Source organism: Flavobacterium sp. DSP2-3-1, assembly GCF_049896865.1.
Lineage (GTDB): Bacteria > Bacteroidota > Bacteroidia > Flavobacteriales > Flavobacteriaceae > Flavobacterium.
The window spans coordinates 1-115,343 of sequence record NZ_JAFCVD010000004.1 but is presented as its reverse complement, the minus strand read 5'-3'; the positions used below and the strand labels follow the sequence as shown (position 1 = coordinate 115,343).

Sequence of the window (115,343 nt, the reverse complement as noted above, 5' to 3'; positions counted from 1 at the left end):
TTTTTAATGGAATGGCTTTTGTCTGGATTTTCACACCGGCAACTTCGCCTGCATTTTGGCCTAATGCGAGAACGGAGTGCCCTTTTTCTACTAACATATTCACGGCTTTGAAGGCGTAGCGTTCTGGTTTAGTCGTCGCTCCAAGAACCAATGTTTTTTTATTCTTCATGATTTTCTCTAATTGTATTTGGCAAAAGTAATCAAAAAGGTTTATCCGTTTGGTAATTTTAAGGTTTAGTTGTAGCAGCAATAAAAAACATTGCCCTAACATTAAAAAACAAAAAAAGAGTATTTTTACACCCTTAAAAATAAAATATGGATCTTTTTATTTACTTGTTTGTCGCCCTCTTTTCTGTTTTAAACCCCATTGGTACCGTTCCTATTTTTGTGGGACTTACACAACATGACACTAAAAAAGAGCGTTCCCGAATTTCTTTGTGGACAGCAATAAATGTATTTATCATTCTTATTGTCTCATTTTTTATCGGGCAATATGTATTACTTTTTTTTGGAATCAGTATTGATGCTCTCCGAATAGCGGGTGGAATTATTATTGTAAGTTCCGGTTTTTCTTTACTTTCGGGAAAATTCACTAAGAAACGAGGTATTAACAAAAAAGCAGAAACTGACGCGCAACAAAGAAACGACATTGCTTTGACTCCGCTTGCAATCCCTATGCTAGCGGGCCCCGGGTCTATTTCTTTGCTTATTGCTTTTTATCAGGAACACAATACGACTATGGAGATCATCATCTCTTCCATTGCTATTCTTGCCATTGCTGTTACAATATTTATCATTCTTAAAAGCGCTCATTATTTAGCAAAAATACTTGGAGCTTCAGGAATTGTTGCGATATCAAGAATTGTAGGTTTCATTGTAATTGCGATAGGAATACAATATATCGTAAGCGCTATTATCAATATTATAAAAGGAAATCTCTCTTAAATTAAAGCAATAAAAAAACCGGATAAGATTTAGAATCGTATCCGGTTTTTTCTATTTTCTTGGCAAGAAAATCTCTGCCATCATGCATCTGGCGCTTCCTCCGCCACAAGCTTCGATAGTATCCAAACTTGAACTCAAAATTTCAGCATGTTTTTCTAATTCTTCTACTTGTTTTGGCGTTAAACTTTGATGTGCAGCTGCACTCATAACCAAATACCGTTTATCATTTGCTCCACGAACTTCAAGCATATTACCCGCAAAATTATTCATTTGGGCTTCGGTAATCAAAATGATTTCTTTTCCGTTTTCTTTCAGATTGTCCAGAACCATTTTGCGTTCTTTTTTATCATCGATACAATCCGAGCAAATTACCGCAAAAGTATCTCCCAAGCACATCATCACATTGGTATGGTAAATCAGTTTTCGTTCTGAATCAACCGTTTGAAAAGCTTCAAAAATCACTGGTGCATAATCAAAATCCTCGCAGAATTCTATAAATAATTCCTCATCCGCTCTGGGAGATAATGCGCAATACGCTTTGGCATTGGCTCTGTCCAAAAGTAAACTTCCTGTTCCTTCCAAGAAAAATCCATCTTCTTCAGCGGAAGTGTAATCTATAATATTATGAATTACGAAACCTTTTTCTTCCAATAAATCTAAAATTTCTTCACGACGTTCGTGACGACGATTTTCAGCAAACATAGGATATAAAGCTACGTCACCATTCTCGTGAAAAGAAATCCAATTGTTTGGAAAAATACTGTCAGGAGTATTTGGTTCCAACGTATCATCAACAACAGTAACATCAACACCAACTGCTGTCAGTTTCTCGACAAAAGCATCAAATTCTTGTTGCGCTTTGGCATTTACCGTTGCCGGCAAAAGTCCGTCTAATACTTTTTGATAATAATTATTTACTGCCGTTTGTTCGTTCATTCTAAACGCCAACGGGCGAATCATCAATATAGAATTTGTAGTTTGTTTCATGATTTTTAATTTTTATTTTATTGTAGAGACGCATTGCAGTGCGTCTTTACTAAATTAATCTCTTATTAAAGGTAAGGTAGAACATCGTAACAATCCTTCTTGTTTTGCGATTTCTGAATATGGAATTTCTTCCACAACAAAACTGTTTGCACGCAACCAATTGTTAAGTCGTGTAAAATTTCTTTCTGAAACAACAACATCAGTGTCAATAGAAAAAACATTAGAATTCATGTAATACATTTCGTCTCTGGTAATATGAAATAAGTTTTCTCTTCCAAAAAGGCTCACCAAAAACAAATAATCCGCTTCTTCTCGGAATCCGTTTTTGTAGATAATCCCTTTGTCATTCCCCACCGGCTGAAAACAACAATCCAAATGCAACGCATTGTCACGAGCTTGAATTTTAGATTTTACCAAATCAAATTCTTTTACAATTTTATTTGGGAATAAATCTTTAATGTATTGAACACCTGCCATGTTTGTTCGAGCCGTAATATAATCGTTGTAGTCACTTCCTTTGTACGTTCCAATAAAAATATAATCGTTCCACAACATTACATCACCACCTTCGATGTGAACTTCCTCTGGAGGGCGCGCCACTTTTTTGGGGTTAATTTGGTCAATTATATATTGGATAGCATCTAATTCTCTTTCTCTATCCGGCAAAATATTCGACTTGACAAAAGTATCATCAATTACAAAACCAATATCTCTAGTAAAAATCTGATTATAATTTTTAATCATTTCGGGACGATAGACGGTCACATTATACTTTTTTAATAAGGTATTAAATGCTTCCATTTCATTCACCATGTCATGCTCCTGAGGATAGGTTCCTGCTAAAATATGTTCTAATGATTTAGGATCATAAGCTTCTTCAACCGCCGGCGTAGGTCCATTGTTGACTGCTGAACCCAAAACTACAGCTCGGAGTTTCGAAGTTTCATTCTTTATATTTAACTCTAACATGTATTTTTAGCTTTTGGCAAATATAAAAAAAGCTTCACAAATTAGTGAAGCTTTTGAACTGATTTTATCTTTTATCTGTTGGTACAAAATCCCTCAAAGGGTGACCTGTATAGATTTGTCTTGGCCTTCCGATAGGCTCCTTATTTTCACGCATTTCTTTCCATTGTGCTATCCAACCCGGTAAACGGCCTATGGCGAACATTACTGTAAACATATCAGTAGGAATTCCTAAAGCTCTGTAAATAATTCCAGAATAGAAATCTACATTAGGATATAAATTTCTTGACTTAAAATATTCATCTTCTAAAGCTGCTTCTTCTAATTTTTTAGCAATTGCAAGAATTGGATCTTCAACTCCTAAAGTTGCCAAAACTTCATTAGCTGCTTTTTTGATGATTTTTGCTCTTGGATCAAAATTCTTATAGACTCTGTGACCAAATCCCATCAATCTAAAAGGATCATTTTTGTCTTTGGCTTTAGCCATGTATTTATCAGCATCCCCACCATTTCTGTGGATTTCTTCTAACATTTCAAGAACTGCTTGATTTGCTCCTCCGTGAAGTGGTCCCCAAAGTGCAGAAACTCCAGCAGATATTGAAGCAAATAATCCTGCGTGAGAAGATCCTACCATTCTAACTGTAGAAGTTGAACAGTTTTGCTCATGATCTCCGTGAAGAATAAACAATTTATCCAATGCATCTATAACGACAGGATTTGCAGTGTATGGTTGTGTAGGTAATTCAAACATTAAACGCATGAAGTTTTCTACATACCCTTTTGTATTATCGTAATAATTCAACGGATAACCCATGCTTTTTCTATAAGTCCAGGTTGCAATAACAAGGAATTTACCCATAGTCTTACACACTGCCTCGTACATTTCTTTCTCATTATCAACATTTACCGATTTAGGGTTGAATGCTGTTAAGGCACTTGTCAAAGCAGCTAAAACACCCATTGGATGCGCTGTTTTAGGAAAACCATCAATGATGTTTTTCATTTCTTCATTGACCAATGTGTATTTTCTGATATCCGTTTCAAATTGCGCTAACTGCTCGACAGTTGGCAATTCTCCAAAAATCAAAAGGTAAGATACTTCCAGAAAATCTGCTTTGTCTGCTAAATCTTCAATAGAATATCCTCTGTAACGAAGAATTCCTAATTCCCCATCTAAAAAAGTGATCTCACTTTTACAAGAGCCTGAATTTTTATACCCAGGATCCAATGTTATTATACCGGATAAATCACGTAATTTGTTAATATCGATGGCAACTTCATTTTCACTTCCTACAATTATAGGTAGTTCAATTTTCTTCCCATCAATTTCTAATGTTGCTGTTTTTGACATAATATAATTGAAAATAAACTTTTAAAATAATAATTTCTCAAATCTAAGGAATTAAACACTAATTAAAAAGAGAATAACACAATGAAATTGTTAAATATTACAAAAAAAAGCCACTCACGCAAGGCGAATGGCTTTCTGTAAAAAGATCGTAAGAATTTATTTTATTTTAAAAGCAGCCTTACCAGGGAAATACGCTGAATTCCCTAATTCCTCTTCAATTCTCAATAATTGATTGTATTTTGCCATACGATCAGAACGAGAAGCAGAACCTGTTTTAATTTGACCACAGTTCAAAGCTACTGCTAAATCCGCAATTGTGTTGTCTTCTGTTTCTCCAGAACGGTGTGACATTACTGAAGTATAACCTGCATTTTTAGCCATATTAACTGCCGCAATAGTTTCAGTCAAAGTTCCAATTTGGTTTACTTTGATAAGAATTGAATTCGCAATTCCTTTTTCAATACCAGTAGACAAACGCTCCACATTAGTAACAAATAAATCATCGCCAACTAATTGCACTTTATCACCAATTCTTTCCGTAAGCAATTTCCATCCATCCCAGTCATTCTCATCCATTCCATCTTCAATAGAAATGATAGGATATTTTGCTGCTAATTGCGTCAAATACTCCACTTGCTCTTCAGAAGATCTAATTTTACCTGTTTCTCCTTCAAATTTAGTGTAATCGTATTTTCCATTTACATAAAATTCTGCAGCAGCACAATCTAAAGCAATCATGATTTCGTCTCCAAAAGTATAACCAGCAGTTTCAACCGCTTTTTTGATCGTGTCCAAAGCATCTTCTGTTCCTCCAGCAAGATTTGGTGCAAAACCTCCTTCGTCACCCACAGCAGTAGAAAGGCCTCTGTCGTGTAATACTTTTTTCAAACTATGAAAAATTTCAGTTCCCATTTGCATTGCATGTGAAAACGAAGTTGCTTTCACCGGGAAAATCATAAATTCTTGAAACGCAATAGGCGCATCAGAATGGGAACCTCCGTTTATAATATTCATCATTGGTACTGGTAATGTATTTGCCGAAACACCACCTACGTATCTGTATAAAGGCAATCCCAATTCATTAGCAGCCGCTTTGGCAACAGCCAATGAAACTCCTAAAATTGCATTTGCTCCTAAGTTTGATTTATTTGGAGTACCATCTAAATCGATCATCGTTTGGTCAATCAGATTTTGTTCGAAAACAGAAACTCCAACAAGTTCTTCAGAAATAATGGTATTTACATTTTTCACTGCATTCAAAACTCCTTTTCCAAGAAATGCTTTTCCTCCATCACGTAATTCTACTGCTTCATGTTCACCGGTTGACGCACCAGATGGTACTGCGGCTCTTCCTAAAACTCCATTGTCTGTAATTACATCTACCTCGATTGTAGGATTCCCTCTTGAATCGAAAATTTGTCTTGCGTGAATTTTGATAATTATACTCATAATACTAAAATTTTTAAATTTTAAAATACAAATATATTCTATCTTTTGGAATCATTTTATGAAAATAATGAATGTTATTAACGAAAACGTTATAATTTTTTTACAAACAAAACATTTCTGTTTTTTTAGAATTTATTTTTACTTAATCTGTTATTTTTTTCTTTTCTATTCAAATAAAATTACAAAAGCAATAATCCATACAATTTAATTGAAAAAATTACATGTAATTAAAGAACAAGTAAACAATCAAGTAAGCAAAAAGCATAACCACTTGTTTATACGATGTTTATTTAAAATGTTGTGTTTTTTGTTTAGCTATAAATCCATTTTATTGAACTATTGATTAGATAGTATTATACATTTTCAATCCATAAAATAAAATGTGATGGAAACTTTAAAAAACTCAAAAAATGCAATAAATTATAATGAAATTATTGCAGTGCTGAATAGAACTTCCTTACTATTGGAAAATTTAAAAGATTTCAAACCATCCCTCAACTACATCGGAGTGGCAAAATATGTTCTTTTGCGAGAAGCATCACATGGAGCACTTGAATATTATACTTGGAGTGCAAAAATAACACAACGGCTAGTTTGAGAAAAAGAGTTCTCTTTTACAGCAAATGAAGGTGAGCGGCCGGATAGCCATCGCTTGTATCGGCTTGTAACAGGATATTTAGATTCCGGAAAAGAAATTCTTAGCGTTATGAATGAATTCAAAAGGTAGCCAGCCTAAAAGTGGACTAATTGGGAAGTAGCATGTTATATAGATTAGCTGAAAAGCTAAAATGAAAATATATCCACCAAAAAAAGAATTGGGTTTAACGGTTAAAACGTTTATAGTTGCAGAGAGTATAAAAAGTTTATAATGCAGTATTTCGAGAAAAATGATCCAAAAGCACTTGCTGTAGCAAAAAAGAAATGGAATGCTTTAAGCCTTTTGGAAAACATGAAGGACAATCGTATGCTAAGGCATCCTCTTTTGTTCCGGAATTATGTGAAAAAGAAATCCTAAACATGCTGAAAGAAATCGTAAAAAACATCCCTAACTACAACCACGATGTAGAAAATACTTTGAGCAAAGAATAAAATGCATACATTACCAGAAATGCAAAAAAATATTATCGAGCAGTGATCAAAAGAGGATAGGATTCTTGGAATTTTCGTGACGTGCATGTGGTTTCAATCATTGATCCTCTGATGAAATTTCAAGGAAAAGATTTAAAAAATTATAGTTTGGGAACTCATCATGCACAATGGTGATGCACGACCTACAGATATGGCATCGGAGTGAACGATCAATGTAGGACGACTATTAAGAGAACGATATGAAACCGTCACAGTTGTTGCAGGAGCATTTGGATTATTTCAGTGAAGTGTAGTTGCCAGAGGAGAATGGGGCAATTAGATGGGCTAATAAAAGTTCCAAAGCTATCGATGGAAGCTGGACACATGCCATTAATGACGCTAATATCGAGCAAAACAGATTATTATTGATGAATAAAGTAATGGAAAAAAATTTCTTTTTTCAACAATAAACCAACGTGCAATGCACTTGGTTTACAATCCAGAACACGGAAGATATGTAAATTATGTTCCTCCATATTTCCACAGAGAATTGATGCATTCATTTTTATAGATAAAACAAATGAACTACATTCCATAAATATTGAGTTTAATGAAAATCAAAAATCTGAAAACTATCCTTTCGGTATGTAAATTACAAAACTAAAAAAGGGTTTGACTGTAAATTAAGTCAAACCCTTTTTTGTTACATCCGTATCGAGAACATTTAATTACTGTCCTTTAATATTTTCAATAAATTGATCGAATAAATAAGAGGAATCATGTGGTCCAGGACTTGCTTCAGGATGATATTGAACTGAGAAACAATTTTTGTTTTTCATTCGCATTCCCGCAACAGTTCCATCGTTTAAATGAAGATGTGTAATCTCTAAATCAGGATGATTGTCAAGCTCTTCTTTATTTACAGCAAAACCATGATTTTGCGAAGTGATTTCCCCTTTTCCAGTAATCAAATTTTTCACGGGGTGATTTATACCTCGATGACCATTGAACATTTTATAAGTTGAAATTCCATTTGCCAAACCAATTACTTGGTGTCCCAAACAAATTCCGAATAAAGGTTTATTATTTTCCAAAATCTCTTTAGCCACTTGAATAGCTCCCGAAAGAGGTTCAGGATCACCAGGGCCATTTGACAAGAAATAACCATCCGGATTAAATTCAGCTAAATCTTGATATGATGAATTATAAGGATATACTTTGATATAGCAATCTCTTTTAGCAAGGTTGCGAAGAATATTTGTTTTAATTCCTAAGTCAAGAGCTGAGATTTTATAGGTTGCATTTTCATCTCCAAAAAAGTAAGGTTCTGTTGTAGAAACTTTAGAAGCTAATTCTAAACCTTTCATATCAGGAACTTTTGCCAAAGTCATTTTTAGTTCTTCTAATGGAGTTTCATCTGTACAAATTATGGCATTCATAGCACCGTTGTCACGGATATAGCTTACTAAAGCACGCGTATCTACATCAGATATACAGATAAGATTTTGTTTAATAAAATAATCTTCTAAACTTCCTGAAGCATCTACACGAGAATAATTGAAGCTAAAGTTTTTACAAACTAAACCAGCAATTTTTATGCTTTGCGACTCAACTTCAGCATCATTTACGCCATAATTTCCAATATGCGCATTCGTAGCAACCATTAGTTGACCAAAGTAAGATGGATCTGTAAATATTTCTTGGTAACCTGTCATTCCTGTATTAAAACAAACTTCTCCAAAAGTAGTTCCGCTAATTCCAATAGATTTTCCGTGGAATATGGTTCCGTCACTTAATAAAAGGATTGCTTTTTGTCGTGTTGTGTATTTCATTCTTTGATTTCTATTAATTTTTTAATAGTCTCATTCTACTCGAGCAAACTCGTTTCATGAGTAATTATGTATTTTGCAAATTTAATTCTTTAAAACAGTGAATGCAATGTTTTACAAAAAATTTATGTTTTTTAAGTTTTCTTAGGTACCGAAAAAGTTTTAAAATAGCCCCGATTAAAGTGGAAATCCTTTTTCTTTTTTCTTTAAAAAAGAAAAAGATTGCAACGGAAAGCGGGAGGACTAGTTTTAAAAAACTCTAAATATCGTGCTTCGAAATACATCAAAAAAAAAGGATAAACTATAAATAGCTTATCCTTGATTTTATTGAATGATTATTTTCATAATTACTCAGCAGTCTCTGTAGTTGTTTCAGTTTCGGCAGCTGGTGCTTCCGTAGCTTCATCTTTCTTAGCTTTACCACCACGACGGCTTTTTGCTTTCTTAACTTCTTTTTTACCACCATTGTAAAGCTCATTGAAATCTACCAATTCGATCATTGCCATATCAGCATTATCTCCTAAACGATTTCCAACTTTAATGATACGAGTGTATCCACCTGGACGGTCTCCTACTTTAGCAGCTACGTCTCTGAACAAGTCAGTTACAGCATATTTGCTACGTAAGTAAGCAAAAACGATACGACGATTGTGAGTCGTATCCGCTTTAGATTTTGTTATAAGCGGCTCAACAAATTGTTTAAGCGCTTTTGCTTTAGCGACAGTGGTGTTAATACGTTTGTGCTCGATAAGAGAACAAGCCATATTAGCTAACATAGATTTTCTATGCGCAGTCTGTCTGCTTAAGTGATTGAATTTTTTTCCGTGTCTCATTGCTATGTAAATTTAAACCTTGCGGCTTAGATTATTCTTTATCTAGTTTATATTTTGCCAAATCCATACCGAAGTTTAAATTTTTAACTGCAACAAGTTCATCAAGTTCAGTTAAAGATTTTTTACCAAAATTACGGAATTTCATTAGGTCATTTTTATTGAACGATACCAAATCACCAAGTGTATCAACTTCAGCCGCTTTCAAACAATTTAATGCTCTAACAGAAAGATCCATATCAACAAGCTTCGTTTTAAGCAATTGTCTCATGTGTAATGATTCTTCATCATATGATTCTGTTTGTGCAATTTCGTCAGCCTCAAGTGTAATTCTTTCGTCAGAGAACAACATAAAATGGTGTATTAAAACTTTGGCAGCTTCAGTAAGAGCATCTTTTGGATTGATTGAACCATCAGTTTTGATTTCAAAAACTAATTTTTCATAATCTGTTTTTTGCTCTACACGAAAGTTTTCAATTGCATACTTTACATTTTTTACCGGAGTAAAAATTGAGTCAGTAAAAATAGTTCCAATTGCAGCATTCTGTTTTTTGTTCTCTTCAGCAGGAACATATCCTCTACCTTTTTCGATAGTTAAATCGAAATTAAGTTTGATTTTACTGTCTAAATTACAGATAACAAGTTCTGGATTCAAAACTTGGAAACCTGAAATAAATTTTTGAAAATCACCAGCTGTTAATTGATCTTTACCTGAAACAGATATAGTAACTGATTCATTATCAATATCTTCAATTTGACGTTTGAAACGTACTTGTTTAAGATTAAGGATAATTTCGGTAACGTCTTCAACAACTCCTGGAATAGTAGAAAATTCATGATCTACACCTTCAATGCGAACAGATGTAATTGCATAACCTTCTAATGCTGAAAGCAAAACTCTTCTAAGTGCATTACCAACGGTCAATCCGTAACCAGGTTCTAAAGGTCTGAATTCAAACTTACCTTCAAAATCGGTTGAATCGATCATGATAACTTTATCGGGCTTCTGAAAATTAAATATTGCCATAAATTTCGACTAAGTCAATTATTATTTGTTGTACAACTCTACGATTAATTGTTCTTTAATGTTTTCTGGGATTTGAAGTCTCGCAGGTACAGAAACAAAAGTACCTTCTTTGATATCACTATTCCAAGTAATCCATTCATAAACATGACTTGAATTAGATAAAGAACGTTCGATAGCTTCTAAAGACTTAGATTTTTCACGAACTGCAACTTTATCACCAGGTTTAAGGTGGTAAGAAGCAATATTTACAACATCACCGTTGACAGTGATATGTCTGTGAGAAACAAGCTGTCTAGCGCCTCTTCTAGAAGGAGCAATACCCATTCTAAAAACAACGTTATCTAATCTTGCCTCACATAATTGTAAAAGAACTTCACCAGTAACACCTTTAGTAGCTGATGCTTTTTTAAATAAACCTCTGAATTGTTTTTCTAAAATTCCGTAAGAATATTTAGCTTTTTGTTTTTCCATTAACTGGATAGCAAATTCAGATTTTTTACCTCTTTTTTTAGCCATCCCGTGTTGTCCGGGTGGATAATTTCTTTTTTCGAAAGCTTTATCGTCTCCGAAAATTGCTTCGCCGAATTTACGGGCGATTCTTGTACTTGGACCAGTATATCTTGCCATTTTAAATTGTTTAAGGTAGAGATTATGAATTCAGGTCTTATCCTTCGATAATCGTTATTCTACCCAGGTTATACTAAAAATATATTATTAAACTCTACGTCTTTTAGGAGGACGACATCCATTGTGAGGCATTGGAGTGACATCGATAATCTCTGTAACTTCAATTCCACCATTATGCAAAGAACGAATAGCAGACTCACGCCCGTTTCCTGGTCCTTTAACATAAACTTTTACTTTTTTAAGTCCAGCCTCAAGAGCTACTTTGCTACAATCTTCTGCTGCCATTTGGGCTGCGTATGGAGTGTTCTTTTTAGAACCTCTAAAACCCATTTTACCAGCTGACGACCAAGAAATAACTTCACCTTTTTTGTTTGTCAAAGAAATGATGATGTTATTGAAGGTAGCAGAAATATGAGCCTCTCCCGTTGATTCAACGATAACTTTACGTTTTTTTGCAGTTGCTTTAGCCATATTACTTATTATTTAGTTGCTTTTTTCTTATTGGCAACAGTTTTTCTTTTACCTTTTCTTGTTCTAGAGTTGTTTTTAGTTCTTTGTCCTCTTAAAGGAAGACCAGTTCTATGACGGATACCTCTGTAACAACCAATATCCATTAAACGCTTGATGTTTAAAGAAACTTCAGAACGTAATTCTCCTTCAATTTTAAAAGTTGATACCGCTTCACGAATTGCTCCGATCTCGTCATCATTCCAATCTTGAACTTTTTTATCTTGGCTAACTTGAGCTTTTTCTAAAATCTCAACAGCTCTACTTTTTCCTAATCCAAAGATGTAGGTAAGTGCTATAACACCTCTCTTATTTTTTGGGATATCTACCCCTGCTATTCTTGCCATAATTATCCTTGTCTTTGTTTAAATCTAGGATTCTTTTTGTTTATTACGTACAATCTCCCTTTTCTTCGCACAATCTTGCACTCGGGACTTCTCTTTTTTACTGAAGCTCTAACTTTCATTTTGAATATCCTTTAATATCTATAAGTAATTCTTGCTTTTGACAAATCGTAAGGGCTCATTTCTAGTTTCACTTTATCACCAGGTAATAATTTGATGTAATGCATACGCATTTTTCCAGATATGTGGGCGATTACAATATGTCCGTTTTCTAATTCCACACGGAACATCGCATTTGATAATGCTTCAATGATTGATCCGTCTTGTTCTATTGCTGATTGTTTTGCCATAAAGTTAAGCTACTGCTTTTCTATTTTTACCACTTTTCATTAAACCGTCATAATGTCTGTTCAACAAATATGAATTGATTTGCTGCATTGTGTCTATGGCAACTCCAACCATAATTATTAATGAAGTACCTCCAAAAAACATTGCCCAAGATTGTTGAACATCCATAACACTTACAATTATAGCCGGGAACACAGCGATTAGAGCAAGAAATAAAGATCCTGGAAAAGTTATTAAAGACATCACTTTATCAAGATAATCCGATGTTTCAACTCCTGGTCTGATACCTGGAATAAACCCACCGCTTCTCTTTAAATCATCAGACATCTTATTAGTAGGAACAGTAATGGCAGTGTAAAAGAAAGTAAATACAATTATTAAAGTTGCAAATACAAAATTATACCAAAAACCAAACATATTACTAAAAGCGCCAACGACAGATTGTGATGCGTCAGATTTAGACAACCCAGCTAACGCAGCTGGTATAAACATAATTGCTTGTGCAAATATTATCGGCATAACCCCTGACGCGTTAAGCTTTAAAGGAATCCATTGTCTATTGCCATTCAACATGTCTTGTTCGAAATCACCTGAAGTAGTGCGACGAGCATATTGAACCGGAATTCTTCTGACCGCCATTACTAAAAGTACACAACAAATAATAACCAATAACCAGATGATGATTTCAATAACCAACAACATTGGACCACCATTATTATTGGTAACCCTTGTTGTAAACTCCTGGATAAAGGCCTGAGGTAATCTAGCCAATATACCAACCATGATCAACAATGATATACCATTTCCAATTCCTTTATCTGTAATCTTTTCACCCAACCACATGGCAAAAATTGTACCTGTAACTAAGATAACTACTGAGGAAAATAAGAATTCAAAAGAATTGAATCCTAATAAAAATGCATTACTAGGTAATGTTCTATATAAATTGTAGATGTAAGTTGGACCTTGAACTAAAGTAATCCCTATTGTCAACCAACGAGTAATTTGATTAATCTTTTTTCTGCCACTCTCTCCATCACTTTGAAGTTTTTGCAAATAAGGAATCGCAATTCCCATCAACTGAACGACAATAGAAGCGGAAATATAAGGCATAATACCTAAGGCAAAAACGGAGGCTTGTGAAAAAGCGCCTCCAGTAAACATGTCAAGAATTGAACCAATCCCTTCTTTTGTTTGCCCAGCTAAATTACCTAATTGAGTAGCATCAATACCTGGCAGGGTAACTTGTGCCCCAAAACGATAAACCAAAAGTAAACCTAATGTTATTAAGATTCTATTTTTCAGTTCTTCGATTTTCCAAACATTACTTATTGATTCAATAAATTTCTTCATCTTAATTGAAAAATTACATTGTTACAGCTTCTCCACCAGCAGCTTCAATAGCAGCTTTTGCAGTAGCAGTAAATTTGTGAGCGGTTACTTTTAATTTTGCTGTTAATTCACCTCTACCTAAAATCTTAACGATTTCATTTTTGGTAGCTAAACGATTAGCAACATAAACTGTCATATCAACAGTATCTTTAATAACACCATTATCAACTAAAAGTTGAAGTGTATCAAGATTTACACCTTCGTAATCTTTACGATTGATGTTTGTAAAACCAAACTTAGGCACACGTCTTTGAAGCGGCATCTGCCCACCTTCAAAACCAATCTTTTTAGAATAACCAGAACGAGATTTTGCTCCTTTGTGACCTCTTGCAGAAGTACCACCTTTTCCAGAACCTTCTCCTCTACCTAATCTTTTATTTTGATTGTGTGTAGAACCTTCAGCAGGTTGTAAGTTACTTAAATTCATAACAGTATTTGTTATTTAGCTTCTTCAACAGAAACTAAGTGTTTAACTTTATTTATCATCCCAAGGATTGTAGGGTTTGAATCATGCTCTACAATTTGTCCCATTTTACGTAGACCTAAAGCTTCTAATCCTCTCTTTTGAGTAAGAGGACAGTTGATTTTGCTTCTAACTTGTTTTACTAATAATTTAGCCATAATTTCCTTGAATTAACCTTTAAAAACTTTTTCTAAAGAAACACCCCTTTGTTTTGCAACAGTATAAGCACTTCTCATTTGTAATAAAGCATCAAAAGTTGCTTTCACTACGTTGTGAGGATTTGAAGATCCTTGAGATTTAGATAATACATCATGAATTCCCACTGATTCAAGAACTGAACGAACAGCTCCACCAGCAATAACTCCTGTACCATGAGAGGCAGGAATTAAGAATACACGTGCACCACCAAATTTACCTTTTTGTTCGTGAGGAACTGATTGACCATTCAAAGGAATTTTTACTAAATTTTTCTTAGCATCTTCCACTGCTTTCGCAATTGCTTCAGAAACATCTTTAGATTTTCCTAATCCGTGTCCAACCACACCGTTTTCATCACCTACAACTACAATAGCAGAAAAACCGAAAGCTCTACCACCCTTTGTAACTTTAGTAACACGATTAACACTTACCAAACGATCTTTTAATTCAAGTCCACTTGGTTTTACTAACTCTACATTCTTGTATTTACTATTAGACATACTATATTAGAATTTAAGTCCAGCCGCTCTTGCGCCTTCCGCTAATGATTTAATACGTCCGTGATACAAATAACCTCCTCTATCGAAAGTTACTACTTCTATCCCAGCTATTAAAGCTTTTTCAGCAACTAGTTTTCCAACCGCTGTAGCAACTTCAATGTTCGTACCGTTACCTATTTCTTTTTCTCTTGAAGAAGCCGCCAACAATGTAACTCCGTTTACGTCATCAATAAGTTGAGCGTAAATTTCTTTGTTACTTCTAAAAACAGATAGTCTTGGATTAGTAGCAGTACCACTAATTGTTTTTCTAATTCTGAATCTAATTCGTTGTCTTCTTTCAGGTTTTGTTAATGACATAATCTTATTTTTTAAGCTGATTTACCTGCTTTTCTTCTTAATACTTCACCTACAAATTTAACTCCTTTTCCTTTGTACGGCTCAGGTTTACGGAAACCTCTGATTTTCGCAGCTACCTGACCTAAAAGTTGTTTGTCAAATGATGTTAACTTAACGATCGGGTTTTTACCTTTTTCAGATATCGTTTCTAAAGTTACTTCTGGAGCAATTTCTAGAACTATATTGTGAGAGTAACCAAGTGCTAAATCTAATTTTTGTCCTTGATTTGAAGCTCTATAACCAACTCCTACCAATTCTAATGACTTAGTAAAACCATCTGTTACACCGATAATCATGTTATTGATTAAAGATCTGTACAAACCGTGTTTTGCTCTTTGGTCTTTGTGATCAGAAGATCTATCTACTTGAACTAGATCCCCTTCAACTGTCACAGTTACGTCCGAAAACTCCTGAGTTAGTTGACCATTTTTTCCTTTTACCGTAATAATACCATCAGCAACTGAAACAGTTACTCCTGCTGGTATTGTTACTGGGTTTTTACCTATTCTTGACATCTTATATAGTCTTTAAAATTAGTATACGTAACAAATTACTTCGCCACCAACATTCAATTGTTTAGCTTTCTTTCCAGTCATTAAACCTTTAGAAGTAGAAACAATAGCAATTCCTAATCCGTTAAGGATTCTAGGAATACTTGACGAACTTGAATATTTACGTAAACCTGGTTTACTAATTCTTTGGATATCTTTAATTACTGACTCTTTAGTATCTTTATCATACTTCAAAGCGATTTTGATTGAACCCTGAACAGCGTTGTCTTCAAATTTGTAACTCAAGATATAACCTTGATCAAATAAGATCTTAGTTATTTCTTTTTTTAGATTAGAAGCAGGAATTTCGACAACTTTGTGGTTTGCAGCCACAGCGTTACGAACTCTTGTCAAATAATCTGCAATAGGATCTGTATACATATGTATTAATTTGCGGTTTTGGTTTTCAACAAACGATTTGCCGAACCTAAAACCAATTTATAAATGTTTATGATACAGACAAAACGTAAGTTAAGTCTGTATCAGCACGTAATAAATTACGTCTTACCAAGATGCCTTTTTAACTCCAGGTATCAATCCGTTATTTGCCATTTCACGAAATGTAACACGTGAAAGACCGAATTGACGCATATACCCCCTTGGTCTACCTGTTAATTTACAACGATTGTGCAAACGAACTGGCGAAGCATTTTTTGGTAACTTTTGCAAACCTACGAAATCTCCAGCTTCTAACAAAGCTTTTCTTTTCTCTGCATACTTAGCTACTGTTTTTTCTCTCTTAACCTCGCGGGCTTTCATTGATTCTTTAGCCATGTCTTAATTCTTTTTAAAAGGTAATCCTAATTCTGTTAATAGAGACTTTGCTTCTTTGTCTGTTTTTGCGCTAGTTACAAAAGAAATATCCATTCCTGAAATTTTGTTTACTTTATCAATATCAATTTCCGGGAAAATGATTTGTTCCAAAACTCCAAGGTTGTAATTTCCTCTTCCGTCAAAACCAGTAGCTTTAATGCCACCGAAATCTCTAACACGTGGTAAAGCTGAAGTAATAAGTCTGTCTAAAAACTCATACATTCTTTCTCCACGCAAAGTAACTTTTGCTCCAATAGGCATCCCTTTTCTCAATTTGAATGACGCAACGTCTTTCTTTGAAATAGTAGATACTGCCTTCTGTCCAGTGATCTTTGTTAACTCATCAACTGCATAGTCAATAAGTTTTTTATCAGATACAGCTGCACCAACTCCTTTACTTAAAACGATTTTTTCCAGTTTTGGAACTTGCATTACGTTTACGTATCCGAATTCCTCTTTAAGAGCAGCAATTACTCTGCTCTTATATTCTTCTTTTAGTCTAGGTATATACTCCATTACTATAGTACTTGATTAGATTTTTTTGAAAATCTTACTTTCTTATCTCCTTCTACTCTAATACCTACTCTAGTTGTTTCCTTAGTTTTAGGATCAATTAAAGAAATATTAGATATTTGTATAGAAGCTTCTTTCTTTACGATACCACCCTGAGGGCTTTTTGCACTAGGTTTAGTATGTTTTGAAACCATGTTTACACCTTCAACAATCGCTTTATTCTTCTCACGGTATACACGCACTACCTTACCTTCAGCACCTTTATGGTCTCCAGCAATTACTCTTACAATGTCACCTGATTTTATTTTTAGCTTTATCATCTTAAAAACGAATTAAAGCACTTCTGGTGCTAATGATACAATTTTCATGAATTGTTTTTCACGAAGTTCTCTTGCTACCGGACCAAAAACGCGAGTTCCTCTCATTTCACCAGCAGCATTCAATAACACACATGCGTTGTCATCAAATCTAATGTATGAACCATCGGCTCTTCTTACTTCTTTTTTGGTACGTACAACAACTGCAGTTGAAACAGCTCCTTTTTTAACGCTTCCGTTAGGAGCAGTATCTTTGATAGAAACTACAATCTTGTCACCAACAGAAGCATACCTTCTTTTGGTACCTCCTAAAACACGGATAGTTAAAACTTCCTTTGCTCCAGTGTTATCTGCTACTTTTAGTCTTGATTCTTGTTGTACCATAATTATTTAGCTCTTTCTAAGATTTCAACTAACCTCCAACATTTTGTCTTACTTAAGGGACGCGTTTCGCTAATCCTTACAGTATCTCCAACGTTACAGTCGTTCTTTTCGTCGTGTGCGTGATACTTTTTAGTTTTCAACACGAACTTACCGTATAACGGGTGTTTTACTTTACGTACTTCAGCAACAACAATAGATTTATCCATTTTGTCAGAAGTAACAACACCAACTCTTTCTTTTCTTAAATTTCTTTTTTCTTCCATCTTTCAGCAGACTACAGTTATTGTCTTTTAGTAAGTTCGGTAGCTAATCTTGCAACTGTTCTTCTTACACCCCTAATTTGAAGTGGATTCTCAATTGGCGAAATAGCGTGAGCCATTTTTAGATCAGCATATGTTTTCTTAGTCTGGCTAAGCTTTTCTTGCAACTCTGCTGCAGAAAGATCTTTTATTTCTGATTGTTTCATAATATAATATAGATTATGCTTCGAAATCTCTAGCAACGACGAATTTAGTTTTTACTGGAAGCTTTTGAGCCGCAAGACGTAACGCCTCTTTTGCAACTGACAAAGGTACTCCTCCAACTTCAAACATAATTCTTCCGGGTTTAACAACGGCAGCCCAATACTCAACTGCCCCTTTACCTTTACCCATACGTACCTCAAGAGGCTTCTTAGTAATTGGTTTGTCTGGAAATATTTTGATCCATAATTGTCCTTCTCTTTTCATAAAACGAGTTGCAGCAATACGTGCAGCTTCGATTTGACGAGAGGTTAAGAACATTCCATCTTCATGTACAGATTTAATACCAAACATTCCATTAGAAAGTTCATGTCCTCTTTGAGAATTCCCTTTCATTTTACCTTTTTGTACCTTGCGGTATTTTGTTCTTTTAGGCTGTAACATTTTTCTTTAGTTTAAAAATTTACTTTCGTTTACGAGCGTCTGGTTTTCCACCTTTGTTAAAAGGTTTTCTATCTCCTCTTGGAGAATCATTACCTTTACCGCCAGCACCAGACTGTTTTTTGTCCATTCCGGCAAGTGGAGAAAGATCTCTCTTTCCGTAAACTTCACCTTTCATGATCCATACTTTGATTCCCATTCTACCATAAGTAGTATGAGCCTCAGCCAAAGCATAATCAATGTCAGCTCTGAAAGTTGATAGAGGAATTCTACCTTCTTTGAAACCCTCTGAACGAGCCATCTCTGCACCATTCAAACGACCAGAAATCAAAACTTTGATACCTTCTGCGTTCATACGCATAGAGGCAGCAATAGCCATTTTGATTGCACGTCTGTAAGAAATTCTGCTTTCAATTTGACGACAGATGCTTGTAGCAACTAGATACGCGTCAAGTTCAGGTCTTTTGATTTCAAAGATGTTGATTTGAACCTCTTTGTCAGTAATTTTCTTAAGTTCTTCTTTTAACTTGTCTACCTCTTGTCCACCTTTACCGATAATGATACCAGGTCTGGCAGTAGTGATAGTAACGGTTACAAGTTTCAAAGTTCTCTCAATGATTACTTTTGATACACTAGCTTTTGATAAACGAGCATGGATATACTTTCTGATTTTATAATCTTCGGCAAGCTTATCACCGTAATCATTTCCACCATACCAGTTTGAGTCCCATCCTCTGATGATACCAAGTCTATTTCCAATTGGATTTGTCTTTTGTCCCATCTTGTATTAAATTGCTTGTGTGTTATTAATAGATCCAAGCACGATTGTTACGTGATTAGAACGTTTTCTGATTCTGTGAGCACGACCTTGTGGAGCTGGACGAAGTCTTTTCAACATCATACCACCATCAACTGTAATCGTTTTAACAAATAAACCAGCTTCTTCCATATTAGCATCAGGGTTTTTTGCTTGCCAGTTGGCAATTACAGATAAAACCAATTTTTCTAATTTTCTTGAAGCTTCTTTAGAACTAAATCTTAAGATGTTAAGTGCTCTTTCTACCTTCTGACCTCTTACTAGATCTGCTACTAAGCGCATTTTTCTAGGTGAAGTAGGGCAGTTATTTAACTTTGCAAAAGCCAATGACTTGTTAGCCTCTTTTCTTGCATCTGCTGTTTCTCTTTTACGAACTCCCATTGCTTCTTATTTTTTACCTTTATTTTTTGCTCCAGCATGACCTCTAAAAGATCTAGTTGGTGAAAATTCTCCTAATTTGTGACCTACCATGTTTTCTGTTACGTAAACTGGTACAAATTGACGACCGTTATGAACTGCAATTGTTTGTCCAACGAAGTCTGGAGTAATCATTGAAGCTCTAGACCAAGTCTTTACAACTCCTTTATTTCCACCAGCGATGTTTTCCTGAACTTTCTTGTCTAACTTATAATGAACGAAAGGTCCTTTTTTTAATGAACGTGCCATATCTTATTATTTCTTTCTACGTTCTACGATATACTTGTTACTCGGGTTTTTCTTAGAACGAGTTCTATAACCTTTTGCTGGTATTCCATTTCTTGAACGTGGATGTCCACCAGAAGAACGTCCTTCACCACCACCCATTGGGTGATCGACAGGGTTCATTGCAACAGGTCTTGTTCTAGGTCTTCTTCCTAACCATCTTGTTCTACCAGCTTTACCAGATACAACTAATTGATGGTCTGAATTAGAAACTGCTCCAATTGTAGCCGAACAAGTCAACAAGATCAATCTTGTCTCCCCAGAAGGCATTTTAATTGTAGCATATTTTCCATCTCTTGCCATTAACTGAGCAAATGTTCCAGCAGAACGAGCGATTACAGCCCCTTGTCCTGGTCTCAATTCGATACAAGAAATAACAGTTCCTAATGGAATTCTGCTTAAAGGTAAAGTATTACCAATTTCAGGTTGAGATTCTGGACCAGAAACAAGTTTCTGACCTACTTTCAATCCGTTTTGAGCAATAACATACGTTTTCTCTCCATCAGCATATGCTAACAGAGCGATAAAAGCAGTACGATTTGGATCATATTCAATTGATTTCACTGTAGCCGGAATTCCTTCTTTTGTACGTTTAAAATCAATAATACGATATCTCTGCTTGTGACCACCACCCGTATAACGCATGGTCATCTTTCCTTGACTATTTCTACCACCAGAGTTTTTTATCGGCGCTATCAAAGAGCGTTCCGGCTTATCAGTTGTAATGGCGTCATAACCATTCACAACTCTAAATCGCTGACCTGGGGTAATAGGTTTTAATTTTCTTACTGACATTTTATCTTAGATATTGTTGTAAAAATCAATTGTTTGTCCTTCTTGTACTTGAACAATTGCTTTTTTAATAGCATTTGTCTTTCCACTGATTAAACCACTTTTAGTGTATTTTGTAGTTCTGTCCGGTCTTACGTTCATCGTGTTAACACTCAAAATAGTTACTCCATAAGCAGCTTCAATAGCCTTCTTAATTTGCACTTTATTTGCTTTTTTGTCAACAACGAATCCGAAGCGGTTTAAAACTTCACTTTCTTTGGTTACTTTTTCCGTTACTATAGGCTTAATTATGATGCTCATATCCTATTATTTACTTAAATTTTCTTCAATTATCTCCAAAGAACTCTCTAAAAGCACTAAATTATTAGCGTTTAATATAGCGTAAGTACTTAATTCTAAGCTACTTACTACATTAGAGCCTTTTAAATTGCGTGACGACAAATATACATTTTTATTCACATCACCCAACACAAACAGGGATTTTTTATTTTCTAACTCTAAAGCCTTCAAAACATTAATGAAATTTTTAGTGTTTGGTGTTTCAAAATTAAAGTCTTCAAGAACGATAATGTTTGATTCTTTTGCTTTAATTGAGAAAGCAGATTTTCTAGCCAAACGTTTCAAGCTTTTATTCAATTTAAATGAATAACTTCTTGGTCTTGGTCCAAAAACTGTTCCACCACCTTTAAACAATGGATTCTTTGCACTACCCGCACGAGCAGTACCAGTTCCTTTTTGTTTTTTAATCTTACGCGTACTTCCCGCAACTTCAGCTCTTTCTTTTGCTTTGTGCGTTCCTTGTCTTTGATTAGCAAGATATTGCTTAACATCAAGATATACTGCGTGATTGTTTGGTTCTATACCAAATACTGAATCAGAAAGTTGCACTTTTCTTCCAGTATCTTTTCCGTTGAAATCTAATACTTTTGCTTCCATTACTTCTGAATGATTACATAAGAGTTGTTATGACCAGGAATACATCCTTTTATAACAAGTAGGTTCTTTTCAGCTACTACTTTTAAAACTCTAAGGTTTTGAACTTTTACATTGTCTCCTCCCATTCTTCCAGCCATACGCATTCCTTTGAATACTCTAGATGGATAAGAAGAAGCTCCTACAGAACCTGGCGCTCTTAAACGGTTGTGTTGACCGTGAGTTGCTTGACCAACACCACCAAAACCGTGACGTTTTACAACCCCTTGAAAACCTTTACCTTTAGATACACCTTGTACATCTACAAATTCTCCTTCAGAAAAAATAGAAACATCAATAAGATCTCCTAATTTTTGCTCAGTTGCGAAATCTTGGAATTCAACGACTTTTTTCTTAGCTACAGTTCCCGCTTTTTTAAAGTGACCTAAAGCCGCTTTCGTGGAATGTTTCTCGTTTTTGTCATCGAAACCAAGTTGCAACGCTTCGTACCCGTCAACACCTTTGGTTCTGACTTGGGTAACAACACATGGACCAGCTTCGATTACAGTACAAGGAATGTTCTTCCCGTTCTCGTCGAAGATGCTAGTCATGCCGATTTTTCTACCAATTAACCCAGACATAAATATTAATTATTAATTATTAAATATAAATATAGAACGCAGCTTTTAACCGAATCTTATTTTTTTAGTGGGTGCAAATGTATAACTTATTTACACACAAACCAAAAAAATATTTTTCGCTTAAAAACAGCGTTCTTTTCTTACTAGTAAGCTATTTAAACTTTGATCTCTACTTCAACACCGCTAGGCAATTCAAGTTTCATCAAAGCATCAATAGTTTTTGATGAAGATGAATAAATGTCAATTAATCTCTTGTATGACATTACTTCAAATTGCTCTCTCGCTTTTTTGTTAACGTGTGGAGAACGTAGCACTGTAAAAAGTTTTTTGTGCGTTGGCAATGGAATTGGTCCTGTAACAACTGCACCGGTACTTTTTACCGTTTTTACAATCTTCTCAGCAGACTTGTCTACCAACATGTGATCGTAAGATTTTAATTTTATTCTGATTTTTTGACTCATTTTCTTAAAGATTATGCGTTTCCTTTTGCTTTTTTGATAACTGCTTCCGAAATATTAGAAGGCGTTTCAGAGTAGTGTGAAAATTCCATAGTAGATGTTGCTCTACCTGATGAAAGTGTTCTTAACGTAGTAACGTATCCAAACATTTCAGATAATGGCACATCTGCTTTTATGGTTTTTGCACCAGCTCTATCACCCATATCATTCACCTGACCTCTACGACGGTTGATATCACCTACGATATCTCCCATGTTTTCTTCTGGTGTAATCACTTCCATTTTCATGATTGGCTCTAATATAACAGCACCCGCTGCCTTAGCTACCTCTCTATACCCCATTCTTGCTGCAAGCTCAAAAGAAAGTGCATCAGAATCCACCGGGTGGAAAGATCCGTCTAATAAAGTTACTTTCAAACTATCAACTTGGTATCCTGCTAAAGGACCTGTTTTCATAGCTTCTCTGAAACCTTTTTCTACAGATGGAATATATTCTTTGGGAACGTTACCACCTTTGACGGCATTAACGAACTGCAATCCCACAGGAGCTTTACCATCAACTTCATCAGCTGGCTCTAATCTAAATACGATATCACCGAATTTACCACGACCACCAGATTGTTTCTTGTAAGTTTCTCTGTGTTGAGCAGACTTTGTAAATGCTTCTTTATATTCAACTTGAGGCTCACCTTGGTTTACTTCCACTTTGAATTCACGTCTCATTCTATCAACTAAGATATCCAAGTGAAGCTCACCCATACCCGAGATAATAGTTTGCCCTGAAGCTTCATCTGTTCTAACAGTAAATGTAGGATCCTCTTCGGCTAATTTAGCCAAAGCCATACCCATTTTATCTACGTCCGCTTTAGTTTTAGGCTCAATTGCAATACCAATTACCGGTGCAGGGAATTTCATACTTTCTAAGATAATTGGGTTCTTTTCATCACACAATGTATCTCCAGTTTTAATATCTTTAAATCCAACTGCCGCTCCAATATCACCCGCTTCAATATAATCAATTGGGTTTTGCTTGTTAGCATGCATTTGATAGATACGAGAAATTCTTTCTTTGTTTCCTGAACGGGTATTCAAGACATAAGAACCAGCATCTAAACGTCCTGAATAAGCACGGAAGAAAGCTAAACGACCTACGAATGGGTCAGTAGCAATTTTAAAAGCTAAAGCAGCGAACGGCTCTTTAACATCTGGCTTACGCAATATTTTAGTTTGATCTTCTTCTAATAAATCAGCGTCATCAGGATGAATTCCTTCAATACCATCTTTATCCATTGGAGACGGCAAATATTTACATACTGCATCTAACATGAATTGAACTCCTTTGTTTTTGAAAGAAGAACCAGCAATCATCGGAATGATAGCCATATCCATTACAGCTGCTCTTAAAGCAATGTTGATTTCTTCCTCTGTGATAGAGTTTTCATCTTCCATGAATTTTTCAAGCAAAGTCTCATCATAATCAGCTACTGCTTCGATAAGAATCGATCTGTATTCTTTCACTTCTTCAAGCATATCTTCTGGAATAGGCACAATCTCGTAAGTTGCTCCCATACCTTCTTCATCCCAAACTATAGCTTGGTTTCTTACTAAATCAACAACACCTTTGAAATCATTCTCTTCGCCAATTGGCAAGGTGATTGCAACTGCATTTGATTTCAACATATCTCTTACTTGTTGACAAACCATCAAGAAGTTAGAACCTTGTCTATCCATTTTATTAACGAATCCAATACGTGGTACTCTGTATTGATCCGCTAGTCTCCAGTTAGTTTCCGATTGCGGCTCAACACCATCAACAGCACTAAATAAAAAAACCAAACCATCAAGTACACGCAACGAACGGTTTACTTCAACTGTAAAGTCAACGTGTCCCGGTGTATCAATAATATTAAAGTGATAAGGTAATGTTTCAGGCAAAACTTTACCTTGTGTAGTTGGAAAGTTCCATTCACAAGTTGTTGCAGCAGAAGTAATTGTAATACCTCTCTCTTGCTCTTGTGCCATCCAGTCCATTGTTGCAGCACCATCGTGTACTTCACCAATTTTGTGTGATTTTCCTGTATAGAATAATATACGCTCCGTTGTCGTTGTTTTACCAGCATCAATGTGAGCAGCAATTCCTATGTTTCTTGTATATTTAAGATCTCTAGCCATTTCTTAAGAATTAAAATCTAAAGTGAGAGAATGCTTTGTTAGCTTCTGCCATTTTGTGAGTATCCATCCTTTTCTTAACAGCTGCTCCTTCTTCTTTAGCCGCAGCTAAACATTCTGAAGCTAACCTTTGAGCCATCGATTTTTCGTTTCTTCTTCTAGAGTAAAGAATTAACCATTTCATGGCCATAGAAATTTTTCTATCTGGGCGAATCTGCATTGGAATCTGAAATGTAGCTCCACCTACTCTACGACTACGTACTTCTACGTGAGGCATAACATTGGTTAACGCATCTTTCCAAATTTCTAATGATGGTTTCTCTGCATCTTGTTTTTTAGACTCAATGATGTCAATTGCATCATAAAATACTTTAAACGCTGTCGATTTTTTTCCATCCCACATTAAGTTGTTCACAAAACGTGTTACCAGTTGGTCATTAAACCTTGGATCTGGTAAAAGTGGTCTTTTCTTTGCCGCTCTTTTTCTCATGTCTTTTTTTTAATAAAAGGTCATACTTGTAAGAATGCGACTAATCACATCCTTATGTAATAACTTTTTAAATTACTTTTTTGCTTCTTTTGGGCGTTTTGCTCCGTACTTAGATCTTCTTTGCGTTCTTCCTGCTACTCCTGACGTATCAAGCGCACCACGAACGATGTGGTATCTAACTCCTGGTAAATCTTTTACCCTTCCACCCCTAACTAATACTATCGAGTGCTCTTGTAAATTGTGTCCCTCACCAGGGATGTAAGCATTTACTTCATTACCATTTGTCAAACGTACACGCGCTACTTTACGCATTGCAGAGTTTGGTTTTTTTGGTGTTGTAGTGTAAACACGCGTACAAACCCCTCTTCTTTGAGGACAAGAATCTAAAGCAACCGATTTACTCTTCTTAGTTATCTGAGTTCTTCCTGTTCTTACTAATTGTTGAATTGTTGGCATAATTAATACTAAAAATTTCTTATTATATTAAATTCCCGCTTTTTACGGGGTTGCAAATGTAGAAAATATTTTTTACTCTACAAACGTTAATCTATTAATTTTCAATAAGATTATTTTATCATTTGATTTTTATCACAAACATTAGATATTTACATTACTTTTATTAAAAACACATATTCACTTGAAATTTATAATTATTTTATTCTTCTTTCTAAATTTTTGCCTCAATTGTTCGGCACAAAATTTCCGATTGTTAATATCCGGAAGCAACTCATTAGAAACAAAAACTATAGACTCCTTAAAATACAATACAGCTCACCAGAATACTAAGTCAGTGCGCGAAGAGATAATCAAACTTTCAGAAAAATTATCCGAAATAGGCTATATAGATAATAGTACCGTTGAATTTAATAAAACGAAGGACTCAGTTTATATAGCCAATTTTACACTTGGAAAAAAAATAAAAACAATACATATATATATAGGTACAAATTTAATTCTCGAAAACTTAACTGAACCAAGTAAAGTAAACGACACTGTAAAATTACCCTACACAGAAATTAATTCTTTTTTAAAGCAAACTGTTGAGAAATTAGAGCAAAACGGATTCGCATTAGTAAAACTGAAACTAACAAACATAAGAAGAGTCGACACTAAAATTTATGCCGATTTAAAAATGGAATTAGACAAGAAAAGAACACTAAACTCCATCATAGTAAATTACGCAGAAAACAACCGATCCAATAAATTTCCCAATGGACATTTAGCGCAAATAAACCGAAAATATCGAAATAGTATTTTTAATCAAAAAATAGTAGACAAAATTTATAATGATTTTGAGAAATTTGGATTTATTAGCCAAGTGAAATATCCAGAGATTTTATTTACGAAAGACACAACAAAAGTTTATGTATATCTTGAGAAAAAGAATTCAAATACTTTTGATGGCTTTATTGGATTTTCAAATAACGAAAACAAAAAATTAATTCTAAATGGATACTTAGATGTAAAACTTGAAAATATTTTAGGTTCCGGAGAACAATTAGCTGTTTACTGGAAAAGCGACGGAAATGATCAAAAAACATTTAACGCAAGCATTGAACTTCCGTATTTACTCAAAAGCCCAATAGGATTAAAAGCCCAAATTCACTTATTCAGACAAGACAGCACTTTTCAAAACACAAAAAGCGCAATTGATTTAAGCTACTTCCCAAATTACAACACCCGTTTATATTTGGGTTACCAAACCACAGAATCGAGCGACATTCAAAACTCAATAGACACATCAGTAAGCGATTTTAGCAATTCATTTTTAACATCCAGTTTTAATTACACAAAACTTGACTTAGCTAATTTTACTTTTCCGATAAAAACTTTTGTTTTGCTAACTGCCGGAACCGGAAAGCGCGAAATCAAAAATCAATTAGAAAATAACACAAAAAGCAATCAGTTTTTTTTAAGCGTTCAAGCTTCACATAATTTTAACTTAAATAAAAAGAACGCGATAAATATTAATAGTCAAAATTACTTTCTACAAAGCAATACCTATGTTGTAAATGAACTTTTTCGTTTCGGGGGATTTAACAGCATAAGAGGATTCACAGAAAATAGTTTACAGGCTTATTTAATAACTTCTATTCTTACAGAATACCGCTATACACTATCGCCCGATTTTTATATACACACCATCTTAGACTACGCTTATTACGAAGACAAAAACACCGACATAAAAGACACCTTACTTGGAATTGGTCTAGGAATGGGACTACACACCAAAAACGGATTTTTCAAATTAGCCATAGCAAATGGCCATGCCAAAAATCAAAAATTTGAAATATATAACACAATTGTACATATCAGTTATAATGTTAAATTTTAATCAGTGCGTAAATTAGAGATTCATATATTAGGAAAGTTAACAAATTATTAAGAAATTGCAGAACTAATTCAAAATAATTAAAAATGAAACTAAAGTTTAATGGATTCTTAGTACTACTGATAGTACTTATGGCGCAAATTTCGTTTGCGCAAGAAAGAGCTGTTTCAGGTGTTGTTTCTGATAATGCAGGACTACCTTTACCAGGTGTGAGTGTATTAGTGAAAGGGACACAAACTGGAACACAAACTGATTTTGATGGAAAATTTTCTATCAGAGCAACTCCAAGCCAAGTCTTGGTATTCAGCTATATTGGGATGAAAACCCAAGAAATATTAGCTAGTTCATCTAATTTAAACCTTACTTTAAAAGATGATTCGATTGAATTGGAAGGTGTAGTAGTAGGAGCGCTGGGTATTAAAAGAAACAAAAACGCTTTAACATCATCAACACAAGTAGTAGCAAGTAAAGAACTTACTCAAGCAGCTAATCCGAACGTAGTTCAGTCATTAGTAGGTAAAGTATCCGGACTTCAAATCAACAAAAGCTCCAGTGGTGTAAACGGTACTAATAGAATTGTTCTTAGGGGCTCAAGATCTATTACAGGAAATAACGAGGCTCTCGTTGTAATAGACAATGCAATTTCTACATCGGCAGCTTTACAACTTTTACCTCCAGAGTTAATCGAAAGTGTAAATGTTATAAAAGGTATGCAAGGAGCGGCACTTTATGGAGAACAAGGAGTAAATGGTGTAATAATCGTTACGACAGTCAAAGGAAAAGAAAAAGGAAAAATCACTGTAAATGTAAATTCTGCAATTGATTTTGAAACAATTTCATTCTTACCAGACACGCAGCAAAAATATGGTCAAGGATGGGATGGTGTTCATTATCCTGAAGAAAATGGGTCATGGGGACTTCTTTATGACGGCGAATTAAGACCTACTGGATTACCTCAAGCAGATGGTCTAGAATTTCAACAACCATACTCTTTTATTAAAGATAATGTAAAAGCTTTTTACCAAACTGGAACTACCTATCAAAACGGTTTTTCTATCAACGCAGGAAGCGAAGATTCATATGCTCTTTTATCTGCTAACAAGGTAAAAACAGAGTTCGTTGTTAACGGAGATGCGCTAGAAAGAAATAGCTTTTTATTTAAAGCAGGAAAAAAAATTGGAAAATTTAGCATCGATGGTAACGTAAATTATACGTATCAAAAATCTACTGAAACTTCCAATGATTTACTTGATGACTTGATTCAAACAGCAGGAAATGTTGATTTGAATTTATTCAAAAATTCAGGAAATGAAGGTAACTATACCATATACTTTAAAAATCCTTATTGGACTATAGATAATAACCGTAATGATGCAACTAGGACTTTTATAAACACTATCGCTGCATTAAAATACGATATAAACAAAAACATAAATATCACTTACACTGGTAATTTACAATTTACCAATAGAGCTGAGCAGTCACATATCAATGAATATAGAGAAACAGCTGCATTAGCCGGTGCTGGGGCAAACAGAAACCAAACTTCTGAATACTTTTCAAATCAGTCATCTCTAAGAACTTACTATGGTGATTTTTTAATAAATTTTGACTACGATTTAACAGATGATTTAAGCTTGAAAGCGAACATTGGTAGCAACATGCAAGATCGTAATTATCGAATCACTTCTCAGGGAGGACAAAATCTTGACATTCCTGGATGGTACCATATCAACAATGTTTTGAGCCCTGCCAATCCATCAACATTAGACAACAGATCTTTGAAATCTAATCGTGCGTCTGTATTAGCAAACATTGATTTAGGATATAAAAATTATTTATTCTTAAATTTAACAGGAAGAAACGATTGGACTTCAGTACTATCAAAAGAAAATAATAATTTTTTCTACCCAAGTGCTGGTATATCTTTCATACCAACATTAGCATTTGAAGGATTAAAAAGCGAAACTTTAAGTTACTTAAAACTATCTGCAAACATTGTAAAAGTAGGTAACTCATCATCAATCCAACCGTATGCTACATCTGAAATTGGGGTATTTCCTACAGGATTTCCTTATGGTCAATTGGGTTCTTACATAGTCAATCAAAGACCTACTGATAAAAATATTAAACCAGAATTTGTAACTACAAAAGAGGTTAATTTAAATATTGGGCTTTTCAATAACAGGATTACAATCGATGGGTCTGCTTACATATCTGACACAAAAGATTTAATTACAGCGGCTACAGCTTCATCAGCTTCTGGATTAGCAACATCACAATCAAACATCGGTGATATGACTACCAAAGGGCTTGAAATCGATTTAGGATTAATTCCGATTAAAACCGAAGATTTCACTTGGAATTTAAGAGCTAGCTATTCAACCAACAAATCTGTTATAAATTCACTTGCTGCTGGAGCAAATGAAATCAACCTTTTCTCTAACGCAGCAACCGGAACAGGAATTTTTGCTCAAGTGGGTGAAGAATTTCCTTTAATTAAAGGTACTACTTTTTTAAGAGACGGTAATGGCAGCATAATCGTAAATCAATTTGGTCTTCCTACAAGATCTTCTTCAAACTCTATTTTAGGTAAAGCAACCCCAGATTATATTTTAGGGCTATCGAACTCTTTCTCATACAAAGGGTTTACATTGTCAGCTGTAATGGATTATAGAACTGGTCACCAAATAATTTCCGGAACTAAATACGATTTGACATGGCCTGGACGTTTAGTAGAATCAGCTGATTTTGATAGAGAAGTTGGTTTCATTTTACCAAATTCAGTAGTAGAAACAGCACCTGGATCAGGAATTTATGCTCCAAATACTTCTGTTTTTTCATCAGCTGGACATGGACCTAATGGTATTATCGATTATTATGGAACTTTAAGTAGAACTGGAGAACACAATGTAATTGATGCTACAGCATTTAAAGTAAGAGAACTTGCTTTAAGCTACTCTTTACCTACAGTAGTTATAGAGAAATTTGGATTAACATCGTTACGATTCGGTATTAATGCCAGAAATCCATTCACTGTATTAGCTAAGAGCAATAGAGGCTATACAGATCCAGAAGCTTCTGACAGTACAGCAAATAATGGAAATGGGCAAGGATTTTCTGGTACTGGACAATATCCAAATACAAGAACTTTTGGCGGAAGCATGAATTTAACTTTTTAATTAGAAGACATGAAAAAAATATTTTTAATACTAGCGGTAGCAGCGGTATCTCTAACATCTTGTAGTGACTACTTAGCTGATAATACTAACGTAAATAGTCCACTGGAAGAATCTCTTCCTCCTAGACTTATACTACCAGGTGCTCAATCACAAGCATTCAGAACCCAAGCTATCAACATGAATAGATTAGGTAGCATCATGACAAACGCATGGGGAGGTAATATTTATCAATTTACTAATCCTTTACAAGTTGAGTATTCATATAACTTTGACAACAATACTTACGCTGCAGTATGGGATGGTTTGTACCGAAGTGTAAACAACTTTCAAAAGATTATAGAAACTGACTTACCAAATCAGGGAAACTTCATTGCTATCTCTAAAATTATGAAAGCGCATTACATGCAATATATTGTCGATTTATATGGCGATGTGCCTTATTTCGAAGCTTTCAAAGGACAACAAAACCTTACACCAGCGTACACTGATGATGCTATAATTTACAAAGAATTAATTAAAGAATTAGAAGAAGCTCGTGCGCTAATCCAAAATCCATCTGCAACTGCAGAAGGAGTGGCTACAGACGTTGTCTTTAGCGGAAATATGAGCAGGTGGTTACAATTAGCGAATACAATCGAATTAAGAATTTTGTTAAGACAAAGCAAGCTTACCGATGCAACTACGGTAACTTATTTAAACACAAAATACGCAGATTTGAGAGCTTTAAACAATTTTATAACTAGTGACGTTTTAATTAATCCAGGGTATTCTTCTGCGAACAATGACAAACAAAGTCCATTTTTTGGTTCTTTTGTTAGAGATGCTGCAGGATCAACAACAAATACAACAAATACTTTATTTACTTCTTCAAAACATTTCGCCGATGTATTAAATGGCGAAACAGGTGGACCAACAGCAGGAGTTATTGATGCGAGAAGATCTAGACTATGGACTCTTGTAGGAGGAAAAGTAGTAGGAACAGATCAAGGACAAAAACCAGTTCCTGGACAAAATAACACTTCAAATCCAACATCAAGATTTGGATTAGGATTGACAAACTATGTAGGAGCAAATACAGCAGCGAGAACTGCAGCTGGTTCATCAAAAGCAGGAGCACTGATGTTATTATCTGAAAGCAAATTCCTTCAAGCTGAAGCTGTTCAAAGAGGTTTTTTAACAGGTACAGCGCAAACATTGTTTAATGAAGGGGTTCAAGCTTCTTTCACTTATTTAGGAGCAACGATAGGAACTTATTTGACTGAAATTGACACAAAACCTAATTTTGGTTGGACTGCAAGTACAAATAAAATTCAAGTGATCTTAACACAAAAATGGATCGCCTTAAGCGGTATTCATGGTGTTGAAAACTATATCAACTACACACGTACAGGTTTCCCTGTAATTCCTGGGTCTATAAATGGTTTCAACTTGCAACCATCTAGACCAAAAAGACTTATATATCCTTTATCAGAGTACAATGCTAACTCAGGAAACGTGCCAATTTTGACATCTGCTCAAATTACAACACAAGGTCCCTTCTGGTATGTACCGTAGTTAAAATACGTTTAGATTTTTTTTAAGGCTGTCTGAAAAGACAGCCTTTTTTTGTCGTTAACAGGAAACTAAATAAATTATATTTTCAAAAATTAAAAAAACGTTGTCATTTACTACGATAAATTTTTTATATATATTTGCATCATGGAAAAAGAACATCAAATATTTGGGATTAGAGCAATAATTGAAGCAATACAAGCAGGCGCAACGGTAGACAAAGTTTATATTCAAAAGGAAGCAAGTAGCGAACTAATGAAAGACTTAATGAAGGTGATGAAGCGCGGAAACATCAACTTTTCCTATGTTCCTGTTGAAAAACTAAACAGATTGACCCCTAACAATCATCAAGGTGCTGTAGCTACTATCTCTCCTATTTCTTTTTTTGATTTGGAATCTTTGATCGAATCAGTAATTGAAAACGGAAAAAAACCTTTGTTTTTGATTTTGGATCAAATATCGGATGCCCGTAATTTTGGTGCTATCATTAGAACGGCAGAATGTACGGGAGTGAATGGAATCATCGTTCAAAAAGCGGGTTCAGCCCCAGTGAATGGCGATACGGTAAAAACATCTGCGGGTGCAGTTTTTAATATTCCCATTTGTAAAGTAGAACACATCAAAGACGCTATCTTCTTATTGCAGGCTAGTGGTATAAAGACTGTTGCGGCGACTGAGAAAACGGATCAAAACATTTATGACATTTCTTTGAATGAACCTGTAGCTATCATTATGGGCTCAGAGGATCGTGGTGTAAACCCATCGGTTTTAAAAATTGTTGACGAGAAGGCTAAACTTCCAATGTTTGGAACGATTGGTTCATTAAACGTTTCTGTAGCCTGTGGTGCTTTTTTATATGAAGCGGTACGACAACGATCTTAGAATTTTTATTATAACATCTTCTTCTAAAAAATGAATTATAACTTCAGTTATGATTCATTTTTTCTCATTTGTAACAACTTCATAATTTACCTGAAAAACGGAAGTATAATACGTTAACAATTCCTGTTGTTGTTCTTCAACTTCAACTTTTGGTAAATTAACAAAATTTCCATTAGCATCAAAACGTTGCATAAATTTATCTTCTGAAGGATCAAAATTTACATGTTCCCAATCATACTTAATGATTTTTTTATACTCAGGAGTTTTATAAATAATTGAAAGAAGCAATCCTGTCAGTAACCCTCCCAAATGTCCTTCCCAAGAAATAGAATTTTCACCATCGACAGTTGGTGTTGGAAAAATATACCAAACCAATCCGCCATATACCACAATAACAGCAAGTGACAATGCTACAAGACGACTATACCTAGTCTGGATTCCTTTAAAAAAAACAAAACTGAAAAGTACATATATTAGTCCGCTTGCACCAATATGATAATTATTTCTGCCGATCATCCAAGTAATAAAGCCGGACAAAATAATTCCGTACCCAATGACCTGAAGTGATTGTTTTGCATAAAAAAATTGTAAGGAAGCTAAAAGTATTAGTAACGGAATAGAATTATTGTACAAATGTTTCATGTCCGCATGAATGAACGGACTAAAAATAATTCCTTGCAAACCTGAAAATGTTCGAGGGTAAATTCCATTTTGGACAAAGTCAAAATCAAATCTGATTTCGAGCCAAAAGACAAACCACAATACAAGCACAAAAAAAAGAGGCAGTCCAATGACTAAATTCGTGAATTTAAAATGTTTGTCCATAAGTAACTAGCAATTATATACTCTACTCCTGTTTCAAATACTTGTCCAAAAATAATTTAATGCTATTTTGTCATATTTAAACTGAAAATGCATTTTTTAACAACAGCCTAGCCCAGATAGAAACGGCATCCTTTTATATTTTGTTTTTTCAACAAGATATAAAAAATAAAGTGCAAAGCTGGAAATAGCTCCTAAAAAAAACTTTCACAAACGCAAACTGTTTCAAATTAAAAAAACTGTAATTTTACATTATGGAAGCACCACTTGCGGAACGTATACGACCACAAAAATTAGAAGACTACATCAGTCAATCCCATTTGGTTGGACCAAATGGCTCATTGACACAACAAATTGCGAAAGGGATTATCCCTTCATTAATTTTTTGGGGACCACCGGGAACTGGAAAAACTACTTTAGCACAAATAATTGCACAGGAATCAAAACGACCATTTTACATTTTGAGCGCGATCAATTCGGGTGTTAAAGACATTCGCGAGGTGATTGAAAAAGCGAAGCAAAGTGGTGGTTTATTTACTGCTAGAAATCCTATTTTATTCATTGATGAAATTCATCGTTTTAGTAAATCGCAACAAGATTCCCTATTGGCTGCAGTAGAAAAAGGGTGGATTACCCTTATCGGCGCCACTACTGAAAACCCGAGTTTTGAAGTAATTCCTGCATTGCTATCTCGTTGTCAAGTGTACGTTTTGAATGCATTTACCAAACATGATTTAGAATCCTTATTGGAACGTGCGATGAAAACAGATACTTATTTATCTACAAAAAATATTGTTTTAAGTGAAACCGAGGCTTTATTGAGACTTTCCGGCGGTGATGGACGTAAACTATTAAATATTTTTGAACTTGTTGTAAATGCTTCAAATGAAGACGAAATTAATATCACTAATGATTTGGTTTTCTCTTTGGTACAACAAAATACCGTTTTATATGACAAAACCGGTGAACAACATTATGACATTGTTTCTGCTTTTATAAAATCCATTAGAGGAAGTGATCCTAATGGAGCAGTTTATTGGCTCGCGAGAATGATTGAAGGTGGTGAAGATGTCAAGTTTATAGCACGAAGAATGCTAATTCTAAGCAGTGAAGATATCGGCAATGCCAATCCAACAGCTTTTGTTATGGCTAATAATACTTTTCAGGCTGTAGCTACAATTGGATATCCAGAAAGTAGAATTATTTTGAGTCAATGTGCAGTTTATCTCGCGACATCCCCAAAAAGTAATGCGTCGTACCTGGCAATTGGAACTGCGCAACAGCTTGTAAAACAAACCGGAGATCTACCGGTACCTATTCACTTACGCAATGCTCCTACTAAGTTGATGAAAGAATTGGGTTATGGTGAAGAATATAAATATGCTCATGATTATATCAATAATTTCGCAGAACAAGAATTCCTACCAGAAGCCTTATCCAATAATCCCATATATATTCCTGGAAATAACTCAAGAGAAAACATTACACGAGAGTTCTTAAAAAACCGATGGAAAAACAAATACGGTTATTAAAATCAAACCATAAAAAAATGCATTTATTGCTAAATACGTTTTCTTATCTATTTTAGTAAATACAAAGTTTTTATCTAAAACTTAACCGCTACTGTTTCAGACCACAGCTGGTCGTTTTGATAATATTCGAAAACCCATTCATTATTTTTTAGTATTAAAACTCCCTGAATGTCATCTTTCACAGCAATGTAACAGTATTTATTTGAAGTATGAAAAACTTTCATAATCACTTTTGGCGTACTATCAATTAACTGATATCCATTAGCTGTGGGTTGTGCGTAAAGTAAAGTAGCGTCTTCTTTGCTTATAATCTTAGGTGTATTCAAAACTGGTTTTTCAATTTTAGCTACAGGATTAGAAACAGTCTTACTTACTTCTAGTTCACTACCAGATTCAGTTTTCGCAATCTTTTGACCACTGTACTTGTACTGCAAGTTGTTAATGGACTGAAATGCTTCATTCAACGCTTCGGTGTAGGCAACTTGGTACTCTTTTTCTTTACTTTTACCAACGGCGGATTGAAATATAATTTTGTCATTACAATCCTTCATGGTTATGTAGAGTTTAGTTGTCAAAAAACTATTCTCTTTAACAACATCAACATATAGCAAACCACATCTGTCATTAAATTCTACCGGAATAGTTTCATTGTTGTAAAACGAATTAAAACCGGCTTTATTCAAATTAAATTTAGTTAGTGTATTCAAACGATATTGATTTTCTCCTTTTAAAAAATCATATTTAACGGGAACAATAAAAGCTTTATAATCGTTTACAGATTGAGAATAAGTATAACTAAAAACGAGTAGTACTACTAATAAAAATTGCTTTTTCATATTTATAAATATTTTTTAAGTTCTAATAAATGATTAATTTGTTTGATATGATCTTCAACAGTCATACACCCTTCATTGAAATAAATAGCGTCTAAACCCGCATCTAACGCTCCTTGAACATCCGCATCTAAGCTGTCGCCGATCATAATACTATGTTCTTTTTGGGCTTTAGCCAAATCTATAGCGTAATCGAAAATAATAGGATTTGGTTTTTTTACTCCTGCCATTTCAGAATTAGTAATCGTCTGAAAATAGGAACCGATTTTCGAATTATTTAATTTTTTAAATTGAACATCGGCAAAACCATTGGTTATAATATGCAAATTATATTTCGGTTTCAAATAGTCTAAAAGTTCGATTGTTCCATCAAAAAGATGATTATTCTCTGGCAAAAACCGGATATAATCATTTGCTATTGAATCAATTTCTTCATCGGAAATCGAATAATTCATAGCATCAAAAGAATGTTTGAGTCGATTGTACCGCAATTGTTCATGGGTAATTTTATCATATTGATACAACTTCCAACATTCTTGGTTTATCGGTACATACTTTTCAATAAATTCTTTTGTTTCTATTGTAGGATGATTTCTATTGAAAATAGTTTGGAATGTCAACTCTGAATTTTTATCAAAGTCCCAAAGCGTATGATCTAAATCAAAAAAAACGTCTTTTATATGTGTTTGTTTCATTTTATATTTTTAAAATATTCCTTCGTCTACAAAACTGTAATAACTAGTTTCAGTCACAATGAGATGATCCAATACTTTTATTTCTAAACTATCGCCTGCCAATTTTAATTTCCTTGTAATCTGTTTGTCAGCATCACTGGGAATCAAAGTACCTGAAGGATGATTGTGACACAAAATCAATGCTGTAGCTCCCATTTCGAGCGCCGTTTTAAAAACGATGCGAACATCAACCAATGTCCCTGTGATTCCGCCTTTACTCAACTGCGATTTCGAAATAACCTTATTTGAATTATTCATATATATAATCCAAAATTCTTCATGCGGCAATTCGCCAATAATAGGCTGCATAATTTCGAATATGATTTTACTCGAAGTGATTTTCTTCAATTCCACTGCATCCTCCCCTCTTCGGCGTCTTCCTAATTCTAAAGCTGCAATGATAGAAATTGCTTTCGCCTCCCCTATTCCTCTAAATTGCATGAGCTGCGACAAAGATAATTTCCCTAATGCATTTAAATTATTATCTACACTTGCCAAAATCCGTTTGCTTAAATCAACCGCTGACTCGTTTCTGCTTCCTGAACCAATCAAAATGGCAATCAATTCGGCATCGCTCAAAACACTTTTGCCTTTGAGCATCAGTTTTTCTCGCGGCTTATCATCTTCGGACCAATTGGTAATAGGAAAAAAGGAATTTTCAGCCATTCATCTTGTTGTTTAAATTTGTTTCTCCATGCAAATACTATTGTCTAAACCCACGTAAGGCTCGTAATTATCAACTATTGTATATCCCGTTTTTTGATACAAAGCAATAGCTTCCTTTTGTTTGAATAAAGTTTCCAAAACAGAAAATAAATATCCTAAGTCATGTGCCCAAAGCTCTAATTCACGTAAAATATTTTGCGCTAGACCCATTCCTCTGGCTTCAGGCGAAACAAACATTCGTTTTATTTCAATTGTATTTTTATTGTATTTTTTAAAACAACCACAAGCCACCGCTTTGTTATCCAAATAAATAATAACGACATTTGGATTTAATTCCAAAATATTATTTCCCCAATAATCTGCTTTCAATTCCGGATAACGTTCCCACAAACTTTTATCTAATGCTGATATGAGATTTATGAAATCCGGATTTTCACTTGTAGTTTTACAAATTATAATAGCATCACTCATATCACTACTTACTTTATCAATTCCTTTACTTCATCAAAGTTTAATCCCCCATAATTACCGGAACTCATCAACAGCAAAGCCGTATTTTCAAGATTCAAGTTGAATAAATAGTCTTTGAAATCTTTCGGATTCGTATAAATAATTAAATCTTTTCTATTGAAAGCATTTGCAATTTGGTCGTATGTAACTTCTTCAAGCTGTTTAATTTTTACCGCATCCGGCGAATAGAAAACTACTGCTTTATCAGCATATTCCAATGCCCCTTCATATTCTTTCAGAAATTCCGCATTTAAACTGCTGTACGTATGCAATTCTAAACAAGCCACTAAAGTCCGGTTTGGATATTGCTCTTTTACCGCTTTTGTAGTTGCAGCCACTTTGCTTGGTGAATGTGCAAAATCTTTATAGGCTACTTTCGTTTTGCTTTCGGCTATTTTTTCCAATCGTTTTGAAGCGCCTTTAAAACTGGCAATCGCTTCATAAAAATCAGCTTCATCAACGCCCATATTTTGGCAAATCCATTTGGCTCCAGCCAAATTATTAAGATTATGCGCTCCAAAAACCTCAATAGGCATATCGCCTTCCGGAGTTTCTAGAAGTGTCACACCATCGCTAACGCTATATTTTGGAGTGTGATACGCTAATTTTCGGATTGGATTTGTTGCAGCGTCGCAAACTCGTTTTACTTCACTATCATCTTCATTATAAACGAGAATCCCACCATTAGTAATTTTACCAATGAAAATTTCAAACTGTTCTACATAATTCTCATACGTTGGAAAAACATTAATATGATCCCACGCAATTCCAGAAATTAATGCAATATTAGGCTGATACAAATGAAATTTAGGTCTGCGATCAATTGGCGAAGACAAATATTCATCTCCTTCTAAAACGATAAAATCATTTTCCTCCGTAAGATGCACCATCGTATCGAAACCTTCCAGTTGCGCGCCAACCATATAATCCACTGCAATGTTATGGTAATGCATTACATGTAAAATCATTGAAGTTATCGTGGTTTTTCCATGAGAACCACCGATAACAACTCGTGTTTTATTCTTGGATTGTTCATAAAGGAATTCCGGGTACGAATATATTTTCAGTCCTAATTCTTGCGCTTTTAATAATTCAGGATTATCTGCTTTGGCATGCATTCCAAGAATTACAGCTTCGATATCTACAGTTATTTTTTCAGGAAACCAACCTAATACTGGTGGTAAAATTCCTTTTTTGTCTAATCTAGATTTTGATGGTTCAAAAATTGCATCGTCACTTCCGGTAACTTGATATCCTTTGTTGTGTAATGCTAAAGCCAGATTGTGCATAGCGCTTCCTCCGATAGCTATAAAATGTGTACGCATTCTAATTTTGGTTTATGGTTGTTGAGTTCAAGATAAATTAAGATCAGTCCTAATTTTTTTTATTGTAGGTTTCCAATATTGCTTTTGCTTTTTCAGAATCTCGCATTTTATTTTTATACAAATTAGCTAACTTTTGATAACTTGTTTTTGAACCTCCTACAAGAATTGCTTTCTTATATTGTTGTTCTGCAACATTGTATCTTTTAAAATATTCCTCAATATGGCCTCTTGACAAATATCCGTCAACGGGTGATAATTGCAATAATTCGTTGGAATATTTTATAGCTTTAGATTCGCTTCCGCCAACTATTCCCGGTAATTGAATATATAACTCTATCAGTGCCCAACGCGATTCAATGTGTTTTGGATTCAGAATGATGGCTTTTTCAAAGGAAGCTTTCACTTCATCAATCATTCCAAGCGCCTTAAACTTGTTTGAATCTTTGGCTTTCATGCCTAAAACTCCTCCATATTTAAAATGATAATCGGCCTCGGAAGGTTTCAGCTGCTTGAGTTTTTTGTAATACCCAATAGCTTTATCCCAAGATTTACGATGTCCGGCAATATCTCCCAGATATTCAATAGTCTTCAAATCTGATGGATTGGTCTTTAAAATAGATTCAAAAACTAACTGCGCCAGATCAAATTTTTGTGCTTTGAATAGCTTTTCTGCTTTATCGAAATCAGATTGAGACCACATCATAACCGGTAGGAATACAAATAAATAAATAATATGTTTCATTCTTCAAAAATAGGGAAATATGATACGTTAGATTTGATTTTAAGTAAAAATTAGTAATTTAGTAGGAAATATTTTCTGATATTAAATTAAGCACATTAGGGAATATTTCTTCACTATTTTAAACGCAAATTATGAAAAATATTCTTTTACTATTCCTTTTCATCTCTACTTCAATTTTTGGACAAGATTATGACAAAAACTGGCTTAAGGTAATTGAATATGAAAATGATGGAAAAATTAAATCTGCCAATGAAATAGTTTCAAAAATACAGCAAAAAGCTACTCGGGATAAAAATGAAATCCAAATAATAAAATGCTTTTTTTACGAATCAAAATATTTGCAAGTCTTGGATGAAAACGCGCAAACCAAAATTATAAACAATTTAAAAACTGAAATCAATAAAGCTTCAGTTCCAACGAAAGCGATTTTGAATTTAGTTTATGCGAAATGCTTGATTGATTATCAAAAGCATAACTCCTATTTACTGTACAACAGAACAAATACTGTAAGTATTGATGATCAATTTTTAACGTGGACTTCAAAAGACTTTTTGGAACAGATTAATCGTGCTTTAGAAAAAACACTACTGGACGAAGCGGTATTAAAACAAACTTCCTTGAGTAATTACCTTCTTATTTTTGATTATAGTGATGAAGAAAAAACAAAAAAAGCCAATCTGTTTAACTATTTATTAAAAGAAAACATTGCGTTACTTACTCAGCAGATTCAGCAATGGGAAATTCAAAAAAAGGAATTTTTACCCTATGAAAAAGAACTTTTAGGAAATTCAGCATCCTTTTTAAAATTAAATTTTGCTTTTGTAAAAAATGAAAAACTAAAAAAAGTGCTGGAATTGTATCAGAAACAAGAAAAAGACGCTCCTGATTTAGAAAACCAATTTGACAGAATTCAATTTTGCAACAGCTATATATTAGAATCTGTTGATACATTTATGAAGTCCTTGAATGCGATTCAAAAACAATCTAAGGACCTAATTTTGACTCAAAATATTCAGTTAGAAAAAGCAATTATTCTGAACAGATATGCCTCAAAAGAAATTCATCCAAATTATAAGATTCAAGCCGTTGCAACTCTCGACAGTATTATTAGCATCAACAATCGTTCTAATGCACACAAACTGGCCCAAAAAAAGAAACAAAACATTGGTTCTAAATCACTGAATATTCAACTTCAAAAATTCGTATATAGTGATGAAATCACAAGAGCTTTTGTTCAGTACAAAAACACAAACCGCCTTTCGATTTCTTTCTTTAAAATCGATCAAAACGACATAAAAGACTTCCAAAATTCCCCTTATAAAAAAGACAGTTTAGTATCTGCTATAATTAAAAACAAAATAGCAATTGCAACCAAATACTATGAAGTTGAAGAAAAAAATAATTATTTCGAATACAGCACTGAAGTGCTTTTACCGCCATTAAAAACAGGCAGTTATTTGGTGTATTTTGAAAGTGACGCAGTTATCAAGAACTCAAAAGCATTTGCTTACGAAACTATCACTGTTTCAAATATTACAGTTCTAACTTCGGAAAACGATAAGAAAGAAAATTATCAGGTGTTGGACAGAAAAACTGGAAAACCTTTAGAAAATGTTTCTATAACACTATTAAATCAAACTATTTTAACCGACAAAAATGGCAAAGCAACGTATCTCAAAGAAAATAACAACCGTAACTATAATCTTATTGAATTTACAACTGAAAACGATTCTCTATTATTGAACAATCGTTACGCGAATTACTATAATGATTACGCGACGATAGAAAACCAGAAAGCAAAAGGAAAAGTCGAATTTTATTTGGACCGCGCCATTTACCGTCCGGGACAAACGGTTTACTACAAAGGAATTGCTTTTAGGAAAGGACAAGACAAAACGAGTGTTGTTGCAAAAGCATCTTTCAAAATTACAATTCAAGACCCAAATGGTACTGTTTTCAAAGAATTTGATGTGGTTACCAATGAATACGGCTCCTTCTCCGGAGAATTTTTATTACCTAAAAGTGGACTGACAGGAAATTTCAGAATGACAGCTGATGAACCCGACAATAATAAAAATTTTATTTTTGTTAAAACAAATGACCAACATCAGTTTTGGGATGATATAGAATTTAATGATTCTGAAATATCTTTCAGAGTTGAAGAATACAAACGCCCAAAATTTGAAGTGACTTTCGAGCCTTTTAAAAATTCCTATCAAGTCAATCAAAAAGTAAGCGTAAATGGATTGGCCAAAGCTTTTGCCGGAAGCAATATTTCGGATGCAAAAGTAGCCTACAAGGTCACACTCATTCCTTACACCTTAAACAACGGTTATTATTACCACCAAAACGGTAAATCAGAAATTATTTTAGTTGGAGAAACTAAAACAGATGCTGCGGGAAAATTTGAAATAAATTTCATCGCCAAACCTTTTGAAAATGCTTCCAAAGAACAGTTACCCATTTTTGAATACTACATCACAGCATCCGTTACTGATAGTAATGGCGAAACGCACCAAACCCAAACAAATGTTAGGATTGGCTACCATTCTTTGACACTTACTACAACTATCCCAAACCGAATTGAAACCAAAAATAAAAATGAAATTGAACTAAACAGCACCAATCTCAATGGAGAATTTTTAGCTGTTAAAGGCGAAATTAAACTCTATTATGTCAGTCCTTTTTCGAATAAATTTAAATCTAGAGTTTTTACGAAACCAGAAATTGAAACTATTTCAAAAGAAGATTTTGAGCGCTCCTTTCCATACGAAGACAATAAAAAACCAAATGACCTAAAACTCACTGAAATTCTGGTCTTTTCTAAAAAAATTAACACTGAAAAAGATAAAAAAACAGCATTAGATTTTATTTCCAAGTACAAATCCGGGAATTATAAAGTGGTTTTTTCGGCCAAAGACGCTTTTGAAAATCCAATAGAAACCAATTCTAATTTCCAATTGATACAGAGCAAGGACAAAATCGATTCGAGTAAATTATTTGTCGCAGAACAAATCAATACTGATGCTAAGAAAGATGGTTTTGTTTTAGTAAAATTAACGTCGGTTATTCCGGAACTTTATATCAATACAACTGGAGATTACCAAAGTTTCCTTTATTTTGAGAATACTTTTCATTTGCAAAACAATGAAATCATTATCAAAATTCCGCTAAAAAAGGAATTTGAAAAAAGAATAAAAGTAGGTTTCGAAAGTGTATTCGAAAATCAGACTTTTTACGACCAAATAGAAGTAATCCTCAAAGAAAAAGAATTCAAATTGGAATTCACAGTTGAAAGTTTCAGAAACAAATTACAACCAGGAAGCAGTGAAAATTGGTCTTTTCAATTAAAATCATCCAACACTACAAAAGAAGCCGAAGTTTTGGCTTCAATGTACGATAGTTCTTTAGATCAGTTTGCCAAAAGAGATTGGAATGGATTGAAATTCAATGATTATAACTACAACTTTGCTAACTTTAAAACTAGTTTAGGATTTGATAAAACATCAAGTTACATTCGGAATCTAAATCCAATTTTTAATCGAATAGAACTTATTGATGAAACTACCAAATTAATGTGGTTTGGATTCAACTTCAACGATTCTTTCACAAAACAGCAACTAAAAGAATATCAAAAACAGCTAAATACTAAAAGTAAAAAACCGCTAAATGCAAAAATGATTTCAGGGATTGTCACTGACGGGAAATACCCTTTACCCGGCGCGCGAGTTACTATAGAAGGAATTGAACGCGGTACTGAAACTGATTTTGATGGGTATTATCAAATAGAAGCCGCTGTAGGAGAAGAATTAACGTTCTCCTACATTGGATTCGAATCTAAAAAAATTACAATCGACACCAAAGTAGTTGATGTTCAATTAGAAGAATCCAGTAATAGTTTACAAGAAGTTGTCGTTGTGGGTTATAGCAGTGTAAAAAAGAAATCTTTAACTGCAGCTACACCGGAAGTTGTAGAAGAAGCGGACAATCAAATTTACAACACTGCAGGAATAGATATAAAATTAGAAGGAAAAGCCAGTGGAATAACAATTAGAGGAAACTCAAGTATTTTAGCTAATTACAAAAACGCCTTGTATATCGTTGATGGCGAACTAATAACTGAGGAACAATTCAAATTAATTTCTCCATCGGACATCATTTCTGTTAATATTTTAAAAGCCGAAAAAGCCACCGCATTATACGGAAGCAAAGGAGCTAACGGCGTCATTATCATCACAACCAAAAAAGCATTAGAAGCCTTGACTCAAGTTAAAGCCAGAAAAAATCTCTCGGAAACTGCTTTCTTTTATCCGAATTTAAAAACAGATGCCAAGGGAAAAGTAAGTTTCAATTTTACTTCGCCTGAAGCTTTGACCGCTTGGAAACTCCGATTATTGGCACACAACAAAGAAGCTGGTTCTGGTTATTTAGAAAAAAGTGTTATTACTCAAAAAGAGTTAATGGTGACGCCTAATTTCCCTCGTTTTTTCCGAGAAAAAGATTCGATAGTCATCACGGCAAAAGTGGCAAACATTACAAGTGAAGCCAAAACAGGAATCGCTGTCTTGCAACTTTTTGATGCGACCACAATGCAATCAATCGATGCTAAAATGAGAAATGCGAATACAGTAAGAAATTTCAAAATCGCTCCTTTTGGAAATACAACCGTGAGTTGGAAAATTTATATTCCAGAAGGTCTACAAGGCGTTCAGTATAAAGTTTTGGCCAAAGCAGGAAACTTTTCGGATGGCGAAGAAAACATACTTCCGGTTTTAACTAATAATATGTTGGTTACCGAAAGTATCCCGATTTGGGTACGAGAAAATTCGAAGAAAGAATACACTTTCGAGAATCTAAAAAATAACACTTCTACTACTTTACGAAACCATCAATTTACGTTAGAATACACTTCAAATCCCTCTTGGATTGCCATTCAATCGCTACCCTATTTAATGGAATTTGAACACGAATGTGCGGAACAAACCTTTGCCCGATTTTATGCGAATGCTTTGGCTTCGGAAATCATTTCGAGTAATCCGAAAATAGCAAATCTATTCGAAACTTGGAGAAAAAACGGAAAATTGAATTCGGAACTGGAAGAAAACGAGGAATTAAAATCGATAATTCTTGCCGAAACACCTTGGCTGAATGATGCGCAAAGTGAAGACGAAAAGAAAAAAAACGTAGCGTTACTTTTTGACCTAGAAAAAATGAAAAATGCACAAGAAGCTACTTTCAAGAAGTTAAAACAAAAGCAAAATGCTTCGGGAGGATTCGCTTGGTTTGAAGGAAGCACCGAAAACGAATACATAACCCGACACATTTTGGCTGGTTTGGGGCATCTCTCAAAATTAAGCACTACCGAAAATAATGCAGTTAAAATTAAACAAATTACTGCAACAGGAATTCCGTTTTTGGATCAAAAGTTTTTAGAAAATCACAAAACCACAACAGAAAAATTAAACGCAACCGATAAATTGATTTGGTCAAATCCGTATACTGAATTACATTATTTATACACCCGAAGTTTCTATTTGAAAACTTATCCGCTTTCAGACACGTTAAAAAAAGTAACTAAACTGTACCTTGAAACTGCCAAAAAAGAGTGGTTGACTTATTCTTTATACGAAAAAGGATTGGCGGCCTTGACCTTAAATCGTTTTGGCGAAAAAGAAACTGCCAAAAAAATTCTGATAAACCTAAAAGAAACCGCTTCAAACAATGAAAATTGGGGAATGTATTGGATTGCCAACAAATCTGGCTGGTATTGGTATCAAGCGCCTATCGAAACTCAGGCTTTACTGATTGAGGCTTTCGCCGAAATTACAAACGATAATGAATCCGTAAATGCCATGAAAGTTTGGTTATTAAAAAACAAACAAACTAAAAACTGGCCCACGACAAAATCGACCACCGAAGCAATTTATGCTTTATTGATGCAAGGAACAGATTGGTTGAGTGTGAAAGACAATACAATTTTCAAAATTGGAAACGAGAAAATCCTAACCAGAAAACTATCCGAAAACGAAAAAGAAGCCGAAACAGGTTATGTAAAACTTAACTGGAAGGCAGATGAAATTAAAAAAGACATGGCAACTATTTCCATCGATAACAAATCGAAAGTTCCAGGTTTCGGTGGTGTTTATTGGCAATTCTTTGAAGATTTGGATAAAATAAAAACCATTTCTACCGCTGCACTATCAGTTTCTAAAGAATTGTATGTTAAGAAAAATACCGACAAAGGCGAAATACTGCAACGAATAACTTCGAATAATCCGCTTCAACTTGGTGATTTAGTTACCGTTCGATTAGTGATTTCTGCCAAGGAAGATATGGAATTTGTGCATTTAAAAGATATGCGTGCTTCTTGTTTTGAACCTGTAGATGTACTTTCAGCATACCAATATAAAAGCGGATTGGGTTTCTATAAAAGTACAAAAGATGCCGCAACTCATTTCTTTTTTGACCAAATAAACAAAGGTGTTTTTGTTTTAGAATATGATCTTCGTGTAAATAATAGCGGTGATTTCTCTAACGGAATTACAACTATTCAAAGTATGTACGCTCCTGAATTTACCAGTCATACCCAAGGAATTCGGTTTATGGTAAAATAGTAACGATCTTTAATTTAAAAAAGTTCTTCATGTTTTTCCCTCGAGAGGAATTCTACTATTTATAATTCATCAATTAATTTAAGCTTTCAATTGATAAAACATTGTACAAAATTACCGCCATAAAAATAGAACAAAGGAAAGATATTCATTGTTTTAGTATTTATTAATTAAATTGTTTTAGCTGTAGGATTATTATCATTCATCAAGGGAGCAGGATCCAAATTATTCGAAAAAAAAGAGGTGGAAGCTCCAGTTGTAGAGAAAGAAGTTTTGAAAGCAAGTGCGCTTTTGGTTCATGTACATTCTTTGAATATATCTTTCAAAACTTTAACTGTGGTTGCACAAAATGAAAAAGTGACTTTGAAAGGAGAAGTTGATAATCAGTCTGATGCTGAAAAAATCGCTTTAGCTGTTGGTAATCTAGAGGGAGTTTCGTCAGTGGACAACCAAATAGAAGTTGCTGTAAAAGAACCAGAATCAAAATACCATACGGTGGTTGAGGGAGATTGGTTATTCAAAATTGCGAAAACCTATTATAATCACGCAACTAAATTTGATGTTATTTTTGAAGCTAATAATCCAATGCTTTCTGATCCAGATAAAATATATTCAGGACAGGTTTTGAGAATTCCAAATTTGTAATGAATACCAATAAAAAGGGCTTCAAAAATCTGAAGCCCTTTTATATATACAAATAGTACTTTTTGAGTACTTTTAGTCATTCAACATTTTCCATAACTTATCTTTCAATTCTGTCAAACCTTGTTGCGCAACAGACGAAATAAACATGTAAGGAACATCCTTGAAAGCTACATCTAATTCTATTTTTAATTCTGCTTTCAACTCATCATCCAACATATCGCATTTAGAAATCACCAACAAACGCTCTTTATCAAGCATTTCAGGATTATACTTCGTCAATTCATTTACCAAAATATCATATTCAGCTTTAATATCTGGCGTATCAACAGGGACTAAAAAAAGTAACGTTGAATTACGCTCAATATGACGTAGGAAATAATGTCCTAATCCTTTTCCTTCGGCAGCTCCTTCTATAATCCCCGGAATATCTGCAATTACAAAAGATTGAAAATCTCTGTATGCTACAATTCCAAGATTAGGTTTTAAGGTTGTAAAAGGATAGTCCGCAATTTTTGGTTTAGCAGATGTCAATACTGATAACAACGTTGATTTTCCAGCATTAGGAAAACCTACCAAACCTACATCAGCAAGCACCTTTAGTTCTAGAATTACATCCATTTCTACTCCAGGTAAACCAGGTTGAGAGTATCTGGGAGTTTGGTTTGTTGAACTTCTAAAATGCCAGTTCCCAAGACCTCCTTTCCCACCGCGAGATAAAATTTGTTTTTCACCATCATCGGTGATTTCAAATAATATTTCTCCAGTTTCTTTGTCTTTTACAACAGTACCTAATGGCACTTCAATATATTTGTCATCTCCATCAGCACCTGTACTTCGGTCGCCACTTCCATCTCCACCATTTCCAGCTTTGATGTGTCGGGCAAATTTTAAGTGAAATAATGTCCAAAGACCTTTATTTCCCACTAAATATACATGGCCTCCACGACCACCATCACCACCGTCAGGTCCACCTTTTTCAATAAATTTTTCTCTGTGCAAGTGCGTAGATCCTTTTCCTCCTTTACCGGATGAAACATATATTTTAACATAATCTACAAAATTCCCTTCTGTCATTTTTTTTAATTTCAGATTTTAGATTTCAGCTTGAATAGATTCAAACTTCCAACTTACATCTATTTTTATAATTTAATCGCCTTCACCATCACTTTATCAATCTTCACGCCATCCATATCGATAACTTCTAATTCAAATTTCTGCCAAATTAATTTCTCCCCTTGTTTTGGAATATGAGAGAGCTCTGTCATTATTAATCCGCTCACAGTTGTAACTTCATAATCATTGATTAATTCATCTAATTCAAAGTACGTCAAGAAATCGTGCAACGAATAATGTCCGTCAACTAACCACGTTCCATCTTCTCTTTCTATTAACTGAAAATCATCTTTATAAAAATCAGAAGCATCGCCTACCAAAGCTTCCAGAATATCATTCAGCGTGATTATACCTTGAAAAACGCCATATTCATCCGAGACAAACGCGTAATGTATTCCTGTTTTTTTGAAATCCTCTAAAGCTACATAGGCTGTAGTTTGCTCCATCATAAAAGGAGCTTCGGTCATGATATCTGCCAAATTGAAATTTTCATTTTCAAAATGTGCAAAAATATCTTTTAGGTTAACAACCCCAACAATATCATCATAGTGTTCCCCATAAACCGGATAAATTGAATGAAGTTCTTTCAGCATAAATTCCTTAACTTGGTCCTTATTTGAATGTAATGGCAAAAACATCACTGATTTTCTATGAGTCATTAAAGAGTTTATTTTTCTGTCGCCAATATGAAAAACACGCTCCACAATATCTTGCTCTATCTCCTGAACTTCACCGCCTTCAGTTCCTTCTTTGATAATTGCTTTTATTTCTTCCTCAGTAACTTTTCCGTCTGCTGTTGGTTTTATTTGCAAAATTTTTAATAAAAAATCAGTTGAGTGAGTTAACAACCAGATAAAAGGTGCAGTAATTATTGACACAATTTTCATCGGTAACGCCACTGCTTTTGCAATAGCTTCCGGATGGTTGAGTCCAATTCTTTTTGGCAACAATTCGCCCAAAACGAGCGAGAAAAAAGTTAATATGACAACAACTAAACCCACTGCTACAGAATGTGCGTAAGGTTTTAAAAATGCAAAGCCACTTACAAATGTTTCTACATCGACCGTTATTTTGTCCCCACTATAAATACCGGTAAGAATTCCTATCAAAGTAATTCCTATTTGTACGGTTGACAAAAATTTGTTCGGTGAATTCGCTAGATCCAGAGCGATTTTGGCACTTTTATTTCCTTTTTTGGCTGCAGTTTCCAGTCTATTTTTTCGTGCTGAGATCAATGCGATTTCTGACATCGAGAAAACCCCATTTAGCAGTATTAGAAAAAATATTATTACTATTTCCAATTTTTTAATTGATTCGTTTATATCTTAAAATGTGATTCCTAAATTTTTAATTTAGAAAACAGTTGTTTGCCACCTCATCATTTAGCCCTGATGGCAGTGAAAAGCCCGGAGATAAAAAAATTACTTTTTCTTGGCAAAAAAGAGCGACCAAAGGAAGCTCCTTTTATGACCTATAAAAATATTTTTTTTATTGAGGACTTGTAATGTACAGCTGGAATTGCTCCTATAAATTATCTATCACTTTACTTACTCTTTCGGTAATTTCCGCAATTGAACCGATTCCATTTACTGCATGAAATTTGCCTTGCTCCTGATAATATTCCATTAAAGGAGCCGTTTTTTCATTGTATTCCTGGTAGCGATTTCTGATTTTTTCTTCATCTTGATCGTCTATTCTACCACTTGTTTTTCCTCTTTCCAATAATCTCTGGATCAAGATTTCATCATCAGCTTCTAGCGCAATTGTTGCAGCAACATTAGAACCAATTGAAATAAGAAAGGCGTCTAATGCTTCGGCTTGCGAGATTGTTCTTGGATATCCGTCAAATAAAATTCCGTTGGTATCCGGATGTTTATTTACCTCATCAATCAACATTTTAGTAGTCAACTCATCCGGCACTAAATCGCCGGCATCCATATAAACTCTTGCCTGTTTGCCTAATTCTGTATCGTTTTTTAAATTAAAACGGAATACGTCACCAGTAGAAATATGCTTTAATCTATATTTTTCTTTCAAAAACTCCGCCTGAGTTCCTTTACCAGCTCCTGGTTTTCCAAATAAAACAATGTTAGTCATGTTGATGTGTAGTTATTCTTTTAGTTTATATACTTCGGGTAAATTTCTTCCTAATCCATTATAATCTAAGCCAAAACCAACAATAAATTTATTTGGAATTCGGATTCCAACGTAATCTATTTTAATGTCTTTAGTGTAGGCTTCCGGTTTGAAAAAAAGCGTCGCTATCTTAAAATGTTTTACATTTTGTTGCTTGAACAATTCTTTCAATTCCACCAACGTGTTACCGGTATCTACAATATCTTCTATAATAATAACCGAACGTCCAGTCAAATCCTGGTTAAGTCCGATCAGTTGTTTCACTTGATTTGTTGAAGAAGTTCCTTCATAAGAAGCCATTTTTATAAAAGATACTTCACATGGTTTTTTATATAGTTTCATAAAATCAGAAACAACCATAAAAGCACCATTTAAAACACCGACAAATACTGGTATTTCATCCGCGAAATCGTCTTCTATCAGAGCAACCATTTTTGTCAATGCAAACTCTATTTCTTTAGCAGAAATAAACGGAACAAATTGTTTATCGAGAAGTTGTATCATTATTTTCGTATTTAAAATAATGGGCAAAGATACAGAATTCGGATTTGTGAATTGATACTTGGGCCTTAATTTGTATTTTTAAGTAAATTTCATAAAAAAACATCCTAAAATTTATTGACAATCATAAAAGTCATAAGAGAAATTCCGAAGAAAATAAAATAGGATTTCCCTATTCAATCATTATAAAGTATCTTTGCTTAAACATACAACTAAACAATGAATTATTTTTCTTCAGCTTTCAAATTAGGAATTCTCGGTGGCGGACAACTGGGCAAAATGCTGTTGTTTGATACCCGAAAATTCGACATACAAACCTACGTTTTGGATCCAAGTGATCAAGCACCTTGCAAAATTGCCTGTGACCAATTTTTCAAAGGAGATTTAATGGACTTTGAAACGGTTTATAATTTTGGTAAAAAAGTGGACGTTTTGACTTTCGAAATTGAGCTGGTAAATCTGGATGCTTTGGTAAAATTAGAAGAAGAAGGATTAAAAGTATATCCATCGCCAAAAACGTTGAAACTGATTCAGAACAAAGGAATTCAGAAAGATTTTTACATTCAGCATAATATACCAACCGCCAGTTACAAACGTTTTGACGATCTTAAAAGTCTTGTTGTTTCTATATTGGATTCAAAAACAAAACTGCCATTTGTATGGAAATGCACCGAATTTGGTTATGATGGAAATGGTGTAAAAGTGATTCGGCATATTTCAGATTTGGATAATTTAGCTAATGTTGAATGCATTGCCGAAGAAATGGTTCCGTTCAAAAATGAATTGGCCGTTATTGTTTGTCGCAATCCATCAGGCGAAATAAAAACGTATCCTGTTGTGGAAATGGAATTTCATCCGGAAGCCAACCAAGTGGAATATGTGATTTGTCCGGCTAGAATTAACGACAAAGTAGCCGAAAAAGCTAGAGCAATAGCACTGAATGTTTCCGAAAAATTCCATCATGTGGGATTATTAGCCGTTGAAATGTTTCAGACCGAAGATGATGAAATCCTCGTGAATGAAGTGGCTCCACGCCCTCATAATTCGGGTCATTATTCGATTGAAGCCAGTTATACATCGCAATTCGAAAACCATCTGCGTGCTATTCTTGATTTGCCTTTGGGAAATACGGATAGTAAAGTCGCTGGAATTATGGTAAACTTAGTCGGTTCCGAAGGATTTTCTGGAGATGTGATTTATCAAAATATCGAAAAAATATTAGGATGGAATGGTGTAACACCGCACATTTACGGGAAGAAACAAACGCGTCCTTTTAGAAAAATGGGTCACGTCACCATCGTAAATGAAGACATTAACGAAGCACGAAGAATTGCTGAAGAGGTGAAGAATACGATTCGAGTAATCAGTGGTCATTAAATAGTAATCAGTGTTCAGTCGCAGTATGCAACTTTAAACTTTAAACGAAAAAAACAATGAAAGTAGCCGTAATAATGGGAAGCATATCCGATATGCCTATTATGCAAGAAGCCATAGATATCCTAAAAGCATTCAATATAGAAACAGAAGTCGATATCGTCTCGGCACACAGAACACCTGAAAAACTATTTGATTTCAGCCAAAATGCACACATCCGCGGCATATCGGTTGTTATTGCCGGCGCTGGCGGCGCTGCTCATTTGCCTGGAATGGTCGCTTCAATGTCGCCACTTCCTGTAATTGGCGTTCCCATAAAATCAAGTAATTCCATTGATGGTTGGGACAGTGTTTTATCCATTCTTCAAATGCCGGGCGGAGTTCCCGTTGCAACAGTTGCGCTTAACGGTGCTAAAAACGCCGGAATTCTCGCCGCTCAAATCATAGGAAGCCACAACAAAAGTGTATTGGAGAAAGTCATTAAGTATAAAACAGGATTGAAAGAAGCCGTAAACATCGCTGCTGAAAGTCTCCAAAAATAGAAAAAGCTCCATTACGGAGCTTTTTTAGACTTAAATCTTGACTTTTATCATTCCGCCTCAGCTGCTATTTCTAAAATCCCTTCAAATTCCGAAGCGATTATATCCTCCTTATTTAACCAATATTCTGAAGTGAGAATGGTATAGTTCAAAGTATCCGTAGTTGTCAAATCCCACAAAACATCCTCTGCTTCTGGGAAAGGAGCATTTTCATTCATCGCCTGATCAAACAATCTTTTGATAAGATTACCATCAGACAATCCTTTACTCAATAATTTAAGCACATATTCTTTGGTCAATTGAATCTTATTTTCACTTTCTAATGGCGCGATTGTGAGCGTTACGATTGTTGCTTTTGCATTGGGAAACTTTCCATTGTATGCTTTAAAAAGCAATTGATTGATATGAAACAATTTTGCATGCAATCCTATTTCCGGATATTCTTCACAAACTTTATCGAGAAACATATCATTTGAAATTTGTTGAATCTGACCTTCATTCAAATCCTCTGACAACTTATATTCTAATACGACAACAGCGGCATCTCTGGGTTCAAAATCGCTTATTGCCATAAACAACAATTCTCTTAAAGTGGCAGGATCAGCATCCGAAGCATCCGGATAATCGAACTTTTCTAACAGGTTGATGTAATCTTCATTTGTCCAATATTCCTCAATTTCATCTACTGTATTAGCGCTATTTATTGTGATTTGATACTTCATATTTCTTTTACTATTAATTTTATCTTCTGATTACTTGTTTCCAAAACCAATCATTTGTTGTACAATTTAGGACTTTATTACGGGCAAACGAAATAAATAACATTTAAATAACACAATTACCTCCGCTACTTTGAACGAAATCAATTGCTTGGACAACCTAGTTTTTTTTATTAAATCCGTACATTTGATATTTTTAAACATGGAATTATTTTATCAAAAATACAAATGAGCATCTTAACCCACCATTTCAATACAAAATACAATACAGCACCTTTTTCGAAAATTAAAAACGAAGATTTCCTTCCCGCTTTCCAAAAAGGAATCGAATTGGCAAAATCCGAAATCGATGCAATTGTACAAAATCCAATAAATCCCACTTTCGAAAACACGATTGAAGCATTGGCATTCAGCGGCGATGTTTTAGACCGAATCTCAAGCATTTTTTTTAATTTGAATTCAGCAGAAACGAATGACGAAATTCAAAAAATCGCTCAGGAAGTTTCACCGTTATTATCTGAATTTGGAAATGACGTTCGCCTTAATCCTGATTTATTTGCTCGAGTAAAAACCGTTTATGAGCAACGAGAAAAACTAAATCTTAATCCGGAACAAACCACGCTTGTGGAGAAAAAATACAAAAGCTTTTCCAGAAACGGAGCAAACTTACCGGAAGACAAAAAGAATCAATTAAGAGAAATTGACAAAGAATTATCGAAATTGAGTTTGCAGTTTGGCGAAAATGTATTAGCCGAAACTCAAGCCTATCAATTACACATTACAAATAATGAAGATTTAGCCGGCTTACCGAAAGGAACTATCGAGGCCGCTCACTCTTTGGCTAAAAGCCAAGAAAAAGAAGGCTGGGTTTTTACTTTAGATTATCCAAGTTATGTTCCGTTTGTGACGTACGCTGACAATCGCGAATTGCGTAAGAAAATAGTAATTGCTTTTGGCGCCAAAGGTTTTCAAAATAACGAATTTGACAATCAGGAAATCGTATTGAAAATTGCCAAATTGCGTTTTGACAGAGCGAAAGTTTTAGGTTACGGTACTCATGCTCATTTTGTGCTTGAAGAACGAATGGCAGAAAGTCCGGAGAAAGTAAAAACATTCTCGAATAATTTATTGGAAAAAGCCAAACCGGCAGCTTTAAAAGAATTTGCACAATTGACCGCTTTCGCAAAAGAGTTACACGGAATTAAGCAACTCGAGAAATGGGACGGTGCCTATTACTCTGAGAAATTAAAACAACAACTATTCAACTTGGATGATGAAATACTGAAACCGTATTTTCAATTAGAAAAAGTTTTGGACGGTGCTTTTGCAGTAGCGCAAAAATTATACGGAATCACTTTCGAAGAAATTTTTGAAGTAGATAAATACCATGAAGAAGTAAAAACGTACGAAGTAAAAGATGAAAACGCCCAACTGGTTGCTGTTTTTTATGCTGATTTCTTTCCAAGAAAAGGCAAACGAAACGGTGCTTGGATGACTTCTTTCAAATCACAATATATTAAAAAAGGAATTAATGAACGGCCGCATATTTCCATTGTATGCAATTTCACGAAACCCACCGAAACAAAACCATCCTTATTAACTTTTAACGAAGTAACAACTTTGTTTCATGAATTTGGTCACGCGTTGCACGGCATCTTAGCCAACACCACCTATCCAAGTTTATCTGGAACCTCTGTGTACTGGGATTTTGTGGAATTACCAAGTCAGATTCTTGAAAACTGGTGTTATGAACCGGAAGCTTTAGCTTTGTTTGCATATCATTTTGAAACGGGCGAAATAATTCCGATGGAATTAGTCCATAAAATCAAGGAAAGCGCAAGTTTTCAGGAAGGAATGGCAACGATGCGCCAATTGAGTTTAGGATTACTGGACATGGGATGGCACGCCCAGAATCCTTCGAACATCAAAAACATCAAAGCTTTTGAAAACGAACAATTTGCAGCAACACAATTGTATCCTGATGTAAAAGAAAACGCGATGAGTACTTCTTTTTCCCATATTTTTCAAGGAGGCTATTCAAGCGGTTATTACAGTTATAAATGGGCCGAAGTTCTGGATGCAGATGCTTTTGAATATTTTCAGGAAAAAGGTATCTTCAATAAAGAAGTCGCAACCAAATTCAAAGAAAACGTACTTTCGAAAGGCGGAACAGAACACCCGATGATTTTGTACAAACGTTTTAGAGGACAAGAACCAAAACCGGAAGCATTATTGAGAAGAGCTGGATTGGTTTAATTCTAAATATTGTAAAAACCGAAGTAACAGGTTTCGGGTTTTTTTATAGATTTTCAGTATACCTACAAAAAATTAAAATCCAATAAAATATGAGTTTTTTAAAAGCCGAATGGAATAATTTAGCAATGATTAATTACGAAGTCAATCCTCAAATTTTGGAAAAATATGTCCCAAAAGGAACGGAAATCGATTTTTGGAACGGCAAATGTTATGTTAGTTTTATTGGATTCCTATTTGAAAACGTGCGCGTTTTGGGAATGAAAATCCCGCTTCATTCTAATTTTGAAGAGGTCAATCTTCGGTTTTATGTGAGACGTTTAGAAAATGGAGTATGGAAAAGAGGTGCGGTTTTTATCAGCGAAATTGTTCCAAAACATGCTATTACAATTGTCGCAAATATGTTTTACTATGAGCATTATAGAACGCTACCGATGAAACATACTTTGAAAGTGAATGAAAACTCCAGAGAATTTACATACCAATGGAAGGTAAACAATAACTGGAATACTATTCATGTAGAAACCAATATTGATCCCGTTGCAATTGAACCCGATTCTGAAGCTGAGTTTATCACGGAGCATTATTTTGGCTATACCAAAATCAACGAAAATGCAACTTTTGAATACCAAGTCACGCATCCCAGATGGCAACAATTTGAAGTAATTAAGAACGAGTCAGTAATTGATTTTGAAGGTGTTTACGGAAAAGAATTTGCTTTTATCAAGGATTTACAACCTACTTCTGTATTTCTGGCCATTGGCTCGAAAATTACAATTGAAGACAAACGAAAAATACAAATGTAATGACCAGAATAAAAATTAGGACCCAAATAAAAGCTCCCATACAAACTGTTTTTGACGTTTCCAGAGATATCGACTTTCACCAAAAATCTGCCAGTCCTACAAACGAAACAGCTATTGATGGAGTCACTTCCGGATTGATAAATTACAATCAAACGGTGACTTGGCGCGGAAAACATTTTGGTTTTTATCTGACGCACAAAAGCCGAATAACAGCAATGAATCAGTACGATTATTTTGTGGATGAAATGGAGGAAGGAAAATTCAAATCCTTCCGTCATGAACATATTTTTTACGAAAAAAATGGACTAACTATCATGAAAGACAAAGTATTTTACGAAGTTCCCTATGGTGTTTTTGGTGAATTGTTTGATTTTTTGTTTCTAAAAAATCATATGATTAATTTTATTCTCGAAAGAAACAAAGTGTTGAAAGCCTTTTCTGAAAGTAAGCAATTACTCCCATAAACAATCGGGATGTTTACAGCCAAAAAAATAACATTATTTCAGAAATTCCCTAAAATTCTTTTTACTTATTACCAAAAAACTTGGTTGATAGGCATCTTGAAATGATTTAGGTAATTTGATTTTTTTATTTGAAGACCATTTAAATTCAAAAGCTTTTACCTCATCAGCATTGGTTTCAATATAATCTATTTCCTGTTGCTGCGTGGTTCTCCAAAAATAAGGTTTTGATAAACTTTGGGTGTAGGAGAGCATCTTAAGTCGCTCCGAGACTAGAAAATTTTCCCATATAGCTCCTTTGTCTTGACGAAATTCTAAAGAATTAAAATTTCCAATCAACATATTTCGAACACCATTGTCGTAGAAATAGATTTTTCTATTCGACTTTATTTCATTTCTTAAATTTTTATTAAAACTATTTAACCTGAAAATCACAAAAGCTTTCTCCAGCAAATCTATGTAGTTATTAACTGTGTTTTTATCCACACCAACTAATTGTGCAATTTCATTATAGCTGACCTCACTACCAACTTGAAAAGCCAATGCCTGTAAAATTTTTTGTAAAACCTCCGATTTTCTAATACCCGCTAAGCTCAAAACATCTTTATATAAGTAACTGGAAACAAGATTTTTTAAAATTTCATATTCATTTCCAAAGTTATTTATGACATCAGGGTACATACCATAAAGCAACCGCAACTCCAATTGTTGTTGCGCTTTTATAAACCCAACATTACTCTCAAATTCATTGCATGAAATGGGATACAAACGGTATTCAAATTTCCGACCCGTCAATGGCTCTTGAGTAACATAATTAATATCAAAAGCTGAAGAGCCGTTAACAATTACTTGTACATTTTTGATTTGATCAACAATAATTTTTAATTTCAGATCAATGTTAGGAATGCGTTGCACCTCATCAATAAAGACATATTTATAATTCGCAATAATATTTTTTAAGGTTTCTGTCTTTGCATTTGCAAAAGTATCTGACACAACTGCATCATCGCCATCAAGAAACAGAAACGGAATATCCTTCAACAAAGAATTCACCAATGTAGTTTTACCTACTTGACGCGGGCCTTTCAATACTATAACTTTTCCATTATTAAAATCATTCTTTATTACTGGGGTTATATCTCTAACAATCATGACTGTGAATTTTATTCAAATACACTACTAATATATTCTATTGACCAAATTAATACTGTTATTGGTGAACGTATTCACCACATTAATACTATTATTGGTGAACGTATTCACCAATTAAGTGTTTTTTAAAATAACAATAGTAACAACCACCAAACAATTGGAATGCTTTCTGCGCAAAAAGAAGTGTAATACTTTGACCGTTTTTCATTGGCAAAAATTAAAAACAACGAAATCATCAGCACTAAAATGAAGTTTATAATCAATTGATCTTTATCTAAATTACTTTTCAAAAACTCCAATAAATAAAATGGAATCAAAAGTATCAATCCCAATATTTTGGTATGCTTTACTCCTATTTGTTGCGGAACGGTTTTAAGATGCGGATCATCATATGCCAAATCTATGATCTCAAAAATCAGAACTAACACGAAAATCAGGATAAAGCGCTGCACGAATTTTAGATAAAAGTCGGAAGTAATTGCTAATTCTGCATCTAATATTGGTAATCCCAACGTGACGCCCACCCAGCACAATGCCACAATGTAAATTTTGACGCCAGCCCAGTTCCTGGCGTTTTTCTTGTTCGGAAAAAAGGGAAGCGTATACAGCAACGTAATACTCAAAAACGCGATGGCAACAATTTGGGTAACGCGTTCCAGCTGAAAAAAATAAAAGCCAACCAAAATAAACGAACAAAAACTGAACAAAGTAATTATTTTAAGTTCTGACCGCATTTGTATTTTTTTGGCTCGAGCCAAAGCATCATATTTTACAAAATTATATCCTACAATAGTACCAAAAAAAACAAAGTTAGCAACTGCATCACCTTCAGGAATGTGGAACATATATTGCGTCATTCGCACCAAGGCGTAACACGACAAACCCACGTGAATACTACCATTTATATAAAAATTGAATATTAGTTTAAAAAACCTCATTAGACAAAATTAATCAAAGTGTTAATAAGAACGGCTTTTAGTTGAAAAATTCACAGAAAATCAAGTTAAAAAAGGCAATTAATAGCATATTAATATTTAATTTTACAGCCTTTAAAACAAGAAACACACAACCCATTTTATATACAATGAAAACAGACGCTTTTGCATTAAGACACATTGGCCCAAGAGAAAATGATCTAGAACACATGTTGAAGACAATTGGAGCAGAAACACTGGAACAATTAATTCAAGAAACTATTCCAAGTGACATTCGTTTAAAATCTGATTTAGATTTAGAACCTGCGATGACCGAATATGAGTTTGCAAATCACATTCAGAAATTAGGGAATAAAAATAAAGTTTTTCAATCCTACATTGGTCTAGGATACAATGCCGCTATTATTCCTGCGGTGATCCAAAGAAATGTTTTTGAAAACCCGGGATGGTACACTGCTTACACACCGTATCAAGCCGAAATTGCGCAAGGTCGTCTGGAAGCAATTCTGAATTTCCAAACGATGGTTATCGAGTTGACCGGAATGGAAATCGCTAATGCTTCTTTATTGGACGAAGGAACTGCCGCTGCAGAAGCAATGGCATTACTTTTTGACGTTCGTTCTCGCGACCAAAAGAAAAAAAATATTAATAAATTTTTTGTTTCTGAAGAAATATTCCCACAAACTTTATCGGTTTTACAAACACGTTCGACGCCAATTGGAGTTGAATTAGTTATTGGAAACCATGAAACATTCGATTTTTCCTCGGAATATTTTGGAGCAATCCTTCAATATCCAGGGAAATTTGGACAAGTTTATGATTACGCTGAATTTATCGCGAAAGCTGCTGAAAACGAGATAAAAGTAGCTGTTGCCGCTGATATTTTGAGTTTAGTAAAACTAACTCCACCGGGAGAAATGGGCGCTGCAGTAGTTCTTGGAACAACACAACGTTTCGGAATTCCGTTAGGTTATGGTGGACCACACGCTGCTTATTTTGCTACAAAAGACGAATACAAAAGAAGTATGCCGGGAAGAATCATCGGTGTAACTGTTGATACTGATGGAAATCGCGCTTTGCGTATGGCGTTACAAACCCGCGAGCAACACATTAAACGTGATAAAGCAACATCAAACATTTGTACAGCGCAGGTTTTATTGTCAGTTATGGCAGGAATGTATTCCGTTTATCATGGTCCAAAAGGCTTACAATACATTGCTGATAAAGTACACGCTTCGGCAGCGACATTGGCAAACGCTCTAGAAAAATCAGGTTATCAACAAACCAATACTGCTTTCTTTGATACGATAGTTGTAATGGCTGATGCCAAAAAAGTAAAAACAATTGCTGAAGAAAACGAAATTAATTTCTATTACATTGACGATAATACGATTTCAATTTCTCTAAACGAGACAACAAGTATTACCGATTTAAATAAAATTATTGCTGTTTTCGCTTCCGCAAATGGTACTGCGGTAAACACCATTAAAAGTTTGTCCGAAACCAATCATTTTCCTGAAAACGTAAACAGAACATCAACGTTTTTACAACACGATGTTTTTAATAAACACCAATCAGAAACTGCTTTGATGCGTTACATCAAAATGTTAGAAAGAAAAGATTTAGCGCTGAATCATTCAATGATTTCATTAGGTTCTTGTACCATGAAACTGAATGCCGCTTCAGAAATGTTGCCTTTAAGCATGGCACAATGGAATAACATTCACCCGTTTGCACCGCTTGATCAGGCACAAGGATACCAGGAAATGTTGGCTAAATTAGAACATCAGCTAAACGTCATTACTGGTTTTGCCGGAACAACATTACAACCTAATTCAGGTGCTCAAGGCGAATACGCCGGATTAATGGTAATTCGTGCGTACCACCAATCAAGAGGAGATCACCATAGAAATATTGCTTTAATTCCATCATCAGCGCACGGAACAAATCCGGCTTCGGCAGCGATGGCCGGAATGAAAGTTGTGGTTACTAAAACATTGGAAAACGGAAATATTGACGTGGAAGATTTGCGTGAAAAAGCACTTTTGCACGCAGCCAATCTTTCTTGTTTAATGGTAACTTATCCTTCAACTCACGGTGTTTTTGAAAGCGCGATTAGAGAAATTACACAATTGATTCACGATAACGGTGGGCAAGTCTATATGGATGGCGCGAACATGAACGCCCAAGTTGGATTAACAAATCCTGCAACTATTGGTGCTGACGTTTGTCACTTGAACTTACACAAAACATTCGCTATTCCTCACGGAGGCGGTGGACCAGGAGTAGGACCAATTTGTGTTGCTCCACAATTAGTACCGTTTTTACCTACCAACCCAATAATTCCAACAGGTGGAGAAAACGCTATTACGGCAATTTCTGCAGCACCTTGGGGATCAGCATTAGTTTGCTTAATATCTTACGGATATATTTGTATGCTTGGTGCCGAAGGCTTGAAACAATCTACTGAATATGCAATTTTAAACGCAAACTACATCAAAGAGAAATTAAACGGTCATTATGATACGTTATATTCAGGAGAAATGGGTCGTGCGGCACACGAAATGATTTTGGAATGTCGACCTTTTAAACAAAAAGGAATTGAAGTGACAGATATTGCAAAACGTTTAATGGATTATGGATTTCATGCTCCAACGGTTTCCTTTCCTGTTGCCGGAACTTTAATGATTGAACCTACTGAAAGTGAAAATCTTGAAGAGTTAGATCGTTTTTGTGACGCTATGATTGCGATACGAAAAGAAATTGAAACTGCTACAGTAGATAATCCTAATAATGTATTGAAAAATGCGCCACATACTTTGATGATGGTTACAACTGATAACTGGAATTTTCCATACACACGTGAAAAAGCAGCATTTCCTTTAGAATACATTGCCGAGAATAAATTCTGGCCTACGGTTCGTAGAGTAGATGAAGCGTATGGCGACAGAAATTTAAATTGTTCTTGCGCTCCAATTGAAGCCTACATGGAAAGCTAATTTTAGATTTGCTCAAAAAAAAAAAAAAATGCCTCGATGAATCGGGGTATTTTTATTATACTTGTATTAGCAAAACAATTCTTACAAGTGTATTATGAGAACAAAAATCATATTATTTCTATTACTATCTTATTTCGGAACCTGTCAAGCCCAATCTTATGAATTTAGTTATTCTCCTAAGAGCATTGATTCGTTAGACAATTACCTTACTAAAATTACGAATAATAAAATAAATGAGTTTGGTGTTAATCAAAGAAAGAAAGCCAAGGAAATACTTTTAGAAAGAAAAGTATCATTTTTAAAAAATGTAAAGGATAGCACATTTATTTTTGACCCAACCCTTACTGGATTTCTTCAAGAAATAGTTGCTGAAATATACCGTTCAAATCCCCAAATTGACACGAAAGATTTTTATTTTTTGATCAATAAATCTTTAATTCCTAATGCTGCCTGCTATGGAAACGGAATATTTTCCATTAATTTAGGTTTATTCACGCTTATTGAAAATAATGACGAAATGGCTTTTATTATCTGTCATGAATTAGCACACCATATTTTAAAACATACTGACAAAACGCTCGAAGAATACATCAAAACGTTCAGCTCGAAGGTTGTTAAACAGCAACTTAATAGCGCCTTTAATAAAAAGTATGGACGAAGATCTGCTGTAACTTTATTACTGAAGGATTTGAACTTTAATTTTATGAAAAGAAGTCGAAGTTCAGAAACCCAAGCTGATTCCCTTGGCTTTACTTTGTTTAAAAACACAAAATTCAACAAGCAGGCTTCTTTAAATATTTTAAAAAAACTGGAGTTGACTGACGGTATAATTTTTAATAATCCAATAAATTTAAAACAAAATTTTAATTATAAAGAATATCCTTTTAAAGACGTATGGATTGAGAATGAAGACAAAATGTTTGATACTACTGAAAGCTCAAATGATTTTACTCTTGACAAAGATTCCTTAAAAACGCACCCAGACATTCCATTTCGTATCAACAATATTCTTCAAAATTATAATATTACCGCTACAAATTCAAATGACAATAAAATAGCCTTGATAAAGCAAAAAACAGTTGACAACAGCATTAAAATATTTTTAGACACCTCAAAATTAGACTTTGCTTTGTATCAATTATTAGCGCTGCATGAAAAAAATGAATTGGACCAAAAGACCTTCATTAGTCAAGTGTCTAATTTATTGAAAAAAGTATATCTTTTAAAAGAACATCATGTTTTCGGAAAATATGTAGGTCCGATAAACTCTTTTTCCGAGGAAATATACATCAACCAAATAAGATTATTTTTAAACAATATTGAACTAAAAGACCTAAAAAAAATTGGTTATTATTTTTGCCAAAAAAATGAATTGATATCCAAAAACGATACGGAATTTCAAAATGCATATACTTTTTTCAAGGGATTAAATAAAAATTAATACTAATCAAATACAAACCAATTATGAAAAGAATCAGTACATTACTTTTAATCACATTAGCGGCAAATTTGACTTTTGCACAAGAGAAAAAAATCAACGAAGTCAATACTTTTAAAGTAAAAAATTCAGGTGCAATCCTAAACAAAGAGAAAGATGTTGATGGTTATTATTTTTTCTATGAATTAGACAAACTAAAAAAAGGTGACCGCGAATTTGCAATTCAAGTTTTAGACAAAAATCTGGTTGAAGTTGCAAAGAAAACTTACATCGACAATAAAAATACTTTGTTAATGAAAAGCAGCTTTAACAATCAAGGAATAATGTTTGCAATGGCTAATTTTAAAGAAAAAAAAATCAGCCTGCTTAGCTATGATAAAAAAGTCAACCAATTACCTACTGTTGACATTTCTTTAGAAAGTAAAGAAATCCGATACATACAATACATGCAACAAACAGGTGATTTTAATATTTTATTTCCTGTAGAGAATAAAGGATTTCTTTTCAACAAGTTTGAAGATAATAAAAAAATTGGATATTCATTGAAATATTACCCAACTGATGGCGGAAAATCTTGGGAATACAATTCTCCAGATGATTCCAAAGAAATGCTGGCAATAAATCCTATTGAAGTAAATGAAAAAGTAATTGTTGCTTTAGAAACATCAAAACCGGGACTTTTATCTCGCAAAATTACATTAAAAACAAAAATAATCGATGTAAATACTGGTGTTTTGTTGTACGAAAAAGAATATAGTAAAAACAGCAAGCCCCGCTTAATTAATAATGCCTTCTTGGACAAAGACAATAATGTCGTTTTAATGGGAGAATATTTCAACGAAGGTGATAATATCATTGGCGATAAAAGTTTAGGTCTGTTTACTGAAGTTGTCGATTTATCCGGCAAAACTTTAAAAGAAAATTTTACCAGTTGGAAAGAAGATGTTGCAAAAATTGCAAAAGTCGATGGAAATTACATTGAAGACAAGGGATACATCTATTTCCACAATATTGCAAAAACAAATAACAACGAGTATTATGCAATTGGTGAATTTTATAAAAGAACCGCCAATGCTGGAGGCATAGCACTTACAACATTATCCTTATTAAGTGGCGGTGGCGGTGGCGGCGCAAGTGTTACGCAACTTACAATTGCAAATTCTGTGGTCTTTAAATTCAATTCCGATTTCAAACTTACGGGAATTCAAGAATTTGAAAAAGGAAAATCAAGAGCGCCCAGTTTATCTGATTTTGGTAGCCCACAATTAAATGCACATGCATTAAAATCTTTTGGAGCATTTGATTACGAATATACCCAAATAGACAAAACAAATGATCGTTTCTACGCTTGTTTTATAGATTATGAGCGAATAAAAGGCGAGAAAAACAAAAATGCTTTTAAAACTATAATTTGTGATAATGGTCAACTCTCTGAAGATAAAATTTACTTAGAAAGCGATACTAACAATAAAGATTTTCGAGTTTTACCTGCTAAGGTTGGAAATGTTTTATTATTGGAATATGATAAAAAATTAAAGGAAATAAATATACATCTCGAAAAAATAAATATCAGATAGTCCTTACATGAGCCACTCTTTAGTGGCTCTTTTTAATATTGATATACACTATCTAATTTTTGTTTTCTTTCAAAACAAACGTAGCGCAAAAATAAACACATAAGTATATTAAAAATTTTCACGCTTAAAAATTATCGAGTTCGATTTGTCAAAAAAAAATTTTATCAATTGCAAGCATTGGAAATAAATATCGCATTATTTATCACATTTCGTGACACAATAATCAATATTTTTGCTAATAAATTATTATATCATAATTATATGCATGCATAGTAAATTTTGTGAGTGTACTAATTTATTTATCATTAAATTAGCCTAAATTTTTGGAAACCCAAACCGATGAAAATAAAAATAACTGGAATAGGAAGTTATATTCCTGAGAAAAAAGTAAGCAACACTGACTTTAATAATCATGTTTTTTTGAATGAAGACGGAACAGATTTCGCCTACCCAAATGAAGTAGTCATTAATAAATTTAAAAGCATTACCGGCATAGAACACAGGCGTTATGCGGAAGACCATTTAAATTCATCTGATTTGGCTTTTTTTGCTTCGCAAAAAGCCATACAAAATGCTGGAATTGATCCGGAAACTATAGACTACATTATATTTGCACACAACTTTGGAGATGTAAAACACGGAACAATTCAATCTGATATGCTTCCTAGTTTAGCCACCCGCGTCAAAAATAAATTACAGATAAAAAATCCAAAATGTGTCGCTTACGATATCCTTTTTGGCTGTCCCGGTTGGATTGAGGGAGTGCTTCAAGCTAACGCGTTCATCAAATCCGGAATGGCAAAACGTTGTTTAGTTATAGGTTCTGAAACCCTTTCTAGAGTGGTAGATGCGCACGACAGGGATTCTATGATTTATTCAGACGGAGCCGGCGCTTCTATTATTGAAGCTTCAGATGACGAAACTGGAATGCTAGCTTATGAAAGTGCAACGTATGCAAATGACGAAGCGGGGTATTTGTTCTTCGGAAAATCATACAATCCTGATTTAGATCCAGATACGCGCTACATAAAAATGTACGGACGCAAAATATATGAGTTTGCATTAAATCAAGTTCCCGCAGCCATGAAAAGTTGTTTGGACAAAAGCGGACTTGGCATTGACGACGTGAAAAAAATTCTAATCCATCAGGCCAACGAAAAAATGGATGAAGCGATAATCCAACGTTTTTATAAATTATACGATAGATCTGTTCCTAAAGACATTATGCCCATGAGCATCCATGAACTGGGAAACAGCAGTGTGGCTACCGTCCCAACGCTTTTTGACTTGTTAATTCGCGGCGAAATTGAAAATCAAACAATACACAAAGGTGATGTAATGATTTTCGCTTCTGTTGGAGCAGGAATGAACATCAATGCCTTTATATATCGATATTAATTCTTTTAGAATATGTAATTGAAGAGCTAATCCGGCTGTACATTGCAATTCCTCACTACAAAATTTGTTTTTCCAAGGTACAAGAAAGCTTCTTTTAGTCGCTTTTTGTACCTTGAAAAACTACATTTTGAAGCTCCGGGATTTTCATTTCCATCCGGGCTAAAAAACAATGCCAAAAAACACATTTATTACTATATTTGTGCCTTTGTGCCCTTGCGGCAAAATCCAAAAAACATGTACGAAAAAACGTTTCCCAATAAAAGATTCAAACACACTTTAAAATTCCTAAAAAAACATGTCTCAACATCGGAGACCATATTAGATTTAGGTGTTGAAAATCCTTTTTCTAAAATCATGAAATCCGAGGGATTTTCCGTTTCTAATACAACTGGAGAAGATTTAGATTTGGATCAATCCGTATTTTCAAATGAAAAAAAGGATGTGGTTACCGCTTTCGAAATTTTTGAACATTTACTAAATCCTTTCCCCATTTTGAGTGAAATCAAATCTGATAAACTTTTTATTTCTATTCCATTGCGTTTGTGGTTTTCGCCAGCTTACCGCAGTAAAACGGACATGTGGGACAGACATTACCATGAATTTGAAGATTGGCAACTCGATTGGCTTTTGGAGAAAACCGGCTGGAAAATAATCGACAGAGAAAAATGGACAAATCCCGTTAACAAATTTGGTATCCGACCACTATTACGAAAATTCACCCCAAGATATTACATCGTTTACGCCGAAAAAATAAAATAATGAATTATTATATCGTCATTCCGGCGCATAACGAGGAAGCATTTATTGCTTTAACTTTAAATTCTTTGATTTCGCAAACCGTTTTACCCAAAAAAGTTGTTGTTGTCAATGACAATTCTACGGATAAAACTGCCGAAATCGTAACTGCTTTCGCAAAAGAAAATCCGTTTATCACTTTGGTAAATAAAACCTCCGAAGCGATTCATTTGCCGGGAAGCAAAGTCATTCAGGCTTTTCATAAAGGGTATGAAACATTGGATGAAGAGTACGACGTTATAGTAAAACTAGATGCCGACTTAATTCTACCCAGCAATTATTTTGAAACTATCTCAACCATTTTCGAAAAAGATCATTCGATAGGAATGGCTGGCGGATTTGCTTACATTGAAAAAAACGGTGAATGGATTTTAGAAAATCTTACCGATAAAGACCATATTCGTGGTGCCTTCAAAGCCTACAGAAAGGCGTGTTTCGAGCAGATAGGGAATTTAAAACCCGCTATGGGTTGGGATACCGTTGATGAATTATTGTCAAAATTTCATGGATGGAAAGTGGTTACGGATGCTTCATTAATCGTGAAACATTTAAAACCAACTGGAGCAAACTATAACAAAACGGCCCGTTACAAACAAGGTGAGGCATTTTATACTTTAGGTTACGGGTTTTTAATCACTTTTATTGCTTCAGCAAAACTGGCAATGATGAAAAAAAAACCACTACTCTTTTTAGATTACATCAAAGGTTTCTGGAAAGCTAAAATGGCTAAAACTCCTTTGCTGGTAACAACAGAACAAGCAAAATTCATCCGCAACTATCGGTTAAAGAAAATGAAAGAAAAGCTTTTTTAGCTTTAAAAATCAAAAACAGCTGAATCAAAAAGGATAACTCCTAACATTTTTTGTAATTTAGCCCATATTCGAAAAACTTATGATGCTCACCCGCTATATAACGCAAATAGGAAGATACTTTCTAATGCTAAAAGAAATTTTCAACAAACAGACAAAATGGTCTGTAATGAAAAATCTAATTTTTAAAGAAATTGATGATTTGATTATCGGTTCTCTAGGTATTGTTGCCTTCATTTCTTTCTTCGTTGGAGGAGTTGTTGCCATTCAAACGGCACTTAATTTAACTAATCCTTTAATTCCAAAATACCTTATTGGTTTTGCTACGAGACAATCAGTAGTATTAGAGTTTGCTCCCACTTTTATCTCCGTTATTATGGCTGGAAAAATGGGATCATTTATCACCTCCAGTATTGGTACAATGCGGGTTACGGAACAAATCGACGCCTTAGAAGTGATGGGAGTAAATTCCTTAAACTACCTTGTTTTCCCTAAAATAATAGCGTTGTTACTGTACCCGTTCCTGATAGGAATCGCAATGTTCTTGGGAGTTTTGGGCGGTTGGATGGCTGGAGTATATGGCGGTTTTATCTCAAGCGCTGAGTTTATAAATGGAACCCAAATGGATTTTATTCCGTTTCATATTGTTTACGCTTTTATCAAAACATTAATTTTTGCAATGCTATTAGCCACAATCCCTTCTTTTCATGGTTATTACATGAAAGGTGGCGCACTCGAGGTAGGTAAAGCCAGCACTGTATCCTTTGTTTGGACATCGGTTTCCATAATACTTTTCAATTATATATTAACACAGTTGTTACTAGGATCATGATAGAAGTAAAAAATATAGAAAAATCATTTGGCGGAAACAAAATTCTTAAAGGTATTTCAACGGTTTTTGAAACTGGAAAAACGAATTTGATAATTGGACAAAGTGGATCTGGAAAAACGGTTCTACTAAAAAGCCTTTTAGGCATTCATACTCCAGAATCTGGAACTATTTCATTTGATGGACGAATTTACTCCGAATTAAATCCGGATGAGAAACGAGAATTACGTACTGAAATCGGAATGGTTTTTCAAGGAAGCGCTTTATTTGATTCCATGACTGTGGCTGAAAATGTTGGATTTCCGTTACGAATGTTCACCAAAGACAATAATAAAAAAATTCAGGAGCGCGTTGACTTTGTATTAAAAAGAGTTGATCTAACAGAAGCACACAAAAAATTACCTTCGGAAATTTCTGGCGGAATGCAAAAACGCGTTGCTATTGCCCGCGCCATTGTAAACAATCCCAAATACTTATTTTGTGATGAACCTAACTCTGGTTTAGATCCCAATACAGCTATTTTGATTGATAATCTTATCAGAGAAATCACCGAAGAATACAACATCACAACGGTTATAAACACGCATGATATGAACTCTGTGATGGAAATTGGAGAGAAAATTCTATTCCTGAAAGATGGTTTAAAAGCCTGGGAAGGAAACAAAGAAGAAATTTTCAGAACAGATAATGAGGCAGTTGTTGCCTTTGTTTATTCTTCAAATTTATTCAAAAAAGTAAGAGAAGCGTATTTGAAAGAGTAAAACAATACGTTCAATGTTATTTGCTTTGAATTATTTTTTTAATAATTTATAACAATTGTATTACAGCATTTCGATCCTACAGTTTTAATTAAAGTTGGTGGAGTTAATGGTGCTTTTAGTAAAATCAAAGCGTCCCTCTTTAATTTCAATAATATCATCAGGATTCTCTTTGTCTCTTAATTTACAAGAAAAAATACCAGAAATAATATCATTGTCACTTCGGGTAATATTGATGCTTCCACTATCAGCGATGGATAAGTATATTTTTGCTTTTCCAGTATTGTCGTACACATTGGCAGTAATCAATGTGTTTTCAGCAAAACTATTACTTAAGGCTCCATCACTATTCCCTATAATATAGTTATCCACTTTTAGCGGGTATTTTTTGTCTATATTCTCTATATATATATATATACCGCCCATTATTGTTTTTCTATCACTAGCTGAAATTTCTTCCCAATTATCAAATCCTGTATATAGTACAGGATTATGTGAGCTGCCAGGCGGTATATAACCTTGACTGTTTCGAGGTACCATAATTTGTCCTTTAATAATAGCTCCAAAAGTATTAGCTCCTACCTGAGTTATGGCTGGTAATTGTGGGTTAAACTGCGCTTCGTTGTCGCAGGCTGTCATGGTTATAGCAGCAATTGCAGATAAAAGTAGGTTTTTCATGATTATGTTGTTTTATATTAAGACGAGAAAATGCTATAAATATAAGATAAAATTTACATGTTACTATCGTAAAAATAACTGTTTCACATTTGCATGCATAAAAAAGCAACTATTAATCAAGCGATTATAGAATTTGTTTATTCTTCTAATTTATTCAAAAAAGTACGGGAAGCGTATTTGAAAGAATAAAAAAGGGACATTAATTAATATTTTTTTAAAATAAAAATGTTTGATTTTTTAGAATTGATATTTAATTGATTCTTTGTATTAGATGTAGGAACGGAAATTACTGCCTTTTTTATAGGTTAATAATCAGGTCTTTTGTTTCACTTTCGTTACAGAAAATTTCGATGAGTGTATTTGGGAGAGTAATATTGTCTAACCCCCACTTAATTTGGTTTTTATAATTACCTATTGCATTAATATTAACAGATTGACTACCTAAACTCAATGGTTTAATAGTGTAAACTAAATTAAAACCCTGTTTAATTGAAATTTTTTGATCAGTAGGTTCAATTAATAATATATTAAACTCTTTACCCACATTTTCAGGTTTAGTGACATTCACTATACATTTAATTTTGGCTTTTGTATAATACACTTGGGTTTGCTCTAATCCAGCTGATAAAGAAAAATAGAGATCCCCTTGACTATAGTACTTTTGGCTAAATAGATTATCAGGATTCATATCTGAACTTAAAGGAGAGTACAACTCAATTGCTCGTATTTTTTCGATTGATTCTGCCATATTAATTTTCAGTTTTCCACCATCTAATTGGACGTTATTTCCAAAATTAGAAGTTTCAAGAGCAATATCGTGACGGAAACTAGGAGACCAACTTCCCCCTTCAATATTAGGAATGGGTTGCTTGGAGCTTCCATCTATTAAATTTACTGTAAAAGTGTCTGATGGCGAATTATTTGTATCGCTACACGAGTTTATACTTATCGCTCCGATGAGTGACAAAAAAATGGAAGAAATCATTTTCATAATTTTAAAATTCAGGGTTAAAATTATAGTTTTAATAGTTTTTAGTTTTTAAAGTTATGTTTTACACCAATATTGATTAGATTATTCATAACATACTGATCATTATCAAAAATAAGCGCTGGTATTTTTGCTTTTCGTCCTCCAAAATAGGTTTCAAAATCAACATAGATAGCAGTTTTATTATTCAAAAAATAATTAAAACCCAATCCTGAAATTGAACTTCCATAATTTTTCGGATAGTCAGTTTTTAAATTCTCAGAGTAATTGGTATAACTACTTTTGGTTTCAAAACTGTGCGCATACCCCATTTTCAAACTTCCGCTAAAGTTTTTAAAAATTCTAAACTCCCATTTTATAGCTACAGGAATAGAAATAACAGCTCCTTTAAAAATACCGGAATACGCATCGCTACCCAAATCAAACCAACCGCCACTATGTGTATCTGGTTTGTAAAATGAAACTCCGGTTTCAAAATATTTAATTCGTCCACTCAAACTCCAATGCCTCCCCGTGTAATATTCTGCCAAAACTCCTCCCTGAAATGATTTATTGGGCTCGCCTAGCTTGAAAGAGGTTATGGTATTCGAACCCATTTCTGCACCAAAATACCAATTCCCTTTTGGATTGACGATTGCGGTTTCTGCAGTTTCTTGTGCGTTTATCAAAAAAGGTATAAAGATAAATACGAAACAAATGATTGCATTTTTCATATTTCTATTATCTAAAATGATAAAACTTTAGACAATATGAGCATAGTTGCGAATAGGAATCGTAGATTTTTCATAATTATATTCTTTTATGTGAAGTAGAGCCAGCACTGTAAATATAAGATAAAATTTACATAGAATTATCGTAAAAAACCTTTTTCCTTTTAAAGTAGCAAAATAAGCAATTAATAATGAGGTTTTTATAGAATTATTATACATCCCAAAAAGTACGTGAAGCGTATTTAAAAAAGTAAAAAGCTAGCTTGATTTCAACAGCTCGACCTCAGCATTTGGATTAAATAAATAGGTTTTCCCGGAACTCATTTCGAGACATTCAAAACGCTTCGTTCTTACTGCTATTTTCTTAAAAATCTTTCCGTTTTGGATTCGGAAAACACTTCCATAAGGGATTTCAAATACATAATTTTTATCATTTTGCTGGTCAAATTGTTTCAGTGCCAAAGCCAAAGTAGCATCAGTATCGCTGCTGGCTGTTGGATTTTTGAAATGTCTCGCCAACAACGGCAGCAAATGATTCGGAAAGATTTCCGGTCGAATGTAAGGAATCATCAACCGTTGGAACGAATATTTCCACTCGTTTCCATGCGGTTTAATGTGTCTGCCAAATTTTTCAAACGCAACCAAATGCGAGATTTCATGAATTAACGTAATCAAGAACTTGTATTTATTAAGATTTGAATTTACCGTGATTTCATGCTTTCCGGTCAAACCTTTTCGATAATCACCATGACGCGTCTGTCGTTCGTTGACAATCTTAAGATGCACTTGATTGGCAACAATAAGTTCGAAAACGGGTTTTACCGCATGCTCTGGAATGTATCTGGCTAAGGTTTCGCTCAAAACAATTGCAAATTATAAGTTAAGAATTATGAGTTATGAGTTTTTTTTAGAGGTTATTATAATACTTCGTATAATTTTCAAAACTTCATTATTTTGTTGGCAAATCGATTCAAATTTTAACTCGGAAATATAATTGGTTTCTTTTAAAAGTTCTAACCAATAAAGAGATTCATCACATTCTTTCTGGGCTATTGACAACTTATGAATAAAGTCAGGCTTGCTTTGCGCATTTACAGCTTCACGGACATTTGCACCAACTGAAGTAACGGATCGCAAAAATTGTTTACTCATAATATATTCCTTCTTTTCAGCGACCAAGTATTTATAAAAATTCACACCTCTAATTGCCAACTCAAAACTCTTTGTTTTTACAATACTTTCACTCATAATTCATAACTTAAAATTTATAACTTTAAGTTATGGATTTGTAGAAGAAACTTGCAACACTTTGCCGTTGAAATATTTATTTCCGGTCAAAGTAAAATCATAAATATAATTGGCCATTTCACCCGCTGTTATTGGCGCTTGATAGCCTGGAAAAGCTTCAGCAAGCATTTCTGTTTGAACAGAACCCAAAGCTAAAACATTGAAAGAAATCCCACGCTCTTTGTATTCTTCAGCTAACAACTCTGACAATGTAATAACGGCTCCTTTACTCGAACTGTAAGCAGCAAGTCCGGCAAACTTCAAACTTCCCTGAATTCCGCCCATAGAACTTATCGTTACCACATGGCTTCCTTTTTGTAAAAAAGGCAAACAAATTCGGGTCAAATTAGCAACTCCAAAAACATTGACTTTATAGATGTTTTCGAAATCTTCCTGAGTGGTTTCTGAAAAGGATTTCAACAATAAACTTCCCGCATTATGAATGACTGCGTCAATTTTATTCCAAGACTTGGAAAGAAAATCGCTTACTTTCTCCAATTCAGATTCACTGGATAAATCAACAGAAAGACACGTAATATTTTCGTTACCCAATAAAGCTTGAGGAATTTTTCTGGAAATCGCTAATACTTGGTGTCCCGCGTTGGCAAATTGCAATGCCAACTCAAATCCTATTCCCCTGCTTGTCCCTGTGATGATAATATTTTTCATAGAGCAAAAATAAACAAAAACGATAAAAAACTAATGCTTTACACAAAGGATTCTTGATCTAATAAAAATTAAAGTTTCCTGTAATTTTACTTATTTTTGGCAAAGTAAATTAACATCTCAATTCCAAGAAAATGATAGAAAGCATACCATTAGAAATTGCAAAAATGAGCGACATTGATGGCGTATTAGCATTACAGGAATTGTATCTTGTTGCTAATTTATCCGAAAAAGAAAAAGCTTCCGGCTTTGTTACGACGCCATTTACAATTGAGCAACTAACCGAAGTTATTCAAAAATCAGAATTATTTATTGCCAAAGACAATGACAAAATCATTGCTTATGTTTTTACGGGAAGTTGGGATTTTTTCAAACAATGGCCCATTTTTAATTACATGAGTTCGTTGTTTCCCGAACTGACCTTTTTAGATTTTGACATCACCACAACCAATAGTTTTCAATATGGACCCATTTGTATTCACAAGAAATATCGTGGAAAAGGTTTGATTACGCCGCTGTTCGAATTCATGAGAACACACATGCTTTATAAATACCCATTGGGATTGACTTTTATCAATAAAATCAATATTCCATCCACCAAAGCACATACCGAAAAACTAAAATGGACCATTATTGGGGATTTTCAATTCAACAACAATGATTATTTAATTTTGGCTTACGATATGAATCAGGCGGTTTCTTTAACTATTTAAGCATTATGATTTCCTTAGTTGGTGTGTTTGCCATTTTAGTAACAGCCGGTAATAATTCTTGAATGAAAGAAGTCATGTGCGGAATATCCATAGCACTGAAATCATCCGAAACATGATGATAAAACTCAAAGTTTTCAAAATCAAAAGTACTCACAGATTGGCAAGGCACTTTAAAAAGTTCGTAAAACGAGTAATTATCTGATCTGTAAAATAATTTATATTCGGCTTCTTTTGGAAGAAAACCAATGGTGTTTTTTCCTGTGTATTCGTTGATTTTTGCCGCCATGTTCGACTTATCAAAACCGGTAATATACGCAAGATAATCTCTTTTCATTGGCACACCAATCATTTCAATATTGAACTGGGCATATAATTTAAAATCTTGTGCTTTCAGTTTTTTCGCTAAATGTTTAGAACCCAACAAGCCTTTTTCTTCTCCTGCAAAAAACACAAAAAGAATGCTGCGTTTATTATTTTTGGCGATACTGAAATATTTTGCCATTTCAGCAACTGCAGTTGTTCCTGAAGCATCATCATTAGCACCATTGTTTATAAAATCACCATTCACCCCCTTTTTATCCAAACCAATATGATCGTAATGCGCGCTTAAAATTATAAATTCATTTTTTAGAACTGGGTCATTTCCTTCAACAACACCTACAACATTAAAGGCCGTTTCCTTAAAAGTTGATAACGTATCACGATACGATTTGAAATACGGTTTTACATTGTTATCCTTAAAAAATTGTTCTAAATAATCCGCAGCCTTGACCATTCCCGCTTTTCCTGTTTCTCTGCCTTCTAAGTCATCCGAAGCTAAATATTTCAATGTTTTAGCAACGTCATTTTCTTTTATTCTATATGCAATTGACAACGGTTCGTTTGTTGCGGTATCATTTACAATCGACGAAATTGGTTTGCAACACAAGAAAAAAAATGGAAGTAAAAGAAAAAATTTTTTCATAATTAAAGCAGATTTTGGTTAATAAAGACAGCTATGCATTAGCGTTAAACTTATATATTCAGATTCTTTTCCGATAATATTTTTTGTACACTTTAATCATTTGAACAAAGGCTAAAACTACAAAAAACAACGGAATCACAACAGGAATTACATATTTAGAAAAGCTGGTTGTGTTTTGAGATAACGTGTTTAATAACAAAACCAAAGTCAGCATTCCCGCGAATGTGCCTATTAAAGTCCCTGCAATATAATACAGTTTGAGTTTATTTGCAATGGAAATATAATTCCCATTAATCAAATACAGATTCCAACCGGTCCAAAATGGCACTTGAAGAAAATTGATCCCACTCAAAAAAACACCGATTAGAAACGGAGAATACATTGCATATTTTTCAAATACACCTTGCTGTTCCGTTGTTTGATTAGCGCTGGCGTAAAAAGAATAGCCAATAATCAATAGAAAGAAAACGGCAAAAAAATCAATAAACTTCATTAATTTTTTATTGTTGACCAATTGCTTTGCAAAAATTAAAGTGAAATAAATCACAAACATTTCCACGCAAATAACGCCGAACAAAAAGAAAATCAAACTGTTCATTCCAAATTTTGAATAGATTTCAAAACCAATAACATTCAAATATCCCAACGGTATCGAACCAATAAAGCTCACTAAAAAACCAACAAAAATGTTCTTTAATGCTTTCATTATTTTAGAAATTTATAATTTTATTGCTTTGTTCCAAGTGCATTCTATATTCCTTCATCCCGTCTTTGTGCAGTAAATAGGGAACACCATTTTTATGATTTGCAACGCTGATTTCATACATATACGTGATGTGACGCGCGAGTTCTTTCCATGCAAAAAACAAAGAATGTTTTGGGTCATAAATATGCGTGGGCTCGCTTCCGGCACCATTTAACTCCACAATCGAGAAGTGTAATCCTTGTTCTAATTCTTCAACTGTATGGTACATCACATCCAATCTCCCAAAGTAGAAACCCGGAATCTGTAAGCACATTTCGTTGATGGTTTGTGTCAATTTCGGGGTTACCCAATGACTTCCGTCAATGAATTTTGCGCCTCTTGCATGATTTCCGTAAGGCACCAAGTTTAGTTTTTCTCCTTTTGGAAGAATATCAAGTAGTTTTTTACCGTATTCCTGTTTTAAAACCTTTAACTGCATTTCGTACCGCGGATTTTCTTTGATTAATTCTTCTACGGTAGAGAAACCGTTTCCGGTTATAATCAAAAATTCTTTAGAAACTATTCCTGTAATTTTGCCCACTTTTTCATGAGGATAACGCACATAGAAAATTCCAATTTCGTTCTCGTAAGGAATTAAATCCTGCACTACGTAATCAAAATTTGCTTTATTAGCATATTCTTTTAAATCTTGAATGGTATTGATTTTTTTGACCCCAGATCCTCGCAGCCCAATATCCGGTTTTGCAATCAAAGGATATTTAATTTGTGCTACTTCAATCACACTTAAAATTTTTTCCAGAGCAGTTCCCTCTTTTATCAATTCCGTTTTTGGATAATACTGTTGTGGAATCAAATCATAAATTTCTTTTTTGGACTCCATCATAAACCCGCCATTTTTTATGGTTGGATTTGAAGCGTTAAAGAAAAAAATAGATTTTGCCTTGATAGAATAATAGGACCAAAGAAAATAAATAGGAATGTAAACAATCTGGAAAGGCCAATATTCCCAATGCGTAATTTTATGAAAAAGTAGTTTGCTTCGCCTGTTCGTCATAACTCGGGTCAAATTAAGTTCTTTACACAGTGATAAATGAGGTCGAAAAATCCTGCTGTGCAATTAAATCGTAATGCAATACAGCTACTTTATTTTTTTCAATAACCGATTGCGTGATACTCAACGTTTTCATCTCGTCATTTCTATTGATAACCAAACCGTTTTCATCATTTCCTTCTTCGGTGTAACGATGAAAATTGTGTATTTTTGATTCGGAAATTTCAGAATTATCATCCATAAAAGCATGAAACCAATTGGCTCGTTTTTCACGAACCGATTGCGAATACAAAGTTGAGGAAGACCAAATATGATTGTGATGAACATCAAGAGGAGTTGTTTGCTTTTCTTCTCCGTTCCATCGCAATTGAAAAAGAGCATTGTTTTGAAACAAAACTAACGTAAAAGGTTCAATGTTTTCTAAGTCAATTTCGGTCCAGAAATCCTTTGGCGAAAAGCCGCTGATCAGGTCTAAAACAATCAAACCACGACTTTTTCGATACGGAAGTTCCACTTGATGCTTTTCATCAGCGCCATTTAACAACACTAAAATTGTTCCATCCTCATTTGCAACAAACCAAGTTCCTCCAGCCTTGGGATCCTTTGGAAAAATAAGATTTTTTCCGTTAACTATATAGTTATTTGGTGGTATTGCGCTCGGTCGTACCGTTTTTTCATCCCGATTAGAGGTAATGATAATTTTACCATTCGTTGCCACAAAACTTACTGTGCACATTGATTTCTATATTCTATTGTGGAGCGCGCAACGCCAAAATTAGGATCAATTGTCACTGTTTCACATTGCAAAATAGCCACTTTTATAAGCGCCTGATGATGAATGCAATGTTCCAGATTATACAATAATTCTCTAAAATAGTTGCTTTCAATTCGAATCTCCTCTCCGTCAATGATTTGTAACAGCTCGAGGTTTTTATTTTTTTTGTCTAAATTTTGTTGAATCGAAACAATATTTTCAATAGCAAAAGCGGTATCTGTTTGAATACGAGTGTTTCGTTCCCTTTTATCATAATTTACAAGACCTGAATCATATTGATTTTCTAAGCATTGAAACATCTCAAGAATATGTCTGGTATGCTCCCCAATAGTGGCATTACTCAATTCCGCACAAGAACTGGAATATTCTTTTTGAGACAATTGATTCAGCAAATCAATTAGTTCTCTTAAACTATTATTAATGGAAGGTATTAGCATATTTATATTTTAATTCAACAAATTCATTACATTATTTCTATCCTTAAAAACTAAAATAACACAACAAAGAAAGGTAATTAGTGCCAAAATAAAAAGTGAGCCACCATCATTTTTACTTCCTTTTTAAGTAGCAACAGAGGAACAAAAATTGCATTAACCGCATTTTCGTAACACACTGCAGCGCCAAACAACGGAGTTTTTCGATTTAAAATCAATATAGGCGCAATCGACTCCGCATTGCCTTTTAAATTTAATAGTGTCTAAAAAAAATTCTTTCCGTAAATATATTAAAAAAACAAAACCCTTTCCAACCGAAATTAGAAAGGATTTCTATAATTATTTTGTTTTATTTACGAAACTAATCCTCTTGAAATTACGATTCGTTGTATTTCAGAAGTTCCTTCATAAATTTGAGTAATTTTGGAGTCACGCATCATACGTTCCACATGATATTCTGCTACATAACCATTTCCACCGTGAATTTGAACAGCTTCATTGGCCACTTCTAAAGCAATTTCTGAGGAGTACAATTTTGCCATCGCTCCAGAATGCGCAATATCTTTACCTTCATCTTTTTCGCAAGCCGCTTTCATCACCAATAATTTTGCTGCAGTTACTTTGACGTACATATCAGCCAGTTTAAAAGCAATTGCCTGATGGTTAAAAATTTCTTTTCCAAAGGCTTTTCTCTCATGCGAATATTTCAATGCAATTTCATAAGCACCAGTTGCAATTCCTAACGCTTGTGATGCAATTCCTATTCTTCCGCCGTTTAAAACATTCATTGCAAAAGCAAATCCAAATCCGTCGGCACCAATTCTATTTTCTTTAGGAACTTTTACATCCGTAAACATTAAAGAATGCGTATCGCTTCCACGAATTCCCATTTTTTTCTCTTTTGGACCAATATCAAATCCAGCCCAACCTTTCTCAACGATAAAAGCATTAATTCCTTTGTGTCCTTTTTCAATATCCGTTTGGGCAATTACTAAATAAGTGGATGCAGTTGACCCATTAGTGATCCAGTTTTTAGTTCCATTCAACAAATAATGGTCTCCTTTGTCAATAGCTGTCGTTTTTTGAGAAGTCGCATCGCTTCCCGCTTCTGGCTCTGACAAACAAAAAGCACCAATCACTTCCCCTTTGGCAAGCGGCACTAAATATTTCATCTTTTGCTCTTCACTGCAATATTTTTCAAGACCAGCACAAACTAAAGAGTTATTTACTGACATGATTACAGCTGCCGAAGCATCAACTTTTGCAATTTCTGTCATTGCCAAAACATAAGAGATGCTGTCCAAACCAGATCCACCATATTTAGGATCTACCATCATTCCCATAAAACCTAGATCGGCCATCATTTTCACCTGCTCAGTTGGGAATTTTGAATGTTCATCACGTTCAATTACGCCTGGTAATAATTCTGCTACTGCAAAATCTTTAGCGGCTTGCTGAATCATTAAATGCTCTTCGGTTAGATTAAAATCCATATTTTAATTGTAAATTAATTGTTCTTAAATTTGTCATCAAAAGTAATTATTAAATATCAGATTTCAAACGATTTCGTAAATTTAGCCTATGTTTAAAGAAAACTATACGATAATAGGAGTCATGTCCGGAACATCGCTGGACGGAGTAGATTTGGCACACATTGTCTTTACTGTAAAAAATAATAAGTGGGAATTTGAAATCCAAGAATCTGAAACTATTTCTTATACAACCGATTGGTTAAACAAATTAAAAATAGCCGTCGATTTTAATAAAACTCAACTAAAGCAATTGAATCAAGACTATACGAAACTTTTAGGTACGATTATTTCAAGTTTTATTAAAAAATACGACATAAAAAATCTCGACGCCGTTTGTTCCCACGGACACACTATTTTACACCAACCACAAAACGGATTTACTTTACAAATTGGCAATTTACCTGAAATTGCTCGCTTAATTAACCAAACGGTAGTTTGTGATTTTCGGGTTCAGGATTTACAACTGGGCGGTCAAGGCGCGCCTTTGGTTCCTATTGGTGATCGAATTTTATTTCCTGAGTATGACTACTGCATGAATTTAGGTGGTTTTTCGAATATATCTTTTGAACAAAACAACAAAAGAATCGCCTTTGATATTTCACCTGTGAACACTGTTTTAAATTTTTATGCCAATCAATTGGGATTGGATTATGATGACAAAGGCAGTATTTCAAGAACCGGAATTTGTAACGAAGATTTATTAAATGGATTAAATGATTTGGATTATTACCAAAAAAAACATCCTAAATCATTGGGTTTCGAATTTGTAAAAGAAACTATTTTGCCCATTATCGAAAGCTATTCTATTCCAATAAAAGACAAATTATACACTTTCACGGAACACGTGGCTTTGCAAATTACTTTGGCTTTGCCAAATAAAAACGGCAGCCTTTTCATAACTGGCGGTGGCGCTTACAATGATTTTCTCATCGAGAGAATTCAGTACCATTTACCAGAAATGAAAATCATAATTCCTTCAGCTAAAATATTGGAATTCAAAGAAGCGTTGATTTTTGCATTACTCGGTGTTTTAAAATTACGCGGAGAAATCAATGTTTTGAATAGCGTTACAGGAGCAAAAAAAGATCACAGTTCTGGAACTATTTATTCTACTAAATAAAATTAAAAATAGATAATTCACATTATTCTATTTTTTATATTTGCCAAAATTAAACATATCGCAACAAATGAAAGATTTATTAAAGAAATTCGAAAATAAAGAACCTGAAATAGTTTTCCATTGGAAAGATACAGAAACGGAAGCTGAAGGATGGACAGTCATTAATTCGCTACGTGGTGGCGCTGCCGGTGGTGGTACTCGTATGAGAAAAGGGTTGGATATGAATGAAGTTTTGTCTTTGGCAAAAACCATGGAAGTGAAATTTTCGGTTTCTGGACCTGCAATTGGAGGCGCTAAATCTGGAATTAATTTTGATCCAAATGATCTAAGAAAAAAAGGCGTTTTACAACGCTGGTATAAAGCCGTCTCTCCTTTATTGAAAAGTTACTATGGAACTGGCGGTGATTTGAATGTAGATGAAATTCACGAAGTAATTCCTATGACGGAGGAATGTGGCGTTTGGCATCCCCAAGAAGGTGTTTTTAACGGACATTTCAAACCGACCGAAGCAGATAAAATCAACAGAATAGGGCAATTGCGTCAAGGTGTGGTGAAGGTGATTGAAAATCCAAAATTCTCACCTGATGTTTCCAAAAAATATACTGTTGCCGATATGATTACCGGTTATGGTGTTGCTGAAGCCGTTCGTAATTATTACAAGATTTATGGTGGAGATGTAAAGGGAAAGAAAGCAATCGTTCAAGGTTTTGGAAACGTAGGGTCAGCTGCCGCATTTTACTTAGCCGAGATGGGTGCTAAAGTAATTGGTATTATCGACAGAGATGGTGGATTAATAAATGAAGAAGGATTCTCTTTCGAAGAAATTAGAGCTTTATTTATAGCCAAAGACGGAAACAAACTGGTTGCCGAAAACATGATTCCGTTTGAAGAAATCAATCAAAAAATATGGACAATCGGTGCTGAAATATTCACTCCGTGTGCCGCTTCCCGATTGGTCACTCAATCACAAATTGACAGCTTAATTGCAAATGGTCTTGAAGTAATTTCATGTGGTGCGAATGTACCTTTTGCCGACGCAGCAATATTTTTCGGTCCAATTATGGAAGATGTAGATCATAAAGTAAGTTTAATTCCTGACTTTATTTCTAATTGTGGGATGGCGCGTGTTTTTGCCTATTTCATGGAAAAGAAAGTGCAAATGACGGATGAAGCTATTTTCCAAGACACATCAGAAATCATCAAAAAAGCAATCGAAAAAGCGCATGCTTTAAATCCAAGTAAAACTAATATTAGCGCCACTGCTTTTGAAATTGCACTAAAGCAGCTTACTTAAATTAAAATAGGATTCTTTAACCCGATGGGTGTAATTCAATTTGTTTAAATTTCTAACCATATAGAAACATAGATTTTCACATTATCAAAGGCGTTTCACTTTTTTAGTAAAAACCATAGCTAGGTGAAACCAAGAATTGGGCTATCTGACTTTTTTTTTCTATGTTTCTATGTAGTTCAATTTTTTTATTTAAAATTAATTTAAATTTTTATTAATATTACCCAACGGATTATTCTTTAATATTTATCGGAACTGGGATTAAGCAGATTTTATAGTCTATTTAATCCCTTTTCTTATTTTTAGTTTTAAGCGAAAGCGATCTTATTTATATTCTGGCAGTAGCTTTTTACTCTTAACAATTTTTAGTACTTTTCAACGTTTTTTAGTAATACACTTTTTAAAATTTAAAATACAAATGAGTTCCACCATTTCATCAGATCAAAAGAAATCCTTAGCAATATCCATTCTTTTGTATGCGACAATGTTGTTAATTTTATTTTTCATCCGATTTTGGCCTCCCGCAAACATGGATGAACTTGCCGGTGGCGGCGGTGGCGGTGGCGTTACGGTGAATTTTGGCGACAGCGATTTCGGTTCTGGAGCAGATTATAAGAGTGAAATTTTAGAAGTAAAAAACCAAACCAGACAAACGCCTGCAAAATCAACTCCGGACGAAGCTATTTTATCTCAAGAAAACAGCAGCGAGGAAAGTGTCGTGATTCCGACGAAAGAAAAGACTAAAAAACCAACAGTGGTCGTAAAAGAAGAAACAAAACCCGTGGTTGTAAAACCTAAAGTTTCTAACAATACCAATGATGCTTTATCCAGCATCATGAAAGGATCCAATAAAGGCGGTGATGGAGATGATAAAACAGCTGGAAACAAAGGAAAATCTAATGGAAGCTTAAGTTCTAACGGTTATTATGGAACAGGTGGTTCTGGTGGAGGAACAGGTGGAGGAAACGGCACTGGAACCGGAATAGGAACTGGAAGCGGCTATGGCTCCGGAAGCGGCGGCGGAACAGGGAGTGGTTCTGGCGGCGGAGTTGGATATTCGTTAGGAAACAGAAAAGCAGTTTCTAAACCCGCACCGAAATACACGTGTAATGAACAAGGAAAAGTTGTTGTTGAAGTTTCGGTAGATCGAACCGGAAGGACTGTGAATGCTGTTGCCGGTGTAAAAGGAACCACTAATACAGCAAAATGTTTACTAGACCAAGCCCGAATCGCCGCAATGAACACGAAATGGGACGCCAGCAACGATGCACCAGAAAAACAAGTGGGAAAGATTGTTTATAATTTCAATTTGAATTAAAACAATTAGGAGTAGTAGTTTTTTGTAAAAAGTAACTATTCTTGTCATCGCAAATAATCTGGCAGATCACGAATCTGCGTGAGGGATAGCAGCAAGTACCGAAGTACTGCGGATAGCCCGACCGCAATATGAAAAGGGGCTAATCAGCATAAAGTTGATTAGCCCCTTTTCCTATTGTGGTCACGCCCAAATAAAGAATTGCTTCGTAAAAACAAGCTATGCCTTACTTGGGACTGGTAGCAATCACAAACTTCAGATTGTTCTTCACTCCTATTTGCAGTACATCGACTAAGTCTTGTACTTGCAAATTAAATGGAATGCGAACAATAACCGTTTGATCCTTCTCTGTATTCATTTTAGACATCAGCGTAGTTTCTAGTTCTTCAAATGAAACAGGCTGTTTGTCGATGTAGAATTTTTTATCCTCAGTAACGGATAAGCTAATGTATTGCTTGTTTGTCTTCTCGTTGGATTGTGCTTTTGGCAACGTCATCTTGATAACATTAGGATTAGCCAAGGTTGATATAATCAAGAAAAACAACAACAGAAAAAACATAATATCACTTAATGAAGAAGTCGCGACCTCGGCATGAAATCTTCTTTTACGTTTTATAGACATGTTACGATCTTTGAATAATATTTACAAACTCTAATATTTGTTTTTGAATTTTTAAAGCAAAATTATCAATCTTGCCGTTTAATAAATGATACCCGCTGTAGGCGATAATTCCAACAATTAATCCAGCACCACTACTGATCATTTTTTCATACAATCCTCCGGAAATATTACCGATACTAATATTTTCAGTTACCGAAATGCTGTAAAATATTTTTATAACTCCTGAGATTGTTCCAATAAACCCTAACGTGGGCGCAATTCCGGCAATAAGTCCCAGATGGCCTAGATGCTTTTCCATTTCTCCAATTTCGATATCGGCAGCACGATCCATATTGGATTCAATTTCGATAATAGGTCTGCCAATAACCAAAATTCCTTCCTTGATAATATTGCCTGAGGCACTACTATTTCGTTCTGCAATAGATCGAGCCAAATCAAGATTTCCGGAATTTAAATTATCGCGTACATCACGCATCAAAAGAGTATCAATTTTAGATGCTTTACTGACATACAAATAGCGTTCAATGATCAAATAAAAAGTGTAAAATAATAAAATCCCAATTGGGATCAACCACACACCGCCTTTCAAAAGAAATCCTAAAGTAGATATTTCGGTATTTGGAGCAATTTTTTCGATAACTACGTTTGAAGCAGCGTTGGTAATGGTGTCAGCCTGTAATTGTATAAAACTAAACATATAATATTATTGTATTTCAATCATTAATTCTAAAAATTATTTCAATTTTGCACTAAAGATACTTTTCGATGTACTATTAAACTAAAAAAATCGAAAAATATTTTAAACAACCCTATTTTATTACAAAAATGAATTATCAGGAAACCACAAATTGGATGTTTAATCAGCTCCCGATGTACCAGCTTCAGGGCGCTTCGGCCTACAAAAAAGATTTAACCAACACGCATTTACTCTTAGCACACCTTGAAAATCCACAGGAGAAAATTAAGTGTATTCATGTTGCGGGAACTAATGGAAAAGGCTCGACCTCACACATGTTGGCATCCATACTTCAAGAAGCGGGTTATAAAGTTGGGTTATACACTTCCCCACATCTAAAAGATTTTCGAGAACGCATTAAAATTAACGGAAAAGATATTTCTGAAGAATTCGTTACTAATTTCATCAATAAACACAAAAGTTTTTTTGAATCCAATGACATGAGTTTTTTTGAAATGACCGTTGGATTGGCTTTTGATTATTTTTATAAAGAAAAAATAGACATCGCCGTTATTGAAGTAGGAATGGGCGGAAGACTGGATGCAACCAATGTCATTACCCCTCTCGTTTCAATAATAACAAATATAGGGTTGGATCACATCCAGTTTTTGGGCAACACACTTGATGCCATCGCATTTGAAAAAGCGGGCATTATAAAACCTAATATTCCAGTAGTAATTGGCGAATACACACCTGAGACCAAACCAGTTTTTCTGGATAAAGCTACAGAATGCAACTCGAAAATATATTTTGCTTCTGATTTAATTTTAGAAACCTATCCTTCTGATTTAATTGGTGATTATCAGATCTTCAATAAGAAAACAGTTTTGCAGACTATTGCTGTTTTAAATGCCCAAAAGGAATTTATAATTACTTCAGAAAACATAAAATCCGGATTATTACAAGTTGTAAGAAACACAGAACTTCAAGGGAGATGGCAACAGATAAATGAATTTCCAAAAGTTATTTGCGATACCGCACACAACAAAAACGGATTAGAAATTGTTTTAAAACAAATACAAAAAGAAGAATTTGATGATCTACATATCGTTTTAGGAGTAGTAAACGACAAAGATTTAGATGAAATTCTACCTTTATTCCCAAAAAAAGCCAAGTATTATTTTTGCAAACCCAATATTCCTCGCGGACTAAATGCGGTAATTCTAAAACAAAAAGCAGCAGCTTTTGAATTAACAGGAGAAGTATACAATTCTGTTTCAGAAGCTTATAACAAAGCAATTGAAAAGGCTGGGAAATCTGATTTTATATACATTGGCGGAAGCACCTTTGTAGTTGCAGAAATTTTATAATTTTTTTTGGTTTTTACTTGCAATTCTAGAAAAGTGGCGTATATTTGCACACGCAATAACGAAAACGAAAGTAACTAACATTGCATTAGGGCGATTAGCTCAGCTGGTTCAGAGCACCTCGTTTACACCGAGGGGGTCGGGGGTTCGAACCCCTCATCGCCCACAAAAAACTCCATTAGAAATAATGGAGTTTTTTTTGTCTAATATTGTCCCATCCTAAAATAGGACTAAGTTTAAAAGTTGCGGGTTGTGCAAAAAGATTAGATAACCTCAACAAGAAAAAAATAGCGATATACAAAAAACTCCATTAGAAATAATGGAGTTTTTTTATATTTTTTTTTAAATTACCAACCTTGGGTCAATCCGTTCTTAACTACTTCTTCGTATTTTTTTTTATCGAAATTATATAAATTTGGCGCTTTATGAGCTACATTACTTTTCTTCTCATCCAGCTTTGTTAAAATCCCGATTGCCGTTATCTTACGTAGAAAATTTCTACGGTCGAGTTTTCTTCCTAAAATGGTTTCATATAATTTTTGTAATTCCGGAATCGTAAATTTTTCGGGGAGTAAATTATATCCTACCGGCATTAAATTTAACTCCATACGAAGGGTTTTCAATGCTGTATCCAGAATTTGTCTGTGATCTAAAATCAATTCTGGCACCGCATTATGATCAATCCACTCTACAATTTCGTTATTATCTAAAGGCTGCGGAATTGTTTGCAAAAAATCGACTAAGGCATAATAACCAACCGTTACAAAACGGCTAGCATACCATTTCCCTTCGTCTAAAGGTATTCCGTAAAATTCCAGTACTGAATTACTGGTAACAATATTGGTCCGTCTGGCCGCGCCAAATGTCGAAAACTGCCTCAGAAAAATTCCTTTCAATCCAGTTCTACAATTTAAAACAGTTACTGCAGCCTGATCAATATCTTCATTTATAGGCACAAACCCCCCGGGCAAAGCCCATTTATCACTATACTTTGTTTTTATTAACAACACTTTGAGCTGATTGTCATGAAATCCAAAAATCACACAATCTATCGACAAACCCGGTTGGTATAATTCCTTATTATCTAAAATATTTTTTAACATCTGCTTATTTTCTAGTCATTAAAATATAATTTTTAGTCTCACGATTTAATTCACTTTTCTTAAGAAAGTTAAGGAACATTTGATTTTAAAAACGCATCATTCATTATTTTTACCTTAAGATAAAAATATTGGACAAAGAAACAAATCCATTCGATTAAAAAACATATTTATAGTGAATTACAGCTAAAAAAATCATTTAATTAATTATTGGACTAGGACTGGAATCACAATCGCATTCCCACGCAGATTATAAAATAATTCATGATTGTTTTCCAACAATTTTATTAGTTGCCGCTTCTTAGAATACTAATACGGCACAAAAAATGGATAAACCTTTCGGAATTAAATTTACAGCCACTGATGTTCTAATAGTATAGTATTCAATTTAGGTATGAAGTGCGCCCTAATTGGAGGAAGAAACTGGCACTATTTTTCTGAAGTTCTAGTTTTGCGAGAAGAAATTGCTAATGGTTTTATTAATGGAGTTGAAAGTTTTACAAGAGCCACAAAAAACCTAGAAATGGAATATGAGAAAAAAGTATCTTACTTTTTTCAAGCTATATTAGCTGACATGCCTCTGAACTAATTTATTGTCTTATTCGTCGGAAAATCTACCGAAGAAACCATTAATGGAATATTAAAAGCTAATCTCCATGATTAAAGATTTTTCTTAATTCTTATTTATCAATATTGAAAAAGAATTTGATTGACGGTCTTTGATAAAGCACAACCAAATTAAATCCCATCTAACAAATCTATTTTTCCAATTTAAATACCATAACTACAGCTCCGGTTGGAAATACATGTAAAGTCAATATTTTTTTCTAAATTATTTGACAGTAACTACTCAATAAACTCCAAGGTTCGCTCTAATGCCATTCCTCGTGAACCTTTTATTAAAATTGTAGAATTACTTAATTTCGTTTCTGAAAAATCATTTGAAAAACTTTCAAAAGTATCATAGAACCAAAAATTATCTTTCTCTATTGTATTTTTGTAAAATGCTAAGCCAATAAAGTAACATTTTACATTTTCATCGTTTGACAACATCGCAACAATTGCTTCATGCTCTTGTATACTTTCCTCTCCAAGCTCAAACATGTCTCCCAAAATCATTATCTTATCAGAATTCTCTAATTGTAGAAAATTCTCAATTGCTACTTTCATACTACTTGGATTTGCATTGTAAGCATCCAGTATAATCTGATTTGAGCCTTTTTGCACCAATTGTGATCTATTATTTTCAGGAATATAATTTTCCAAGGCCGATTTTATTTCACTATCAGCAACTCCAAAATATTTTCCTATAGTTACCGCTGCGTTAATGTTATTTGCATTATACAACCCTATTAAATGGGATCGTATTGTAAGCCCGGAATAACCTATCTCAACAAACGGATTCGCTTTAACTGATAAAATATTAACATCCACATTCGCTTTATTTATACCAAAAGAATACGTTTTTAACGCAATTGACTTTTCAACTTGAATTGGGTCTTCCAAATTAATGAAAGCACTCTTATCATGGGCCGAAAGGTATTGATACATTTCACTTTTCCCTTCAATCACCCCTTCAATACCACCAAAACCCTCTAAATGAGCTTTGCCAAAATTAGTAATGTAACCGTAATCCGGTTTTGCTAATTCACAAAGGAATTCAATTTCTTTTTTGTGATTCGCTCCCATTTCAACTATTCCAATTTCAGTTTCTGAAGTGAAAGAAAGCAATGTCAACGGAACTCCAATATGGTTATTGAGGTTCCCAATGGTCGCTTTCGTTTTATACTTTTTAGAAAGCACGGCATTGATAAGCTCTTTAGTAGTCGTTTTTCCATTACTTCCCGTAAGAGCAATTATAGGCAATTTTAGATAATCACGATGAAATTTTGCTAATTCCTGTAGTGCAACCAAACTGTCTTCAACTAAAATTGTTCTGTGATCAATGCGATACGATTCGTCATCAATTATAACATAAGAAGCACCTTTTTTTAATGCTTCTTTTGTAAATGTATTAGCATCAAACCGATCTCCTTTTATAGCAACAAATAATGAGTTTGGCTCAATTTTACGTGTATCGATCGAAACTGAACTACATTTTAAAAACAAATTATGAATGTACTTGATATCCATTTATAATGATTTTAAAAAAATAAAAGCCCTAATCAAAGGGCTTTTATTTTTATTATATATTAATAATTTAATTTCTTGGTGATCTTTTCTTATCTGCTTTTGGTCCTACTCTTGACATAGCACATCTAAAACCAATATAATCTGTAGCCATATCTTGCGGAAAATACCTTCTTTGTGCAGGATCTAACCAATACGCTCTATCTCTCCAAGAACCACCTTTATACACTCGAGATTCATCATTTATCAATGTAGTTCTTTTGCTAGATCTGTCGTACTTTCTAACCATTTTACCTAAACTGTCTGTTGTAACATTGTGTTTAGGAGAATTGTACATTGTTTTCTCTGATTTTGTTTTATCATCGTCAGATTCAGCATCTCCAAAATTATAATATCTGGTAGATTGTTTGTCACCATCTCTATAATTTACGTTGTCGCTTTTATCAAAATTCTGTCTTAAATACGTTTCTTGTTCATCAACTGGAACTTGAGCAATCTGACCTGGAAAGTTTCTGGCAACAATTCTACCATTACTTAACGTATCGTACTTCATGTTGTCTTTGGTAACAATCTCCACTTTTCCATCAGAACCAATTTTGTTCTTAGTGTATTGATTTCCTCTAAAATAGTTAAAATCATTGGCTTCATTATCAACAATAGGTCTGTAAACATCTTGTACCCATTCTGCTACGTTTCCTGCCATGTCATACAATCCAAAATCATTAGCCGGATATTTTTTAACTTCATTTGTTATATCAGCACCATCATCAGACCAGCCCGCGATTCCACCATAATCACCATTACCTTGTTTGAAATTGGCCAATTGATCTCCTTGACTTTGTCTTTTTCCTGAACGGGTGTATCCACCTGACCAAGGATATTTTTTCTGTCCTTTATAGATGTTATATTCTCTTTGACCTACATCTGCAGCAGCTGCGTACTCCCATTCTGCTTCAGTTGGCAATCTATACTCGGGCAAAAGAATTCCTGAAGAACGTTGTGCATATACATTTTTTGCTTCAGCAACAGTTCCGTTTTTTCCAGCTTTAGGAGTTTTCTTCGCTCCTTTTCCTCCTTTTAATACGATCTCTTCATTTCCTCCATAAGCTGAAGTAGGTGAATTTAAGTAGGTTTCAGTATCAAAATTACTCTCAGCAGTTACATCAAGCGTTTTTGCATTCTTTTTTAAGTATCCGTTTTTTTCTAAAAGCGCTTCATTTACACGTTGCGTTCTCCAATTACTAAATTCTACCGCTTGAATCCAATTAACTCCAACAACCGGATATTCAGCATAAGACGGGTGTCTCAAGTAGTTATTGGTCATCGTTTCATTATAACCCAATCTATTTCTCCAAACTAAAGTATCTGGTGAAGCACCTTCATATATATTTTTGTAATTTTCCTCTGTTGGCGGATAAACACTTTTCAACCAATCTAAATAATCTAAATACATTGAATTGGTCACCTCAGTTTCATCCATATAGAATGACTGAACGTGTTGCTGTGTTGGTGTATTATTCCAATCATGCATAACATCATCCTGCACTTTACCCATTGTAAACGTTCCACCTTCAACAAAAACCAAACCTGGTCCTGCTTCTTGCTTTTTCTTGCTTGAGCCTTTTTTACTGTCCATGTTCCAACCCGTCGCTCTTGAAGTGTTCTTTGAGCTGGATTTTTTACTGCAACTGGAGAAACCCGCAATCAAAATGATTGATAGTAACACCTGTAAGCCCATAATTCTGTTTGCTTTCATACTCTTTAGTGGGTAATAATTTTAGTGCCGCAATATAATAATTAACAATTAATCAGCATCTAACTTTTTTAATAAATTTATAAATCTAACTTTAACATTAAATTATCTATCCTAACGCAAATTTATAATATTTATTATTTACAATTACACGAAATGATTTATTTTTACTGATTAGTAATAACGCGCTATTAATCACGTTAAAAAAACAATGAGAAAAATACTTTTGGCTATTTTAGCCCTAATTCCGATAGTTTCTTTGGCTCAAATTAAAGGTGATGTTACCCTTGAATGGATTGAAAAAAAAGAAATGTCTTATGGTGATTTTAAGGTTATTATTCCTCAATTTATAGGAAACAGTTTTCATTATGATGCTTCCAACAAAACGCTTGTTTTCACTTTAAACGTAAAACAGTCCGTAACTTTTGACGAAGCAAAGGTGCAGATTACAAATGTCATTTATGAGCCAATGACTTTTTCTCAGCTTGGCGACTTATCTTCCGAAAACATTTTAAAAACAACAAATGCAAGTCTGCAAGTTTCTAATTCAAGAGATTTTAAAGAAGCATTTATTACCCTTTCACCTATAATTAAGGACGATTTTGGATTCAAACGAATTAAATCCTTTTCGTATGAAATCGAAAACAACACCTCCAGAATCCCCCAATCCAGCAAAACCGCTAACACCATTTCTAATTCAGTATTGGCAACCGGTAATTGGTTTCAATTTTATGTCGAAAAATCAGGAGTTTACAAACTCTCCAAAAGCTTTTTACAACAACTGGGACTAGATGTTAGTGCTGTTGACCCAAGGAAAATAAAAATATATGGTAATGGAGGTCGAATGCTGCCACTTTCTAATAACATTTTTTACCCAAAGGATTTGATCGAAAATGCTATTCAAATTAACGGTGAAAGTGACGGAGTTTTCAATAATGAAGATTACATCCTTTTTTATGGCGAAGGAGTTGACAATTGGAATCAGGAAAGCAGAACGCACTTAAATTTGTATGATAAAAAATCTTATTACTACATAACTGTACAAGGCTCCGATGGAAAAAGAATCGCACCTTTGACACAACCTACCGGAAACAGCACTCTGACCTTAACTTCTTTTGACGATTATCAGTTCCATGAAGAGGATCTTGTAAATATCGCCCGTTTGGGTCGTCAATGGTTTGGCGAATCATTTGAGGTAAAGAATGAGCAGGAATTTGATTTTGTTTTTCCAAATTTCGATTCCTCAGCCCCTGTAAAAATCATGCTGACAGCCGCCGCAGCCGCTTTTACGCTAACCTCTTTTAATGTTACCGCAAATGGAAATGCGGCTGGCATCATTTCATTTCCAGCGTTAAAAAGCAATTCAGGAACCGAATTTATCGTTGGGTTTTTACCGAATAACAGCAATTTCAGTGGAGCGGAAAACATCAAAATAAAATTAAAATACAATAACAATGGCGTTCCAGGCTCCAAAGGTTTCTTGGACAATATTAGGCTTATCGCCAAAAGAAAACTTTTAGGCTACGGAAAACAATTTCATTTTCAATACGATCAATCTGTTTCAAATCTTGGAATTGTAAATTATGAGGTTTCAAATGCAACGGGAATTTCTCAAATTTGGGATGTTACAGACATTTATAGCATCAAAAATGTGGTGAATTCTAATGCGAACACCGTTAGTTTTAAAGCAGATCTTGGTGAACTGAGAAAATACATCGCATTAGATCCAGCGGATTATTATACACCACTAAAAGACAGCAAAGCAAAAATTGCGAATCAAAACCTGAAAGGCACACTTTTTAAAAACAGCCAAGGTCAGTTTCAAGATATTGATTACGTAATTATTTCCCCCTCTTTTTTAACCTCACAAGCGGAGAAATTAGCCAGCTTTCATCGTACGTATTCTAATTTAAGCGTAAAAGTAATTCCATTAGAATTGATCTATCAAGAGTTTTCTTCCGGAAAACAAGACGTTGCCGCCATAAGAAACTGTATTAAGTACATTTATGAAAATGCTTCAACACCGGAAAAAAGAGTACGATTTATCAACCTATTTGGCGATGCCTCCTACGATTTCAAAAACCGGATCATAAACAATACGAACGTTGTACCTATATACCATTCCTTAAACAGTAACACTAACGGCGAATCCTCTTTTGCCTCCGATGATTTTTTTGGATTAATGGATCCATCGGAAGGAAATATAGTTTCTTATTTTGGCGGAATCGATATTGCGGTAGGAAGAATGCTGGTAAATGACACCAAACAGGCTGATGAGATGGTCAATAAAGTAATTGAATACCATGATTTAAAATCTTACGGCAGCTGGAGAAACAACTTTGTCCTCGTTTCTGATGACTCCGATATTCCTTCAGATGCCAGTTTGCAAAGCAGACAAAATAGTCTTGCAAACACCATTGCTTCTCAAAAAGAGTTCTTGAATGTGAATAAAATTTTTTTAGATGCTTACGCTCAAGAAGCCTCTGCAGGAGGTTCCAGATACCCGAAAGCTCGAACTGATTTTTTTAATGCTTTCGAAAAAGGTGCTCTGGTATTTAATTATTTGGGACATGGTGGTGAAGACGGCTTATCTGCAGAACGAATTTGGGAAAAATTAGATGGACAAAACTTGAGTAATCAATTCAAATATCCTTTGTTTATAACCATTACGTGTGAGTTCTCGCGTTTTGACAATCCGTTTAGACCTACAGCTGGCGAATACACCTATTGGAACCCAAAAGGAGGAGCAATTGCAATGATTACCACAATACGCTCCATTGGTCAGTTTAGCGCAGAAAACTTCAATGATGCTTTGACCAAAAATCTATTGTCGTATGGTTCAAACCAATACACATCAATCGCAGAAGCGTTGAGAATTTCCAAAAACAGCAATCCAAATTCAGCGACCAATGTTGTTTTTTACATTGGTGACCCAGCCATAATGCTTGCGGTAGCCAAACCAAAAATCAGATTGACGAAGGTAAATGACGTTCCCGTTAACCAAACTATCGACGACTTCAAATCATTGGCAAAAATCAAATTGACAGGAGAAGTTACTGATGAAAATAATAATCCATTGACCAATTATAATGGCGAAGTTTCCACTACTATTTTTGACAAAACAGTTTCCAGAGCTACCTATAATAATGATGGAAACAGTCCAGTGATTAACTTTAATGTTTTAGGAGAAACGATATTCAGGGGAAACGCATCAGTTACTAATGGCCAATTTGAATTTAGTTTTGTTGTGCCAAGAGATATCAGAGTACCATTGGCAAACGGAAGAATTAGTTTTTATGCTAAAAAAAATCAGCTGTTTCAAAATGAAACTGGTTTCGACTCCAGCATTAAAATAGGCGGAATAAACGAAAACGCTACAGCAGACAATATTAGTCCAAGAGTTAAGTTATATATGAACGATGAAACTTTTGTTTCCGGAGGCATAACAAATGAATCTCCCTTTCTGGTTGCACATCTCGAAGATGAAAACGGCATCAATACAGCCAGTGGAATAGGTCATGATATTGTTGCCGTTTTAGATGGAGATGTGAGCAATCCTTTTGTGATAAATGATTATTATCAAACAAATCTGGATGATTTTACAAGTGGAACACTCCGGTTTCCATTGCGAAATTTAGCTCCTGGATTACACACGATAACATTCAAAGCATGGGATGTGTACAACAACCCCATAACTGCGGAAATACAATTTATTGTAGTGGGTGATGAAACGATAACATTGTCACATGTTCTAAATTATCCCAATCCTTTCGTTAGTTACACTGAGTTTTGGTTTACCCACAATAGACCATATGAGCCATTAGAAGTTCAGATTCAAGTAATGACAATAACAGGGAAAATAGTTTGGACAAAAAATCAAATCATCACAACGGAAGGCTTTTTATCCAAAGAAATAACTTGGAACGGTAAAGATGATTTTGGCGACCGAATAGGAAAAGGAGTTTATGTGTACAAACTCACTGTAAAATCCAGCTTGACCAACAAGAAATCTGAAAAATTTGAAAAACTTGTAATACTTTAATATTATACTATATTTGTTCAATAAATATTGCATTAAAATGAGAAAAATAATACCGCTTTTTATCCTTTTATTTATAATTCCTTCTGCTAACGCGCAAGACAGAGTAATAAATCCGGGGGTTCCTTTTTTACTAGTCACAGCTGATGCAAGAGCAGCAGGTATGGCTGATATTGGGGTTGCAACTTCTGCAGATGCTTTTTCTCAACAATGGAATCCGGCAAAATATGCGTTTGCAACTGATGCACAAGGATTCTCGATCAGCTATACACCTTACCTTACTGATTTAGTGAATGACATTTCATTAGGACAATTAACCTATTATCAAAAATTAAATGACCGAAGTGCTTTTGCAGGAAGCCTGCGTTACTTTGGTTTAGGTGAAATTGAATTACGCGAAACTGGCGATCCAAACGAAACTCCAAGATTAGTTTCTCCAAATGAATTCGCCATCGATGGTTCTTATTCCTTAAAATTGAGCGAGAAATTTTCTATGGCTATCGCGGGGCGCTTTATAAATTCAAATTTAAAAGTAGCTTCTGATAATAACGACGCCTCATCAGCAAGTACATTTGCGGTTGATGTTGCTGGTTTTTACCAGTCGGAAGAAATAGCGTATAACGAATTTAACGGAAGATGGAGAGCGGGGTTTAACATTCAAAATTTAGGTCCAAAGATTAGTTATGACAATGATGATTTTAACAATAACTTCATCCCTGCTAATTTAAAAATAGGAACTGGTTTCGATTTTATTTTAGATGACTATAATAAGGTTGCCTTAAATGTTGAATTTAATAAATTATTAGTTCCAACACCACAAGATCCAGATTTAAACGGAGACGGAACCGTAACATCCGAAGAGCGCAATCAAAACAATGATGATTACCGATCTATCGGCTGGACATCAGGCGTTTTCAAATCATTTGGTGATGCTCCTGATGGATTTGGTGAAGAAGCAAAAGAAGTTACTTATGCTGTAGGAGCAGAATATTTGTACCAAGATTCCTTTGCGATGCGTTTGGGTTACTTTCACGAAAGTCCTGTGAAAGGTGCTCGACAATTTTTCTCCCTTGGGGCAGGTTTCAAATACAACGTAGTCAAAGTAGATGTTTCTTATTTATTTTCAGCGTCTAAAGTAAAAAATCCATTAGAAAATACCCTTCGTTTTTCACTAACATTCAATTTTGGCGAAAAGTATGACGAATATTAAATTTGAATTAAATCATAATTAACAATCCAAATTTCAATCCGAGGCTTCGAGATGAAATTTGGATTTTTTTTCCTTAAAAAGCATGAAAGAAATAACAATTACAACACAATTTAAAGTATTTGATTCCACCACTGATTTACCAAATGATGTTCAGGATTTGATGGAACAAGCCGTGGCAGTAAGAAAAAATGCGTATTCACCTTATTCAAAATTCAGAGTTGGTGTTGCATTGGTTTTAGACAACGGTAAAATTGTAATAGGCTCCAACCAAGAAAATGCAGCATATCCTTCCGGACTTTGTGCAGAACGTGTCGCCATATTTTATGCCGGCGCCAAGTATCCTGATGCTAAGGTTTTAAAAATGGCAATTACCGCTGCTTCGGATACAAACCAAACTACAGCTCCAATACCACCTTGCGGTTCTTGCAGACAATCAATCGCAGAATATGAAATACGACAAGAGACCCCAATAGAAATCTATTTTATGGGAGAAATAGGTGCAATTTACAAATCAGAATCGCTGAAAAATTTACTCCCATTTATGTTCGATAAAAAATTCTTGTAAAAATTCCAAAAATTGCCTATTAAATTTTAGTTCTTACTTGGAATGTCTTATTTTTGCATTTCGCAAATTTGTGGGAGGAAACTATTTTGCGTTATAGTACAAATTGATAATACAATAACACTTTAGCAAAAGAAAAATTCAGATGAAAGAAGTTACAAAAGAAGTATATTTAAAGTGGTATGAAGATATGCTGCTTTGGAGAAAGTTTGAGGACAAACTTGCAGCATTATACATCCAACAAAAAGTTAGAGGTTTTCTACATTTATACAATGGTCAAGAGGCAGTATTAGCGGGTGCATTGCACGCTATGGACTTGACAAAAGACAAAATGATTACTGCTTACAGAAATCACGTTCAGCCAATAGGAATGGGAGTTGATCCTAGACGCGTAATGGCAGAACTTTTAGGAAAAGTTACCGGAACTTCAAAAGGGATGGGTGGTTCCATGCATATCTTTTCAAAAGAGCACCGTTTTTATGGTGGTCACGGAATTGTAGGAGGTCAAATTCCTGTAGGTGCAGGATTAGCTTTTGCCGATAAATATTTTGAAACTGGCGGTGTTACTATGACTTATTTTGGTGATGGAGCAGCACGTCAAGGATCTTTACATGAGGCTTTCAACATGGCTATGTTGTGGAAACTTCCAGTTGTTTTTATTGTTGAAAATAACGGGTATGCAATGGGAACTTCTGTAGAAAGAACAGCCAATCATACTGATATCTGGAAATTAGGTTTAGGATACGAAATGCCTTGCGGACCTGTGGATGGAATGAACCCTGTAAAAGTTGCTGAAGCAATGACTGAAGCAATTGACAGAGCACGTCGTGGAGACGGACCAACTTTCCTTGAAATGAAAACATACCGCTATAGAGGTCACTCTATGTCGGATGCACAGTTATACCGTTCGAAAGAAGAAGTAGAAGAATACAAAAAAATAGATCCGATTACTCAAGTTTTAGATGTAATTAAAGATCAAAAGTACGCTACAGAAGAGGAAATCGAAGTTATCGATCAAAGGGTAAAAGCTTTAGTAGAAGAATGTGTGAAATTTGCTGAAGAATCTGAATACCCACCGATTCAACAACTTTACGATGTAGTATACGAACAAGAGAACTATCCATTTTTACCTCATAAACTATAAATCAATTATGGCAACAATAATTACAATGCCTCGTTTGAGCGATACGATGACGGAAGGAACGGTAGCGACTTGGTTAAAAAAAGTAGGTGATAAAGTAAGCGAAGGAGATATCCTTGCCGAAATTGAAACTGACAAAGCAACAATGGAATTTGAGTCTTTCAATGAAGGAACACTTTTACATATAGGAATACCTGCAGGCGAAACTGCACCGGTAGACTCTTTATTAGCTATTATAGGAACTGAAGGCGAGGATATTTCGGCATTATTAGCAGGAAAACCAGCTGATGCAGCTCCAGCAAAAGAAGAAACAAAAGGAACTGAGGAAACAAAAGTTACCGAAGAAAAAGCTGCTACTCCTGAAGCTACAAATGCTGCCACACCCACAGCAACTTCACTACCAAAAGGAGTTGTAGTCATCACGATGCCTCGTTTGAGCGATACCATGACGGAAGGAACGGTAGCAACATGGCTGAAAAAAGTAGGTGATTCAGTTGCTGAAGGCGATATTCTTGCTGAAATCGAAACCGATAAAGCAACGATGGAATTCGAATCTTTTAACGAAGGAACTTTATTATATGTAGGAATTGAAGAAGGTAATACTGCAGCTGTTGATAGTCTTTTGGCAATCATTGGACCCGCAGGAACTGATATTGGCGGAATTGCTGAAAACTACAAAACTGGCGGAGCGCCACAAGCGGCTCCAGCTGTAATAGAAGAAAATGAAGCTGCATCAACAGAAAAAGCTCTAGAACCAATCGTTCAAGAACCATCAACTGACGGTCAACGAATTTTAGCATCACCATTGGCAAAGAAAATTGCTAGCGATAAAGGAATTCAATTGACACAAGTAAAAGGTTCTGGTGAAAACGGACGTATTGTAAAAAGCGATATCGAAAACTTCACCCCACAAACTGCAGCTGCTACGGCACCGACAACTGCAACTGCACCAGCAAAAACAGAAACTGTTGCTACTGCAAAATCATTTGTTCCGGCAGGAGAAATTTTCACTGAAGAAATCAAGAATTCGCAAATGCGAAAAATCATTGCGAAACGTTTAGCAGAATCTTTATTCACGGCTCCACATTACAACTTAGTAATAGAGGTAGCAATGGACGAAGCAATGAAATCAAGAGTTGTCATTAACAGTCTTCCAGATACAAAAGTATCTTTTAACGATTTGGTGATAAAAGCATGTGCAATGGCTTTGAAAAAACATCCAAAAGTGAATTCACAATGGAGAGAAGATTCAATTCTAATCAATTATCATGTGAATATCGGAGTTGCTGTAGCTGTTGAAGACGGATTAGTGGTCCCTGTATTACGTTTTACAGATGCTATGAGTTTATCTCAAATTGGCGGAAGCGTAAGAGATCTTGCAGGAAGAGCTAAAAACAAAAAATTACTACCTACAGAAATGGAAGGAAGTACTTTTACGGTTTCTAATCTAGGAATGTTTGGTATTACAGAATTTAATTCTATCATCAACCAACCCAATTCTGCTATCCTATCTGTAGGAGCTATTGTAGAAAAACCGATTGTAAAAGACGGTCAAATTGTAGTAGGAAATACTATGATGTTATCTTTAGCGTGCGATCACAGAACAATTGATGGTGCAACTGGAGCTCAATTTTTACAAACATTGAAACAATTCATAGAAAATCCAGTTACGATGCTTGCGTAATGACTCGGATTTTAAAATACAATCCCGTCTTGTTTCTATAACTTGACGGGATTTTTTATTTGTTTTTCTCCTCAATCCAACGCGACATATATTTGGTGCTTTTTAAAGTATGGTGTTGCAACATCGAACCCATAAAATTATTCAATCGATGTTGCTGTAAATTAAATCGTAAAAATTCTATTTTAGTCCTAAAGTCGATCTCGAATAAACCCTTAAAATATCGTTGATTGATAATTGTAATTCCATTTTGTTGGGCTTTATGCCAAATTGCTTCGTCCTGATATAAAAGCACCGCCGCATCCACAAAATTAGTTACATCATTCGTAATAAAACCGTTCCAATCCAAATCACCATGCATGGATTCAGCACCAATCGTCGTCGTTACGCTTGGTGTTCCGCATTGCATCGCTTCTAATAATTTTCCTTTAATACCAGCTCCAAAACGTAAAGGAGCCAAAACAACTCGTGCTTCCTTCACTACCGCTTGCGCATCAGTAGCGCGTCCCATGATTAAAAACCCTTCTTTATTATTGTGCAATTGTAATGTTTTTTGTGAGGGATAAGCACCATAAATATTCAGAAAAGCTTCAGGAACTTGTTTTTTAAGTAATGGCCAAATCGCTTCTTTAAGATACTGAACGGCATTCCAATTGGGTTCATGAAGAAAATTTCCAATAAAAATAAAGTCTTTCCTATCTTCAAAAGACGGCAGCTCGTGTAATTGCATATCGTCAATTGGTTCCAATAAAAAAGGCAAATAATACAGTAAAGCTTTATCTATTTTAAATGCAGATTCTAATAGATCCATTTCAAATTCGGAAATCATAAAAGACAGATCACACCGCAAAATACTGGCTATTTCCCTTTTTGCTACCTCTTCAACAAACAGATCAGTTGTGTTAAAAGCACGGTTTTCTTTGAACGCTTTCTGACGAGCTAATCTCAGACAATGTAAATCTTCAGTATCCAACAATCGTAACGCATTCGGACAATTTTCCGAAACGCGCCAACCAAATTGTTCTTCCATCATAAAACGATCAAACAGAACTATTGAGGGATTTAATTCTTTTATAAAAACATCAAAACTGGAATTATTAAGGGCTATTGATTTTTTCTCCACTTTGTACTCTTGTAAATCAACCATAAAATCACTGTCTTGCGCAGGACTAGCAAAAGTAATGCTAAAACCTTGCGCTTTAAAAAGTGAAATCAATTGCATCATCCTTCCTCCCGCTGCAGACGAATTAGGTTCTGGCCAAACAAAACCAATAATTAAAAGCTTTTGAACTTGATTCATATTATTATAAAATTTCAAATGCAAAATAATGCTATTTTGAGTTCAATCCGCTCATTTGAACCAAAAATAGATTATAAAACACTAATTTTGTTGCAAATAAATTCCATTATTATGTTAGGATTAAAATTAGCCACAGACCGGCGTTGGGTAAATATAGTTGAATCAAATATAGAAGAAATCTTGACGGATCACGCTTGGTGTGAGCAAAAAGCTGCTTCCAATGCGATAAGTTTAGTTACTTATAATTCTGAATTAGAAGAATTAGTAACGGAAATGTTAATTATTGCAAAAGAAGAATTAGATCATTTGCAATTGGTTCATAATTTAATAAAAAGTAAAGGACTGACTTTAGGCAGGGAAAGAAAAGACCATTATGTAAATGAACTTTTCAAATTCATGAAAAAAGACGGTAGCCGAAAAGATGCTCTTTGTGACCGATTGCTATTTTCGGCAATGATTGAAGCCAGAAGTTGTGAACGGTTTAAAGTTTTATCAGAAAACATAAAAGATGTTGAACTGGCTACTTTTTACAGAGATTTAATGATTTCCGAAGCTGGTCATTACACTACTTTTCTGGGATTTGCACGAAAATATGCCGACAATATAGATGTAGACAAACGCTGGAAGGAATGGATTGAATTTGAAACTTCGATTATCACTAATTATGGCAAACAAGAAACAATCCACGGTTAGATAAAAACAAAATGTCATATTAAACTAAAACAGGATGTTTAAGGGCATCCTGTTTCTTATTGTTTAAACTACGTAATTTATTTTAAAATTATAAATTCGGAACGTCTGTTTAAGGCATATTCTAATTCCGTGCATTGATCTTGACAATTAATTTTAGGCTCAGATTCTCCATATCCATTTCCTGATATCCTGTCAACATTAATTCCTTTTGAGACAATATACTCAACAGTTGATTTAGCTCTTCTGCTTGATAAATCTACATTGTATTCATCGGTTCCTCTAGAATCAGTGTGCGCTTTAACATTAATCTTGAGCGCATCATTTTGCGACATTACATAAACTAATTTATCAAGTTCTGCAGCACCACGTTCCGTAATATCACTTTTATTAGAATTAAAATAAATAGGATTTAATATAATTTCTGTTTCTGTAATAATAACAGCGATGGGCTCAATTGCAGCTTCAAAACTTATTTTGCCTTGCTTACTTGACGCTGAAAATGATTTAGTAACATAACCATCTTTAAAAACTTCTATCGTGTATGGCTTTTTACATTCTGCATTATAAAGAACTTCCCCATTATTATCAGACATTTGGGTTTCTAAAATAGTTTTAGTAGCATCCAAAATTACAACTTTGGAATTGGCAAGTATTTCTCCAGTTATAGCATTTTTGACTGCAACTAAAATTTGAGCATTGCAGATTGGACTCGCACTGTAAATATGATCTTTCCCTGAACGGTTACTGGACACATATCCCAAATTTTTATCTGTATTAAAACTAAAAGCGAAATCATCTTTCTCCGTATTCACTGGTTTTCCTACATTGGATGGTTCCGCATCTTTTTTTAAATCAATAGAAAAAACGTCTAAACCGCCAAAACCTGTCAATCCATTTGATGAAAAGTACAAAATGGAATCATCAGTTACAAAAGGAAAATTTTCATCACCAACTGTGTTAATTTTAGTTCCTAAATTTTCTGGTGTACCAAATGTTCCATCATCGTTCACCATTACTTTCCAAATATCAGTTCCTCCTACAGATCCAGGCATATTCGAAGCAAAATAAAGCACTTTACCATCCCTATCGATGGATGGATTGCCGGTAGAATAACTTTTACTGTTGAAAGGCAACGGAGTTATAGAACTCCATTTTCCGATTTCTTTAACTGCTTTATACAAATTAACCTGACCAAACTTCAGCTTATGTGCTTTATCTCTCTCAAATAATTTATCTTTGAAACTTTCACTTGAAAAGTAAATAACAGTGCCATCTTTGGTCATCGTCAACGGGCCTTCATGAAACCTGCTATTTAATTCATTAGTAGAAATTGGCTCAGCATAACTTCCATCAGCATTATATGTAGACTGGTAAATATCCAAATACGGCTCATTATTCCAGCCATACATTTTACTGCTTTCATTTCTGGCACTCGCAAAATAAAGCACATCGCCATAAAGAACGGCACCAAAATCCGATTGTTCTGAATTTACTGAAATTCTATCTACCTCAAATCGATTTTCTATAGCATTTAAATCCGAGAGGAAATTTGGATTGTTAGTAAATGCTACGGCACGTTGATCATTAGGCATCAAATTGACAAACGTTTTCATTTGAGTATTTGATTCCGCATATTTGCCATTAGATTTTAACATTTGAGCATATCTATAATAGGTTTCCGCATCTTGCTGAGATTGTATTGCTTTAGCATACCATTTTTCAGATTCTACAGTATTGTGCGTATAAAAATAACTATCTCCGAGTTGCTTGCTCACATACGTATCGGAATTCCCATTTTCGACTAATGCGATATATTCTTGGGCAGCTTCAACATAATCATAGCTTTCAAATAATTTATCAGCATTTTTAGTCTCTTTGTTTTGTGCGCTAAGTGAAAAACTAGCTAGCACAAAAAACAGTAATATTGTATTTTTTTTCATTACGTTGAGTAATTAAATTTTAGAAAAATCTAGGAGATCGGGACACTTTTTTCGATTCAAATAAATCATATAACAATATAAATTCATGTGACGAAGGAGCAGTTACTTTTAAATCTGAGACGATATGATCATATGCATATCCGATTCTTAACTCAGGAGTCACTGCAAAATTTATCATTCCGCCAAAACTGTCTTGCAACCTGTAAGTTGCTCCAATTTCGAACTTTTCCTGATATAAAAAATTAGCTGACAGATCTAAAGAAGGCGTTACATTAAAGGCTGACTTCAACATTAAAGAAGGCTTGAATTTAAGCTCATAATTAACATCGAAAACATAACCTGCAGTAAGGAAATAATGTGATACATCTGAGCCATATTCTCGTCCATTATAATCTAAATGCGCTGATCTGATCATATTGGGAAGCGATAATGCTACATAATATTTGTCTGTATAGTAAAACAAACCTGTTCCTAAATTTAATGAAGTATCATTGATATCTTCTCCAAAGATACCTTCCGATGGGTCCGGCAGGCTCGATTGAATGTCTCGAAGTCCTACTTTGTGAAAAGAAACTCCCCCTTTTACACCAAATGCCAATCGTTGTGTATCGCCTAGTTTCAACGTATAAGAGAAATCTCCAAATACATTTTGCTCTGTTACCGGTCCAATTTTATCTGATATGAAAGAGATACCAATACCAACATTTTTTCCTGCTGGCGCATGTCCTGAAAAAGTAAAAGAAGCAGGTGAATCTTCAATATTGACCCATTGTTTTCTGTATAAAAGACCAAAAGAAACACTCTCTTTTGAACCTGCATAGGCCGGATTGATAACATTCATATTATACATATATTGTGTATAATGTGGATTTTGTTGCGCTTTTACATCTATACATGTGAAGAGAGTTAAAAGAGACATCAATAGTATTTTGTTCATATCTGTATTTTTTCTGTTTATAAGTCAACTAAAAATAGTTGTGGACTAATAAATATATTAATTACTGTTTTTCTCTGATCAGATAAATCCAACCTGTTTTGGGCTCACCACTATTGAATTCTATAACATAATAATAGGTAGCACTTGGAAGATCTTCTCCTTTGGTTGACTGACCATTCCATTGGTCGGAATAATTATTCTGACTGTAAACCTTAATGCCATATCTGTTGAAGATTTCCAGTTTCTTGACATCCATCAATCTTAAATCGAAGAAGTCATTCGAACCATTTCCATCAGGAGAAATTCCTTTTTGCATGTTACAATAAACAGACTCAACAATTACATCACTTGATGTTTCACAACCGGTGTTTAAAGAAGTGACAGTAAGCGTATATGTTACTGGAAAAACTACTTGTCCGCTTGGATTCGACGCAATCACATCAGTTACATTTAGCACATTTGAATTAGTACCTACTAAATTTCCTGCTTTATCTTTCCATTGATAAGACACATTGTTTGGATCATATGAACGTAATAGTGGATTAGCAGTTAAAGTATATTCTTTGTTTTCACAGTCTGCTATGGTTTCAAATTGAATTTGTGGAGGAATAGCGTTTATAATTGTTTCAGAACCTAGAGTTATACACGCAATACTATTTGTAAATCGTACGCTCATTGTATATTTTCCAGGAGCCAAATTATTAAAAACAGCACTGTTTTGATAACCACTACCTATACTGTACTGAACATTTGCTTGGGTAGCAATCTCGATACTTCCTGAAGGTACAAAACAAGTTGGTTGCGTAACCCGCACCAGAGTTGGTGTTGATGGCAATAAAGGAAGTGGATTAACAGTTACACTTCCTGTACTTTGTACGGAACATGTATTGTCAGCACTATTTCTCACATATAATATATAATTATTGGGAGCCAATCCTGTAAAAGTATTTGATGTTTGATAAGTTGTACCATTCAAGCTATATTGTACTCCAGATTGAGGAGTTATCGAAATTGTTCCCGACGGTACTGCACACGTTGGCTGAACTACACTAGCCGTTGTTGCAACAACCGGAGGAGTTGGAACTGCGTTTATTGTTATCATTGTTGCCGATGACTTCAAACAAGTATTATCTGCTGTACTTCTTACATACAAAGTATAATTATTTGGTGCCAACCCTGAAAATACATTCGAAGATTGATATGTTGTTCCATTCAAACTGTATTCCACTCCTGTTTGTGTGGTGATTGAAATGCTTCCCGATGGAGTGGCACATGTAGGCTGAACTACACTTGCAGCAGTTGGTATAAGAATTACTTGTATTGCATTAATCGTGACTGCACCAGAAGATGGCGTTACACAAGTATTATCCGCTGTATTTCTTACATACAAAGTATAATTATTTGGTGCCAATCCTGAAAATACATTCGAAGATTGATACGTTGTTCCATTCAAACTGTATTCTACACCAGATTGAGTGGTGATTGAAATACTTCCCGATGGAGTCGAACAAGTTGGTTGTATAACACTTGAAGTTGTCGGAACAACCGGAGGATTTGGAATCGCATTAATCGTAATCGCAGCTGAAGATGGTGTTACACAAGTGTTATCCGCTGTATTTCTTACATACAAAGTATAAGTATTTGGTGCCAATCCTGAAAATACATTCGAAGATTGATACGTCGTTCCATTCAAACTGTATTCCACTCCAGATTGTGTGGTGATTGAAATACTTCCCGATGGACTAGCGCAAGTTGGCTGAATCACATTCGCCGTTGTTGGTACAACCGGAGGATTTGGAATCGCATTAATCGTGACTGCACCCGAAGATGGCGTTACACATGTATTATCCGCTGTGTTTCTTACATACAAAGTATAAGTATTTGGTGCCAATCCTGAAAATGTATTTGAAGATTGATATGTTGTTCCATTCAAACTGTATTCTACAACAGATTGCGTGGTGATTGAAATGCTTCCCGATGGAGTCGCACACGTTGGTTGAATCACACTAGCCGTTGTTGGTACAACCGGAGGAGTTGGAATCGCATTAATTGTGACTGCACCCGAAGATGGCGTTACACAAGTGTTATCCGCTGTATTTCTTACATATAAAGTATAAGTATTTGGTGCCAATCCTGAAAATATATTCGAAGTTTGATACGTTGTTCCATTCAAACTGTATTCTACTCCTGTTTGTGTGGTGATTGAAATACTTCCCGATGGAGTCGCACAAGTTGGTTGTATGACACTCGTTGTTGTCGGAACAATCGGAGGAGTTGGAATCGCATTAATCGTAATCGCAGCTGAAGATGGGGTTACACAAGTATTATCCGCTGTATTTCTTACATACAAAGTATAAGTATTTGGTGCCAATCCTGAAAATACATTCGAAGTTTGATACGTTGTTCCATTCAAACTGTATTCTACACCAGATTGCGTGGTGATTGAAATGCTTCCCGATGGAGTCGAACAACTTGGTTGTATGACACTTGAAGTTGTCGGAACAACAGGAGGAGTTGGAATCGCATTAATTGTGATTGTACCCGAAGATGGTGTTACACATGTATTATCCGCTGTATTTCGTACATACAAAGTATAAGTATTTGTTGCCAATCCTGAAAATGTATTTGAAGTTTGATACGTTGTTCCATTCAAACTGTATTCCACTCCAGATTGCGTGGTGATTGAAATGCTTCCCGATGGAGTCGCACATGTAGGCTGAACAACACTTTCAGCAGTTGGCGTAAGAATTACCTTGATCGCATTAATCGTAATCGCAGCTGAAGATGGTGTTACACAAGTGTTATCCGCTGTATTTCTTACATACAAAGTATAATTATTTGGTGCCAATCCTGAAAATACATTCGAAGATTGATACGTTGTTCCATTCAAACTGTATTCTACTCCTGTTTGTGTGGTAATTGAAATACTTCCCGATGGAGTCGCACAAGTTGGCTGAATCACACTCGCCGTTGTTGGTGCAACCGGAGGAGTTGGAATCGCATTAATCGTGATTGCACCCGAAGATGGCGTTACACATGTATTATCCGCTGTGTTTCTTACATACAAAGTATAAGTATTTGATGCCAATCCTGAAAATACATTCGAAGTTTGATACGTTGTTCCATTCAAACTGTATTCCACTCCAGATTGTGTGGCAATTGAAATACTTCCCGATGGAGTCGCACACGTTGGTTGAATCACACTCGCCGTTGTTGGTACAACCGGAGGATTTGGAATCGCATTAATTGTGACTGCACCCGAAGATGGCGTTACACAAGTGTTATCCGCTGTATTTCTTACATACAAAGTATAAGTATTTGGTGCCAATCCTGAAAATACATTCGAAGTTTGATACGTTGTTCCATTCAAACTGTATTCTACACCAGATTGCGTGGTGATTGAAATGCTTCCCGATGGAGTCGCACACGTTGGCTGAATCACACTCGCCGTTGTTGGTACAACCGGAGGAGTTGGAATCGCATTAATCGTAATCGCAGCTGAAGATGGGGTTACACAAGTATTATCCGCTGTATTTCTTACATACAAAGTATAAGTATTTGGTGCCAATCCTGAAAATATATTGGAAGATTGATACGTCGTTCCATTCAAACTGTATTCTACGCCTGTTTGTATGGTGATTGAAATGCTTCCCGATGGAGTCGCACACGTTGGTTGTATTACACTCGTTGTTGTCGGAACAATCGGAGGAGTTGGAATCGAATTAATCGTGATTGCACCCGAAGATGGCGTTACACATGTATTATCCGCTGTATTTCTTACATACAAAGTATAAGTATTTGGTGCCAATCCTGAAAATGTATTCGAAGTTTGATACGTTGTTCCATTCAAACTGTATTCTACTCCTGTTTGTGTGGTGATTGAAATACTTCCCGATGGAGTCGCACACGTTGGTTGTATTACACTTGAAGTTGTCGGAACAACCGGAGGAGTTGGAATCGCATTAATCGTGACTGCAGCTGAAGATGGGGTTACACAAGTATTATCCGCTGTATCTCTTACATACAAAGTATAAGTATTTGGTGCCAATCCTGAAAATGTATTCGAAGTTTGATACGTTGTTCCATTCAAACTGTATTCTACCCCTGTTTGTGTGGTGATTGAAATACTTCCCGATGGAGTCGCACACGTTGGTTGAATCACACTCGCCGTTGTTGGTACAACCGGAGGATTTGGAATCGCATTAATCGTGACTGCAGCTGAAGATGGGGTTACACAAGTATTATCCGCTGTATTTCTTACATACAAAGTATAAGTATTTGGTGCCAATCCTGAAAATATATTCGAAGATTGATACGTTGTTCCATTCAAACTGTATTCCACTCCAGATTGTGTGGTGATTGAGATACTTCCCGATGGAGTCGCACAAGTTGGTTGTATGACACTCGTTGTTGTCGGAACAACCGGAGGAGTTGGAATCGCATTAATGGATACCGGTGACGATGGAACAGAAGTACAATTATTTACCCCCGTAACTGTAAAAGTATAACTCGTGGATGCTAATAAGTTCCCAAATAAATAAGTGCTGCCAGATCCAGATACAGGGCTACCTGAAGACGGTGTTATAATCCAAGTACCTACTGATGGTAATCCCCTCAATAAAACACTACCTGAATTATCAGAACAAGTTGGCTGCGTTATTGCATCGATTACTGGAGAAGGTGTTACATTGTATTCTACACTGATATCAGCTGACGATGGAGTACATTGGCCATTTGTAATGGTCCAAGTAAACACATAAACTCCTTCAACACTAACTGAAGCTGTTGAAGATCCATTTGTACTATCACTAAAAGCAACCGTTCCCGGTCCAGATTTTTTTGACCAAGAACCCGTTCCAACTGACGGTGTATTGCCACCGAAAGGATCACTTGTCAGAATACACTTGGACTGGTTTCCGCCAACAGTAGCAACCGTTGGCTTCTCAGCAAAACTCATTGTAATATTAGCCTCTGAGTAACACGGTGTCAATGCAGATGCTGCAACTACAACAGGATTTGGGTCTTTCAAATTATAATCCACAGCTCCATTTCCATAATCTAAATTACTACTTCTCTCTGGACTTAAAAAAGAATTTGTAACCAAATAATTCGGTTCATCCTGATCAGCCAAAGTCATAGCAAAAAATTTAATATCCCCAGTTGTATATCCCAAGAGTGATTTTAAAATTTCGACTTCAAAGCCTAAACTGTAATCCTTTATTCCAGCGTTATTTTTATTCACTCCCAGTACAGAAGAAGGGATTCCTGTGGCTGCTATTCCTAAATTTGTTTTAATTGAGGTTCCAGTTCTTAATTCAATTATATCCGCACTGTAATTAGTTTCACCTGAATCTGTTCCAATAGCAAGGCAATAATCCGCTTGAAAATAAGAGTCAAACGTACTTGGGTTATTATTAAAATAATTAAAGGCATTAACGGTAGGAATCGACCCAGCTTCATCTCCATAATTAGAAATATTGAACCCTCCGGTTTTTGTGTCAAGAAATAACAAAATTCTTCTGTTACTAAGGGACTTTCCAAGTATACCAAATATTAATTTATCTTCTGTTGAGCTTATTTTTAAAGAATTAATGTATCCAGTTGAAGCAGTGGAAGATAACGGAACTGACAGAAAATTATCTTCTAAAGAACCCGTTCCCCACGCTTTTTCTGTAACATTTCCATCAAAATTAACGGCATATCTAGTGCGCACCCTTACTACTTGACCATCTGTTAAATCATTAGTTACAAAAATTTTGTTTGTTGACATAACTTGCTTAACAACACCATCTACTGAAAATTCAAATAAATCACCTCCTCCAGTAGCCGTAAAAGTGACTGATGTACCTATGCACAAAGGAGAAGAAGTACTATTAGCTGGAGAAACTGTCAAGAAGACTGCAGGAGGAACAATATAAACAGACGCAACAACAGGTACTCGAATGCTGGTATCTCCTCCAGATCTACTCTGTACGTAATAGGTTCTCGTAGCACTAATACTTGGACTGTAAACACTCCCGGTATATATAGGAATACCTGATGATTGAGAAGTATACCACTCAATAGTCTCATTACCATTTACTCCAAAAGCATAAACATTGACTTGTACCGGATTCACACCATCGCTACAGGAACTCCCTGCAGTTATTAAAGGAGAAGGCAAAACAGCCAGAATTCTTGAATTTTTTAAACTTCTTGAATTCTTTTTCTGCTTTTTTATTGTATCCGAATATAATGATTTCGTAGAAACCTTAAAACCTCGCTGGTAAAAATTTATATCATTATTAATATTCTTCGAACTTAAAAAGAAACCAAATAATAAACTAAACAGTAAAAATAAAAGTAATTTTTTCTTCATAAACCCAATTTTGTAATTAATATAATATTACTTGTAATTTAAAATAAATGACTAATAATTTAAAAAAATAAAAGTATAATTTTATTTCCATTGAACAAATCAAATTTTAATAAAAAATTAACTATTTTATAATAACATATTTAAACAACTGTTAATCATATACATAAATAATATAAACCAGCATAATGTCAATGACATTTTATTGATAAATTTAAACTAAAACAAGTATTTAAAGAAAATTTTAATTTATATGACTACTAACATCACAAGAAGTAATTACTCAAGAATAAAATATTAAAGCAAAAGGAGAATTTTTACAGTCTTTAAAAATCTTAAAACAAAATTAAGAAATTAACTTAATAATTCTGAGAAAGCAAGAATTTGCGAACATCAAATAGATACTAATTGCTTGTGAAAGGAGAAAGAAAATGATTTAAAACTGCTCCGATAAAATTTAAATTTTAAAAAAAATTATAGAAATAGGCAATTTAATCACACTTAATGGTTTTTGATTTTACATTAAATTATTATTTAACGATAAGGAGCAAAACCTATGGAGGATTTGATAAAAAAGAAGATATTTATTATAGTAACAATGTGGATAGAATTCCCATAGAACTATAAAAATTTATGCTTACTCATTTTTTAATAAACGACTTTGAAAAAGTTTCTGCTATTACTTCTGAAGAAAACCTACAGATATATTTCGAAGAAAAAGTCACAGCAACAAAAAAGTTTGATATTCCAGAATTTGTATTTACAGTCTTTTTAGATGAAATTAATATCCAAGATTTCACTCTTAAAGGTAAGGTTGTGTATTTTTGTATTAAAGGTAGTCGTTAGAAATATAAAATTATCGAGGAAATCATCAAAAGAGATTTGTAGTTTGTTGATAAAAATCACCTATCACACGAGAATTTACATCTTTTAAAAAAAAATTAATTGATAATACAGCAACAGACTTACACACTATTGGAAGTTTCTTTAGCATTAGTGGTAAAACATTCCAAAGACAATCCAAAAAACACCACAGTTCATTTACTACTTGGGAAACTACAGAACATGTTCACCTAGTAATTATTTACCCAAAAACATGGAACTCATTTACCGATTGATGAAGTAGCACTTGTTAAATAAGAACTTTAGACTATTGTTATCAATAAATATAAAAAGGTAAAAAACGGTCCTAAATGGTTATTGCTGCCGGAACTACGACTAAACAAGTTATTGCGACAGTCAGGAAAATTGATTTAAAAAAAGACAAGGCTTTATAAAAGTTATGGTAAAAATAGGTAATTCTGTGAAGTTAATACATAGAAAATGTTTTCCGAAACCAATACAAGAAACCGAACATATACTTACACAAAAATTAACTATATAGCTTTCAAAGAAATTACGATGAAACAGCGATTAAACACTATGAACATCAAGAATGACTTGATATTAACGGCAAAATCTGAAAATGAACTACATACTACTCAACTATTGAATAAAGGCGATATTGCACAACTATAATTAGATACAATTCGCTATTTACATTATTAATTATGATAAGTGAACCAATTAAGCAAGAAGAAAGAGCTCATCTTTTATTTGGGTTATATACTGCTATAAGAACTGTAAACAAATTATCACATAAATTACGAAATATTCACAATTCATATAATGATAAAATATGGCTATGCTAAAATTAGCGCACTAATAAAGAATTGTAAATAAATCAAAATTAAAGAGCTTTGATAGTGTCCTTAACACAACAATGATTAATTATCCATCAAAATTAAATTACTTTGACTATCAAAGCATTAATGATCAAACTATATCTTTCAATTCTAAAATCAAAACTTTTAAATCGGTATCTTGAGTTGTTCTAAAAATTTATTTTTTATTATTCCAATTATCTAATCTTTTTGAGTACTACGGAAACAGTTCTAAAAGTTGTAGAGAAATATTAAATAAGGGATATTTAAATTTATATACAACCATTCGAAGTAGATTCTTTTGATGAACTTATAAAATTATTATAACCAGAACTTATTGTTGATTACTTCGAAATAATCATTTACAAAAAAGGAATAGAGACACTTCATCTTCACTTAAAAGAGATCAATTTAATTCCTATAGAAAATCGTCACCACAATTTAATTCCCAAAAAATACTTTGATGAAATAATCATTCTATACTTTCCAATTTGCCGACAATAGTTACAATTAAGGGCTAGAAGCCGATACTTTCTGTGTAAAAACAAATCAAAATGGTCAGAACTGCGAAGCACATCACGAAGACCAAAATTCAAATAAAAATGTGAGTAAAACCAAATAGACCGTGACGCATTATTATTTGAATTGTATCCCGATATCGAAAAAGCATACAATGTAGCAAAGGATGTAAAAAATTTCTTTGGGAAAACAACCGATAAAATTATTGAACTTTAAAGGTTAGCCAAATGGCACGAGAAAGTAAATCAATCTGGGTTTAAGTCTTTCAATACAATCTCAAGATCTATAATGAATCATTATCAAACCATATTGAACTATTTTGATAACAGAAGTACAAATGCTTCGGCCGAATGTTTCAATGCCAAAATAAAAGCATTTAGATCGCAATTTAGACGAGTTAGAAAAATAGAATTCTTCCTTTTTAGACTAACTAATATTTATGCTTAATTTTTATCGATCCACAGGTATTCGACTTGATCCAAAAAAATCCTCATCATTTGAATGATGAGGATTTAATACACCCCGAATTTTATTCAGTTTAAAAAAAGGCGCCAAACCGCATCGTTATCAAAAAACTTCGGACACCTATAAAACAAAAAACCCCGTTCATTAGAACGGGGTTTTCAAAGAAAGGCGACGACATACTCTCCCACATAACTGCAGTACCATCTGCGCAGGCGGGCTTAACTACTCTGTTCGGGAAGGGAAGAGGTGAGCCCCGCCGCAATAACCACCTTAA

111 protein-coding genes, 1 tRNA gene, 1 rRNA gene and 1 pseudogene (1 of these 114 running past the window's edge) are annotated in these 115,343 nt (G+C 34.5%); 40 read left to right on the top strand and 74 right to left on the bottom strand.

Annotated elements, in window-relative coordinates; translation table 11 throughout:
* Window positions 1-169, bottom strand: partial view of a CoA-binding protein gene (locus tag ACP7AT_RS06130; RefSeq protein ID WP_091173917.1) — the beginning only. 197 nt of this gene lie to the left of the window's left edge; only the first 169 of its 366 coding nucleotides appear in the window; its start codon is at window positions 167-169; its stop codon lies off the left edge, out of view.
* Window positions 170-315: 146 nt separating this feature from the next.
* Between ACP7AT_RS06130 and ACP7AT_RS06125 the strand changes: the two genes are divergently transcribed.
* Window positions 316-945, top strand: a complete 630-nt coding sequence (locus tag ACP7AT_RS06125; RefSeq protein WP_091203649.1) for a MarC family NAAT transporter — start codon at window positions 316-318, stop codon at window positions 943-945.
* A 51-nt stretch (window positions 946-996) separates the two neighbouring features.
* Here ACP7AT_RS06125 and ctlX read toward each other — a convergent pair whose 3' ends face one another.
* From ctlX to eno, 4 genes are all read right to left on the bottom strand, one after another.
* The gene (ctlX, locus tag ACP7AT_RS06120; protein WP_426063447.1) at window positions 997-1,932 is read right to left on the bottom strand and encodes a citrulline utilization hydrolase CtlX; all 936 of its coding nucleotides are present in this window, start codon (window positions 1,930-1,932) and stop codon (window positions 997-999) included.
* Window positions 1,933-1,986: 54 nt separating this feature from the next.
* Complete coding sequence (locus ACP7AT_RS06115) at window positions 1,987-2,901, bottom strand: dimethylarginine dimethylaminohydrolase family protein (RefSeq protein WP_426063446.1); 915 nt, start codon at window positions 2,899-2,901, stop codon at window positions 1,987-1,989.
* Between the two features lie 64 nt (window positions 2,902-2,965).
* The gene (locus ACP7AT_RS06110; RefSeq protein WP_426063445.1) at window positions 2,966-4,249 is read right to left on the bottom strand and encodes a citrate synthase; all 1,284 of its coding nucleotides are present in this window, start codon (window positions 4,247-4,249) and stop codon (window positions 2,966-2,968) included.
* Between the two features lie 156 nt (window positions 4,250-4,405).
* Window positions 4,406-5,698, bottom strand: a complete 1,293-nt coding sequence (gene eno / locus ACP7AT_RS06105) for a phosphopyruvate hydratase (RefSeq protein ID WP_426063444.1) — start codon at window positions 5,696-5,698, stop codon at window positions 4,406-4,408.
* Window positions 5,699-6,083: 385 nt separating this feature from the next.
* On the opposite strand from eno, the gene ACP7AT_RS06100 reads away from it, so the two are divergent.
* Both ACP7AT_RS06100 and ACP7AT_RS06095 read left to right on the top strand, forming a co-directional pair.
* Window positions 6,084-6,296 (top strand): hypothetical protein, encoded by a 213-nt coding sequence (locus ACP7AT_RS06100; RefSeq protein ID WP_426063443.1) that lies wholly within the window; start codon window positions 6,084-6,086, stop codon window positions 6,294-6,296.
* 323 nt (window positions 6,297-6,619) lie between these two features.
* A complete protein-coding gene (locus ACP7AT_RS06095) occupies window positions 6,620-6,787 on the top strand; it encodes a hypothetical protein (RefSeq protein WP_426063442.1) in 168 nt (55 codons plus the stop codon).
* 707 nt (window positions 6,788-7,494) lie between these two features.
* Here the strand turns inward: ACP7AT_RS06095 and carA are convergent.
* From carA to rpsL, 33 genes are all read right to left on the bottom strand, one after another.
* Window positions 7,495-8,598, bottom strand: a complete 1,104-nt coding sequence (gene carA, locus ACP7AT_RS06090) for a glutamine-hydrolyzing carbamoyl-phosphate synthase small subunit (protein ID WP_426063441.1) — start codon at window positions 8,596-8,598, stop codon at window positions 7,495-7,497.
* Between the two features lie 344 nt (window positions 8,599-8,942).
* Complete coding sequence (rplQ, locus tag ACP7AT_RS06085; RefSeq protein ID WP_131909663.1) at window positions 8,943-9,428, bottom strand: 50S ribosomal protein L17; 486 nt, start codon at window positions 9,426-9,428, stop codon at window positions 8,943-8,945.
* Between the two features lie 31 nt (window positions 9,429-9,459).
* Window positions 9,460-10,452 (bottom strand): DNA-directed RNA polymerase subunit alpha, encoded by a 993-nt coding sequence (locus ACP7AT_RS06080; RefSeq protein WP_091203658.1) that lies wholly within the window; start codon window positions 10,450-10,452, stop codon window positions 9,460-9,462.
* 21 nt (window positions 10,453-10,473) lie between these two features.
* Window positions 10,474-11,079 carry a 30S ribosomal protein S4 gene (gene rpsD, locus ACP7AT_RS06075; RefSeq protein WP_426063440.1) on the bottom strand — a complete coding sequence of 202 codons (606 nt, stop codon included), beginning with the start codon at window positions 11,077-11,079 and terminating at the stop codon, window positions 10,474-10,476.
* Between the two features lie 87 nt (window positions 11,080-11,166).
* Window positions 11,167-11,550: a 30S ribosomal protein S11 gene (gene rpsK / locus ACP7AT_RS06070; RefSeq protein ID WP_024981527.1), complete on the bottom strand. Its 384-nt coding sequence runs from the start codon at window positions 11,548-11,550 to the stop codon at window positions 11,167-11,169.
* Window positions 11,551-11,558: 8 nt separating this feature from the next.
* On the bottom strand, window positions 11,559-11,933 hold the full coding sequence (gene rpsM / locus ACP7AT_RS06065; RefSeq protein WP_091203660.1) for a 30S ribosomal protein S13: 375 nt from the start codon (window positions 11,931-11,933) through the stop codon (window positions 11,559-11,561).
* A 2-nt stretch (window positions 11,934-11,935) separates the two neighbouring features.
* Entirely contained in the window at window positions 11,936-12,052 is a 117-nt protein-coding gene (gene ykgO / locus ACP7AT_RS06060; RefSeq protein WP_008992256.1) for a type B 50S ribosomal protein L36, read from the bottom strand.
* A gap of 12 nt (window positions 12,053-12,064) precedes the next feature.
* Window positions 12,065-12,280 carry a translation initiation factor IF-1 gene (gene infA, locus ACP7AT_RS06055; protein WP_007136545.1) on the bottom strand — a complete coding sequence of 72 codons (216 nt, stop codon included), beginning with the start codon at window positions 12,278-12,280 and terminating at the stop codon, window positions 12,065-12,067.
* A gap of 4 nt (window positions 12,281-12,284) precedes the next feature.
* The gene (gene secY, locus ACP7AT_RS06050; RefSeq protein ID WP_426063439.1) at window positions 12,285-13,631 is read right to left on the bottom strand and encodes a preprotein translocase subunit SecY; all 1,347 of its coding nucleotides are present in this window, start codon (window positions 13,629-13,631) and stop codon (window positions 12,285-12,287) included.
* 13 nt (window positions 13,632-13,644) lie between these two features.
* Window positions 13,645-14,097: a 50S ribosomal protein L15 gene (rplO, locus tag ACP7AT_RS06045; protein WP_066081007.1), complete on the bottom strand. Its 453-nt coding sequence runs from the start codon at window positions 14,095-14,097 to the stop codon at window positions 13,645-13,647.
* Between the two features lie 11 nt (window positions 14,098-14,108).
* Entirely contained in the window at window positions 14,109-14,291 is a 183-nt protein-coding gene (gene rpmD, locus ACP7AT_RS06040) for a 50S ribosomal protein L30 (RefSeq protein WP_091203662.1), read from the bottom strand.
* Window positions 14,292-14,303: 12 nt separating this feature from the next.
* On the bottom strand, window positions 14,304-14,831 hold the full coding sequence (gene rpsE, locus ACP7AT_RS06035) for a 30S ribosomal protein S5 (RefSeq protein WP_035668102.1): 528 nt from the start codon (window positions 14,829-14,831) through the stop codon (window positions 14,304-14,306).
* A gap of 6 nt (window positions 14,832-14,837) precedes the next feature.
* Window positions 14,838-15,188 carry a 50S ribosomal protein L18 gene (rplR, locus tag ACP7AT_RS06030; RefSeq protein ID WP_426063438.1) on the bottom strand — a complete coding sequence of 117 codons (351 nt, stop codon included), beginning with the start codon at window positions 15,186-15,188 and terminating at the stop codon, window positions 14,838-14,840.
* 11 nt (window positions 15,189-15,199) lie between these two features.
* Window positions 15,200-15,742 carry a 50S ribosomal protein L6 gene (rplF, locus tag ACP7AT_RS06025; RefSeq protein ID WP_426063437.1) on the bottom strand — a complete coding sequence of 181 codons (543 nt, stop codon included), beginning with the start codon at window positions 15,740-15,742 and terminating at the stop codon, window positions 15,200-15,202.
* Window positions 15,743-15,760: 18 nt separating this feature from the next.
* Window positions 15,761-16,159 carry a 30S ribosomal protein S8 gene (gene rpsH, locus ACP7AT_RS06020; RefSeq protein ID WP_026707006.1) on the bottom strand — a complete coding sequence of 133 codons (399 nt, stop codon included), beginning with the start codon at window positions 16,157-16,159 and terminating at the stop codon, window positions 15,761-15,763.
* Window positions 16,160-16,282: 123 nt separating this feature from the next.
* Window positions 16,283-16,552, bottom strand: coding sequence for a 30S ribosomal protein S14 (gene rpsN, locus ACP7AT_RS06015; protein WP_007136553.1), 270 nt, complete (start codon window positions 16,550-16,552; stop codon window positions 16,283-16,285).
* Between the two features lie 3 nt (window positions 16,553-16,555).
* Window positions 16,556-17,107 (bottom strand): 50S ribosomal protein L5, encoded by a 552-nt coding sequence (gene rplE, locus ACP7AT_RS06010; protein ID WP_426063436.1) that lies wholly within the window; start codon window positions 17,105-17,107, stop codon window positions 16,556-16,558.
* A 2-nt stretch (window positions 17,108-17,109) separates the two neighbouring features.
* Complete coding sequence (gene rplX, locus ACP7AT_RS06005) at window positions 17,110-17,424, bottom strand: 50S ribosomal protein L24 (RefSeq protein ID WP_091203664.1); 315 nt, start codon at window positions 17,422-17,424, stop codon at window positions 17,110-17,112.
* Window positions 17,425-17,436: 12 nt separating this feature from the next.
* The gene (rplN, locus tag ACP7AT_RS06000) at window positions 17,437-17,805 is read right to left on the bottom strand and encodes a 50S ribosomal protein L14 (RefSeq protein ID WP_026717863.1); all 369 of its coding nucleotides are present in this window, start codon (window positions 17,803-17,805) and stop codon (window positions 17,437-17,439) included.
* A gap of 2 nt (window positions 17,806-17,807) precedes the next feature.
* On the bottom strand, window positions 17,808-18,068 hold the full coding sequence (rpsQ, locus tag ACP7AT_RS05995; protein WP_091203665.1) for a 30S ribosomal protein S17: 261 nt from the start codon (window positions 18,066-18,068) through the stop codon (window positions 17,808-17,810).
* Window positions 18,069-18,085: 17 nt separating this feature from the next.
* A complete protein-coding gene (rpmC, locus tag ACP7AT_RS05990) occupies window positions 18,086-18,271 on the bottom strand; it encodes a 50S ribosomal protein L29 (RefSeq protein WP_091173697.1) in 186 nt (61 codons plus the stop codon).
* A 13-nt stretch (window positions 18,272-18,284) separates the two neighbouring features.
* On the bottom strand, window positions 18,285-18,710 hold the full coding sequence (rplP, locus tag ACP7AT_RS05985; RefSeq protein WP_007803637.1) for a 50S ribosomal protein L16: 426 nt from the start codon (window positions 18,708-18,710) through the stop codon (window positions 18,285-18,287).
* Between the two features lie 19 nt (window positions 18,711-18,729).
* Window positions 18,730-19,488 carry a 30S ribosomal protein S3 gene (rpsC, locus tag ACP7AT_RS05980; RefSeq protein ID WP_426063435.1) on the bottom strand — a complete coding sequence of 253 codons (759 nt, stop codon included), beginning with the start codon at window positions 19,486-19,488 and terminating at the stop codon, window positions 18,730-18,732.
* A 6-nt stretch (window positions 19,489-19,494) separates the two neighbouring features.
* Window positions 19,495-19,905 carry a 50S ribosomal protein L22 gene (gene rplV, locus ACP7AT_RS05975; RefSeq protein ID WP_091203668.1) on the bottom strand — a complete coding sequence of 137 codons (411 nt, stop codon included), beginning with the start codon at window positions 19,903-19,905 and terminating at the stop codon, window positions 19,495-19,497.
* Window positions 19,906-19,911: 6 nt separating this feature from the next.
* A complete protein-coding gene (gene rpsS, locus ACP7AT_RS05970) occupies window positions 19,912-20,190 on the bottom strand; it encodes a 30S ribosomal protein S19 (protein ID WP_007136562.1) in 279 nt (92 codons plus the stop codon).
* 6 nt (window positions 20,191-20,196) lie between these two features.
* On the bottom strand, window positions 20,197-21,021 hold the full coding sequence (gene rplB / locus ACP7AT_RS05965) for a 50S ribosomal protein L2 (protein WP_059114053.1): 825 nt from the start codon (window positions 21,019-21,021) through the stop codon (window positions 20,197-20,199).
* Window positions 21,022-21,027: 6 nt separating this feature from the next.
* The gene (gene rplW / locus ACP7AT_RS05960; protein ID WP_073018945.1) at window positions 21,028-21,318 is read right to left on the bottom strand and encodes a 50S ribosomal protein L23; all 291 of its coding nucleotides are present in this window, start codon (window positions 21,316-21,318) and stop codon (window positions 21,028-21,030) included.
* A gap of 6 nt (window positions 21,319-21,324) precedes the next feature.
* Window positions 21,325-21,954, bottom strand: coding sequence for a 50S ribosomal protein L4 (gene rplD, locus ACP7AT_RS05955; RefSeq protein WP_426063434.1), 630 nt, complete (start codon window positions 21,952-21,954; stop codon window positions 21,325-21,327).
* Window positions 21,954-22,571, bottom strand: a complete 618-nt coding sequence (rplC, locus tag ACP7AT_RS05950) for a 50S ribosomal protein L3 (protein WP_091203669.1) — start codon at window positions 22,569-22,571, stop codon at window positions 21,954-21,956. Before rplC ends, rplD begins: the two co-directional genes overlap by 1 nt.
* 155 nt (window positions 22,572-22,726) lie before the next feature.
* Window positions 22,727-23,032 (bottom strand): 30S ribosomal protein S10, encoded by a 306-nt coding sequence (rpsJ, locus tag ACP7AT_RS05945; RefSeq protein ID WP_011963470.1) that lies wholly within the window; start codon window positions 23,030-23,032, stop codon window positions 22,727-22,729.
* An 11-nt stretch (window positions 23,033-23,043) separates the two neighbouring features.
* Complete coding sequence (gene fusA, locus ACP7AT_RS05940; protein WP_091203670.1) at window positions 23,044-25,200, bottom strand: elongation factor G; 2,157 nt, start codon at window positions 25,198-25,200, stop codon at window positions 23,044-23,046.
* Between the two features lie 10 nt (window positions 25,201-25,210).
* Window positions 25,211-25,687 (bottom strand): 30S ribosomal protein S7, encoded by a 477-nt coding sequence (gene rpsG / locus ACP7AT_RS05935; RefSeq protein ID WP_035668130.1) that lies wholly within the window; start codon window positions 25,685-25,687, stop codon window positions 25,211-25,213.
* A 72-nt stretch (window positions 25,688-25,759) separates the two neighbouring features.
* Window positions 25,760-26,143 (bottom strand): 30S ribosomal protein S12, encoded by a 384-nt coding sequence (gene rpsL, locus ACP7AT_RS05930; protein WP_007136570.1) that lies wholly within the window; start codon window positions 26,141-26,143, stop codon window positions 25,760-25,762.
* A gap of 181 nt (window positions 26,144-26,324) precedes the next feature.
* On the opposite strand from rpsL, the gene ACP7AT_RS05925 reads away from it, so the two are divergent.
* From ACP7AT_RS05925 to rlmB, 4 genes are all read left to right on the top strand, one after another.
* A complete protein-coding gene (locus ACP7AT_RS05925; protein ID WP_426063432.1) occupies window positions 26,325-28,022 on the top strand; it encodes a hypothetical protein in 1,698 nt (565 codons plus the stop codon).
* An 83-nt stretch (window positions 28,023-28,105) separates the two neighbouring features.
* Window positions 28,106-31,201, top strand: a complete 3,096-nt coding sequence (locus ACP7AT_RS05920; RefSeq protein ID WP_426063431.1) for a SusC/RagA family TonB-linked outer membrane protein — start codon at window positions 28,106-28,108, stop codon at window positions 31,199-31,201.
* 9 nt (window positions 31,202-31,210) lie between these two features.
* Window positions 31,211-32,755 (top strand): SusD/RagB family nutrient-binding outer membrane lipoprotein, encoded by a 1,545-nt coding sequence (locus ACP7AT_RS05915; RefSeq protein ID WP_426063430.1) that lies wholly within the window; start codon window positions 31,211-31,213, stop codon window positions 32,753-32,755.
* Window positions 32,756-32,899: 144 nt separating this feature from the next.
* A complete protein-coding gene (gene rlmB / locus ACP7AT_RS05910; RefSeq protein ID WP_035668140.1) occupies window positions 32,900-33,634 on the top strand; it encodes a 23S rRNA (guanosine(2251)-2'-O)-methyltransferase RlmB in 735 nt (244 codons plus the stop codon).
* Window positions 33,635-33,688: 54 nt separating this feature from the next.
* Here the strand turns inward: rlmB and ACP7AT_RS05905 are convergent, their stop codons facing one another.
* On the bottom strand, window positions 33,689-34,459 hold the full coding sequence (locus tag ACP7AT_RS05905) for a rhomboid family intramembrane serine protease (RefSeq protein WP_426063429.1): 771 nt from the start codon (window positions 34,457-34,459) through the stop codon (window positions 33,689-33,691).
* A gap of 251 nt (window positions 34,460-34,710) precedes the next feature.
* Between ACP7AT_RS05905 and ACP7AT_RS05900 the strand changes: the two genes are divergently transcribed.
* Entirely contained in the window at window positions 34,711-35,988 is a 1,278-nt protein-coding gene (locus ACP7AT_RS05900) for a replication-associated recombination protein A (RefSeq protein WP_426063428.1), read from the top strand.
* 74 nt (window positions 35,989-36,062) lie between these two features.
* Here ACP7AT_RS05900 and ACP7AT_RS05895 read toward each other — a convergent pair whose 3' ends face one another.
* From ACP7AT_RS05895 to ACP7AT_RS05870, 6 genes are read right to left on the bottom strand one after another with little or no spacing between them, the layout of a single operon-like run.
* Window positions 36,063-36,824, bottom strand: a complete 762-nt coding sequence (locus ACP7AT_RS05895; protein ID WP_426063427.1) for a hypothetical protein — start codon at window positions 36,822-36,824, stop codon at window positions 36,063-36,065.
* Between the two features lie 2 nt (window positions 36,825-36,826).
* Window positions 36,827-37,516, bottom strand: a complete 690-nt coding sequence (locus ACP7AT_RS05890) for a YjjG family noncanonical pyrimidine nucleotidase (protein WP_426063426.1) — start codon at window positions 37,514-37,516, stop codon at window positions 36,827-36,829.
* A gap of 9 nt (window positions 37,517-37,525) precedes the next feature.
* A complete protein-coding gene (gene radC / locus ACP7AT_RS05885; RefSeq protein ID WP_426063425.1) occupies window positions 37,526-38,221 on the bottom strand; it encodes a RadC family protein in 696 nt (231 codons plus the stop codon).
* 12 nt (window positions 38,222-38,233) lie between these two features.
* On the bottom strand, window positions 38,234-38,692 hold the full coding sequence (locus tag ACP7AT_RS05880) for a GNAT family N-acetyltransferase (protein WP_426063424.1): 459 nt from the start codon (window positions 38,690-38,692) through the stop codon (window positions 38,234-38,236).
* Window positions 38,693-38,700: 8 nt separating this feature from the next.
* Window positions 38,701-40,056 carry a UDP-N-acetylmuramate--L-alanine ligase gene (locus ACP7AT_RS05875; protein WP_426063423.1) on the bottom strand — a complete coding sequence of 452 codons (1,356 nt, stop codon included), beginning with the start codon at window positions 40,054-40,056 and terminating at the stop codon, window positions 38,701-38,703.
* A gap of 49 nt (window positions 40,057-40,105) precedes the next feature.
* Entirely contained in the window at window positions 40,106-40,798 is a 693-nt protein-coding gene (locus ACP7AT_RS05870) for a tetratricopeptide repeat protein (protein WP_426063422.1), read from the bottom strand.
* Window positions 40,799-40,929: 131 nt separating this feature from the next.
* Here ACP7AT_RS05870 and ACP7AT_RS05865 point away from each other — a divergent pair, with 131 nt between their 5' ends.
* Complete coding sequence (locus ACP7AT_RS05865) at window positions 40,930-47,412, top strand: MG2 domain-containing protein (RefSeq protein ID WP_426063421.1); 6,483 nt, start codon at window positions 40,930-40,932, stop codon at window positions 47,410-47,412.
* Between the two features lie 171 nt (window positions 47,413-47,583).
* Window positions 47,584-48,054: a peptidoglycan-binding protein LysM gene (gene lysM, locus ACP7AT_RS05860; protein ID WP_426063621.1), complete on the top strand. Its 471-nt coding sequence runs from the start codon at window positions 47,584-47,586 to the stop codon at window positions 48,052-48,054.
* Between the two features lie 72 nt (window positions 48,055-48,126).
* On the opposite strand, the gene obgE is transcribed toward lysM, so the two are convergent.
* The 4 genes from obgE to hpt all read right to left on the bottom strand — a co-directional run bounded on the left by obgE (window position 48,127) and on the right by hpt (window position 51,807).
* Entirely contained in the window at window positions 48,127-49,128 is a 1,002-nt protein-coding gene (obgE, locus tag ACP7AT_RS05855; protein WP_426063420.1) for a GTPase ObgE, read from the bottom strand.
* Window positions 49,129-49,193: 65 nt separating this feature from the next.
* A complete protein-coding gene (locus tag ACP7AT_RS05850; protein WP_426063419.1) occupies window positions 49,194-50,468 on the bottom strand; it encodes a hemolysin family protein in 1,275 nt (424 codons plus the stop codon).
* Window positions 50,469-50,691: 223 nt separating this feature from the next.
* Window positions 50,692-51,264, bottom strand: coding sequence for an adenylate kinase (locus ACP7AT_RS05845; RefSeq protein WP_426063418.1), 573 nt, complete (start codon window positions 51,262-51,264; stop codon window positions 50,692-50,694).
* A gap of 12 nt (window positions 51,265-51,276) precedes the next feature.
* Window positions 51,277-51,807, bottom strand: coding sequence for a hypoxanthine phosphoribosyltransferase (hpt, locus tag ACP7AT_RS05840; RefSeq protein ID WP_426063417.1), 531 nt, complete (start codon window positions 51,805-51,807; stop codon window positions 51,277-51,279).
* Window positions 51,808-52,023: 216 nt separating this feature from the next.
* Between hpt and ACP7AT_RS05835 the strand changes: the two genes are divergently transcribed.
* Both ACP7AT_RS05835 and purE read left to right on the top strand, forming a co-directional pair.
* On the top strand, window positions 52,024-53,181 hold the full coding sequence (locus ACP7AT_RS05835; protein ID WP_426063416.1) for a 5-(carboxyamino)imidazole ribonucleotide synthase: 1,158 nt from the start codon (window positions 52,024-52,026) through the stop codon (window positions 53,179-53,181).
* A gap of 56 nt (window positions 53,182-53,237) precedes the next feature.
* Complete coding sequence (gene purE / locus ACP7AT_RS05830) at window positions 53,238-53,720, top strand: 5-(carboxyamino)imidazole ribonucleotide mutase (RefSeq protein WP_426063414.1); 483 nt, start codon at window positions 53,238-53,240, stop codon at window positions 53,718-53,720.
* A 47-nt stretch (window positions 53,721-53,767) separates the two neighbouring features.
* On the opposite strand, the gene ACP7AT_RS05825 is transcribed toward purE, so the two are convergent.
* Window positions 53,768-54,439 carry a hypothetical protein gene (locus ACP7AT_RS05825; RefSeq protein WP_426063413.1) on the bottom strand — a complete coding sequence of 224 codons (672 nt, stop codon included), beginning with the start codon at window positions 54,437-54,439 and terminating at the stop codon, window positions 53,768-53,770.
* A 225-nt stretch (window positions 54,440-54,664) separates the two neighbouring features.
* Here ACP7AT_RS05825 and ACP7AT_RS05820 point away from each other — a divergent pair, with 225 nt between their 5' ends.
* The 3 genes from ACP7AT_RS05820 to ACP7AT_RS05810 all read left to right on the top strand — a co-directional run bounded on the left by ACP7AT_RS05820 (window position 54,665) and on the right by ACP7AT_RS05810 (window position 57,959).
* Complete coding sequence (locus ACP7AT_RS05820; RefSeq protein ID WP_426063412.1) at window positions 54,665-56,692, top strand: M3 family metallopeptidase; 2,028 nt, start codon at window positions 54,665-54,667, stop codon at window positions 56,690-56,692.
* An 89-nt stretch (window positions 56,693-56,781) separates the two neighbouring features.
* On the top strand, window positions 56,782-57,495 hold the full coding sequence (locus ACP7AT_RS05815; protein WP_426063411.1) for a YqjF family protein: 714 nt from the start codon (window positions 56,782-56,784) through the stop codon (window positions 57,493-57,495).
* Complete coding sequence (locus ACP7AT_RS05810) at window positions 57,495-57,959, top strand: SRPBCC family protein (RefSeq protein ID WP_426063410.1); 465 nt, start codon at window positions 57,495-57,497, stop codon at window positions 57,957-57,959. Before ACP7AT_RS05815 ends, ACP7AT_RS05810 begins: the two co-directional genes overlap by 1 nt.
* A 33-nt stretch (window positions 57,960-57,992) precedes the next feature.
* On the opposite strand, the gene ACP7AT_RS05805 is transcribed toward ACP7AT_RS05810, so the two are convergent.
* Entirely contained in the window at window positions 57,993-59,108 is a 1,116-nt protein-coding gene (locus ACP7AT_RS05805) for an ATP-binding protein (protein ID WP_426063409.1), read from the bottom strand.
* 125 nt (window positions 59,109-59,233) lie between these two features.
* The gene (locus tag ACP7AT_RS05800; protein ID WP_426063408.1) at window positions 59,234-60,046 is read right to left on the bottom strand and encodes a hypothetical protein; all 813 of its coding nucleotides are present in this window, start codon (window positions 60,044-60,046) and stop codon (window positions 59,234-59,236) included.
* A gap of 146 nt (window positions 60,047-60,192) precedes the next feature.
* Here ACP7AT_RS05800 and gcvP point away from each other — a divergent pair, with 146 nt between their 5' ends.
* The 8 genes from gcvP (at window position 60,193) to ACP7AT_RS05760 (ending at window position 70,649) form a co-directional block, all read left to right on the top strand.
* The gene (gene gcvP, locus ACP7AT_RS05795) at window positions 60,193-63,042 is read left to right on the top strand and encodes an aminomethyl-transferring glycine dehydrogenase (protein ID WP_426063406.1); all 2,850 of its coding nucleotides are present in this window, start codon (window positions 60,193-60,195) and stop codon (window positions 63,040-63,042) included.
* A 94-nt stretch (window positions 63,043-63,136) separates the two neighbouring features.
* Window positions 63,137-64,483 (top strand): M48 family metallopeptidase, encoded by a 1,347-nt coding sequence (locus ACP7AT_RS05790; RefSeq protein WP_426063405.1) that lies wholly within the window; start codon window positions 63,137-63,139, stop codon window positions 64,481-64,483.
* A 23-nt stretch (window positions 64,484-64,506) separates the two neighbouring features.
* Entirely contained in the window at window positions 64,507-66,057 is a 1,551-nt protein-coding gene (locus tag ACP7AT_RS05785; protein ID WP_426063404.1) for a DUF6770 family protein, read from the top strand.
* Window positions 66,058-66,396: 339 nt separating this feature from the next.
* Window positions 66,397-67,455 carry a 3-oxoacyl-ACP synthase III family protein gene (locus ACP7AT_RS05780; RefSeq protein ID WP_426063403.1) on the top strand — a complete coding sequence of 353 codons (1,059 nt, stop codon included), beginning with the start codon at window positions 66,397-66,399 and terminating at the stop codon, window positions 67,453-67,455.
* A gap of 234 nt (window positions 67,456-67,689) precedes the next feature.
* Complete coding sequence (locus tag ACP7AT_RS05775; protein ID WP_426063401.1) at window positions 67,690-68,214, top strand: methyltransferase; 525 nt, start codon at window positions 67,690-67,692, stop codon at window positions 68,212-68,214.
* Window positions 68,214-69,062, top strand: a complete 849-nt coding sequence (locus ACP7AT_RS05770) for a glycosyltransferase (RefSeq protein ID WP_426063400.1) — start codon at window positions 68,214-68,216, stop codon at window positions 69,060-69,062. Before ACP7AT_RS05775 ends, ACP7AT_RS05770 begins: the two co-directional genes overlap by 1 nt.
* A 79-nt stretch (window positions 69,063-69,141) precedes the next feature.
* A complete protein-coding gene (locus ACP7AT_RS05765; protein WP_091203697.1) occupies window positions 69,142-69,891 on the top strand; it encodes an MlaE family ABC transporter permease in 750 nt (249 codons plus the stop codon).
* Window positions 69,888-70,649 (top strand): ABC transporter ATP-binding protein, encoded by a 762-nt coding sequence (locus ACP7AT_RS05760; RefSeq protein ID WP_091203698.1) that lies wholly within the window; start codon window positions 69,888-69,890, stop codon window positions 70,647-70,649. Before ACP7AT_RS05765 ends, ACP7AT_RS05760 begins: the two co-directional genes overlap by 4 nt.
* 84 nt (window positions 70,650-70,733) lie before the next feature.
* On the opposite strand, the gene ACP7AT_RS05755 is transcribed toward ACP7AT_RS05760, so the two are convergent.
* The 6 genes from ACP7AT_RS05755 to ACP7AT_RS05730 form a co-directional block, all read right to left on the bottom strand.
* A complete protein-coding gene (locus ACP7AT_RS05755; protein ID WP_426063399.1) occupies window positions 70,734-71,324 on the bottom strand; it encodes a hypothetical protein in 591 nt (196 codons plus the stop codon).
* Window positions 71,325-71,622: 298 nt separating this feature from the next.
* A complete protein-coding gene (locus ACP7AT_RS05750) occupies window positions 71,623-72,315 on the bottom strand; it encodes a hypothetical protein (protein WP_426063397.1) in 693 nt (230 codons plus the stop codon).
* A 41-nt stretch (window positions 72,316-72,356) separates the two neighbouring features.
* Window positions 72,357-73,025, bottom strand: a complete 669-nt coding sequence (locus ACP7AT_RS05745) for an outer membrane beta-barrel protein (protein WP_426063396.1) — start codon at window positions 73,023-73,025, stop codon at window positions 72,357-72,359.
* Between the two features lie 255 nt (window positions 73,026-73,280).
* Window positions 73,281-73,883 (bottom strand): SprT-like domain-containing protein, encoded by a 603-nt coding sequence (locus ACP7AT_RS05740; protein WP_426063395.1) that lies wholly within the window; start codon window positions 73,881-73,883, stop codon window positions 73,281-73,283.
* 33 nt (window positions 73,884-73,916) lie between these two features.
* Window positions 73,917-74,270, bottom strand: coding sequence for a four helix bundle protein (locus tag ACP7AT_RS05735; RefSeq protein ID WP_426063394.1), 354 nt, complete (start codon window positions 74,268-74,270; stop codon window positions 73,917-73,919).
* A 30-nt stretch (window positions 74,271-74,300) separates the two neighbouring features.
* Entirely contained in the window at window positions 74,301-74,978 is a 678-nt protein-coding gene (locus tag ACP7AT_RS05730) for an SDR family NAD(P)-dependent oxidoreductase (protein ID WP_426063393.1), read from the bottom strand.
* A gap of 131 nt (window positions 74,979-75,109) precedes the next feature.
* Between ACP7AT_RS05730 and ACP7AT_RS05725 the strand changes: the two genes are divergently transcribed.
* Window positions 75,110-75,688 carry a GNAT family acetyltransferase gene (locus ACP7AT_RS05725; protein WP_426063392.1) on the top strand — a complete coding sequence of 193 codons (579 nt, stop codon included), beginning with the start codon at window positions 75,110-75,112 and terminating at the stop codon, window positions 75,686-75,688.
* On the opposite strand, the gene ACP7AT_RS05720 is transcribed toward ACP7AT_RS05725, so the two are convergent.
* From ACP7AT_RS05720 to ACP7AT_RS05695, 6 genes are all read right to left on the bottom strand, one after another.
* Window positions 75,681-76,652 carry a M28 family peptidase gene (locus ACP7AT_RS05720; RefSeq protein WP_426063391.1) on the bottom strand — a complete coding sequence of 324 codons (972 nt, stop codon included), beginning with the start codon at window positions 76,650-76,652 and terminating at the stop codon, window positions 75,681-75,683. The genes ACP7AT_RS05725 and ACP7AT_RS05720 overlap by 8 nt on opposite strands.
* Before the next feature lie 58 nt (window positions 76,653-76,710).
* On the bottom strand, window positions 76,711-77,358 hold the full coding sequence (locus ACP7AT_RS05715) for a hypothetical protein (protein ID WP_426063390.1): 648 nt from the start codon (window positions 77,356-77,358) through the stop codon (window positions 76,711-76,713).
* Between the two features lie 4 nt (window positions 77,359-77,362).
* The gene (locus tag ACP7AT_RS05710) at window positions 77,363-78,412 is read right to left on the bottom strand and encodes a D-alanine--D-alanine ligase (protein WP_426063389.1); all 1,050 of its coding nucleotides are present in this window, start codon (window positions 78,410-78,412) and stop codon (window positions 77,363-77,365) included.
* A 22-nt stretch (window positions 78,413-78,434) separates the two neighbouring features.
* The gene (locus tag ACP7AT_RS05705; RefSeq protein WP_426063388.1) at window positions 78,435-79,145 is read right to left on the bottom strand and encodes an NRDE family protein; all 711 of its coding nucleotides are present in this window, start codon (window positions 79,143-79,145) and stop codon (window positions 78,435-78,437) included.
* A complete protein-coding gene (locus ACP7AT_RS05700) occupies window positions 79,133-79,621 on the bottom strand; it encodes a DinB family protein (RefSeq protein ID WP_426063387.1) in 489 nt (162 codons plus the stop codon). The genes ACP7AT_RS05705 and ACP7AT_RS05700 overlap by 13 nt, the downstream gene beginning before the upstream one ends.
* A gap of 350 nt (window positions 79,622-79,971) precedes the next feature.
* The gene (locus tag ACP7AT_RS05695) at window positions 79,972-81,111 is read right to left on the bottom strand and encodes an acyl-CoA dehydrogenase family protein (protein ID WP_426063386.1); all 1,140 of its coding nucleotides are present in this window, start codon (window positions 81,109-81,111) and stop codon (window positions 79,972-79,974) included.
* A gap of 88 nt (window positions 81,112-81,199) precedes the next feature.
* Between ACP7AT_RS05695 and ACP7AT_RS05690 the strand changes: the two genes are divergently transcribed.
* The 3 genes from ACP7AT_RS05690 (at window position 81,200) to ACP7AT_RS05680 (ending at window position 84,879) form a co-directional block, all read left to right on the top strand.
* Entirely contained in the window at window positions 81,200-82,270 is a 1,071-nt protein-coding gene (locus ACP7AT_RS05690) for an anhydro-N-acetylmuramic acid kinase (protein WP_426063385.1), read from the top strand.
* A gap of 67 nt (window positions 82,271-82,337) precedes the next feature.
* Window positions 82,338-83,564 (top strand): Glu/Leu/Phe/Val dehydrogenase dimerization domain-containing protein, encoded by a 1,227-nt coding sequence (locus ACP7AT_RS05685; protein ID WP_426063384.1) that lies wholly within the window; start codon window positions 82,338-82,340, stop codon window positions 83,562-83,564.
* 415 nt (window positions 83,565-83,979) lie between these two features.
* Window positions 83,980-84,879, top strand: a complete 900-nt coding sequence (locus ACP7AT_RS05680) for an energy transducer TonB (protein ID WP_426063383.1) — start codon at window positions 83,980-83,982, stop codon at window positions 84,877-84,879.
* A gap of 223 nt (window positions 84,880-85,102) precedes the next feature.
* Here the strand turns inward: ACP7AT_RS05680 and ACP7AT_RS05675 are convergent, their stop codons facing one another.
* Together ACP7AT_RS05675 and ACP7AT_RS05670 are read right to left on the bottom strand one after the other, a co-directional pair.
* The gene (locus ACP7AT_RS05675; protein WP_426063382.1) at window positions 85,103-85,498 is read right to left on the bottom strand and encodes an ExbD/TolR family protein; all 396 of its coding nucleotides are present in this window, start codon (window positions 85,496-85,498) and stop codon (window positions 85,103-85,105) included.
* A 1-nt stretch (window position 85,499) separates the two neighbouring features.
* Window positions 85,500-86,195, bottom strand: a complete 696-nt coding sequence (locus ACP7AT_RS05670) for a MotA/TolQ/ExbB proton channel family protein (RefSeq protein ID WP_426063381.1) — start codon at window positions 86,193-86,195, stop codon at window positions 85,500-85,502.
* A 128-nt stretch (window positions 86,196-86,323) separates the two neighbouring features.
* On the opposite strand from ACP7AT_RS05670, the gene ACP7AT_RS05665 reads away from it, so the two are divergent.
* Entirely contained in the window at window positions 86,324-87,544 is a 1,221-nt protein-coding gene (locus tag ACP7AT_RS05665; protein WP_426063380.1) for a bifunctional folylpolyglutamate synthase/dihydrofolate synthase, read from the top strand.
* 88 nt (window positions 87,545-87,632) lie between these two features.
* Window positions 87,633-87,707 (top strand) — tRNA-Val (locus ACP7AT_RS05660).
* Between the two features lie 181 nt (window positions 87,708-87,888).
* Here ACP7AT_RS05660 and ACP7AT_RS05655 read toward each other — a convergent pair.
* The gene (locus tag ACP7AT_RS05655; protein WP_426063379.1) at window positions 87,889-88,644 is read right to left on the bottom strand and encodes an NUDIX hydrolase; all 756 of its coding nucleotides are present in this window, start codon (window positions 88,642-88,644) and stop codon (window positions 87,889-87,891) included.
* A gap of 391 nt (window positions 88,645-89,035) precedes the next feature.
* Here ACP7AT_RS05655 and ACP7AT_RS05650 point away from each other — a divergent pair, with 391 nt between their 5' ends.
* A complete protein-coding gene (locus tag ACP7AT_RS05650; protein WP_426063378.1) occupies window positions 89,036-89,230 on the top strand; it encodes a hypothetical protein in 195 nt (64 codons plus the stop codon).
* A 257-nt stretch (window positions 89,231-89,487) separates the two neighbouring features.
* On the opposite strand, the gene ACP7AT_RS05645 is transcribed toward ACP7AT_RS05650, so the two are convergent.
* Both ACP7AT_RS05645 and gldJ read right to left on the bottom strand, forming a co-directional pair.
* The gene (locus ACP7AT_RS05645; RefSeq protein ID WP_426063377.1) at window positions 89,488-90,774 is read right to left on the bottom strand and encodes a UDP-N-acetylmuramoyl-tripeptide--D-alanyl-D-alanine ligase; all 1,287 of its coding nucleotides are present in this window, start codon (window positions 90,772-90,774) and stop codon (window positions 89,488-89,490) included.
* Window positions 90,775-90,841: 67 nt separating this feature from the next.
* The gene (gene gldJ / locus ACP7AT_RS05640; protein WP_426063376.1) at window positions 90,842-92,527 is read right to left on the bottom strand and encodes a gliding motility lipoprotein GldJ; all 1,686 of its coding nucleotides are present in this window, start codon (window positions 92,525-92,527) and stop codon (window positions 90,842-90,844) included.
* 208 nt (window positions 92,528-92,735) lie between these two features.
* On the opposite strand from gldJ, the gene porU reads away from it, so the two are divergent.
* The 5 genes from porU (at window position 92,736) to ACP7AT_RS05615 (ending at window position 101,160) form a co-directional block, all read left to right on the top strand.
* A complete protein-coding gene (porU, locus tag ACP7AT_RS05635) occupies window positions 92,736-96,566 on the top strand; it encodes a type IX secretion system sortase PorU (protein WP_426063375.1) in 3,831 nt (1,276 codons plus the stop codon).
* A gap of 37 nt (window positions 96,567-96,603) precedes the next feature.
* Entirely contained in the window at window positions 96,604-97,773 is a 1,170-nt protein-coding gene (porV, locus tag ACP7AT_RS05630) for a type IX secretion system outer membrane channel protein PorV (RefSeq protein WP_426063374.1), read from the top strand.
* Between the two features lie 82 nt (window positions 97,774-97,855).
* The gene (gene cdd / locus ACP7AT_RS05625; protein WP_426063373.1) at window positions 97,856-98,338 is read left to right on the top strand and encodes a cytidine deaminase; all 483 of its coding nucleotides are present in this window, start codon (window positions 97,856-97,858) and stop codon (window positions 98,336-98,338) included.
* Between the two features lie 142 nt (window positions 98,339-98,480).
* Window positions 98,481-99,479: a pyruvate dehydrogenase (acetyl-transferring) E1 component subunit alpha gene (pdhA, locus tag ACP7AT_RS05620; RefSeq protein WP_426063372.1), complete on the top strand. Its 999-nt coding sequence runs from the start codon at window positions 98,481-98,483 to the stop codon at window positions 99,477-99,479.
* Between the two features lie 7 nt (window positions 99,480-99,486).
* Window positions 99,487-101,160 (top strand): 2-oxo acid dehydrogenase subunit E2, encoded by a 1,674-nt coding sequence (locus ACP7AT_RS05615; protein ID WP_426063371.1) that lies wholly within the window; start codon window positions 99,487-99,489, stop codon window positions 101,158-101,160.
* Window positions 101,161-101,215: 55 nt separating this feature from the next.
* On the opposite strand, the gene ACP7AT_RS05610 is transcribed toward ACP7AT_RS05615, so the two are convergent.
* Complete coding sequence (locus ACP7AT_RS05610) at window positions 101,216-102,457, bottom strand: glycosyltransferase (protein WP_426063370.1); 1,242 nt, start codon at window positions 102,455-102,457, stop codon at window positions 101,216-101,218.
* Between the two features lie 111 nt (window positions 102,458-102,568).
* On the opposite strand from ACP7AT_RS05610, the gene ACP7AT_RS05605 reads away from it, so the two are divergent.
* Window positions 102,569-103,150: a tRNA-(ms[2]io[6]A)-hydroxylase gene (locus tag ACP7AT_RS05605; protein WP_426063620.1), complete on the top strand. Its 582-nt coding sequence runs from the start codon at window positions 102,569-102,571 to the stop codon at window positions 103,148-103,150.
* A gap of 77 nt (window positions 103,151-103,227) precedes the next feature.
* Here ACP7AT_RS05605 and ACP7AT_RS05600 read toward each other — a convergent pair whose 3' ends face one another.
* The 3 genes from ACP7AT_RS05600 to ACP7AT_RS05590 form a co-directional block, all read right to left on the bottom strand.
* On the bottom strand, window positions 103,228-105,090 hold the full coding sequence (locus ACP7AT_RS05600; RefSeq protein ID WP_426063369.1) for an OmpA family protein: 1,863 nt from the start codon (window positions 105,088-105,090) through the stop codon (window positions 103,228-103,230).
* A 19-nt stretch (window positions 105,091-105,109) separates the two neighbouring features.
* Window positions 105,110-106,027, bottom strand: a complete 918-nt coding sequence (locus ACP7AT_RS05595; protein ID WP_426063368.1) for a PorP/SprF family type IX secretion system membrane protein — start codon at window positions 106,025-106,027, stop codon at window positions 105,110-105,112.
* Between the two features lie 61 nt (window positions 106,028-106,088).
* Window positions 106,089-112,385, bottom strand: a complete 6,297-nt coding sequence (locus ACP7AT_RS05590) for a gliding motility-associated C-terminal domain-containing protein (RefSeq protein ID WP_426063367.1) — start codon at window positions 112,383-112,385, stop codon at window positions 106,089-106,091.
* Between the two features lie 630 nt (window positions 112,386-113,015).
* On the opposite strand from ACP7AT_RS05590, the gene ACP7AT_RS05585 reads away from it, so the two are divergent.
* From ACP7AT_RS05585 to ACP7AT_RS05570, 4 genes and pseudogenes are all read left to right on the top strand, one after another.
* Window positions 113,016-113,228, top strand: a complete 213-nt coding sequence (locus tag ACP7AT_RS05585; RefSeq protein WP_426063366.1) for a hypothetical protein — start codon at window positions 113,016-113,018, stop codon at window positions 113,226-113,228.
* 99 nt (window positions 113,229-113,327) lie between these two features.
* On the top strand, window positions 113,328-113,459 hold the full coding sequence (locus ACP7AT_RS05580) for a hypothetical protein (RefSeq protein WP_426063365.1): 132 nt from the start codon (window positions 113,328-113,330) through the stop codon (window positions 113,457-113,459).
* Window positions 113,460-113,705: 246 nt separating this feature from the next.
* On the top strand, window positions 113,706-113,900 hold the full coding sequence (locus ACP7AT_RS05575; RefSeq protein ID WP_426063364.1) for a hypothetical protein: 195 nt from the start codon (window positions 113,706-113,708) through the stop codon (window positions 113,898-113,900).
* A gap of 935 nt (window positions 113,901-114,835) precedes the next feature.
* Window positions 114,836-115,051: pseudogene (locus ACP7AT_RS05570) on the top strand (transposase); the annotation flags it as partial.
* A gap of 181 nt (window positions 115,052-115,232) precedes the next feature.
* On the opposite strand, the gene rrf reads toward ACP7AT_RS05570, so the two are convergent.
* Window positions 115,233-115,342, bottom strand: a 5S ribosomal RNA gene (gene rrf, locus ACP7AT_RS05565).
* Between the last annotated feature and the right edge of the window lies 1 nt (window position 115,343).

What these genes read in the sequence shown, in the direction of transcription:
- rpsM (WP_091203660.1), bottom strand. Translation starts at nt 11,933, where the DNA reads ATGGCAAGAATAGCAGGGGTAGATATCCCAAAAAATAAGAGAGGTGTT.
- ACP7AT_RS06125 (WP_091203649.1), top strand. Translation starts at nt 316, where the DNA reads ATGGATCTTTTTATTTACTTGTTTGTCGCCCTCTTTTCTGTTTTAAAC.
- ACP7AT_RS05715 (WP_426063390.1), bottom strand. Translation starts at nt 77,358, where the DNA reads ATGAAAGCATTAAAGAACATTTTTGTTGGTTTTTTAGTGAGCTTTATT.
- ACP7AT_RS06110 (WP_426063445.1), bottom strand. Translation starts at nt 4,249, where the DNA reads ATGTCAAAAACAGCAACATTAGAAATTGATGGGAAGAAAATTGAACTA.
- ACP7AT_RS05675 (WP_426063382.1), bottom strand. Translation starts at nt 85,498, where the DNA reads ATGTCTATAAAACGTAAAAGAAGATTTCATGCCGAGGTCGCGACTTCT.
- rlmB (WP_035668140.1), top strand. Translation starts at nt 32,900, where the DNA reads ATGGAAAAAGAACATCAAATATTTGGGATTAGAGCAATAATTGAAGCA.
- ACP7AT_RS05760 (WP_091203698.1), top strand. Translation starts at nt 69,888, where the DNA reads ATGATAGAAGTAAAAAATATAGAAAAATCATTTGGCGGAAACAAAATT.
- rplD (WP_426063434.1), bottom strand. Translation starts at nt 21,954, where the DNA reads ATGGAAGCAAAAGTATTAGATTTCAACGGAAAAGATACTGGAAGAAAA.
- rplN (WP_026717863.1), bottom strand. Translation starts at nt 17,805, where the DNA reads ATGGTACAACAAGAATCAAGACTAAAAGTAGCAGATAACACTGGAGCA.
- ACP7AT_RS05700 (WP_426063387.1), bottom strand. Translation starts at nt 79,621, where the DNA reads ATGCTAATACCTTCCATTAATAATAGTTTAAGAGAACTAATTGATTTG.
- ACP7AT_RS05775 (WP_426063401.1), top strand. Translation starts at nt 67,690, where the DNA reads ATGTACGAAAAAACGTTTCCCAATAAAAGATTCAAACACACTTTAAAA.
- ACP7AT_RS05695 (WP_426063386.1), bottom strand. Translation starts at nt 81,111, where the DNA reads ATGGATTTTAATCTAACCGAAGAGCATTTAATGATTCAGCAAGCCGCT.
- ACP7AT_RS05875 (WP_426063423.1), bottom strand. Translation starts at nt 40,056, where the DNA reads ATGCGTACACATTTTATAGCTATCGGAGGAAGCGCTATGCACAATCTG.
- ACP7AT_RS05685 (WP_426063384.1), top strand. Translation starts at nt 82,338, where the DNA reads ATGAAAGATTTATTAAAGAAATTCGAAAATAAAGAACCTGAAATAGTT.
- rplE (WP_426063436.1), bottom strand. Translation starts at nt 17,107, where the DNA reads ATGGAGTATATACCTAGACTAAAAGAAGAATATAAGAGCAGAGTAATT.
- ACP7AT_RS05670 (WP_426063381.1), bottom strand. Translation starts at nt 86,195, where the DNA reads ATGTTTAGTTTTATACAATTACAGGCTGACACCATTACCAACGCTGCT.
- rpsG (WP_035668130.1), bottom strand. Translation starts at nt 25,687, where the DNA reads ATGAGAAAAAGAGCGGCAAAGAAAAGACCACTTTTACCAGATCCAAGG.
- rplB (WP_059114053.1), bottom strand. Translation starts at nt 21,021, where the DNA reads ATGTCAGTAAGAAAATTAAAACCTATTACCCCAGGTCAGCGATTTAGA.
- ACP7AT_RS06095 (WP_426063442.1), top strand. Translation starts at nt 6,620, where the DNA reads ATGGAATGCTTTAAGCCTTTTGGAAAACATGAAGGACAATCGTATGCT.
- ACP7AT_RS05820 (WP_426063412.1), top strand. Translation starts at nt 54,665, where the DNA reads ATGAGCATCTTAACCCACCATTTCAATACAAAATACAATACAGCACCT.
- ACP7AT_RS05595 (WP_426063368.1), bottom strand. Translation starts at nt 106,027, where the DNA reads ATGAACAAAATACTATTGATGTCTCTTTTAACTCTCTTCACATGTATA.
- ACP7AT_RS05645 (WP_426063377.1), bottom strand. Translation starts at nt 90,774, where the DNA reads ATGGATATCAAGTACATTCATAATTTGTTTTTAAAATGTAGTTCAGTT.
- ACP7AT_RS05585 (WP_426063366.1), top strand. Translation starts at nt 113,016, where the DNA reads ATGCTTACTCATTTTTTAATAAACGACTTTGAAAAAGTTTCTGCTATT.
- ACP7AT_RS05905 (WP_426063429.1), bottom strand. Translation starts at nt 34,459, where the DNA reads ATGGACAAACATTTTAAATTCACGAATTTAGTCATTGGACTGCCTCTT.
- rpmC (WP_091173697.1), bottom strand. Translation starts at nt 18,271, where the DNA reads ATGAAACAATCAGAAATAAAAGATCTTTCTGCAGCAGAGTTGCAAGAA.
- pdhA (WP_426063372.1), top strand. Translation starts at nt 98,481, where the DNA reads ATGAAAGAAGTTACAAAAGAAGTATATTTAAAGTGGTATGAAGATATG.
- ACP7AT_RS05800 (WP_426063408.1), bottom strand. Translation starts at nt 60,046, where the DNA reads ATGAGGTTTTTTAAACTAATATTCAATTTTTATATAAATGGTAGTATT.
- ACP7AT_RS05915 (WP_426063430.1), top strand. Translation starts at nt 31,211, where the DNA reads ATGAAAAAAATATTTTTAATACTAGCGGTAGCAGCGGTATCTCTAACA.
- ACP7AT_RS05605 (WP_426063620.1), top strand. Translation starts at nt 102,569, where the DNA reads ATGTTAGGATTAAAATTAGCCACAGACCGGCGTTGGGTAAATATAGTT.
- ACP7AT_RS05780 (WP_426063403.1), top strand. Translation starts at nt 66,397, where the DNA reads ATGAAAATAAAAATAACTGGAATAGGAAGTTATATTCCTGAGAAAAAA.
- ACP7AT_RS05880 (WP_426063424.1), bottom strand. Translation starts at nt 38,692, where the DNA reads ATGAGTGATGCTATTATAATTTGTAAAACTACAAGTGAAAATCCGGAT.
- infA (WP_007136545.1), bottom strand. Translation starts at nt 12,280, where the DNA reads ATGGCAAAACAATCAGCAATAGAACAAGACGGATCAATCATTGAAGCA.
- obgE (WP_426063420.1), bottom strand. Translation starts at nt 49,128, where the DNA reads ATGACAGAAGGGAATTTTGTAGATTATGTTAAAATATATGTTTCATCC.
- ACP7AT_RS05710 (WP_426063389.1), bottom strand. Translation starts at nt 78,412, where the DNA reads ATGACGAACAGGCGAAGCAAACTACTTTTTCATAAAATTACGCATTGG.
- rplQ (WP_131909663.1), bottom strand. Translation starts at nt 9,428, where the DNA reads ATGAGACACGGAAAAAAATTCAATCACTTAAGCAGACAGACTGCGCAT.
- ACP7AT_RS05720 (WP_426063391.1), bottom strand. Translation starts at nt 76,652, where the DNA reads ATGAAAAAATTTTTTCTTTTACTTCCATTTTTTTTCTTGTGTTGCAAA.
- ACP7AT_RS05845 (WP_426063418.1), bottom strand. Translation starts at nt 51,264, where the DNA reads ATGACTAACATTGTTTTATTTGGAAAACCAGGAGCTGGTAAAGGAACT.
- carA (WP_426063441.1), bottom strand. Translation starts at nt 8,598, where the DNA reads ATGAAATACACAACACGACAAAAAGCAATCCTTTTATTAAGTGACGGA.
- ACP7AT_RS05600 (WP_426063369.1), bottom strand. Translation starts at nt 105,090, where the DNA reads ATGAAAAAAAATACAATATTACTGTTTTTTGTGCTAGCTAGTTTTTCA.
- rpsN (WP_007136553.1), bottom strand. Translation starts at nt 16,552, where the DNA reads ATGGCTAAAGAATCAATGAAAGCCCGCGAGGTTAAGAGAGAAAAAACA.
- ACP7AT_RS05920 (WP_426063431.1), top strand. Translation starts at nt 28,106, where the DNA reads ATGAAACTAAAGTTTAATGGATTCTTAGTACTACTGATAGTACTTATG.
- rplO (WP_066081007.1), bottom strand. Translation starts at nt 14,097, where the DNA reads ATGAATTTAAGTAACTTACAACCTGCTGAAGGTTCTACACACAATCAA.
- rplC (WP_091203669.1), bottom strand. Translation starts at nt 22,571, where the DNA reads ATGTCTGGGTTAATTGGTAGAAAAATCGGCATGACTAGCATCTTCGAC.
- ACP7AT_RS05770 (WP_426063400.1), top strand. Translation starts at nt 68,214, where the DNA reads ATGAATTATTATATCGTCATTCCGGCGCATAACGAGGAAGCATTTATT.
- ACP7AT_RS05755 (WP_426063399.1), bottom strand. Translation starts at nt 71,324, where the DNA reads ATGAAAAACCTACTTTTATCTGCAATTGCTGCTATAACCATGACAGCC.
- ACP7AT_RS05705 (WP_426063388.1), bottom strand. Translation starts at nt 79,145, where the DNA reads ATGTGCACAGTAAGTTTTGTGGCAACGAATGGTAAAATTATCATTACC.
- rpsL (WP_007136570.1), bottom strand. Translation starts at nt 26,143, where the DNA reads ATGCCAACAATTCAACAATTAGTAAGAACAGGAAGAACTCAGATAACT.
- ACP7AT_RS05765 (WP_091203697.1), top strand. Translation starts at nt 69,142, where the DNA reads ATGATGCTCACCCGCTATATAACGCAAATAGGAAGATACTTTCTAATG.
- rpsS (WP_007136562.1), bottom strand. Translation starts at nt 20,190, where the DNA reads ATGGCACGTTCATTAAAAAAAGGACCTTTCGTTCATTATAAGTTAGAC.
- rpsQ (WP_091203665.1), bottom strand. Translation starts at nt 18,068, where the DNA reads ATGGAAGAAAAAAGAAATTTAAGAAAAGAAAGAGTTGGTGTTGTTACT.
- rpsJ (WP_011963470.1), bottom strand. Translation starts at nt 23,032, where the DNA reads ATGAGTCAAAAAATCAGAATAAAATTAAAATCTTACGATCACATGTTG.
- rplW (WP_073018945.1), bottom strand. Translation starts at nt 21,318, where the DNA reads ATGAGCATCATAATTAAGCCTATAGTAACGGAAAAAGTAACCAAAGAA.
- gldJ (WP_426063376.1), bottom strand. Translation starts at nt 92,527, where the DNA reads ATGAAAGCAAACAGAATTATGGGCTTACAGGTGTTACTATCAATCATT.
- ACP7AT_RS06080 (WP_091203658.1), bottom strand. Translation starts at nt 10,452, where the DNA reads ATGGCAATATTTAATTTTCAGAAGCCCGATAAAGTTATCATGATCGAT.
- ACP7AT_RS05890 (WP_426063426.1), bottom strand. Translation starts at nt 37,516, where the DNA reads ATGAAACAAACACATATAAAAGACGTTTTTTTTGATTTAGATCATACG.
- ACP7AT_RS05665 (WP_426063380.1), top strand. Translation starts at nt 86,324, where the DNA reads ATGAATTATCAGGAAACCACAAATTGGATGTTTAATCAGCTCCCGATG.
- rpsE (WP_035668102.1), bottom strand. Translation starts at nt 14,831, where the DNA reads ATGTCTAATAGTAAATACAAGAATGTAGAGTTAGTAAAACCAAGTGGA.
- ACP7AT_RS05870 (WP_426063422.1), bottom strand. Translation starts at nt 40,798, where the DNA reads ATGAAACATATTATTTATTTATTTGTATTCCTACCGGTTATGATGTGG.
- ACP7AT_RS05895 (WP_426063427.1), bottom strand. Translation starts at nt 36,824, where the DNA reads ATGAAAAAGCAATTTTTATTAGTAGTACTACTCGTTTTTAGTTATACT.
- fusA (WP_091203670.1), bottom strand. Translation starts at nt 25,200, where the DNA reads ATGGCTAGAGATCTTAAATATACAAGAAACATAGGAATTGCTGCTCAC.
- rpsD (WP_426063440.1), bottom strand. Translation starts at nt 11,079, where the DNA reads ATGGCAAGATATACTGGTCCAAGTACAAGAATCGCCCGTAAATTCGGC.
- ykgO (WP_008992256.1), bottom strand. Translation starts at nt 12,052, where the DNA reads ATGAAAGTTAGAGCTTCAGTAAAAAAGAGAAGTCCCGAGTGCAAGATT.
- eno (WP_426063444.1), bottom strand. Translation starts at nt 5,698, where the DNA reads ATGAGTATAATTATCAAAATTCACGCAAGACAAATTTTCGATTCAAGA.
- ACP7AT_RS05680 (WP_426063383.1), top strand. Translation starts at nt 83,980, where the DNA reads ATGAGTTCCACCATTTCATCAGATCAAAAGAAATCCTTAGCAATATCC.
- ACP7AT_RS05655 (WP_426063379.1), bottom strand. Translation starts at nt 88,644, where the DNA reads ATGTTAAAAAATATTTTAGATAATAAGGAATTATACCAACCGGGTTTG.
- hpt (WP_426063417.1), bottom strand. Translation starts at nt 51,807, where the DNA reads ATGATACAACTTCTCGATAAACAATTTGTTCCGTTTATTTCTGCTAAA.
- ACP7AT_RS05900 (WP_426063428.1), top strand. Translation starts at nt 34,711, where the DNA reads ATGGAAGCACCACTTGCGGAACGTATACGACCACAAAAATTAGAAGAC.
- gcvP (WP_426063406.1), top strand. Translation starts at nt 60,193, where the DNA reads ATGAAAACAGACGCTTTTGCATTAAGACACATTGGCCCAAGAGAAAAT.
- ACP7AT_RS05815 (WP_426063411.1), top strand. Translation starts at nt 56,782, where the DNA reads ATGAGTTTTTTAAAAGCCGAATGGAATAATTTAGCAATGATTAATTAC.
- rplF (WP_426063437.1), bottom strand. Translation starts at nt 15,742, where the DNA reads ATGTCAAGAATAGGTAAAAACCCAGTAACAATACCAGCAGGAGTAACT.
- rpmD (WP_091203662.1), bottom strand. Translation starts at nt 14,291, where the DNA reads ATGGCTAAATTATTAGTAAAACAAGTTAGAAGCAAAATCAACTGTCCT.
- ACP7AT_RS05785 (WP_426063404.1), top strand. Translation starts at nt 64,507, where the DNA reads ATGAAAAGAATCAGTACATTACTTTTAATCACATTAGCGGCAAATTTG.
- ACP7AT_RS05865 (WP_426063421.1), top strand. Translation starts at nt 40,930, where the DNA reads ATGAAAAATATTCTTTTACTATTCCTTTTCATCTCTACTTCAATTTTT.
- rplV (WP_091203668.1), bottom strand. Translation starts at nt 19,905, where the DNA reads ATGGGAGTTCGTAAAAGAGAAACAGCAGATGCAAGAAAAGAGGCTAAC.
- purE (WP_426063414.1), top strand. Translation starts at nt 53,238, where the DNA reads ATGAAAGTAGCCGTAATAATGGGAAGCATATCCGATATGCCTATTATG.
- ACP7AT_RS05745 (WP_426063396.1), bottom strand. Translation starts at nt 73,025, where the DNA reads ATGAAAAATGCAATCATTTGTTTCGTATTTATCTTTATACCTTTTTTG.
- rplX (WP_091203664.1), bottom strand. Translation starts at nt 17,424, where the DNA reads ATGATAAAGCTAAAAATAAAATCAGGTGACATTGTAAGAGTAATTGCT.
- ACP7AT_RS05810 (WP_426063410.1), top strand. Translation starts at nt 57,495, where the DNA reads ATGACCAGAATAAAAATTAGGACCCAAATAAAAGCTCCCATACAAACT.
- ACP7AT_RS05690 (WP_426063385.1), top strand. Translation starts at nt 81,200, where the DNA reads ATGTTTAAAGAAAACTATACGATAATAGGAGTCATGTCCGGAACATCG.
- ACP7AT_RS05730 (WP_426063393.1), bottom strand. Translation starts at nt 74,978, where the DNA reads ATGAAAAATATTATCATCACAGGGACAAGCAGGGGAATAGGATTTGAG.
- ACP7AT_RS05610 (WP_426063370.1), bottom strand. Translation starts at nt 102,457, where the DNA reads ATGAATCAAGTTCAAAAGCTTTTAATTATTGGTTTTGTTTGGCCAGAA.
- ACP7AT_RS05825 (WP_426063413.1), bottom strand. Translation starts at nt 54,439, where the DNA reads ATGAAGTATCAAATCACAATAAATAGCGCTAATACAGTAGATGAAATT.
- rpsH (WP_026707006.1), bottom strand. Translation starts at nt 16,159, where the DNA reads ATGTATACAGATCCTATTGCAGATTATTTGACAAGAGTTCGTAACGCT.
- rpsK (WP_024981527.1), bottom strand. Translation starts at nt 11,550, where the DNA reads ATGGCTAAAGCAACTGCAAAAAAACGTAAAGTTATCGTTGAATCAACG.
- porU (WP_426063375.1), top strand. Translation starts at nt 92,736, where the DNA reads ATGAGAAAAATACTTTTGGCTATTTTAGCCCTAATTCCGATAGTTTCT.
- ctlX (WP_426063447.1), bottom strand. Translation starts at nt 1,932, where the DNA reads ATGAAACAAACTACAAATTCTATATTGATGATTCGCCCGTTGGCGTTT.
- ACP7AT_RS05575 (WP_426063364.1), top strand. Translation starts at nt 113,706, where the DNA reads ATGTTTTCCGAAACCAATACAAGAAACCGAACATATACTTACACAAAA.
- ACP7AT_RS05805 (WP_426063409.1), bottom strand. Translation starts at nt 59,108, where the DNA reads ATGATTGTTAGAGATATAACCCCAGTAATAAAGAATGATTTTAATAAT.
- secY (WP_426063439.1), bottom strand. Translation starts at nt 13,631, where the DNA reads ATGAAGAAATTTATTGAATCAATAAGTAATGTTTGGAAAATCGAAGAA.
- rplP (WP_007803637.1), bottom strand. Translation starts at nt 18,710, where the DNA reads ATGTTACAGCCTAAAAGAACAAAATACCGCAAGGTACAAAAAGGTAAA.
- ACP7AT_RS05750 (WP_426063397.1), bottom strand. Translation starts at nt 72,315, where the DNA reads ATGAAAATGATTTCTTCCATTTTTTTGTCACTCATCGGAGCGATAAGT.
- rpsC (WP_426063435.1), bottom strand. Translation starts at nt 19,488, where the DNA reads ATGGGACAAAAGACAAATCCAATTGGAAATAGACTTGGTATCATCAGA.
- radC (WP_426063425.1), bottom strand. Translation starts at nt 38,221, where the DNA reads ATGGCTGAAAATTCCTTTTTTCCTATTACCAATTGGTCCGAAGATGAT.
- ACP7AT_RS05790 (WP_426063405.1), top strand. Translation starts at nt 63,137, where the DNA reads ATGAGAACAAAAATCATATTATTTCTATTACTATCTTATTTCGGAACC.
- cdd (WP_426063373.1), top strand. Translation starts at nt 97,856, where the DNA reads ATGAAAGAAATAACAATTACAACACAATTTAAAGTATTTGATTCCACC.
- rplR (WP_426063438.1), bottom strand. Translation starts at nt 15,188, where the DNA reads ATGTCATTAACAAAACCTGAAAGAAGACAACGAATTAGATTCAGAATT.
- ACP7AT_RS06115 (WP_426063446.1), bottom strand. Translation starts at nt 2,901, where the DNA reads ATGTTAGAGTTAAATATAAAGAATGAAACTTCGAAACTCCGAGCTGTA.
- ACP7AT_RS05835 (WP_426063416.1), top strand. Translation starts at nt 52,024, where the DNA reads ATGAATTATTTTTCTTCAGCTTTCAAATTAGGAATTCTCGGTGGCGGA.
- ACP7AT_RS06100 (WP_426063443.1), top strand. Translation starts at nt 6,084, where the DNA reads ATGGAAACTTTAAAAAACTCAAAAAATGCAATAAATTATAATGAAATT.
- ACP7AT_RS05650 (WP_426063378.1), top strand. Translation starts at nt 89,036, where the DNA reads ATGAAGTGCGCCCTAATTGGAGGAAGAAACTGGCACTATTTTTCTGAA.
- ACP7AT_RS05590 (WP_426063367.1), bottom strand. Translation starts at nt 112,385, where the DNA reads ATGAAGAAAAAATTACTTTTATTTTTACTGTTTAGTTTATTATTTGGT.
- porV (WP_426063374.1), top strand. Translation starts at nt 96,604, where the DNA reads ATGAGAAAAATAATACCGCTTTTTATCCTTTTATTTATAATTCCTTCT.
- ACP7AT_RS05725 (WP_426063392.1), top strand. Translation starts at nt 75,110, where the DNA reads ATGATAGAAAGCATACCATTAGAAATTGCAAAAATGAGCGACATTGAT.
- ACP7AT_RS05615 (WP_426063371.1), top strand. Translation starts at nt 99,487, where the DNA reads ATGGCAACAATAATTACAATGCCTCGTTTGAGCGATACGATGACGGAA.
- ACP7AT_RS05735 (WP_426063394.1), bottom strand. Translation starts at nt 74,270, where the DNA reads ATGAGTGAAAGTATTGTAAAAACAAAGAGTTTTGAGTTGGCAATTAGA.